Below are 115,343 nucleotides of genomic sequence, written 5' to 3'. Positions count from 1 at the left end.
ATTCAGACTGTGGAGCCGCGCCGTAACCGCGGTAAAGGCCGAGATGGACTGGAACTGCGTCACGATGAGCGAGAACGCGCCCAGGAGGGTCGCGAACGCCATGGTGGATTGGGTGATGACACCGAACTCCTTGTTTCCCGCGATAAACATCGGAGCGATGATGAGGGCCGGAATGATCTGGATGAAATAATTGTATCCGTTCGTGAAGAAACCGAGGTTCCGGTTGATGCGGATCAACCGGCGGAAGTTGGTCGTCAAGGCGTCCAGCCGCTTGTTCAGGCGAGCCTTGAACCGGCCTTCGCGGTGCGCGAGCGCGATGGATTCGGAATTCTCCCGCACATGGATGAGATCCGCCCGGAAGTTCGCCTCCATGTCGAGCTGGTTGTAATTCAGCCGGATCAGCGGTTTTCCCAGCAAGATGGTGAACACAGAACCACAGACCGCATACGTCACCGCCACACAGAAAAGAAAAGGACTGATGGACCACAAGACCCCGGAGAAGGAGATGGCCGTCAGGGTTCCGTTCACGATGAGCAGGATGAACGAAAGCGTGGTGGTCGTGAACGCCCTGACATCTTCGGAAATACGCTGGTCGGGATTGGCCACGCCCGTGGCGGAGTCCAGCCGATAGTAGGTCCGGTCGTCCATGTAGGCTCCGATGAGCCGTCGGGTCAGTTGCTCGCGCCAGAGAATCCCCAGACGTTCTTCCGTGAACCGATAAAGAACCGCCGCCGCCGTCGAGAGCAGGAACACCCCGACATAGTAGAGCGCCTGCAGTTCGAACATCCTCATGTTCCGGTGCTCGATGGACGACATGAAATCCCGCCCCACGTAGCTGTTCAAAACGTTAAGGCCGTTGATCGCGATCATCAGCAGCACCAGGGTCACCGCGAACACCACCGCCCTCGGACCTTGCGGAGACTTCAGAAGCGACCGCAGTACGCCTCGCAGGCGTTTCCATGTCGCCCGTATGATGTGAAGTGTTTCGTGAGCCATGACGCCGGGGAAGATTCGCCCGCATCGGGCACGATCATACGGAAAAGTTAACCATTCCGCCGGAGCGGAATGGCAAAATCCGTCGGAAATAGCAAAGGGAATCAGCGGAAAGCGTCAAAGCCTGTCTCCACGCCCCCCTCACTATCAACACCGCCGCCCGACTCTGGCAAAAACGTCACGAGGTACCGTTCGCGACTTGATGAAAATGTTACAGAATTCCGAAGTGATTTGGAGCCTTGGCACTGATCCGGTTACAACGGCGGACCCGCTTGGCGGGCTTGCCGGAGCGGCCCCGCCCGCCTGATGGCACGGGGGCTGCTAGCTCCAAATCGTTCCTCAGAACAAACCAAATGAACATTACAGAACACCACACCAACTACCCGGATACCAGTATGGTGCCGTCCGAGTTGTCCTTCACGGACGCCTGGGACGGCGAGGCGGTATCAGACATCATCCGCGCCAAATGCGATCACGGAGAAACCCCGGCCTTCCTTTTTCTAGGGAGGAAGGAGGCGGACCTGCTGAAAGCCCACCTCGCGGAAGCATTCGGAGAAGACTCCGTCACCACACTGCACGGCACCTACTACATGGGCCTCGACGTCGTCACCATCGACTGCGAGAGCTTCCTCAGCACCGGCGGCCGCAAGGCGATCCGCACGCTTCAGGACCCCATGGCCCGCCGTCCCGCATGGCGTGACAAGGAAGTGGACGCCCTCTGGCAGTTCCGGATCTGAAGCGCATCTTGCGACCCCCGCTCTTCCTCAGGCAGGAGGAGCGGGCGTCCCAAGACCTTCAGCCGGACATGCCATCATGGCTCCGACTTAAATCAAAGGCCCCTTCCCTCTGCGAGGGGGCCTTTTTTTGTTCTCGAAAACTTCCGGAAAGCCAATGGTTCTGCTGGCATCCGTCCGACAGCGCGCTTAAATCTCCGGTGATGAAACCCATCCGATCCCTCATTCTCGCAACCATGCTCGCTCCCGCCCTTGCCTTCGCCGCCCCCGGGGACCCGGGGATCAACACGTTGTCCGAAAAGGAAAAGGCCGACGGCTGGAAGCTCCTGTTCGACGGCAAGAGCCTCGCCGGCTGGAGCAACTTCAAGAAGACCGACATCCGCCCCGGCTGGGTCGTCAAGGATGGCTCGCTCGTCTGCGCGGACCCGCACGACGCGGGTGACATCGTGACCAGCGAGGAGTTCTCCGCCTTCGTGCTGGAACTGGACTACAACATTTCCGAAGCCGGCAACAGCGGGATCATCTTCCATGTCACCAACGAAGGTGGCGCGGTCTGGGCGACCGGACCGGAATTCCAGCTTGAGGACAATGCCAAGGCCAAGGACCCGGAACGCTGCGGCTGGCTCTACGCCCTCTACAAGCCGGAGATCGACGCCAAGACGGGCAAGCCCCTCGATGCCACCAAGCCCGCCGGCGAGTGGAACCACGTGAAGCTCACCATCACACCGGAGAAGTGCGTGCATGAGATCAACGGTGTGAAATATTTCGAATACAACATGAACGGCGAGGACTTCAAGGAACGCGTCGCGAAGAGCAAGTTCGGCAAGATGCCGTTGTTCGCGAAATCCGGCAAAGGCTTCGTAGCCCTGCAGGGAGACCACGGTTCCATTTCCTTCCGCAACATCAAGATCCGCCCCCTCTGATCCGCTCTTCAGATCGGGCGGAGACAGCTGCCAAGCCGCATGTTTCCGCCCGGTTTTCTCACATCTCCCCATGCTTGCCTTCTCAACCTGCTGGAACAACCACCGTCATACCGACGGTGAGTCGATGATTGAGGAAATCATCGATCTCGGATTCACCAACATCGAGCTGTCCCACGGGATGACCATCGCCAAACTCCCGGGCATCCTGAAGGCGCATGAGCGAGGCCTCTTCACCTGCTCGGGCGTGCATAACTTTTTCCCGTCCCCCGTGGAGGTCATGATCGACGCGCCGGACGCCTACGAATACACCTCGCACCGTCCCCATGACCGCCAGCGGGCCATGGACATGACTTATCGCACGCTGGAACTTGCCGAACGGTTCGAGGCCCGATACCTGGTGCTCCACATGGGTTCCGTGCCGATGAATCCAGCCCAGTGGACCAAGAAGCTCACCACCACCGTGTCGGAAGGCGGCCAACACACCGCCGACTACATCAAGCACAAGCTCGCCTTCGTCAAGAAGCGTGAAAAAATCGGCCCGCTCTATTACCAACGTGCGATCGATTCCCTCGGCAAGATCGCCGACCGGGCGGAGAAAGCCGGCATCAAGCTCGCCATCGAATCCCGCTCCCGCTTCGAGGATATGCCGACCGAGCGTGAGATGATCGCGCTGCAGGCCCACTTCGCCGATCACCCCGCGGTAGGCTACTGGCATGACTTCGGCCACGTCCAGCTCAAGCACAACCTCGGCCTGCTCGATCACCTCGAGTGGTTGGAGAAAATCTCGCCACATATCATCGGCGGCCACGTGCATGACGTGCAATGGCCCGCGCGCGACCACCGCACCCCCTATAGCGGGACGCTGGAATACGCCTCGCTGTTGAAATTTTTCCCGGCCGGATGCCCGCTTATCTGGGAACTCAGCCCCACCCGTCAAACCGAGGAGATCAAGACCGCCCTCGCAAGATGGAAGAGCGAGTTTCCGGAACGGTCTTGAGGATACGCCTCCGGCTGTCACCGCCGGAAGGAATGGCGGAAGAAAGGTCCAGCTCTTCACCGTAGGGAATTTGACCCAAATTGTCTTGGGTCAATGCTTGCCCTTGCAAGCAGTTTGCCGGAGCCACCGGGGCTTCGCCATGCCAGCAAGCTGGCGACGAAAAGCGGCAGCAAGCTGCCGCAGTCCAAGACCCTGCCCGTGTTCAATCCACCGGGTTGCGGTCGATATGATGGTTTCCTTATCGGGTGACTTCCATTGTTCATCCCACACTCCTCCCACATAAAATAGGAGGCTGATGGTTCTGGATCAGGTGACTTGGTATCAAGCACAGTGCGTCCAATAGACCATGGACCGGTTCGTGCCGGTGGTTTGTGAAACCCATATTCGGAAAATCCCCGCATCACCTGAGACCCCGTTGTCTGCGGTGCTGAAAATCTGTCGCCAGTGCTCACCCATCCCTTCATCCCTTGAAAACCTCATCTTTAAAATACCTCATTCCGGTCGGACTCATCCTGCTGTTGGCGATGATCGGCGGCATGGTTTTCCGCCATCAGGATGCGCCTGCGGATGTCACACCGGAGGCCTCCATCGCTGAGACTCCCCAAAAGATCGAAGACGAGGCTGTGGCTCCGTTTGCCGCTGCCGACGATGGGGCCGCCGCGACAGCTTCCTCCCCGGCGGCGAACGCGCCCGGATCCCACTCGCGGGAAATGGACATCCGGACCAATCCCTACGCGGCGGGGTTGCAAGGACCGGGGAAATCCAAGCGCCCGTGGGACCCGGAGTTTCTCCAGAGTTTCAAGCAGTCGAAAGATGGCTCCCCCGTGGAGTTCGAGCTGACCGAGGGTGTGATCGCACGCGGCGTGGTGAGGATCATCCAGATCGCGGACGGCCGGGTGAACTACGTTTCCGGCACTCTCGACACACCGGAGACCGGGAAGTTTTTCATCCTGAATCCACCGGAAGGCGGGAAAGCGGGCAAAGCCGTGGCCGTCATGGAGTTCCCCGAAAGCAAGACCGCCTACCGCGTCGAACCGACGGGAAATGACGGGGCGCCCGAGTTGTGGCTGCGTCAGCTCGACGAGGTCGTCTGCATCGGGATGGAGGACGAACATGCCGGTCACGATCATGTGAAAGCCTCTGCGGCGGAAGAGGAAAACATCGTGCCGCTGCGTCCGGATGCGGTGCGGGACCATGTGCCGAGTTACAGCGAGAACATCGTCTCCCTGCAAAGCTATCCCGGGTCGCCCGCCGTGTTATACTTGGATTTCGCGGGCGGCTACACATCGAGCTGGGGTGGCGTCACCTATTCGCGGCCGAACATCGACAACGCCGGCATCAAGGAAGTCTGGAAGCGCGTCGCGGAGGATTTCATGCCGTTCAACATCAACGTCACCACCGACATCAAGGTATTCGAAGCCGCGCCCGCCGCGAGCCGCCAGCGATGCTGCTTCGGTCCGAATCCCGTGACAGGTGCCGGGGTGGCTTATTTCGGATCATGGAACTGGGGCAACGACACCGTCTGCTGGGCGGCCTACTATGCGGGAAAGGCCGCTGCGGAAGTCGGCTCACATGAGTCGGGCCACACGCTCGGCCTCGGCCACCAGGGGAGGGACCTTCCGAAACCCAACGGCGATCCGGGTACGGACCGCGAGGAATACTACGGCGGCCAGGGATCGGGTGAGACCGGCTGGGCACCCATCATGGGCGTGGGCTACTACCAGCCGGTGACGGCATGGGCCAAAGGTGAATTCCAATACGCCTACGAGCATCAGGACGAGCTGCTCACCGTCACCACCGCGAACAACAACGTCGGCTACCGCACCGACGACACCGGAGACAATCTCGCAACCTCACGTTATCTCGACGTTTCCTCCACCAACAACAATGTCACCGCCCAAGGCGTCATCGAACGGACCGGCGACACGGATGCCTTCCAATTCACCACCACCGGCGGCGCGGTGACCCTGACCGCCAGTCCCGTCGGCGATTGGGCGAACCTTGCCACCAAGGCCACGCTCGTGAATGCCGGCAACGTCGTCATCAACACGGCGGACGCTCAGGGTTCCATTTCATCCACCATCACCACCACCCTCGCCGCAGGCACCTACACCTTCCGCGTCACCGGCGCTGGCAAGAACGATCCCCTGACCAATGGATTTTCGAACTACGCCAGCCTCGGCTACTACTCCATTTCCGGCAGTGTGGCGGGCGCGCGGAAACCCACCCGGCTGAGCGTGCGGGAACACGCCCCGAACGACACCACCGTCGGCACCGTGCCCGCGACGAATCCGAACTCCAGCCCGCTCGTTTACACGATCACCGGCGGCAATACCGGGGCGACCTTCACCATCGACAACACCGGTGTCATCCGCGTCGCGGACAACACGCTGCTCGACTACTACGCGCTCGCGGCAGACTTCAGCCGCTATGCCGTGCAGTTCGAGATTTTTGTAAACATCACGAACACGAACGACTCCGCCTACAATGAAACCAAACGCCGGGTCCTCATCGATGTGCTGAAATTCTTCCCCCCCGTGCCCACCGGCCTGACCGCAGCGCCGGACACCGGCCTCCGGATCAAACTCTCGTGGGCGGGCGGACCAGAAGCCACCGGCTTCACCATCAAACGCGCCACCACTCCCGGCGGCCCCTACACCACCGTCGGCACCACCACCAACTTCACCTTCAGCGACAGCGGACTGACCCACGGCGTCACCTATTATTACGTCGTCGCCGCCGTGAATGCGAATGGCCAGAGCGCGAACTCCGCCGAAGCCAGCACCCCGGCGAACGCCATCGCCGGATTCAGCTTTGAAAACCCCAGGATCAACGGACATTCCTACAATCCATCCGGCGGTGTCTGGACTTTCAGCGGCGTTTCAGGAAACGGTTCGGGCATCCTTGCCAATGGCAGTGCTTTCGGAAATCCCAACGCACCCGACGGTTCGCAGGCGGCGTTTGTCCAAGGCATCAGCACCTTCACGCAGACGCTCTCCGGATTCGTTCCCGGCACCAGCTACATCATCAGCTACTACGCCGCCCAACGCTCCGGCAGCGCGCAGAACGGCGGGCAGACGTGGAATCTCGCCGTCGATGGCAACGTCATCCAGACCAACGCTCCCGGTGGCACCAGCTATGCCACCTACACGGCCACCTTCACCGCCACAGCCACCTATCACACCGTGTCCTTCGCCGGAACCAACACCAACGGAGGCGATAACACCGTCTTCATCGATGCCGTGCGGATCTCCACCGCCACGCCCGCGATTCCGAATTTCAGTTTCGAAACTCCGAACATCGGCACGGGCGGCGGCAGTTACCGCTACAACCCGTCCGGAGCCACATGGATCTTCAGCGCGCAGAGTGGCAACAGCGGCTCGGGCATCGCGGGAAATGGCAGCGCCTTCAACAATGCGGACGCCCCGCTCGGCACGCAGGCCGGAATCGTCCAGGCACTCGGCAGCATTTCCCAGACAGTATCCGGATTCACTGTCGGAAAAACCTACACGCTGAACTTCTCCGCCGCGCAAAGAGGTGGTGCGAGCCAACAGGGTGGCCAGACATGGAACGTGAAGGTGAACAACGCCGTGATCCAATCCTACAGCCCCGGCAGCACGGGTTACACTCCCTGCTCCGCGACCTTCACCGCCACCGCGACCACCCAGAACATCGCCTTTGCGGGCACCAATCTCAACGGTGGCGACAACACGGTGTTCATCGACAACGTCACGCTCTCCTCCCCGCCCCTGCCCGCCGCGCCCGTCATCGCACTGACCAGTCCGGCGACCGATACCTCGTTTGCCAACACCGCAACCGTCAATCTCGCGGCAAGCGTCACCGCGAAGGGCAACCTCGTCAGCGGCGTCGAATTCTACGCGGACAACACCACCCTGCTCGGTTCCGACACCACCGCGCCCTACACCTTCGCCTGGTCGAACCCCGGCCCCGGCTGGCACACCGTCTTCGCCCGGGTGCTTTTCAACAACGGCAGCAGCGCCGACTCCGGCGCCGCCCGCATCGCCATCCTGAACACCGATCGCAATTTCAGTTTCGAAACCCCGTCGATCGGCGCGAACAACTACCGCTACAACCCCGCCGACGCCCGCTGGACCTTCGGCGGCAGTCCCGGCAACGGCTCCGGCATCGTCGCGAACGGCAGCGGATTCGGCAACCCGGCGTCGCCCGCCGGCACGCAGGCCGCCTTCGTCCAAGGCTACGGGGAAATCTCCCAAACCCTCGGCGGTTTTGTCCCCGGCAATGTCTACACGTTCACCTACAGGGCCGCCCAGCGTTCGGGCGAGGCCCAGCACGGCGGCGAATCCTGGGATGTCGCCATCGATGGCAACGTGATCCAGAGCCACGTCCCCGGCTCCACCAGTTTCACCACGGTGACGGCCACCTTTCCCGCCACCGCCGCCATCCACACGCTGTCGTTCGTCGGCACCAATCTCGCAGGCGGAGACAACACCGTGTTCCTCGACAATATCGTCCTCACCAGCGTCGCCCCGCCAGCCAATCTTGTCGCGACGCGTGGAAATTCCCAGGTCGCACTCGGTTGGAACGCCGCCAGTGGTGCCACGGGTTACAATGTGAAACGCTCCACGACCTCGGGCGGTCCCTACACCACCGTGGCCACCGTCACCACGCCGAGTCACACCGACACCGGCCTCACCAACGGCACCGCTTATCATTACGTCGTGACCGCATTGAAAGGCGGAGCGGAGACGGGCGGTTCCGCCCAAGCCACCGCCACCCCGCTGGCACCCGTTCCCGCCGCACCGACGGGACTCACCGCCACCGCGGGAAATGCCCGGGTCAACCTGAGCTGGACTCCTGTCAGCGGAGCCACCAGCTACATCGTGAAACGCGGCACCCTCTCCGGCGGCCCCTACACCACGCTTACCACCCTTTCCACGACCAGCTATCTGGATACCGCTGTCACCATCGGCACCGCCTACTATTACGTCATCACCGCCACGAATGGCGATGGCGAGAGCAATACCTCTAATCAAGCGAACGCCACCCCGCTTTCCCCTTATCAAGCATGGTATGACGCCTACCCTTCCCTGAGCGGTGCCGACCGCGCTCCGGATGCGGACCCTGACCACGACGGCATCGCGAATGCCGTCGAGTTCGTCACCGGCACCTCGCCCGTTGCCAGCACCTCGGCATCCCCCGTCGCCACCACCGTGGACGGCTCGGGCAACCTCATCGTCCGTTTCAAACGGGCGGACGCCGCGAAGGATTATGCCATCGCCGTGGAAAGTTCCTCCTCCATCGAACCACCATGGGCGTCCATCCCCATCATGAGAGACGCCGTCAACGGCCCGCCTCTCACCGTCGTGGAAAACGGCACGGATCCTGATGACATCACCGTCGTCATCCCTGCCGATGGCGCTCCGAAAAAATTCGCCCGGCTCAGGGTGACCATCCCGTTCACTCCGTAAAAAACATGTCGCCGAAGCGGGTCGGAGGTCCTATGCCAGCCCACTCTCCCATGGCGTATGATCAACGTGGAGTTCTTCGCATGTAGTCCAGCCCTTCAGGGCGTCCTCCGAGGCCCCCGAAAGACGCCCTGAAGGGCTGGACTACGAACGGGAGCACCCGGCTCTTCAGCCGACAACGCGGTTATGGCGAAACGGCCTCTCCCGCAAATCATCCGGCGTCCTTCACCATCTCCACCTTCCGGAACTCCACTTCCGTGCCTTCCGCCTGAAGGGCGATTTTTCCGGAGCCCGCGGTGCAGTTGGTCCCGTGGTTCACCAGCGTGCCGTTCACGTGGACGATGATCTCCTTGCCCTTGCATTGGATGGTCATGGTGTTCCACTCGCCAAGCGGTTTTTCGGAGCCATCGGTCAGGTTCTTGATGTTCCGCGCGTCATCCGGCCCACCTCCGAACTTCTGCCCATCCTTGTGCGGACGCCTTTTCTCCATGTCCGGAACCTCGATGTTTTCCTGGATGCACCAGAAATCCCCGGCGTTCTCATGCATCATCTGCACTTCGATGGATTTGGGGAACATCCCGTAAAGCGCGCGTGGTGTGGATGAGTGGACCAGCACGCCGCAGTTTCCGCCTTTTTTCGGGAAGCGGTATTCCACCGTGAGCGTGTAGTCGGAATAGGTCTCGTTTGAAACCAGATGTCCTTCCGGCTTTCCCATGCTGACGAGCAGACCATCCCTTACGATGAAGCTCGGGGAAATGCCGGCGTCCTTGTCGGCGGCCGGGACATCCGCCGTCCAGCCGGTGAGATCCTTGCCGTTGAAAAGCGAAACCGGACCGGCGCAGGCGATGGCGGCGGAGGCGAAAAGAACGGTGATGATGGGTTTCATGTGGAGCATGTTACGCCACGGACGGGAAAACCTTGCGGAGAAAATCATTCCAATCCGAGAAACCCACGGGCGGCTTTTGAAATTTCCTCCACCTCCTCAGGTGTGTATGCTTTTTTCCCCTCGAACGCCCACACCGTTCCCGGCCACGCCGGATCTCCCGTGCTGCGTCCCACGATGTGGATGTGCATCTGCCGCACCTGGTTGCCGATGTGCGCGGTGTTGAGTTTCTCAGGTTTGAAATAAGCGCTGACGAACTGGCACACCCGCCGCTGGGCCTCCATCACCGTGTGATATTGCTCCACCGGCAGTTCATGCGGGTCTTCCACCTCCACTTCGGGAATCAACAGGAACCATGGAAAGATCGCGTTGTTCTTCAGGGACAACCGGCAGCCGCCGATCCGCCCGATTTCAAAACCACCTGCCGCCAGCCGGGCGTTGAGTTCAAATGCCATGCCCATTGCTAGCCCTGTTTCCACACCGGTGTCACGAAGAAGTCCTCCCCCTGACAAATCCGACGCCACCCTCGTCCGAAGGACCGCCCATGATCCTTTCCCTGAAAAACTTAGCACACAAAACCCATAAATCTCTTGCACTTATTATGATAGAAAGTCGCCCGAAACCCGGTAGCATCGGCCCGATGAAATTTGGTATCCTATGTGCCTCCGGGCTTCTGCTTGCCGCCGTGACTTCTTCCGCCGAGACGCGGGTTCTGCAATCCTTCGAGGGTGATGGTTTTGGGGATTGGAAAGTGGACGGCGACGGATTCGGACTGGCCCCGGTGGCCGGACGCTGCGACGGCCTGACGTCGGAGATCTCGGGATTTTCCGGAGACTCTCTCGCTTGTTCGGCCCACGGTGGAGACAAGACCCAAGGGACATTGGAATCACCCAAGTTCAAGCTTACGGAAAAATACGTCGGCTTCCTGGTCGCCGGAGGAAACCACAAGGGAAAGACCGCCGTGCAACTCGTGGTGGACGGCAAGGTGGAGATGGAAGCAACCGGCGGAGGCTCGTTGAATCTGAAGCCGGTCATCTGGGACGTCTCGGCGCTGAAAGGAAAGAGCGCGCAGATCCGCATCGTGGATCTGGAGAGCGGCGGCTGGGGTGTGATCCTGGCAGACCATTTCGTGCTGACGGACTCGGACAAACCCACATTTCCTCCTACCACCCACGGCGGCAAGGTCGCGCCTGCGGATCTGGTGGCGAGCGCCGACATCCCCGGACTGACCATCCCCCTGGGAACGAAGGCGAAGGTGATCGCCGACTACAAGGATCAGGGCGTGACGTCGCCGACGGCGCTCAGCGTCGGGGAGAAGGGCGAGATCTACGTGAGCGAGACGCACCGGTTCCGCCACGGGGTGCCGGACAACCGCGATCACCTGTATTGGTACCTGGACGACATCTCCTCCCGCACGACGGAGGACCGCCGCAAGATGCATGACAAGTGGAAGGACAAGGAGGAGAAAAGCTCGTTGAAATTCCTCACCGAGAAGGAGGATCTGGTGCGTGTGCTTTCCGAACCCGATGCCTCGGGTGTTTTCAAGAAAAGCGGTGTGTTCGCCGGAAAATTCAACGACGTGCTGGACGGACCTGCCGCCGGAGTCTTCGCATACGAAGGAACCGTCTTCCTCGCCTGTATTCCGAAGGTGTATGCCCTGCGCGACAAGGATGGCGACCGGATGGCGGAGGTGCGGGATGTGGTGCAGGACGGCTTCGGCGTGCGCGTCTCGTTTTCCGGTCATGACCTGAATGGTTTCGTTCTCGGCCCGGACGGTCGGATCTACGGAACCCTCGGCGACCGTGGCATGAACATCGTCACCAAGGAGGGAGTGAAATACGAAATGCCGGACGAAGGCTGCGTGTTCCGCTTTGATCCGGACGGCACGAATTTCGAAGTCATCCACACCGGATTGCGCAACCCGAAGGAAATCGCCTTCGACGAACAGGGCAACGCGATTTCCGTGGATAACAACTGCGATCAAGGCGACCAGGCGCGTGTCGTTTATGTGGTGGATGGAGCCGATTCCGGCTGGAACATGGGCCACCAGGGACTGCTGGTCCACCACCGCCAGATGGGCATGGAGGAACGTCCCCCCGCCCGCTGGATGGATGAGAAGATCTGGCAGCTCGCCAATCCGGCGCAGCCCGCCTACATCCTGCCGCCGGTGGCCCACATCACCTCCGGCCCTTCCGGATTGACCTATCATCCCGGCACCGGATTTACCGAAGAAGAGGCGGGCCGTTTCCTCATCTGTGACTATAAGGGTGGCGCGGCGAACTCCGGAATCTGGTCGTTCAAGGTGGAGCCGAAGGGCGCATCCATGAAAATGACCGACTCCCGCAAGTTCAACTGGGGTGCCGGAGTGACGGATGCCGAATATTCCTGGGACGGAAAACTCCTGGTCACGGACTTCATCACCGGCTGGGCCTCGCATGAGGCGGGCCGCGTCTATGAGGTGGCCGCGGAAAAACCATGGCGTGGTGAAGAGGCCAAGGAGGCAGCCGCGCTGATCAAGGAGGGATTTGAAAAACGCCCTGTCAACGAGCTCGGCCGCCTGCTCACGCACCCCGACATGCGCGTCCGCCTGCGCGCGGAACTCGCCCTCACCCGCAAGCCGGATGGCCTGCCGATGCTCGCCAGCGCCGCGAAACAAACCAACCATCCCCTCGCCCGCCTTCACGGCGTGTGGGGCTTGGGCGTGATCGCCCGCCGTGGTGCCGCGGTTCTCCCGGGCACCACAAACACCCCCGCCGCAGCCCCGGCGCTGCGTGAAAGCGCGCGCGCCGCGCTGCTTCCTCTTCTCGCGGATCGCGATGTGGAGGTCCGCACACAGGCGATCAAGACTCTTGGCGAATCCGGCCTCAAGGCCGACGGCATTCCATTCGCGAAGCTCATTTCCGACACCTCGCCGCGCGTCCAGCTCCACGCAGCCCTCGCCGCCGGTCGTCTCGGTGCGACAGCCGCGGTGCCTGCCATCTGCTCGATGCTGGACAAGACCGACGATCCCTATCTCCGCCACGCGGGCTCCCACGCGCTGTCGTTGTTGGAAAATGAAAAACAGCTCGGCGCGAGGAAGAGCGATTCCAGCGCCAGGATCCGTCTTGCCGCGGTCATCGCGTTGCGCCGTCTGAAGTCCGTCGAGCTCGCCGGATTCCTCAACGATGCGGATCGCACCGTTTCGGATGAGGCGGTGCGTTCGATCAATGATCAGAACATCACGGCGGTCCGTCCGCTGGTTGCCGCGATGCTTGACCAGCCCGCACCGGACAACCGCAGCACCATGCAGTGGCGCCGCCTGCTCCACAGCGCCTTCCGCACCGGTGACGAAACGAACGCCCGGCGCGTGCTCAAGGTCGCGCTGGATGCCAAGGCACCGGCGCATGCCCGCAAGGAAGCCTTCCGCCTGCTTTCCGAATGGACGACCCCGAGCTCCGTGGACCAGTCCACCGGCCGCATGGCTCCCCTGCCCGCCCGCAACCCGGAGCTCATCCGCGGAGTGCTGAACCGCAGCATCACCCCTCTGGTCCAGACCGAAGGAAAATTCCTCGATGCCGCGCTCTCGCTCGTGCTCCAGGACAAGCTCGACATCTCCTCCGTGCCGGACAAGGACATCGAAGCGCTCGTCCTCAACGAGCAGCTCCCCGGAGCTGCCCGCGCTGATGCGCTGGACCTCTACGCCAGCCGCAAGCCGGACGGCTTCGACAAGCTGCTGGTGAAACTTGCCGCCGGGAAGGAAGATGACCTCGCGATCGCCTCGCTCCGCCGCCTCGTGGAAAGCTCGCCCGCCACCGCGCTCGATGGTTTGGAAAAAGCAACCACCACCGGCAGCGCGCACCGCAAGCAGGAGGCATGGAAACTCGCCGCCGGCATCCAGGCTCCGGACAGCGGCAAGCTTTTCCTCACCGGACTCTCCGATCTGCAGAAGCAAGGCGGGGTTTCCCCTGCCGCGCTCGAACTGCTGGATGCCGCGGCGAAACGCACCGAACCAGCGGTCGTCAAAGCCCTCTCGGACTTCAAGGCGGCCGCCGCGAGTTCCACGGACCCGCTCACCTCATTCCTTCCATCCCTGGAAGGCGGAGACGCGAAGAAGGGCGAGCAGATCTTCGAGTCCCATCCCGCCGGGCAATGCATGCGCTGCCACTCCGGCGGACACGGCGGAGGTGATGCCGGGCCGAATCTCTCCGGAGTCGCTCTGCGCGGGGACCGCCGTCACTTCCTCCAGTCCATGGTCGAACCGGGAGCCAAGGTGGCGATGGGTTACGGCATCGCCAGTGTCACCCTCAAGGGCGGCAAGTCCGTCGCCGGCATCGTGATCGCGGATACGCCGGAACACGTGGACCTCGACAGCAGCGGGAAAGTCCTGCGGGTGATGAAAAGCGACGTGGACTCCATGACACCTCCTGTCTCCTCCATGCCACCGATGGGCCTCATCCTGTCCGCCGGCGAAGTCCGCGACCTCGTCGCCTATCTCGCCGAGCAGAAGAAGGAAACCAAGGATGAGAAGAAACGTCCCGCGCCGGAATTGGTGAAGCCGTAAAGAGTGATCCCGAAGCCCCGCTTTCTGACAGCCATACAGGAAGTGGGGCAGACTCCTGAAAGGAATCGTATTCTTTCCCACCATCACCACGTCTGGCAGGCTTCAGGCATCGTTTCCGCCCTCGCTTACAACCGGATGATGAAACAACCGCGGCTCTCATCCGCCCTTGTTTCATCCGGCAAAAATCCGGCCCGCCGCACGACGGCGATGGACCGCAGGTTCCCAAGGTTCACCCGGCACACCAGTGATCGGAACCCGGCAGCCTTGGCCGCACCTGATATCGCGACCACCGCGTTGGTCATGATGCCCGTATGGAAGGATGAGGAGAGATATCCCATTTCGGCTCCGTCCGGATCATTGCTCTTGATTCCGCAGGCCGCGCGGATCGCGCCCGATGCATCCAGAACGAAGAAACGGAAATGACCGCCCGTCCGCCAGTCCTCCGAAATCGACCTGAACCAATCGACCGCCTTCTCACGAGGGTATGGATGGCCGCCCAGCAGTTGCTTGAACAAGCGATCATAAACCTCGGGCTCGTTGCTGATCGACACGACCTCGGAGATCCGGTCCGCTGTGGGATCGACGGCATCGGCACGGACCACCGTATAAATCCGGCCGGTTTTGTGATTTCGAATCGGAATCGATAATTGCTCCGGGAAAATGATCATGAAGGTGGCGGTAAGACTTTTCGGCGCAAGACGCGGCGTCTGCGGTCCGGCAGGAGGCGTCAGCTCATCAAGCGGGAATAGCTGGACCGCAGGCCCGCGCGCCATTTCTCAAGAAATGCCAGGTTTCTTGCGGCTTTCGAAGCCATCGCCCCATCGGGATTTCCTGAAATCTCGAGTTCGGGAAAAATCCCGCACTCCTGCGAGATCCGGGTTTCCACCCGGGATACCGCGCGCTGCACCGCCTCCCGGCAGAGTTGTGTCTCCCCTTCGAGCATCGCCCGTACCAGAACGGACTTCGCCTCGTCCCTTTTTCGGATCACCGACTCCGCCTGCTGGGTCACGGCACCGACCTCGGAAAAAAGGTCCATCAGGGAGGAATCGATGCTTCCCCGCACCTCACCCGTCAATCCGCGCAGTTCCAGCCAATGCCTCAGGCGGCGGGACGGACTGGAGACGGTGGCCAAGGCTTCACGCAGTGCGGCGAATTCACCCTCCGCTCCACCCGCATCCGGATGCGCGCGTTTCCCCGCCTCGCGGAAGGCCTCACGCAGGGATTCTTCTGAAAAGACAAGACCTGTTGGAAGATTCAGGAGTTGAAAAGCGTCGGTCACTGGAGGAAGAAAATGGCCATGGAACCACCGCTTGGTAAAGCCCCGAACGAAGGGATGTCCACATCATCCAGGATCGGAATCTTCGGCGGCACCTTCGACCCCGTGCATCTCGGCCACATCCATCTGGCGACACTGGCCAAAGAAACCCTGGATCTGGATGAAGTGCGGTTCCTGCCGTGCCGGATCTCCCCGCACAAGCCGGGCAGCGCGCCCGCGGGTGGCGAGGACCGTTGTGAGATGCTGCGGCTGGCCACAGCGGACCTGCCATGGGCGGTGGTCGATGACTTCGAGTTGAAAACAGACGGCCCGTCATATTCCTACCAAACTGCGGAGGCGATGGCGGAGCGGTTCCCCGGAGCCCGCCTCTTCTGGATCATGGGTGGCGACCAATGGGACGCGCTGCCACGATGGAGCCGCCCTGACCGGCTCGCGGCGGTTGTCGAATTCGCGGTTCTCGCCCGGGGAGCAGCTCCACAACCGCGCGACGGATTCCGGATGCATGTCATCCAAGGGGATCATCCGGCATCGGCGACGGAAATCCGCCAGTCTTTGTCAAAGGGCGGCAGCCATCCCTGGCTGCATACCGGGGTGGCGGAGTGGATGTTGGAAAAAAAGCTCTATCACTGAGATCTGCTCAGGGCATATCCTTCACCTTTCCTCCCAGCGCTCTTCATGGTGCTCGGCGGACTTTGGCTCCAGATGCGAAATCACGCGACCGTCCGGCTTGAGCAGGTCCGCCACGCTGGCTTCGATTTCAGTCGCGGCTTCATGGGCCTGGCCGACGGTGAGGTCGTCATCGAAAACGAGATGAAATTCCACCCAGTGCGTGCGGCCCGAGTGGCGGTGGCGGAAATTGTGGTACGACAGCCCGCGCTGGTCGACCTCCCGGTCCAGCAGTTCGCAAATCGCCCTTTCCACCTTCGGATCGGCCTCGTCGAGCAATCCGGCGAGGCTTTCGCGGATGAGCTTGAAACCCACGCGCAGGATATTGAGCGAGGCGATGACGGCGGCGATGGGATCCCACCACAGCCAGCCCGTGCAATGGATGAGGGCGAGGGCGACGAGCACCGCGACGCTGGACCACACGTCGGTAAGCACATGCATGCCATTCGCCCGGATGAGCGGCGAATTGTTTTTTTTGCCGATCCGCACCAGCGACAGGCCCAGAACCAGATTCAATGCGGCGGCCGCAGCCGTGACCACCGCGCCGAAACCAATGTGGGAGATGGAAACTCCGAAGACAAACTGGCGCACCGCTTCGTAAAGGATGAGTATCGCCGCGGCGGCGATCATGGCGCCCTCGAATCCGGCGGAAAGGAATGCGACCTTGTCGTGGCCGAAGTGGTGGGTCTCATCCGCCGGCTTGTGGGCGAGACGCAGCGCCCACGCGGCGAAGGCGACGGCGAGCAGGTGGACCACCGATTCCGCCGCATCCGAATACACGGCGGAAGAACCGGTGACAGCCGCCGCCGTCACCTTCGCGCCGAGCAACAGCACCGCCGCCCCGAGTGAGAGATTCATCACCCGTTTCTGATCCTCAAAACTTGCCACGGCGGGAGTTTGCACGGGAGCGGGTGCATGGCAACCCATGACAGTCCGAAAAGCGCATCCTCCGGGAGCGATCTTTCAACAATCGCAAATCATTTCAAATGCGTGCTTGTTTTCCGCGAAAAACCAGCCATAGCCTCGCCGCCCGGCAAGCCAGATGCACTGCAAGTCCGGAATTTACGACTACATTCGCACATGGATACGCCTCCTTTTTCCGAACTCGGCTTGCCCGATACCTTGCTCGCCGCCATTGAAACCCTGGGCTACGAGCGCCCTTCGCCCATCCAGGCGATGAGCATCCCGCCTGCCCTTCTCGGCAAGGACATCCTCGGACTCTCCGCCACAGGTTCGGGAAAAACCGCCGCTTTCACACTGCCCGCGCTGGCGAAACTCGATGTGAGGGAACTTCACCCGCAGGTTCTCATCCTCTGCCCCACCCGCGAACTCGCGGTGCAGGTGTGTGAGGAAGTCCACCGCCTCGGGGCCAAAATGCCGGGCCTCCACGCGACCCCTGTCTACGGCGGTGCTCCGATCGACCGCCAGCTCCGCGCGCTGCGTTCCGGCGCACAGCTCGTCGTCGGCACTCCGGGCCGCCTGCTGGACCACCTCCGCCGTGGCAGCTTCGACCCGTCCCGCATCAAGATGGCCGTCCTCGACGAGGCGGACCGCATGCTGGACATGGGCTTCAAGGACGAGATGGACGAGCTGCTCGCCGCGCTTCCTCCGGAACGCCAGACCTTGTTCTTCTCCGCCACGATGAATCCCGGCGTAAGCCGTCTGATTCAGAAATTCGGCAACAATCCCGAGAAGGTCGAGATCCTGCAGAAAGCGAAGACCGTCTCGACCATCGAGCAATCCTACTTCGAAGTCCGCCAGCGTTCGAAGGTCGAGGTACTGTCGCGGATCCTCGACATGAATCCGCCACGCCTCGGAATCATCTTCTGCAACACGAAACGCTCGGTGGATGAGTGCACCGAGGATCTGGTGAACCGTGGCTACGCCGCCGACCGCCTCCATGGCGACATCACCCAACAAATGCGCGAGCGCACGCTGAAGCGGTTCCGCGAGGGTGCTGTCGAACTGCTTGTCGCCACCGACGTGGCGGCACGGGGCCTCGACATCGACGAGATCGACATCGTTTTCAACTACGACATTCCGACCGACCCGGAAGACTACGTGCACCGCATCGGACGGACCGGACGGGCGGGACGCTCGGGACGCGCGGTCAGCTTCGTGTTCGGCCGGGAAATCTACCGGCTGCAATCCATCGAGCGATACACCCGCCACGTCATCAAGCGCGAGCGCATCCCATCCGTGGAACAAGTGGAGGGACGCCGTGCCGACATCATTTTCGAAGAGCTCAAGGAACGCCTGGAATCCGGGAAATTCGACGCCTATCAGGACAACATCGACCGCCTGCTGGAACAAGGCCACACGCCGACGGACATCGCCGGCGCGCTGGTTACGATGATCCGCGAGGCCAGCGGCCGCGAGGGCTCCGTCATCGATGAGGATCGTGAGCCGGAACGCCGCGAGCGCCCCCGCGAGGATCGTCCGCAGCGCGACGAGCGCCGGGATGATCGCGGCCCGCGTGACGACCGTGGCCCCCGCCCGGACAACCGTTTCGAACGCGGCCCCATCCCGCAGGAGCAAGGCATGGTCCGTTTGTTCCTCTCGCTCGGTAAAACCCACGGTGTGATGGCGAAGGAAATCGTCGGCATGCTCTACCGCGAGGTCGGCCTGCCGGATGGCTGCCTCGGTCGCATCACCCTGTTCCCGAAACACTCGCTGGTGGATGTGCCGGAGTATCTGGTGCAGCAGGTGCTGGACAAGACCCGCAACTCCCGCCTCCGTGGCCGCCCGTTCCGCATCGACGTGGACCGCGGACCAAACTGATCATTCTGAAAACTTGACCCGGCTGTCCCAGCCGGGTCTTTTTTTGCCACCATGACGGCCACCGATCTTTCAGGAAATCCACGGCGATTCGTGCTGTTCACGGTTTTCTACAATGCGCGGGCGTACTATCCTGTCCTCGCCATCCTGTTTCTGGACCTCGGACTGACGCTTGATCAGTTCGTGATGCTCAACCTCATCTGGGCGGCTACGATTTTCCTCTTCGAGGTCCCGTCCGGGGCTCTTGCGGACACCATCGGACGCAAGAGGCTTTTGGTCGCATCCTCGGTGCTGATGATGGTGGAAATGCTCTGCTTGTTGGTCGCACCACGGGACGGCGGAGCGATGCTGCTCGTGCTTTGCGTGGTGAACCGCGTCTGCTCCGGCCTTTCGGAAGCCTGTGCGAGTGGTGCGGATGAGGCGCTGGCCTATGATTCGCTTGAGGAAACGGACCGTGGGGAAAGATGGGACAAGTTGCTGGCGACCGCGATGCGGTGGAGATCCGCGGGGTATGTCATCGCGATGATCCTGGGCGGCCTGATTTATGATCCGGCCGCGTTGAACCGCATTCTGCCCGCAGGCGCCGGGATCTCCGCCGATATCGCGCATCGCCTGCCGGTCGCCCTGGTGTTCTGCCAGGCCGTCGCCTGTTTCCTCATCACCCTCGGCATGGTGGAACCACCAAGGCATACGACAGGGACCACCTGCGGGGATGCGGTCCGCCTCACCTTGAAAACCGCAAGATGGGTTTTCACCAATCCGAAGACCCTTGTGGTGGTGGTCATCGGGCTGGGCATCGATTCGATCGTCAGGAATTTCGCGACGATCACGAGTAGTTATTACCGGCTCATCGACCTCCCGGAGTGGAGCTATGGTTTCATCGGTGCGGCCATCGGCCTGCTGGGTTGGTTCGTCCCCTCGGTCGCGAAAAGTCTCAACGCCCGTTATGGGACGCTCGCCAATCTGGGTATCGCGGCCGGACTGTCCTTGCTGGGGCTTGCGGCGCTCGTGCCGGCTTGGCCGATTTTCGGACTGCTGCCCGCGACGCTGCTGATGACGACGCTCGGACTCCTCGGTTTCACCGTCAGCCGCACATTGCACGCGGAGGCAGCTTCCTCGGAACGTGCCACGGTGCTCTCTGTCAAGGGACTTTCCTTCAATCTGGGTTACGGGCTTTTCAGCATCGCCTTCTCACGCTTGCTCGCGGGCTTTCCCGACGTCCCCGCCGGATCGGCTCTGAAAAGCGCGCTCTTCTGGCAGGTGCCGGTTTTCGCCATTCTCATGGCCGGGCTTTTCACATGGGCGTGCCGGCTCTGGAAGCGCATGGCCTGAAATCAATCCTCCGCCACCAGGGACGCGTTCCGCAGGTATTCACAGATCATGGGAATGCGGTCTCCGACGGAGTCCATTTCCAGCAGCTCCTGCCGCAGGTTCGCCTCGTGGATGAACTGCTGGCAGATGATGTCCGTCATGAGCCCGGGGTCATCCGCACGGTCGAGCAGCGCGAAGACACCATCCTGGACATGCTGTGGCAGCGCGCGCACGGCGTCCTCGACCGCACCACGCAGCGTCTTCATCGCCGCGGTCGACTGGTTCTCCGGAGTGAAGACCGAGATCACTGGCTCGATGCTGGCATAGGGATAGGAACGCTCCTGATGCCACTCGGTGAACCGGACCCGCATCACACCGTGGATGAGCAGTTGCGAGGTCCCGTCGTCCTGCTCGCGTGACGCGCGGACAAGACCGATCGTGCCCACGGGAGCCACGTAATCCCCCGGGCTGCCGGTTTCCTCACCCAGCAGCCTGCCGATGGCGAAAAAGCAGTCTCCCTCCAGAGCCTCCTCCAGCATGCGGCGGTAGCGTGGCTCGAAGATGTAAAGCGGCAGGCCTCCATGCGGAAACAACGTGCAGTCGGGTAGAAGCATCACGCCGCAGCGCTCGGGAAGATGGATACTGGCCATGCCAAGGGTAGTATCCATCGCACTCCGGTTGATGCAAGTCGGATTGAACAGGCTGGAATCCTTCAAGCCCAGTTCGGCACATCCAACCGGAATTCCGGGATGCGGGTGTAAAACCAGTCCCCCGCCCCGGTCTCACCGAAAAAAGCACCCGTGGCGGAGGCTCCGCAGGCGATGACGTGGTAGCTGTTGTAGGAGAAATGTCCTCCCGGCTCGATCACCGGAGTCTGGCCAACGATGCCGTCCCCCTCCACCACGGTGACTTCCCCCGCGTCCTCCCGCACCACCCATTTCCGTCCACGGATGGTCACCGGTTGGGGAGAGTCATTGTGAATCGAGATGAAATAGACGAACGGATGCGGCTTGTCCGGCGGTGCATCGAGGCTGGGCATGTAGATCACGTCGTCCACCTTGACGCGAAGCCCATCGAATTCCCGGATCACACCTGCCATGAGCGCCATCGTTCCGTGCGGACCCCGGCCTGCCAAGCACGAAAGGAACGGGAAATCACGCGACCGGCTCATTCGGGCATCCGCAGCCCCCCGGAGGAGGGCACGGCCTCCGCGCCGGTGCCTCGTCCGTATGTCCGGATGAAGTTTTCCATCCGATCATCCTCCCGGGGTTCAAGCTCCATAAACCGCCGGACAACTTCCCGCCTTTGCCCCGGAGACCCGCGCCATCCCTCCACCAAAGCCTCGCGGGCACCTCTCCCCGTCGCACCAAATTCATCCCGATGTTCCATCCCGTGCAGCAGCGAATAGCTCGAACGATTGCTCTCGATCATCCGGTGGGGGTGTGGCGGAACCGGCACTCCATCCCGGTAGAAGTCATCCACCTTGGACTGCCACACCGGAATCCCCAGAATCCGGGCCACGGCATGCGACTCACCGCAATGGAAGCAGTAACGCGAGGAAAGCTCCAGCAACGGCACGAAAAACGCCCTGCCAAGAGCGATCATGAAAAGAACGCCAACCGCCATCGCGATGATCTTCATTTTAGATTTCATCCCGTCTCACCTGGTTGGAACACTTTCTTCGATATTGAACACAAAGTCACGATTTGTCGCGGCTCCGCAATTCCACATTCTCGTGGTAACGCGGACATGCCAGAGCCCTCGCGCGGTCTCATATTATTCCGAGCAATGGCATACGCAGCCTTCATAACCGGTGGAACCAGCCCTTTTGACGAGTCGATTCTCATGAATGGCCGAAACGCGGGATCCGGACGTTACAGATTGCCCATATTGATCCATCGGCTATCTAGCGGCATGACGAACGCGCTCCCTGTCGCCCTGACCATCGCCGGATCGGATTGCTCGGCCGGAGCCGGCATCCAGGCGGATTTGAAAACATTCCAGCATTTCCACGTGCACGGCCTCACCGCCGTCACCTGCGTGGTCTCGGAAACGGCGAACATCGTGCGCGCGGTGCATGCGGTGCCGGTGGAGATCGTGCGGGACCAGATCTCCCTGATGCTGGAGAGCTTCCCTATTGCCGCCGTCAAAACCGGCATGTTGTTTTCCGCAGCCCATGTCACCGCCACCGCGGAGATCCTGCGGAGTCATCCTGAGGTGGAGCTCGTTGTAGATCCGGTGATGATCGCCTCCACCGGGGCTCCCCTGCTGGAGCCGGATGCCATGGAAGCCTACCGCGAACTGCTCCTGCCGCTCGCCCGGATCATCACCCCCAATCTTCCTGAAGCGGAGGCATTGCTGGGAGAGGAAATTCCGGACGCCGCCGCGCTCGAATCCGCCGCAAGGCGCTTGTCGGACCGGTTCGGCACCGCGATCCTTCTCAAGGGCGGCCATCTCGACGGCCCGGTCTGTACGGATCTGTTGGTGGAAGGCGGCGTGGTCCACCGCTTCGAAGCCGAGCGCATCCCTGTCCCGGGTTCGCACGGCACCGGCTGCACGTTGTCCGCGGCCATCGCCGCCGGGATCGCTCTCGGCAGGCCGCTGCCGGAAGCGGTTGAAATGGCGAAGCGCTATCTGGGAAAAACGCTGGAGCACTCCTATGCCTTCCATTCCGCCACCGGCGAGGCGGTCCATGCGTTGAACCAAGGAACCGCGGCATGGCCCATCCCTACTGGGAACGCCTGAATTTCAGCGCGGCCTCCGTGCGGGAGTGGACGTGGAGTTTCACGTAGATGTTCTTCAGGTGCCAGCGCACCGAATCCACCGAAACAAACAGACGCGCGGCGATCTCCTTGTTGGCGAAGCCGTGCGCCACCAGATCCAGCACCGCCTTTTCACGCGAGGTGAGTGACTCGAAATCATCCTCCGCCTCGGTCTGGGCGTTGAAATACTGGATGACCTTTCTCGCGATCTCGCCACTCATCGGAGCCCCGCCACCGGTGGCCTCGCGAATGGCGGACAAGACCTCCTGGGGCAGCGAACGCTTCAGGATGTAACCCGTGGCCCCCGCCCGCAGCGCGCTGAAGATGCGGTCCGGGTCCTCGTAAACGGTGATCATGATGACAATGAGTCCGGGAAAGAGGCGCTTCAGCTTGGAGACACATTCGATGCCGGACATGTTCGGGAGCTGGATGTCCATCAGCACCACCGCAGGGGCGTGCTTCGGCAGCATCTTGAGCGCGTCCTCCCCTGTCTCGCACACGCAGACACATTCGAAATCCCCTGAAAGATTGAGGATGGTTTTCAGGCCCTCCCGGGTGGTTTTGTTGTCCTCTACGACTGCGACCTTGATCATGTTGTTTCTAATGGAATTTCAAAAATAATGGTCGTGCCTTGTCCGGTCCCGCCATCGATGTGGAATATACCTCCGAGCTGCGTGATTCTTTTCCTCATGCCGCCCAGGCCCTCGCCCGGCGGCGCGTCGGATTCCTGCGGGATCCCCTGGCCATCATCCGCGATCCTGATGAAAAGCACGGATTCCCGAACCTCGATGGCGAGATGGACCATGGACGCCTGCGAGTGCTTGACGACATTGTTGAGCCCCTCCTTGAAAGCCAGGAAAATTCCGTGCCGCTCATGGGTTCCCAGACGGTGCATCGGTATGGTCGCCGGTATGTTGAGACGGCAGCCGATGTCCGCCAGTTGCAGGAACTGCTGGGCGAAAAGCGACAGGTAGCCGGCGAGATCCCCCACCGCATCGTAGTTGGGATTCACGGCCCAGACGATCTCATCCAGTCCGGTGACCAGGGAGCGGGAGACGCCGTTGAGCTGATCGATGTATTCGCGCTTGCTGTTGCCGTCGATGGAAGGATTGTTGGCAAGGGAAGCCAGCATGCTGACCTCCGTGAGTCCGGCACCGAGCTCGTCATGGAGATCCTGTGCGACCCGGCTGCGCTCCTGGTCGAGCACGCGCTGGCGTTCGATGATCTCCCTTTCCCTGAGATGCACCGCGATTTCCTCGGTGCGCCTGATGACCGTGCGCCGCAGGAAGGTCATCCCCACCAAGGTGACAAGCAACAGGACGAACAAGGTGAAAATGAGAATGATGGTGTGCTTGTGGGTCCACCAGGGGCCGTTTTTCAGAACATGGATGAGGGCGGGATCGAGGACCTCGACGCTGAAAGGCTCGGCGGGCAACGCGATCGCGTTCTGGGATGAACGGACATACACACCGGTGATCTCGACGAGGCTTCCCTTGCGATAGAGCGTGTTGAAATTGCTTTCCAACGGAACGTGCGCGAGGAAGGTGAGCGATTTTTTCGAAAGCTCCAGCGTCCGGGTGTTTTCAAGCTTGGTATCGCTGACCACCGTTCCGCGAATGGTGACATTGGAGGAATCGAGCTTGGGATTTGAAATGAAGTCGTCCTTGAGAACCGTCGGTTCCGGCAGCGTTCCGGCTCCGATTTTCCGGGTCCGGGCCAGCACCAGAATCGGAGAGGCCGCTTCCAGACGGGGAAAGCCCACCGCTTCGACGAGGTCGCCCCGGTCGACCTCGCCCGCATTGCGGCTCTGGATCCGGAAGCCGCTCTTCCCATCGTTGACGTAGAGTTCGGTCCCGTTCTTGAAGAGAACGGTGCCGGCCACCTTCACCCGCTGGAACGCCCTGGTCTCCGAGTTGAAGAGCAGCAGGTCCGAAGGGCGGATGGACTCGGCGGCGAAAGGATCTGCCGGCGCGGGGTTGGTCACCGACAACACCGCATTCCCGAGACGGCAGTTCGACGGGCTGACCAGTCCTGTCGTGATATCCCAAATAGCGGTGTAGACACCGCGGATGCTGATGACACTGCCGACCAGGGCGGAGTGCTGCTCGCTGGTCCATGTGTTCGTGGGGAGCGGATACACGTTCTCGTGCTTGATGAAGACCGGACCCTCCTGGGTCAGAAGCTCGATCCGCTTGGACGAGGACGAGGCGACGATGCCGTCGATCTCCACCTGCTCCGCATCCAGACTTCCGTCCGAGAACTGCCCCCGGGTCGGCTTGACGCCCTTCGGAATCTCGGCGTTTTGCTTGAATGTGAGCACCGCGTTCAGGACCATGGGCGAGAAATCCCCGTCGTCGGTTTTCCCCACGACCTCCCAGATTTCCTTGGGCTTGGGGATCACCCCGAATTGCAGGGTGTTGTTGTATTGCACAAAAACGCCGCCGGAAGAGTCCTGGATGACAACATTCGGCGGACAGGACATTGTCACAACGCCTGTCAGCCTGACCTCCCGCCCTTGTTCGGCTTCCTTGGGGGAGAGCTGGTGGATCTCGGCTGCGGTGGTGATGATCCTTTTCGGATGTTCGGACGGAGGGGAGATTTCTATGGAGCCCGCATCAAGCGCGACCATGCCCGCATTGGATCTCAGGCCGGTCACCTTCACCACCTTGTCCAGAAATTCCTGGGGGGACGAATTACGGGGATCAAGGACGGTCACCTGCGTGGAAACAACGGTGCCGGACAAGTCGAGTTCGAGAAACCCGTCGCGCAATCCGGCGAAGGTGACCCGCCCCTCGGCCATTCCCCAGAAATGCTCGCTCTCGACCGCGGGCGATTCCACCAAAGGAACCGGAATGACAGGCGGGGCGGCCCCGTTGGAAATCACCCGGCAGGTGATATCGGCCTTTCCGAGGAAAAGCCGGCTCCCATCGTCGGTCGCCAGGTAAAGCGTGTAGTTGCCGGACTTGGGAATCTCCAGCATGCCGGAAAAAGCCACTCCGCTGCCGTCTCCGGGAAGAAGCATGCGGGGATCAACCCCTTGTGAAACCCCGGTCTTGACCGGTTCCATTTCCTTGAAGGCTGGCAGTCTTTCCCAGTCTTTCCCCCGGTAGCACCGGTAGGGCAGTCCTGTTGTCCATTCCTCGCTCCCGGGTTTCTGAAACTTGAACCATTCCTTCGGAATGGCGGCACGGGGGAATCCTTCGCCTTCGATCTCCAGCATGAAACCCGACACGCCATTTCCATTGAACCATTCCAAAAGAAAAGGCTGCCTTCCTTTCTCCAGGTTCACCACCGCCTTCTGGGCGATGCCGGCGTGGAGGCCGTCCACTCCCAGAAGCGGGGCGGTACCCAGATGGATGCCGTGGGTCCCACGGTAAACCCATGAATTCCGGCCGATGATCCGGACCCTCGCTCCGGGTACGAAATCCGCGGGCACTTCCGGCAGTTCGAGCAGCATCGTGGACGTGTCATCCTGCAGCACCAGACTGGACATCCGTGGATTCACTCCACAGACGACCCCCTCCAATTCAAAGGAAAGGCTGATCCCGCCCTTTTTCGCCATGGTCTTGTCCAGCGATTCAAGGGTAGTCAGGACTTCCTGGCCAACCACCGCCGGTGCTTGGGCGAGGAAGAATAGCACCATCAGGATCATCGCCGCGAGGAGGCGATGTTTCAAAACCTGAAATGGATGGGAACCCGGCATCTGGAAGTGCCGGATTTTATCCCCGGGGGAAACCCATACGAGCAAAATCCCGCTCCAAATCCCACCCCAATTGGGTAACAACCAATGGGAACCGACAACAACCGGCCTGGGGATCCGGCGTCCGCACGCCGGATCCGTCCACGGGTCAGGAGATCACGCCGAGCGGTTTGGTTGTCTTCCAGCCGCCACGGGTGAAATCAGGAAACACCTGTGACGAGCCGTCCTGTGCGACAGACTTCTCACTCAGAGGACCCACCGCGGACCAGAAACAACCTTCATATACATTCTGATCAAGCGGCTCTCCCTTCCGGAGACACTCGATGATCCGGAACAACATCAGGTAATCCATTCCGCCATGTCCTCCCATCTCTTTCGAAAGCTCGCCCATGCGTTTGTAGAGGGGATGCTCGTATTTGGCGGCGATTTCCTCCCACGCCTCCTCCTCCGCCCACTCGTGATAGCTCTTGGTGACTCCTTCGATCGCGATCCGGTTCGGGAAACCGGCCAGCGTCCCCTTGGTTCCCTGGATCAGGTTGTGCCGCGAATAAGGTCGCGGGGAGGTTTCATCCCATTGCACCATGATGGTGCGGCCGAGCGCCGTCTTGATGATGGAGGTGCTCATGTCGCCACCCTTGAAATCCAGATCCTTGAATTCGGGATTCGTGAGTTTGGTGGATTTCTTCGCATACAACGCCCGGCCTTTGGCAGGTGAGGAAAACGAGACGATCCGGCTGAAGTTGTCCTCCGTCCGGCCGAGATTCATGTATTGCGCCACAGGACCGAGACCGTGGGTCGGATAGAGGTTCCCATTCCGCTTCGCATACTGGAATGTCCGCCACGAACCTGTGGAATCGCCATTTTCCATCTGGCTGCGGAGTTCATGGATATACGCCGCCTCACCATGGAGCAGCTCACCGATGGCGCCCTGGCGGACCATGTTGAGATAGAGCAGTTCCTCGCGTCCATAGTTGACGTTCTCCATCATCATGCAGTGCTTGCCCGTGGCTTCCGAGGTATCGACGATGTCCCACATCTCCTGGATCGTGCAGGCGATGGGAACTTCCGAAAAGGCGTGGGCTCCCGCCTTTATCGCGGCGACGCACATCGGGGCGTGATCGTCCCATGGTGTCACGATGAAAACCGCGTCGGGCTTCGTCTCCGCGAGCATCCTCTTCCATGCCTCCTTGTCGCCGAAGTAGACCTTCGGCTTGTGCCCCGCCTTGGTGACGGCCGCTTCCGATTTTTTCGCCCGGGACTCGACCAGGTCGCAGATGCCAACGAACTCAACACCCTTGAGAGACGCCAGCTGCGCCGCATGGCCGGAGCCCCTCGCACCGACACCAATGATGGCGACCTTCACCGTCTCAAGCTTCGGCGCCGCGAAATCTCCCATGTATTTCGATTGGGAAGGACGCGCGGACGCGCCCTCTCCGCCGGCCTGCGCGGCTGAAAAAGTTGGAAGCGCGGCGATCCCCGCGGTGATTCCGCCGAGGGCCTTGAGAAAATTACGGCGCGGACTGATGGGTGCTGTGGATGGATTCATGGTTCGGGTTTGACAGTTGATTGGTAATGGCTGGTGGTCTGATCAGAAAATCTGCCAGGCGGGCTTGTTCTCATACACCCACCGGTAGTATTCGGCCCGTTGCAGTCCGGAGGCGGCTCCCTCATCAAGACAGACGGTGACGGTCGGATGCATCTGCAGGACAGATGCCGGGTTCACGGAGGCCACGGGTCCCTCCACCGCGCCTGCCACCGCCCCCGCCTTTTGTTCTCCGAATGCGAGAAGCAGGTTGTGCCGCGCTTCCATGATCGTTCCGATCCCCATCGTGATGACATGCTTGGGCACCTCCGCCTCGCTACCGAAGAAGCGGGCGTTGTCCTTGCAGGTCTGCCGGGTCAGGGTCTTGATCCGGGTCCGCGAGGCGAGGGACGAGGTGGGTTCGTTGAACCCGATGTGTCCGTCGCTTCCGATGCCGAGCACCTGCAGGTCGATGCCGCCTTCCTCAAGTATCCGTTTCTCATACGCCTTGCAGGAACCGGGGATGTCCTCCGCGTTTCCATCCGGAATATGGACGTTGTCCGGAGATATGTTGATGTGTTTGAAAAGATTCTCCCACATGAAGCTGTGGTAGGACTGGGAATGCTCCTTCGGCAGGCCGATGTATTCATCAAGATTGAAGGTGCGGACCCGGCTCCAATCGAGCCGCATTCCGACGAGCTTCTGGTAAAGAAGCAGCGGCGTGCTGCCGGTGGCGAGGCCGAGAACCGCATCCGGTTTTTCCGAGAGCAGGCGGGCGATGATCCGGGCGGCGATCTCCGTAGCGGTTTCCCTGGTGGGTTGGATGATGATTTCCATCAGATTTTTCCGAGCCTCTGGTTGAGTTTGTCCCTCACGTCGTTCCGGAACTTTTCGACATGCGCGCAGACATGATCCGCCACATCCAGGGTGTCGTCCTCCACCAGCGGGGTGAGATCCATGCCGAAGATGAGCTGGGTGGAGGCATCGGTCGCGTGGGAGTTGAAGAACGTCGCATTCGCGGCGCGCCGTCCCAGCGTGGCGAGATCGTAGCGCTTCCCTCCGGCGATCTGGGAATCGAACACCCCGTTCAGGGAGGCGGCGAGGTTGTCGCGGTTGCTCACATCCATCAGCAGCTTGTCCTCATCGGACAGCCAGTCGAGACCGCGCCATACCTCGCACCCGATGACCTGCTTCGGCCTTTGTTCGCGGGGCAGTTCCCGCATGGCCAGCAGGGCGGCCACCGCCACTCCGATGTGGGTATCATGCTTGTCCGCCAGATTGTGGGTGTAGACCACATCCGGCCGGGTGGCGGCGAGGATTTCCTTCAGGTCGTTCTTCAACCCCTGCTCCGTCGCGCTCTTCACCACGCTGCTGGGATGGTCGAGCTGGATCATCGCGCTGTAACCGCCGATGACGGCGGCGGTGTTCTGCTCCTGCCGGCGGATCGACATCATTTCCTGGTCGGAAAATCCGGCGTAGGGACCTGTCCGCGAACTGCCCGCCCCGTTGGTGCACGTGACACCGCCGAACCATTGGTCGTCACGGGCGAAGCACCGGAGGATGCCGTGGAATGCCATGAACTCGAGATCGTCCTGGTGGGCGCCGATCCCGAGATGGGTGGTGCGTCGCAAGGCCTCCGCTTCCGGGCTGCCGTCTGGTATGAAGAGTTCCGCGTTGGGTTGGTGAAATTTCATGAAGATCATTTTTTGAATTTTGGAAGGCTGGCAGCTGCCACAGCCTGGCCGACACGGCGCGTCGCCTCGTCCGGCACGTGCATGGTGACGCCTTCCGCGACTTCCGGAAACTCCTGTTTCAGCACCTCGTGGGCTTTCGCCAACACGATGTCCCCTCCCTGGCCTGTTGTCACCCTGCCGAGGATGAGCATGTTCGCGTAGTCGTAAAAATCCGCATAGTGGGGAATCGTATAGCCAAGATAGACACCGATGGTTTCGTAGATTTTCGCCGCCCGTTCGTCACCTTTCGCCATCAGCTTCTGCACCTCCACCAACCGCTCCGGCAGCCCCATCGCATCGGGGAGCCTGATCTTCGCAGCGGGCAGAAGCTTGTTGACCGCCTGTTGTGAGAAATAAAGCGCGCCGACCCCGCGGTCTCCGGACCATTCATCGGCCACCGCGTCCGGATTGTAGTCGGCGGGCGCGAACGCGAGCTCGTTCAACCAACCGAGGATGCGCCCGCGCTTGTCCATGAACCCGGCGGCTTCGCTTGATCCCATCGCGATTCCCAGCATGCCGGGTTGCTTCAGGGAGAGCGCTCCGGCCAGGGCGGTGACATCCCCATCGTTCATCACGACGAGAGGCACGTTCCATTCCTTCTGGATGCGTTTGAAAACCGCCGCCGCCTGCGCGAAGTGTTTTTTCGGAATGGCCCGCAGCAGGGACGCCACCCGGATCTCGTTGTCCACGATGACGCCCGCCGAGCTGCCGCCGATCGCATCCACCCGCGGCATGCAGGCCGCCGCACGGTGCAAGGCCGAGGAGATGTGGTGATAGTGGTACTCCGGATTCGACTGGATCTTCGGGTCCCAAGGGGTTTCGGAAGTGAAGACCGCCTCCCCGTCGATCACGGCGGAAACCTTGTAATCACTCGCGCCGAGGTCGAAGCCGATGCGGCATCCTTTCAGGTGCCCTCCGGCGGCAACCTGCATTTCCTTCGCAGCAGGCACCTTGGAGGCCGTTGTCAGCACCACCTGGAATTTCTCTCCATACGCGAGCTCCATCATCTGGCAGTCGAACTTCCGCGCGCCGCGCGATGAGTATGTCCTGGCGATGACATCCCCGATCGCCTTGGGTCCGCCGAAATGAAGCTTCCAACCACCGCGCGCCCAGATCAGGAACTTCACGATGCGTTCGACGTATCGCAAGGTCTCCGCATCCGCGGACGGCATCACAAGGGTTTCAAAGCGCGAGACCAGTCCGCACTCGCGTTCCAGGCCGATGACCAGAGGAACCGCATTGCCCGAGGCACGGGCGGCTTCCACGTAAGCGCGGTTGAACAGGACCGGTGGCAGGAATCCGTGGTCCAGTGGAGCCCGGATGGCGGGTTTGATTGGGGAGAATGACATGCTGGATCTATATTAAATGGATTTTTTCCCTGCGAAGTGATCTTCGATCTCTTCAAGAGTCCGTCCTTTCGTCTCAGGAAGGAAGAAAGCGGCGGTGATGAAATAGACCACCGTGCAGGCCGCCCAGAAACCGAACATGGCCGAGTAACCGTGGTTGCCAACGATGGGCAGGAAAAAGGCGGCGATGCCCGTGGACACGCCCTGGTTGATGAGCAAGGCGGCCCCCATGCCCACCGAGCGGATGCGGGTGGGCATCAGTTCGGACAACGCCAGCCAAACGCATACGCCGGGTCCGATGGAGAAAAACGCGATGAACACCGCCAGACAGGCAGCGACCAACATTCCCGTCCTCGCGGTCGGCACAGGGCCCGCTTTCGCCCGGACGATCTCCAAAGGTCTTCCCGCGTTTTCCTTATCTCCCGCGGGCAGCGAGATGCTGATGGTGCTGGTCTTCGGATCGTTGCTGATTCCGACTGCCATCGCCTGCTTTTTACCATAGGCATACAAGATGGACAGCTGCATCGGTTGTCCAGGTTCGACGATTTTACCAAGATCCGCGGTAGCGAGATCCACCTGTAGAGAATCCCCCACGATCATCGTCCTGACTTTCTCCGCGACATCGACACGCTTCGACTCGAACGAATAAAACACGGCCGACCCCGCCAGCAGCGAGGCGATGATGCCACCGGTGCCAAGCTTGAGGAGGAACTTCCGCCCCTTCTTGTCCACCAACATCACGGCGACGACGGTCATCACACAGTTGAGGATCTTGATCCACAGGCCGCTTTGCGACGCGGCTTCCGCCGCAAGGCCGGCCTGCTGGAGAATCGTGGTCATGAAACCCAGGATGGAATTGATTCCGGTCGCCTGGTTGCATCCCAGGATCACGCAGGCGATGATGAACGGGACCACATATTTGCGCTGGGTGAAGATCTCACCAAAAGACTCGACCAGCGTGATCTTCGGTTTGGAATGCTCGTGGGCGAGCGAGGTCTCCAGCTCCGCAAGTTCCGCCTCAGCCTCGGCGGGCGTGCGGGAACGCAACATCGCGGTGCGGGCCTGGTCCTTGCGTCCTTTCCGATAAAGCCAGCGGGGAGACTCGGTAATGAAAAAGGCTCCGATCAGAAACAGGATTCCCGGATAAATCACCGCGAGAAACATCCCACGCCACGCATGATCGGAAGCGGCGACGATCGCCTCCTCGTTGCCTTTCGCCAGTTCGATGGCACTCTCGGCGGTTTTCGTATAGTAATCTCCGATGAACGCGGCGAGCACGATGCCGAACGTGAGCATGAACTGGAAGATCGAGGTCCCTTTTCCCCGATTGTTCGCACGGAGGCTTTCAGCAAGATATAGCGGAACCACGACGGCGATCACCCCTCCGCTCATGCCCTGGAGAATCCTTCCCAACAACAGCGGAACATAGGTTTGCGAGGTGAAGATGATGGCGACGCTGGCGACGAACATGACCGCGCTGATCAACATCATCAGCTTGCGCCCCAGCAGGTCGGCGAAAAATCCGGCGATCACGGATGCGAACATGGAGCCACCCAGAACCGCCGCCACGATGACGGACTTGTTCTCCTCGGTCATCGATATCGTTTTTCCGAGATAGCCCAGGGCCGGATCAATGATTCCAATATCGATTCCGTAAAGCAGCCCTCCCATACCCGCAACCAGCAGTAGGAATCGATTGTATGCCACGCTGCCGGAGTTCTCGCCCATCTCAGGATTTTTTGCCATTTGTTTGACTTTCGGGAACATCCTCAAATGCCGCCCCAAGGGCGTCAAGGCAAATTATCTCGTGCTAACGAAAATACGGAGAAACGCTCCTCACATTGCTTTTTTCCGAATCAGTCCCGGATGGATGACTCGCGGATGGCGAGCCTTGGCTCCAGGAACAGCCGTTGGTGCGGAAGGGAATCATCCGCCAGACGCTGATGGAGAAATTTCCATGCGGCGACGCACATTTCCTCCACCGGCTGAACCAAAGTCGTGAGCTGGCGTTCAAGGTACAAGGTATCCTCGATCCCGTCGCAACCGATGAGCGCCACCTGGCCAGGCACCGAAATGCCAACCTCGCGCAGCCCACGGTAGATTCCCAAAGCGACGTCGTCCGAGTGACAGAAAATCGCCTCCGGGATGCCATGCTCGTTCACATATTCCTTGATCAGCTCGCGGGTGATCGGACGCTGCTTCTCGCTGAGCGGGTAGTAAATGAACTCGGCTTTCAGTCCCGCCTCACGCATGGCCTTGACGTAACCGGCCCGGCGGGCCGCGTCCGGCAGATTCTTCCTCACGAAGGTCGCATGGGCGATGCGGCGGTAGCCCGAACCGATCAGATGATCCATCGCCTCCTTCGTGCCCGGTGAGAAATCGACCCGCACATGGTCGGTGTTTTCCGAGAACGAGGTGCCCACACAGACCACGGGGATCGATTTTTTCGCCAGCCCCTCCAGTTCGGCCAGGACCGGCTTGGTCGCATCCACGGCGATGATTCCGTCCACGGGAACGTTCGACCAGACCTGCTTCATGTCCCTTTCGCCCACTTCCGAAATGATCAGTTCCTGCCCGGCGTGCTTCACCAGACGGCCGAGTTCACGGGCGACATGGGTGTAATGGGTCGAAATCTGGTCCGGAATCCACAGGGCGATGATCCCCGCCCGCTTCATCCGCAACGCGCGGGCGTGGGGATTCGGCCGATACCCCATTTCCAGCGCCGCGGCGAGAATCCGCTCGCGGGACTCCTGGGCGACATTGGGATACCCGGCCAGGGCAAAGGTGACGAGCTGGCGTGAGACGCCCAGTTTTTTGGCGATTTGTGCCTGAGTGACCATATAGCGTTGGGGCGATAACAACGGGACAGCTGACCGCAATGCAAGCCCTGAGATTGCATTCCTCAGCATGCCGTAGCATGGATTTCATCCGTCAGGCGTCCCAAAAGACCACCGGCACCGGCAATCACGGCCATCTAACAGGACTCCGTCCGGCGGGTCCGGAGATCTCACAACGGGACAGATTTCCTGTCATTTGAAATTTTCCATAATCCAGGACGTAACGCCGTTCCCCGTCGGAAAATACAATCAACACCACTTGTCCAAGCACATGAAATCATCAATACCCATCCTATGTCTGCCATTCTTCATTGCGGTACAACCCGCCACCGCCGAGGTGATTGTTCCCGCATTCACGGCATATCTGGAACCCGACGCGAACGGAGCGCAGGTTTCGGAAGACCGGGGAATCACAGGCTGGCATGATGAAAAGCTCCGTGTCTCATGGTTCGGAGAATTGAAAAAGGCCGGCAGGCTGACCGCCTCCGTAAAGTTGAAGCTGCCACCTGGCGGAAGCTCGAAACTCCAGCTTTCCATCGACGGTGAAAAGCACCAGGCGCATGCGACCGGAGACACGGCCTCGTTCGGAGAATACAAGATCGGGAAGCCGGGATATGTGAAATTCGAGTTGTCATCATCCAATGATGATGGCGACGCAGGACAGATCCAGTCGCTCCATCTGGAGGGCGAAGCGACCGCCGGCGCCCATTTCAACCTGCTGCCGAGGCGCAACAGCGCTTCCGTGCATCTGGCTTATCCCACTCCGGAGGATGCGAAAATCGCGATGTTCTACAACGAGGCCACCGCCATCGAGGATCCGGTGGCGACGTATTACATGGTGTGCGGATTCAGCCGGGGGTATTTCGGCATGCAGGTGAACTCCCCCACCGAGCGGCGCATCATCTTCTCCGTTTGGGACTCGGGCTCGGGCCAGGATTCGAAGGACCGCAGCACCGTGGCGGAGGAGGACCACACCCGGCTGCTGGCGAAAGGAGAGGGCGTGGAAGCGTCCGTCTTCGGCAACGAGGGCACCGGCGGGCACTCGCATCTCGTTTATCCCTGGAAAACCGGCCAGGCACAGCGCTTTGTCGTGGCGGTGAAACCCGAGGGCACCCACACCACCTACAGCGGCTTCTGGTATCATCCGGATAAAAGGAAGTGGATGCTCATCGCCAGCTTCATCGCTCCCAAGGACGGGAAATGGCTCGGCGGCCTCTATTCGTTCAGCGAAAACTTCAATGGCAACAACGGCCAGCTCCAACGCAAGGCCCTCTTCGGCCCGCAATGGGTGCGCATGGAGAACGGCAGGTGGACCGAACTCATCAAGGCCACCTTCAGCCACGACGGCACGGGAAAAAGCGACCGTCTGGACCGCTTCATGGGCGTGGAGAAGGATCTGTTTTTCCTCTCCCAAGGCGGGTTCGTTTCCGGCAGCACCAAATTCGGCACCCCCTTCACCCGCCCCGCCACACGCAGGGAGCCAAGCGACATCGTCCTTCCCGGACTCGAAACATCCCGCTGATGGACACGACCGCACGCCCACCCGCGCAAGACCGGCGAACCCCGGCCTGATTTTATTTGACATCAAAATTAGCACGAGATAACAAATACCAAAACCGCCGACCGAACCCGTCAAAACCATGGCAGCACCAAACGAAATCCCAAACCTTCGCGAGATCTTCGGACAATTCGACGTCCGGGCGGACTACCTCGCGGGAATCTCCTACGGGTCCGGACATATCAACGACACCTACTGCGTGACCGTCGATCAGGCGGGGAGAAAGAACCTCCGCTACATCTTCCAGCGGATCAACAAACGTGTTTTCAAGAATCCGGCGGCGCTGATGGAAAACATCGGCAGGGTCACCCGCCACTCCCTTGAGAGGCTTCGGGAGGAAGATCATCCGGAAGCCCACCGCCGCACGCTGACCTGCATCCCCGCGCTGACAGGGAAGCCCTATGCGGTCGATGCGAACGATGATTACTGGAGAGTCTATCCATTCATCGAAGGGGCGACGGGCCATGATGAAATCAAGACCAACGAACAGGCGTTCCAGGCGGCCCGCGCGTTTGGAAACTTCCAGAAACTCGCGGCGGGTCTCGGCGGCGGACGCCTTCATGAAACCATACCCGACTTCCATGACACCCCCAAACGGCTGGACGCGCTGCGCAAGGCGGTGGAAGCCGACGCCTTCAACCGGGCGGCGGGCGTGAAGGCTGAAATCGACTTCGCCCTCGCGCGGGCTTCGGATTGCGCGAGGATCACCGGCCTCATCGCGACGGGGGAGATTCCCGAACGGGTGACCCATAACGACACCAAGCTGAACAATGTGCTGCTTGATGATGTGACGGCGGAAGGCGTCTGTGTGATCGACCTGGACACGACGATGCCCGGTTCCGCCCTCTATGATTTCGGTGACATGGTCAGGACGGCGGCCACCAGCCATCGGGAGGATTCCACGGACACCGGCAATCTCGAAGTGCGGCTCGACCGCTTCGAAGCCCTGGTCCGGGGATATCTCGACAGCACGCGTTCATTCCTGACGCCTGCGGAACTCGACCATCTGGCGTTCTCGGGAAAACTCCTCACTCTCGAGTGCGGGATCCGCTTCCTGACAGACCACCTCCAGGGAGATATCTATTTCAAAACGAAACATCCGACACACAATCTTGATCGCTGCCGCAACCAGTTCACCTTTGTCGCGGCGATCGAAAGAAACCTGTCCGGGATGGAAGCGATGGTCGCCTCCCATTCCTGCCAGATGGCATGACAAGAACCGACATGAAAATCCTAGTCACCGGAGGATCCGGATTCATCGGCTCCCACATCGTGGAGCTATACCAGGACACGGCGGAGGAAATACGCGTGCTCGACAATCTCCGCACCGGCTACCGCCACAATTTGGATGGACTGCGCCACACGTTCATCCAGGGCTCGATCACCGACCGCGATACCGTGAGGGAGGCAGTGAAGGGCGTGGACTATATCTTCCACCTTGCCGCCTTGGTGAGCGTTCCCGAGTCGATGTCGAAACCGGGAGAGTGCGTCGACATCAATGTCCATGGACTGCTGAACGTTTTGGAAGAAGCGTCCGCCGCCGGGGTGAAAAAGCTCGTCTTCGCCTCGTCGGCCGCGGTGTATGGCGACAACCCTGTGGTGCCGAAGGTGGAATCCATGACCCCGGAACCAAAAAGCCCCTATGCGGTCACAAAGCTGGATGGAGAGTATTATCTGGGCATGTTCCAGCGCGAAGGCCGGCTGGAAACGGCCGCAATCCGCTTCTTCAACGTATTCGGTCCGCGTCAGAATCCCAAGGGGGCCTACGCCGCCGCCATCCCGATCTTCATCGAAAAGGCCGTGGCCGGCGAAGACATCACCGTCTTCGGTGACGGCGGGCAGACGAGGGACTTCATTTACGTGAAGGACATCGCGGGAGCTCTCGCCTTCGCTGTCGAAACTCCCGGAGTGACCGGTGTTTTCAACGCGGGCTACGGTGGCCAGATCACCATCAATGATCTGGCGGAGCGGCTGATCTCCGCGGCAGGATCGACATCGGTGGTGCTCCACGCTCCCGAACGGGCGGGAGACGTGCGCCATTCAAGGGCCGGCGCGGACAAGCTGCGGGAGGCCGGCTGGGTTCCCCGTCACACGCTGGAGGAAGGGCTGGACAGAACGCTGGATTTTTTCCGGGCGAAGTGAGCGATCCGGTGGTAGCGTCGCCGCGTCACGAAAACGAAGCGTGACATCGACACCGCAGATCCCTAACTTTTCCGAAACTTCTCCTCGCTCCACCGCTCTTATGGAAAATCCCCTTCATACCCTCGGCCACAGGTTCCTGCAAAACACGATGATGGCCGATTCCGAGGAACCGACCATGCTTTCCAGCCTCACGCGCCGTGGATTCCTCGCCGCCACCGCCACCCTCGCGAGCTGCACGCCCGCCGAACCGCTCCGTCCGAAGGTCCCCCCCACCCCATCCGGAGCTGCTCCCGTCAAAACCCAGTCCAACTCGGCCTACCGCACCCCACCGGTGAAAGGCCCGGTGCCGCGCAATCCCGACATCGCCCAGAGTTCCAATTTCTCAAGCAGCTCCGGCATCTCATTCTCCCGTGTCCTCGTCTCGGGCAACTACGTCGCCATGACCTTCGACGACGGCCCGCATCCGCAGAACACCCCGCGCCTGCTCGACATGCTGCGCGCGCGGAACATCAAGGCCACCTTCTACGTCATCGGCCGCAGCGTGGACCAGTATCCCCAGGTTGTCCGCCGCACGGTGGCCGAGGGACATGAGATCGGCAACCACACCCATACCCACCGGCTGCTGAGCAAGCTCAGCGACGCTGAAGTCCGCTCCGAACTGACCCGCTGCCGCGACGCCGTGGGCCGCGCCGCGGGAGTCCAGCCACGCACCATGCGCCCGCCCTACGGCGGCCTGCTGCAGCGGCAGCGCGAGTGGGTCCATGCCGAATTCGACTACCCCACCATCCTTTGGTCGGTCGATCCTCTCGACTGGAAGCGCCCCGGTGCCGGAGTCATCTCTTCCCGCATCCTCGGCGGAGCCTCGGCCGGCGGCATCATCCTCGCGCACGACCTCCACGCCCAGACGGTGGACGCCATGCCCGCCACGCTGGACGGACTGCTCCGCCGTGGGTTCAAGTTCGTCACCGTTTCCCAACTGCTGGCGATGAAAACCACCGCTCCTACCGCCCAAGCAAGCGAAGCGCCTGCCAATTCCTGATTTCTCACATTCCAGGCCGTGAGTTACACCATGTTCGGCGAGCGCTACTTCGCGACGCGGGAGCGGCTTGCCGGGGTCATGCGCGGCATCGTCGACCTCGCGGCGGATACCGGAACCGATCTCGGTGACAAGCTCCCCCTCGCGGAAATCGAGAGCGGTCTCGGAGCCCCCTTTCTTTTTGTCGTCTGTGGCGAGGTGAACGCGGGAAAATCCTGCCTTCTCAACGGACTCTTCGGACAGGATCTCTGCCGGGTGAACGTCCTGCCGGAAACGGACCGCGTCCTCTGGTACAAGTATGGTGCCACGGCCCGTGACGCGCCCGCCACACCGCTTCTGGAGGAACGGTTCAGGCCGTCCGACGTTCTCCGGGATTTCCATGTCATCGACACTCCCGGCACGAACTCCGCCGTGGAGGGACACCAGCAGATCACCGCCAGATTCCTACCTTCCGCGGATCTCATCCTCTTTGTGTTCCCCGTCTCGAATCCCTGGGGGGCCGCCACCTGGAATTTCATTTCCGAACTCTCCGCTGAAGATCTGGAGCGTGTGGTCCTCATCATCCAGCAGGCCGACCAACGCGAATCGGTCGATCTCGATGTGATCCGCGGCCACATGACGGATCTGGCGATGAAACGCATCGGCCGCACTCCGCCAATCTTCGCGGTTTCGGCAAAAAACGCCTGCGAGGCGAAGCGCGCCACCCCCTTCGCCCGCGCCCAATTCCAGAAAAGCGGTTTCCCCGAGCTGGAAAACCACATTTCCCGAAAGATCTGCGAATCTCCCGCGCGCAAGAGCGTGCTTCATTCCTGGCGTGGCCAAGCGGCCTCCGCGCTCCACGCGGTGGAGGATCACATTGACAATCTGAGCCACAGCCTCAAGACCCAAGGCAGGTTCCTCGATACCACGGAGCGGGAAATCGACGACATCCGCGAACGGTTCGTGGTCCGCCTTCCCACCCACCTCAACGGCGTGGCGGAAGTCTTCGAAACCGAGGCCGTCTGGGTCTCGAAAGTGCTCCACCGCCGGCTGGCCGCCGCACCTTCCTTCGTCCGGCTCTTCATCGGGGATCGGACCGGACAGAAGATGGAAACACTCTTCATTGAGAGGCTGCAGACCGCTGTCGAGGCGGTGGCCGAGAAAGACGGCGTGGAAGTTGTCGAATTCTGCCACCACCACTGGCAGGAACTCGGTGCGCGCGTGCGCGAGGCCATGGGCATCGACCTGCGGAGCTCGCTGCCCATCGATGAAACACTCGGCACCGCGAAAAACCGCTTCATCCTCCGGCTCGGCCGCGCCGCACGCCAGGGAATCGGGAATCTGAAAGTCCGCAACCAGCTCGACAAGGACATCCGCCGCAGGAACATCGCGCTGAAGTCGTTCACCTTCATGACACTCCTGCTGACCACCATCGGAGCGAGTTGCGGCGCTCTGGGTCTGCCATGGATACCGGGCATTCTCTGCACCCTCGCCGGACTTTTCCTCATCGGTGGCGTTCTCACCGCATGGGTCACGCGGAAGAGCATCACGGCGGAATTCCAACAACGGCTGCTCGACACCTGCGGCGGCTTTGCCAGCACCCTGCGTTCGGATTACGAGGAAGCGCTCCGCATCGTCTTCCAGGATTACGCCAGTTCGCTCACCGCCGTCCATACCCACCTCGCCCGCGAAAAGCTCACCATCGAACCGAAACTCAAGCGCTGGCAGGAGCTTTTCCTGACGCTGAAGGCGATCGAGCAGGAGCTGTGAACCCCGTGTCCCGCAAAGCCTATATACTAGGTTAATAGTAATTCATCCGCCACCGCTCCAATGTTTCGGACCGAGGGAGGATTGCTCCGATTCCTGATGACCCGGATGAGACCTTTCCGGCTTCTTCCGGGAAGCAGAGGGCGTTTCCACCCCCGATAAAAACATCCCGCGCTCAGCGGCCGGGCTTCGCCGGTTTGGCACCCGTTTTCATCTCTTCGAGAAGCGCCGCCGCGGTCAGTTCGACAAATGATCCCGGGGCGCCCGCGTAGTGGACCTTGCGTTCCCCATCCAGCACATAAGCCAGAGGCCAGACACCGACCCGGTATTCGACCGCAAGCTTGTTTTCAGGATCGGAAAAATTGGTCCATGGAACGGTGCCGTCCGCTTGAAGGGTGCGGAGTTTCTCCAAGGGGTCGTTGTTCACTCCGATGAAAACCACCGGATCCCCCCTGAACTTCACTTCCATGGCGGTGGTGATCTCCACCACGCGCTTGGCATCCGGCACGTTGCTGTTCCAGAAAAGGAGCACGACGATTTTACCCTTGTGGGCTTCCAAAGAAAGCGCCCGGCCCGCGGAGTCCGTTCCGACAAGATTCGGCGCCACCCGGCCTTTGGTCAGGAAGCGGATGATGTAAAGCTCGTCCTCCGCGCGCTTGGCGACCGTCGTGCCGTCAAGGTCGACATCCGAACTTTGGATGATCGCCTTGCGGAGAAGCGTCAGACGCTTGCGCATGATCTCTCCGTCATCTCCCAAGGTCTTGAGCTGCATGGCGGCACCGAGCGCGGCGAGCCCCTGGATCTTGGGATCCGGGTGGCCTGATTCGATTTTCTCCAACACGGCCAACGACCGGGGATCGTTGCTGAAGGCGAGGGCTCCGCACACCGGGGCGATCTTCGGGCTCTTGAGATGGTAGGTCTCGATCGCCTTGCGGATGGCTTCGATTTCCTTGCCGAAAATCGGTTTTGGCACTCCCGTCGCGTCGGTGGCGAGCAAGCCCGGTGTGGTGCGGAGGAACCACGCCGCCGGAGCAAGCGTCCAATCCTGATCCAGCGACGAGCCGATGGCGGTCCACATCTCGCGCGCTGCGGGTGTGGCATCGGGACGGCTGTTCCATGCCTTCTGGCGTTGCTCGGGCGTGGTGGCGACGCGCATTTCCAACGACCAGTTGTCGAGCTTGAGCTGATAGGTCTTCTGGATGCGCTGGGCATCCGCCGGTGCGGCGAAAACCTGCGGAGCGGCCAGCAGGAGTGACAGGACTGTGATGCGGCTCAATCGGTTCATGGAGGAAGAATGGTAGACAGGCGGGGGAAATCAAGCGAGTCCCGCGACAAACGCGGCGGCGGTCTCGCGGGCCCACAGATCCGCGGTCACCACGGAGTCGAGGGTGTCGGACGGTTTCACCACGTGGGCGTCCATCGCGGCGGCGACACATTTCCAAATGCCCGGAAAGGGAATTTTCTCCGCCCGGAAGGCGTCCACCGCGACCTCGTTCGCCGCGTTGAACACCGCGGGCAGAGTGCCTCCCGTGCCGCCCGCCCTCCGGGCGAGGTCGAGCGCGGGAAAATCCGCGGTGCGCGGGGCTTCGAATTCCAACCTGGCGAGCGTGGGGAAATCCAGCGGCTTCAGCCCTCCCTTCACCCGCCTCGGCCAGGTAAGCGCGTATTGGATGGGGAAACACATGTCCGTGCGGCTGAGCTGCGCCAGGATCGAGCCATCGATGAACTCGACCATCGAATGGACGATGCTCTGCGGATGCACCACCACATCGATGCGGTCCATCCCGATTCCGAACAACCAGCGCGCCTCGATCATTTCCAGCCCCTTGTTGAAAAGGGTCGCGGAGTCGATGGTGATCTTCGGTCCCATCTCCCAGGTGGGATGCCTGAGCGCTTGGGCGAGCGTGACGTCCGCGATCTGATCGGATGGCAGGGTCCGGAAGGGACCGCCCGAAGCGGTCAGAATAAGCCGGGAAACCTCGTTTTCACCGCCGCGATGGCCGTCGAGACACTGGAAAATCGCGTTGTGCTCGCTGTCCACGGGCAGGAGTTTCACTCCCCGTTTTTCGGCGGCGGCGGTGACGATTTCCCCGGCCATGACAAGAATCTCCTTTGAAGCGATCGCAAGATCCTTCCCGGCCTCGATGGCGGCTAGGGCGGGATAAAGCCCCGCGGTGCCGACGATGGCGACCAGCACCACATCCGCATCCGCCAGCGTGGCGAGTTCCAACAAACCGTCAGGACCCGGATAAATATTCACATCCTCCGGAACCAGGGCGCGCAGTTCGGCCTCCTTGGTTTCGTCGTAGATCGCCACATGCCGGACACCGGTTTCACGGACCTGGGCGGCGAGTTTTCCCACATTTCCGCACGCGGCGAGCGCGATGATCTCGATCTGCTCCGGAAGCTCTTCCGCAACCTTGAGCGAGGAACAGCCGATGGAGCCCGTGGACCCCAGCAGCACGACGCGGCGTTTCACTGGCAGATCACTCATGCGGCGGGGAGCAGGACCCATTTCAGATAGAAATACAGGGCGGGTGCGGTGAAGCAGATGCTGTCGATGAGGTCGAGCGATCCACCGATGCCGGGCAGCATGCTGCCGGAATCCTTCGCATTGATCGCACGCTTGAGCACGCTTTCCGCAAGATCACCGATGACCGCCAGAATCGACAGCAGGAAGCCGAGGAAAACCACATGGCCCCAGTTCTTGAAAAAGCCGAGGTGATCCGGAAACAGGGCATACAATCCGCAGGCGGCGAGTTGGGAGAAAAGCAGGGCGCCACCGAAACCCTCCCAGGTTTTTCCCGGACTCACGTGCGGGATCATCTTGTGGCGGCCGATCATGGAACCGACGATGTAGGCGCCCATGTCGGTGAATTTCGTCACGGCGAGCAGCCAGAGCAGCAGGAAGGCACCGGAATGGCCGACAAGGCCCGGCACTGAATTCGCGCCCGGTGCCATGAACGTGACGCGGGTGGCGAAGTTGAACAGAAGCGCGATGTAAACAAAGCCCAACAGGTTCACCGCCACCGCCTGCAGGGATTCCAATCCACGGATCGGGTGGCGGAGCTGCAGGGTGAAGGGCACCGCCACGGCCAGGAAAACATAAAGCGCGTCCATGTCGGTCGGGAGAGAGGTCCCGCCTTTCACGAAATGCCAGGAAAGCACACCGCAATAGATGGCCGCCAGCGCGATGCCGAAGCAAGGGAAGCATTTCACCGCCGCCGCGCGCATCATTTTGAAATATTCGATGGTGGCGATCATCGTCAGAACCGCCATCAATCCGAGCATTCCCCAGGATTTCCCGCTGACGAAGATCGCGGTGACAAGCCCCCACAGGAAGAGCGTGCTGGCACTTCGCCGGAGGAAGACGATGGCCTTGGATTGTGCGGGAGGCGTCGGGTGGGCTGCCATTTACTGAAGGAATCCAAGACGGGTCCGGCGGGTGTGGCAACTCATTCCACACACCGGTGCGCAACCTTTTTCCAGAACCGTGGTTTGAAGGGCATGCGGGACCTCGAAACGGTCTCCAGATTCCAACCGAACCAATTGATGAAAACCACCACATTCCTTACCCTCGGTGCCATCCTCGGTACCGCAGCATTCGCCACCGCCCAGGACGAGAAGCCGAAGCGCGAGCAACGCGAACTCCCTGCCGAAGTCGTGAAGAAGTATGACAAGGACGGCGACGGCAAGCTCTCCGACGAAGAGCGCAAGGCCTTCCAAGCCGACCGCAAGGCCGAACAGGAAAAGCGCCAGGCCGAACTCATCAAGAAGTTCGACAAGGACGGAGACGGCAAGCTTTCCGAAGAGGAGAACAAGGCCGTTCGCGCCGAGTTCCAAGCCAAGCGCAAGGCACTCCTCGAAAAATACGACGCCGACAAGGACGGCAAGCTCGGACCTGAGGAAATCAAGGCCGCCCGTGACGCTGGCGAGGAAATCCCGTTCGGCGGTCGCGGTGGTCCGGGAGGCCCCGGTGGTCGCCGTGGCGGCCCAGAAGGCAAAGGCCAGGAAGGCCAGCCACCAGCAGGCGAGTGATCTGAAACAAGCTCATGGCAGCCCATGGGAGACGCTCCGCGTTTCCCATGGGCTTTTCCATTTTTCAGACGAAACACTCCTGCTGCTCCGACTTGTGACTAGGTCCGGATTTACCGTGTGTTGCGGGTTTTTTCTCCCCTAGAATCCCGACATGACGAACACGCGCCTGATTTTTCCGATGCTGCTCCTCTCCACATTTTTCACCCCTGGCGCGGGTGCGGAAGAAAAAGGTGCCGAGCTTTCCGTGATGACCTTCAACTGCTGGTACCAATTCACCAAAGTCAATGGCGGCATCACAAAAGCGGTTGCTTCGATCAAGGAGGCCGGTGCGGATGTCATCGGGCTGCAGGAATGTTCCGTGGAAACCGCCGACAAACTCGCGGCGGAGCTTGGATTCCATCGTGCGAAATCCGGTTCGGGCGGAGCGCAGATCGTCAGCCGCCATCCGATTCTCGAAACATTCGATGTCGGTGGCATCGACCCGGCGCGCGCCGTCGCGGCGAAGATCCATATGGATGGGAAACCCGGCCACGATTTCATCCTCTTCAACATCCATCTGGATGCCGGGCATTACGGTCCCTACGCCGCCCGACCGACGGGTTCGACTTCGGAACAGGTCATGGCGGAGGAGCGGAAATCACAGCGGACCAGGCAGATCACCGGCATCCTGGAATCCATGGCCACCCACCTCGCCCAAAGCGACGCCACCCCTGTGTTCCTCACAGGCGATTTCAACTCGCCCTCCCATCTCGACCGGGTGGAAAAAACCACCTCCAGCCACCCGGGCATCACCTCCATGCCGTGGCCGGCCACAGTCCTCCCCTTCCAAGCCGGACTCGTGGATTCCTTCCGGTTGTTGCATCCGGATCCCGTCGAAACGCCCGGCACCACTTGGTCAACCATCCACAAGGAAGGCGAACCACAGGACCGCATCGACTACATCTTCCACAAGGGGAAGGGCATCCGGCCCATCACTTCCCGCGTCTTCGCCGGAAAAGCGGGCAAAACCATCGGTGAATGGGGCTGCGACATCTCCCCCGTCGTGGACAACCCCTGGCCCTCCGACCATGCGGCGGTGGTGACCGTTTACCGATTCGGGCCGAAGTAACAACGGTTTCCCGAATGGATGGACTTGCCATGACGGCCCCCTGCATTCCTCACTCCGTGCTCTCGAACACCCCTCCCCCCAGCAACCGTCCTCCATCATAGAAGGCGCAGATCTGGCCGGGGGCGATGGCCCGTTGCGGGCGCTGGAATTTCAATCTCACCCTGCCTTCCTCCAAGGGCTCCAGCACGGCGGATTCCGCCTTGGCCCGGTAGCGGGGCTGGGCTTCGACCGGGCGCTTTTTATCGAAGGGTTCGTTCAGGGTGGAAATGGTTCCGACGACGCACGAGGTGATATAGAGTCCTGCGGATTCGGGATCATCCCAACCGACGATGAGCTGGTTCTTGGACGGATTTTTCCCAACGACCACATAGGCCATGCCGTCACGCGGCGAGGCGACTCCGTGGCCTTTCCGTTGGCCGAGGGTGTAGAGGTGGAGACCGCGGTGCTCACCGAGCACTTTTCCGGAGAGATCAACGATCTCACCCGGTGTGTCGGCGACATAGTGACGGAGGAAGTCGCTCATCTTCACCTGTCCGAGGAAACAGATTCCCTGGCTGTCCTTTTTCTCCGCCACGGGGAGATTGAAGCGCCGCGCGACCTCCCGCACCTCCGGCTTGAGCATTTCCCCGGTGGGAAACAACGCGTGCGCCGCCTGCTGTTGGGTCATGAGGGACAGGAAATAGCTCTGGTCCTTGTTCGGATCCGCGCCACGCAGGATGGCAGCCTGGCCGCTCGGGAGAATCCGATGGCGGGCGTAATGTCCGGTGGCGACGTGCTCGAATCCCTGGGAAAGCGCGTAGTCCAGAAAGACGCCGAATTTCATCTCACGGTTGCACCAGACGTCGGGATTCGGCGTGATCCCGGAGCGGTAGCCCTCCACAAGGTAGTCCACGATGCGGTCCTTGTAGGAATCGATGAGGTCGATGACCCGGAACTCGATACCCAGCGACTTCGCCACGGCGCGGCCATCCTCGATGTCCTGTTCCCACGGGCAATCGCCGGGAATTCCTTCATCGTTCACCCAGTTTTTCATGTATCCCGCCGCAACCTCGTGGCCCTGCTCGACCATCAGCGCCGCCGCGACCGCGCTATCAACGCCGCCTGAGAGTCCTACCAACACCTTCGCCATGCGCGGAGGATCAGGCTAAAAGAGGGTGCTGGCAAGCGGAAGAGAGCACGGCCGGCTCCGGCTTCTCCACCGGTAAGGTCGGCTTTTGTGGTTCAATGAAAATAGTCATAGTGGCACTTCAGGATAAACCGGTCTGTTGCCACATTTGCCGGACTCCATGCCGCCACCTATGCAAATTCCATCCCGGATTCTCCCTCCCGCACTTTGGTTCGCCCGGATCGCCCTCTCCGCAGGCTTCCTTTCCGCCGTTGCGGATCGCTTCGGCCTCTGGGGTGCCCCCGGAGCCGGCGGTGTCGTCTGGGGGAATTGGGAAAACTTCGCCGCCTACTCGGCATCGCTCAACACATTCCTGCCAAACTTCGTGCAGGGACCGCTGGCGGTGACGGCCACAACGGCGGAAATACTGCTGGGCATCGGCTTGCTCATTCCCCGGCTCACCGTTCACGTCGCCCTCCTTTCCTGTCTGCTCCTTCTCGCATTCGGGCTGGCGATGATCATTTCCCTCGGGATCAAGGCACCGCTCGACTACTCGGTCTTCTCATCCGCTTCCGCCGCGCTACTGCTTGCCATGGTGGCAGGGAACGAAAAAGACACCACTCCCTGAAACCATACCCCATGGAAATCCACCACCCCGCCACCGATGACGAAATCAATGCCTGTTTCGCAGTCATTTCCGAACTGCGTCCACATCTGAAGAAGGATGATTTCCTCCCCCAGGTCCGCCGCCAGGAAATCCAGGGCTACCGCATGGTGACCGTCCGCGAGGGCGGAGTGATCACCTCCGTGGCCGGCTACCGCATCACCGAATTCCTCATCTGGGGCAAATTCCTCTATGTCGACGACCTGGTGACCGCTGGCAGCCAAAGGGGCCGCGGAAATGCCGGGGCGCTGTTGTCATGGATCATCGGCCACGCCCGTGAAACGGGCTGCAACAATGTCCAGCTTGACAGCGGTTTCACCCTCCATCCCGCACACAGGCTCTACCATTCCAAAGGATTCCACCTCGCCTGCCATCACTTCAAACACGACATCCACCCCACCCCCGACGCCACCCGCCCATGAACCCACCCTCACTCCAGGCACCTTCATCCCGTTCCGGTCCGCCCGTCGTCTCCGTCGTCACCCATTCCCCCAATGGACACACCGCGGCCATGGGGAAAGCCGTCGCACTCGGGGCTTCCTCCGTCGGAGGAGTGGTCGTCCATGAACACGCGATCCTCGGGACAGACATCCACGAAGGACGCTGGCTCAATGAGGAAATCCTGTCGGATCTGGATGCCTCGCACGCGATCATCATCGGCTCGCCCACGTTCATGGGCTGCGTTTCCTCCCAGTTGAAATCGTTCATGGACACCACCAGCGAGCGCTACCTGCGGCGGCGGTGGGTGGACAAGGTGGGGGCCGCGTTCACCGTTTCCGGCCTGCCCGCCGGGGACAAGGGCAACATGCTCACCACCTGCGCCACCTTCGCCCTCCAGCACGGCATGATCTGGGTGGGAGTCGCACAATCTCCTGTTTCCGGCGAAGGCATCAACCGCCTCGGCTTTTTCGCCGGAGCCGCCGGCCAGGCCTTGTTCGAACCTCCGACGGAGACCCCGAACGCGGAAGACAGGTTGACCGCGGAGTGCTTGGGAAGACGGGTCGCGGAAATCACCCTCCGCCTGTACGGACCAAGATCGTGAAATGACCCCACCCCCGGATTCGCTTCCCGATTGACCAACGGCCCATCACCCATGAGCCTCCGTCCATGCATTCAATGACAGGATTTGGCCGGGGTTCCTCCACGACGGACGCATGGCAGGCCGGGGTGGAAATCAGTTCCGTGAACCGCAAGCAGTCGGAGGTGGTCCTTCAGGCGCCGCGTGAGCTGTACGAGCTCGACACCCGGATCCGCAAGGCGGTGCTCGCCGCGGTCTCGCGCGGCCGGGTGCAGGTATCCATCACGGTGACTCCCCATCAAGCCACAGCCGAGGAGTTCAAGATAGACGCCGCTCTCGCCCTGGCGTTTTCCAAAGCCTTTGGCGAACTCGGGCGGACGGTCGGCTACCCCGTCCCCCCCACCGCCGCGGACTTCCTGCGGCAGCCCGGGATTATTTCCACCGGAACCAGGGAGATCGATGTGGAGGCCGCTTGGCTGGCCATCGAACCAGCCCTCGGTGACGCTCTCACGCAACTCGTCGCGATGCGCGCGAACGAGGGAGAACACCTGAAAGCGGATTTCTGGGAGCGTCTGGGAGTCCTGCATTCCTACGTCCGCAGGATCGAAAGCGAGGCTCCGGGCCGTCCGAAGCGGCAGAGGGAATTGCTCACGAAACGCCTGAGGGACGTCGGCCTCGAACTCGACCCCACCGACGAACGTGTCGCCAAGGAGATCGCGCTTTTCGCCGACCGCTGCGACGTGAGCGAGGAAATCACCCGCCTGGACTCCCACTTCGTGAAATTCCGTGAATACGTCCAGGCGTCCGAGCCACCCGGCCGCGCGCTCGATTTCCTCTGTCAGGAGTTGTTCCGGGAGTTCAACACCATCGGTTCGAAAGCAAATGACGCGTCCATCGCCCAGACCATCGTCGAGGCGAAGACCGAATTGGAGAAAATCCGCGAGCAGGTGCAGAACGTGGAATAAGAGGCTGCATGCCATGGCAGCATCGGATTCGTGAATCGTCCGCTCCAGCCATCCCCGGTCTGCGGACAAACCCTGGCTCGCGCTGATTTCAATTTCCCGGGAACAGCTTCTTCCGTTCGGCTTCCAGGTTTTCCCTAGCTGCTTCCTCCTTGTGGGAAAAAGATTCTGTCTCGAAAACAGGCTTGGCCAGAAAGTGATCCAAAACCGCGCGGCGACCGGCTTTGAAATCCTCATCCGCCACGTGCGCATACTCCCGGCGTATGGCGGACGCGTATGCCAGATACTCATCATCTGCGGAGGCGAGGATGGTGAGGTCGATGTCCCGCATGAGGGCCTCATCATCCCGGCCTGTCTTCTCACGCGAGTGATCCGTAGCGAGGATCAATCTCACCACCGTTTCGGCGAGATTGCGGTTCAAATGGCCACCCAATATCGATTCGAACAAGACGGCGCTTTGTGCCTCGTTATCGCGGGCCTTGGGGTCATAAACGACATCATGAAACCAGATGGCGAATTCCATCGCGATGTCGCCGGTGCGGGCCATATCCATTTCCCCCAACATCGAACCGATATGTCTCAAGTCGTGATAGTGCCGGTGAGGCTCCGAGTAGCGTGATTCGACCACCGCCCATGCGTCGGATGAGATAACGGATGGCACTCCCGTCCTGGCACACAGTTTCAGAAAACGTTCGCGAAGGCTCATGATCTCATGCGGCGGGGGTCCACAGCCGCTCCACGTCCAACTAATCCTCCATCGCCCTTGCTTGCGAGCCCATTTTATCGATGCGGCTCCAGTCCACATCTTTGACGCTCCGGTGGGACACCACGGCGAAATCCTCCACATCGGCAGCGGGCGGCAGGGCGATCCAACGACGGCTTTGCCAGTTGGCGAACCAGGATGAAACATCCTGCGGCTCGGGTTCCCGCTCCGTTGGTTCAGAAAACAGGCCGGCAAGCGTGCTGTGGTTCCGGAGTCTCGTGAGAAGCTCGAACTCCACCGGATCGAGCCTGCACCGGATCGCACCGCCATTCTCCCCGCGCCAGACCGCGAGATGCACCGGTGTCTCGCGTATCGGGGAGAAACTCTCCCAATCGTTACACAGGTCCGCTTCCACCGGCAGCGCGAGGAGTTTGACATGGGGCTGCAAACCGAGCGTCGCGCCCGCGAGTTGATCCGGTGGGACAGCTTCCCATTCCGCGGCTTCGTAAATCTCCATCTCCGCATACTCCAGCCGTGCGATCGCGGAAAACCAGCGGCGGCGTGATTCATCGATCACCTCCCACTCCGCGGTGAAATCCGCCACGCGGCTGCCGAGATGGCGGAGGGTGAAACTCGAGGAGGGACACTCCAGCAGGTAGGCTTCCATCAGCGCCCAGAAGATTTCCTCTCCCGCCATTTTCCGCAGCACGGGAAAGTCCTCGGCGATGGAATCCAACACACGGAACCAATATTGCCGGTGATACAGCTCCAACCGTTCGGCGGACGAGAGATTGGAACCGGCCTTCATAAGCTCATCCGCCTTTGCCAGAAACCCGGCGGAGTGTCCTTCATCCGATGGCGGCAGTTCGGTGCTGCGGCGGCTCCTGCCACGCAGCGGCATTTGCAAGGCGGCGAAAAACTCGCGCTGCGTTTGTTCAAGCGGCCGCATCGTCTCCTTTTTTCGCCAGTGCCGAAGCGCGCCAGGTTTCTGATTTGCGGGCTTCCGTCCATACCTCTTCGAAGGAAGGAATCCGCCCGTCCCACTCCAACAATGTCGCCACCGGGCCGCAGCGTTCGATGGCCCGTTCATAAAGCTTCCACACCGGATCGATCACCGGGTGGTCATGCGTGTCCACAATGAACCGCTCGTAGCGCGAATGTCCCGCGATGTGGATCTGGGCCACGCGTTCCGGCGGCACGAAATCCACATATTCCATCGGGTCGAATTCGTTGTTCACGGAGGAGACGAAGATATTGTTCACGTCCAAAAGGATCCCCACGTCCGCCAGTTCGCAGACTTCCGCGAGGAATTCCCACTCGGTCATCTCGTCACCGTTGAACTCGCCATAGCTGCTCACGTTTTCCATCGCGAGCGGCACTTCCAGGAAATCCTGCACCATGCGCAGGTTCGCCGCGGTTTTCCGGGCGGCTTCGAAGGTGAATGGAATCGGCAGGAGATCGTGGCTCATGCTGCCATCGATGCTTCCCCAGCAGAGATGGTCCGATATCCAAGGGGTGTTCGTCCGCCTGATGAGGCGCTTGAGCCGCTTCAGATGATCGCGGTCCACCCCGTGCGCGTTCCCCGGGTAGAGCCCCACCCCGTGCTGCACCACACGGTATTGCTCCAGAATCATGTCGAGCACCTCGAGCGGACGCCCTCCCTCGACCATGTAGTTTTCCGAAATGATCTCAAACCAGCCGACCGTCGGTTTTTCCGAAAGGATGTGTTTGTAATGCGGCGAACGCAGGCCGATGCCCGTCGCCAGTTCCACACCGCCGGTGAATCGCGAGGCTGTCATTGTTCAAAAAAGAAATCCCGCGATGGCGGAAGCCACCACGGGGTTTCGCAAATGATCAGAGAATTTCGCCTTCTTTCTTCTCCTTGTCTTTGCCCTTATCCTTGTCCTTGCCGGGGCAATCGTCCTTATCCTTGTCCTTCATCACCTTCTCTTCTTCCTTATCCTTGTCCTTTTCCTTCTTGTCCTTGCCCGGACAGTCGTCCTTCTCCTTGCCGTTCAGGATCTTTTCCTCTTCTTTCTTCTCCTTGTCTTTTCCCTTGTCCTTGCCGGGGCAGTCATCCTTCTCCTTCTCAGCGGCGACGGGCGAACCGGTTACCTGGGTGTTCTGGGCGAGGGTGGTTCCGGCGGCGAAGACTCCGGCGAGGGCGGCGGCCACGAGGGCGTTGCTGGTTTTCATTGGCTTTTTGTTGGTTGGTGGGTTGACAAGATCAACAAGGGTCCTAGCCATGTTCGTCTTGTATCGGATGAGACTTGCACCATCTGAAATTATTCCAATGATTTTTTCCAAGAGAATCCCGGTGGCTTCCCCGCGCGTTCCGCCCGCGGATTCCCCGCTTTCCGTGACGACCTGCCGCAATAGACGAATCGCGCCAGCCGATACCCGGATCGCGCCTAATTGAAAATGCCGCGCGGCCCGACCACGAAATGGTTGGAATTGGCCGTTTGATCCATAAGCATCGGCTCCACTCCACGCGGCGGCCTGACAGGCATTGGATTCCAAATGGCTTCACAAGAGCCGTTCGAATGTCTTTGAATGGCACCCCGCCCGGAGGACCTGCCATATACCCAGAACCCAGATCACAACCCATGACCACCACGCCAGCGCGATCCACCAATCGTTTCGCCTTCACCGCCGTCACAGCCCTGTTCTTCATGTGGGGCTTCATCACCTGTTTGAACGATCTCCTCATTCCGAAATTCAAGGAGGACTTCTCCCTGAACCAGACACAGGCGAACCTCGTGCAGTTCGCGTTCTTCGGTGCCTATTTCATCGTCTCGCTCATCTACTTCCTGATCTCCGCCGCCAAGGGCGACCCGATCAACAAGATCGGCTATAAAAACGGCCTGGTTCTCGGACTGGTGATCGCCGGGGTCGGGTGCTTCCTTTTCTATCCCGCTGCGGAATACCATCTCTACTCCCTGTTCCTCGGCGCCTTGTGCGTGCTCGCCGCCGGGATCACGGTGATCCAGATCGCGGCGAATCCCTACGTCACGATCCTCGGTCCCGAGGAAAGCGGCTCGTCGCGGCTGAACCTGGCCCAGGGGTTCTGCTCCCTCGGCTATGTGATCGCACCGTTCATCGGTGGCATCCTGATTTTCGGATCGGATGTCTTCAAGGGTGCCAACAAGGTCGGTCTGGACTCGCTCAAGATGCCCTATGTCAGCCTGGGCGTGCTGTTTGTCGTCATCGCCGTGATCTTCAAGCTGATCTCGCTGCCGAATTTCACCCAGGACGGCAAGGTCGAGCCCGGCATCACCGCATTCAAGCACAAGCATTTCGTGTGGGGCTGGCTGGCGATCTTCTTCTACGTCGGCAGCGAGGTGACGATCGGAAGCATCCTCATCAACTACCTCAAGGATCCGGGCGTCATGGGTCTGGCGGAAAGCCAGTCCGCCAAGTACCTGTCCTTCTGCTGGGGCGGATTGATGATCGGCCGCCTGATGGGCGCCATCTCGCTGGGTGATGTGAAACAGTCGCGAAAGCTGCCCTACATGATCCTCGCCGCGGTGATCTCCACCGCCATCATCTACGCCTGCGCGAGCGGCAAGGAATACCTCACCAGCGGCCAGCACCTCCATCCCGCCGACATCCTGCCGTTCATCGGCCTGATCGTGCTCAGCTTCATCTTCTTCTACCTCGGCCGCTCCAGCGCGGGCAAGATGGTCGGCTTGTTCGCGCTCGTCGCGGCGGCGCTCACGATCTTCTCGATGTGCACCCACGGTTCCTACGCCCTGTGGTCCATCCTCGGCATCGGTCTTTTCAACTCGATCATGTGGTCGAACATCTTCAGCCTCTCCATCCGCGGTCTGGGCAAGGACACCAGCCAGGGCAGCTCCCTGCTGGTGATGATGATCGTCGGCGGTGCCATCATGCCGCTGGCACAAGGCTGGCTGACCGACACCTACGGCATCCGCGCCTCGCTGGGCATCGTGTTGTTCGGCTACCTCTACCTGATCTTCTTCGGCTTCTTCGCCCCCAAGGCGAAGGGCAGCGAGAGTGACACGGTCAGGGTCGGCGGCGGCCATTGATTCCAGACAGCGACATCATCCGACATGACCACGAAGCTCGCTGACGACTCCCGCATCGTGATGACGCTCGATGCGGGCGGAACGAATTTCAAATTCTCCGCCATCCGGGGAAATGAGGCGGTCACCCGGCCGTTCTCGGTTCCTTCCAACGCGGACAACCTCGAACGCTGCCTCGCGACGCTGGTGGATGGCTTCGAGCGGGTGAAAAACTCCCTGCCGGATGCCCCGGTGGCGATCAGTTTTTCATTCCCCGGCCCCACCGACTACGCCCGTGGCATCATCGGGGATCTCGGAAATCTGCCGTGCTTCCGTGGCGGCATCCCCCTCGGTCCGATGCTGGAGGCGAAGTTCGGCATCCCCGTTTTCATCAACAACGACGGCGACCTCTTCACCTATGGAGAAGCGATCGCCGGGTTCCTGCCACACGTGAATTCCCTGCTGGAAAAAGCGGGCAGTCCGAAACGGTATAAAAACCTCTTCGGCGTGACGCTCGGCACCGGTCTGGGAGGCGGCATCGTCCGCGATGGAGAACTCTTCGGCGGTGACAACATCTGCGCCGGGGAAATCTGGCTGATGCGCCACAAGCTCCACCCCGAAACCAACGCCGAAGAAGGCGCCTGCATCCGCGCGGTGAAACGTGCCTATGCGGAACTGACCGGAACCCCGTTCGAGCAATCCCCGGATCCCAAAACCATCTACGACATCGGCACCGGCGGCATTGCAGGAAACCAGGCCGCCGCCATCGAATCGTTCCGCCGGCTCGGCGAAACGGTCGGCGACGTCGTCTCGCTCGCCACCACCCTCCTGGACGGTCTCACCGTCATCGGAGGCGGGGTGTCGGGAGCCTGGCCGTTGTTTCTCCCGGCCATCGTCGATGAGATGAACGGCAGCTACACCAGTCCGAAGGGGGAGCCATTCCGCCGGCTCGCCCAGCAGGCCTTCAACCTCGAGGACCCGGCGCAGCTCGCAACCTTCCTCCAAGGAGACAAGCGGGAGATCGTCGTGCCGGGAACAGGCGAGAAACTCAACTACGACCCGATGCCCCGCGTCGGTGTCGGAATGTCGCGCCTCGGCACCAGCGAGGCCGTGGCCATCGGTGCCTACGCCTACGCGCTGCACCAGCTGAAGTAACCATCAAATCCATACCTTACCATGAAACCCACCCTTATCCTCACCGTCCTCTCGGTACTGGGGATGTTCCCGGCATCCGCCGCGGAAAAATCCCTGGTCGAGCTTGCCAATCCGTTGCAAGGCACCGACTCCACCGGCGGCTTCTCGCATGGCAACACATTCCCCGCCATCGCCCTGCCCTTCCCCATGAACGTCTGGGCTCCCTACACCCAGCAGGCGAAGGATCCGTTCTACTACAACTACCGTCAGAACAAAATCCGCGGCATCCGCCAGACCCACCAGCCCAGCCCGTGGATCGCGGATTATGCGAATTTCTCGCTTATGCCGGTTTCGGGCAAACTCGTCGTGAAGGAAGACGACCGCGCGTCGGAATTCCGCCATGAGAATGAAATCGCGAATCCCGGCTACTACAGCGTCCACCTCGACACCGCGAAAGCCACCGCGGAGGTCACCCCCACCGAACGCTGCGCGAGCTTCCGGTTCACCTTCGACGAAGCGGGCGATTCCTATGTCGTGCTCGACGCGTTCGCGAACAATTCCTCGGTGGAGATCATCCCCGGCGAAAACAAGATCGTCGGCATCTGCCGCAACAACAACGGTGGTGTTCCGGAGAATTTCGCCAACCACTTCGTCATCGTATTCGATCGTCCGTTCACCGCCCACGGCACCTGGACCCCGGATGCGATCCAGGAAGGCCAGGCCAAGCTCGCGGACAAGCACGTGGGTGCCTATCTGAAATTCGACACCAGCGGCAGCAAGGTCGTGAGCTGCAAGGTCGCCTCGTCCTACATCAGTCCGGAGCAGGCGTTGATCACGCTGGACCGCGAGATCGGCAAGTCCGACTTCGAAGCGGTCCGCAAGCAGGCCGCCGCCAAGTGGAACGAGACCCTCGGCCGCATCAAGGTGGACGGCGGAACGGAGGAACAGCGGCGCACGTTCTACAGCGCGCTCTACCGCAGCGTGATCTTCCCGCACTCGTTCTTCGAGTATGATGCCGCGAACAAACCGGTCTATTTCAGTCCTTTCGACGGCAAGGTGCACGAAGGCTATTTCTATACGGACACCGGCTACTGGGACACCTTCCGCGCCTCACACCCCTTGTACAACATCCTGTTCCCGGAAATCAGCGGACAGATCATGCAGGGCATGCTGAACGCGTATGACCAGAGCGGCTACCTGCCCTCATGGCTCAGTCCCGGCCACCGCGACTGCATGATCGGCAACCACGCCTTCTCCCTGTTCGCCGACGCATGGGTCAAGGGCATCCGCAATTTCGATGGTGAAAAGGCGCTCGCCGCGATGGTCCACGACGCGAACACCCAGGCCCCCGCCAACTGCAAATCCATCGGCCGCGATGGCGCGGAGTTCTACAAGACCAAGGGCTATGTGCCTTATCCCGAGTTCAAGGAATCCACCGCGAAGACACTCGAGTTCGCTTATGACGATTTTTGTGCCGCGGTAATGGCCAAAAGCCTCGGCAAGACCGCCGAACAGGAAGCCTTCTCCAAGAGCGCGCTGAACTACAAGAACGTGCTCGACGACTCCATCGGCTTCGTCCGCGGACGGAAGTCGGACGGCAACTGGTGCGAAAACTTCGATCCCACCGAGTGGGGCGGTCCCTTCACCGAAGGAAACTCGTGGCACTGGACATGGAGTGTCTTCCAGGACATTCCCGGCCTGATCAAGCACCTCGGCGGCGACGAGGCGTTTGGTAAGAAACTCGACCAGGTCTTCTACACCCCGCCGGATGTCAAGGTCGGCACCTACGGCCAGATGATCCATGAAATGACCGAGATGGTGGCGTCCAACATGGGCCAGTACGCCCACGGCAACCAGCCGATCCAGCACATGATCTATCTCTACAACTACGTCGGCCAGCCGTGGAAGACCCAGGCCCGCGCCCGCGAGGTGATGAGCCGGCTCTACCAATCCACCCCCGATGGTTTCTGTGGCGACGAGGACACCGGACAAATGTCCGCCTGGTATGTTTTCAGCGCCATGGGTTTCTACCCCATGTGTCCCGGCACCGACGAGTATCTCATCGGCAGCCCGTTGTTTGACAAGGCCACCATCAACCTGCCGGACGGCAAGCAGTTCGTCATCAACACGAAGAACAACGGACCGCAGCGCCCCTACATCGGCGATGGGTTCTTCAACGGCAAGTCCTTCGACCGCACCTGGCTGAAACATGGCGAGATCATCAGCGGCGGCGAACTCACCTTCGACATGCGCTCCACCACCGACCACAAGTGGGCCACCCATCCGGAAGCCCTGCCGCACGGCGGAATGACGGAACTCGCGAAGCCTGCGGGAAAATAAGATCGTTCCAGCCCATCCGAACCGCACCACAATCGGGGAGTTTCGCCACTCCCCTGAAACCGGCCGTCCGATCCGGCCGTTACCTGACCCAGCATTCACACCCTATTTGACATGAACCCAGAAAAAACACCCGACACCCGCGACCGGTCCACCTGGAGCCGCCGCAATTTCATGCAACGCACCGCATTGGCAGCCTCCGCGCTGGCTCTCGCTCCATCCGTCCACGCCGCGGATGCCGCGTTTCCCGTAGTCCGCACGCCTGTCGAAAAGCGCAAGTTCAAGAGCGCCGCCATCGATGCCGCGATCGAAAAATTCAAGTCCTCCGTCGGCAACAAGGAACTCGGCTGGCTGTTCGAAAACTGTTTCCCGAACACTCTGGATACGACCGTCGAGTTCAAGATGATCGACGGCCGTCCGGACACCTACGTCATCACCGGCGACATCGACGCCATGTGGCTGCGCGACAGCTCGGCACAGGTTTATCCCTATCTCCACTTCATCAAGGAAGACAAGCCGCTCAAGGATCTCATCGCGGGCGTCATCAACCGCCAGACGCGCTGCATCCTGAAGGACCCTTACGCGAACGCTTTCTATGAAAACGATTCGGTTGACGGACATTGGAAGGACGACATGACCGACATGAAACCCGGCGTGCACGAGCGGAAATGGGAGATTGACTCGCTCTGTTACCCCATCCGCCTCGCCTACGAGTATTGGAAGACCTGCGGCGACGTTTCCCCATTCGATGAAAAATGGCGCGAGGCCATCAAGCTCACGCTCAAGACGTTCATCGAGCAGCAACGCAAGAACGGCAAGGGACCCTACCACTTCATGCGCAAGACCGAGTATGCGACCGATTCGCTGCCCGGCCGGGGTTACGGGAACCCGGCGAAGCCCGTCGGCCTGATCTACTCCGCCTTCCGCCCCAGCGATGACGCGACGATCTTCCCCTTCCTCATTCCATCGAACTTCTTCGCCATGGTCAGCCTGCGCCAGGCGGCGGAGATGGTGGAAACAATCGTCAAGGACAAGGAACTCGCCGGCGAGTGCCGCGCCCTCGCGGACGAGGTGGAGAAAGCGCTCGCCGAGCACGCCATCGTCCACCATCCGAAAGGAGGCAAGGTATACGCTTTCGAGGTGGATGCCTTCGGCAACTTCTACTGCACCGACGACGGCAACATCCCGAACCTCCTCTCCCTTCCCTACCTCGGCGCGGTGAAGCAGGACGACGAGATCTACCTGAACACCCGCAAACTGCTGCTTTCCGACCAGAATCCCTACTGGTGCATCGGCAAGGCCGCCAACGGACTCGGCGGACCACACGTCGGCGTGGACATGATCTGGCCGCTCGGCGTGATCGTCCAGGCCCTCACCGCCACCGACGACGCCGAACTGAAAGGCTGCATCGAGACCCTCCGCAAGACCCACGCGGACACCGGCTTCATGCACGAGGCGTTCCACAAGGACGACCCGAAGAAGTTCACCCGCTCGTGGTTCGCCTGGGCGAACACGATCTTCGGAGAACTTCTCTGGACCACCTACCAGAAGAATCCGAAGCTGCTGGATTGATCCCGGCCCGCTGATTTCGAAAAGCCACCGGCGATACCCGTCGGTGGCTTTTTTGTGAATGCAAAAGAAGTTTCAGCGCGAAGGTCAAGGAGCGGCGGACTCTGATCCGCCGGAGCCCATGAAATGCCAATGGGATGGGCAAAGGCGCGATTCATTGTCGGCCATGGGCGGCGGCGGATCAGAGTCCGCCTCTCCTTGTTCGAATTCCACTTCCTGGCGTCACTTGGGTTCCATCGCCTCTGGAAGAACGGATTCCACCGCATCTTTGACAGCCTGCTCCCCTGTCTCCGGGAGTTGTTTGTCCGTCACCACCTCCTCTTCCACCGCTCCTTCCGCTTCCGCTGGAATCAGCCCGATGGATCGGGCGTGTTCCGCCATGGCCTGGCTGTCCTTCGCGAGGATCATGGGCACGTCACACGTCGCGGCGAGCTTCACAGCGGCATGGACGGCGGCATCCCTTTCGGATTCATGGTCCGGATCCACATCCCTGATATAAATCGCCCTGATCCTGCCGGGGCGGATTTTCGCGATTTCGGCATAGATGGAAGCGTCCTCCTGTCCCGAATCCCCCACCAATACGAACGGCAGCAATGGATAAGCATCGATCATGTCCAATGCCCGCTGCAGCTTATGCCCATGCCCCTTGCCCTTGATGAACTTCGTCCGATCCAATCCCAGATCCCGTAGAAAAAGCGGCCCAGTGGGAATCTCGTTCAGCCGCAGGAAATCCATCAGCAGGTCGTGCAGGTTCCACGGCGAACTGGAGATATAGAAAAGCGGATTCACCGGCCTTTCGGATAGTCCCCGCTGGAAGGATTCATAAAGCTTCGCCACGCCGTCGAGCGGCTTGCGGGTCTTCGCGTTCTCCAAGAAGGTCAGCTTTGCGGCCAGCAGCAGACTGGTGATCCCGGTATGGATCACCGTGTCATCCAGATCGCTGATGATGCCGAATTCCGCTTGGGTGGGCGGCAGCATGACTCCGTGCACGGCCACAATCTCGACCGCGTCCCCCGGAGTGCGGGCCTCCACCTTCAGCCATCGCAACTCCTCCGATGGGACCACCGCGCTTCCAAAGGTGGCGCGATAGTAGCCCTCCTCGTCGGTGGTCACCGTGATTTCCTCGTCATGAAAACGCAGCGTCACCAATGCTCCGGGCAGTTCGTCGCTTTCCCACCGCCGATAGGTGTTGGCGAGATTCTCCCACCACCCGTCATGTTCGAGCGGCCCTCCGTATGGAGCGTTCGCCAGCACCCGCCCGCTCACATGGATCCCCTCCCCCGTCCCATACCCGGCATAGGCCGCGATCTGCCGGGCGGGATTCGTTCCCAACCTGTGCGAGAGTCCATGCCTCATGCGATCCATTCCTGATTCCGCCGCTGCCGCCGCCCGCCGGATCAGTCCAAGAATGTCATCACTGCCAACTTTGCGCATGGTATTCGATAAACGAGATCACGGAGGAGGCAAGCGGCAAGCCCCTGGGGCCAATCCTGAACCCCCGATGGATTAATCCTGCTCATCCTACCATGAAGTGAATAGTATTCAAACTGATGGTTTTTAAAAACCTTGGCATCCGAGCCGCTTAATCCGCTCGCATGGTTGCTCCTATCCACCGATTCCCAAGCAGTTCCAAGGTCCGCCTGGGATTTGTTCCGCTCAGCGATTGCGCGCCCATCGCCGTGGCGCAGGAGATGGGCATCTTCAGGCGGCATGGGCTGGATGTGGAGCTCTCCCGCGAACTCGGCTGGGCCAGCGTGCGGGACAAATTGATCTATGGTCACCTGGACGCCGCCCAATCCATCGCCGGAATCGCACTGGCCCTCGGGCTGGGTATCAACGAAATGCGTTGCGAGGTCGCGGTGCCGATGGTGTTGAACCTCCACGGAAACGCCGTCACGTTGTCCACCGAAATCGGTCCGGAGAAGATCGGCCGGGGAGAAGGACTGCGGCACTTCCTGAACTACGGCTGGAAAAAAGAACGCCCTTTCACACTCGCGGTGACCCACCGCTATTCATCGCACTACACTCTTCTGAAGAATTGGCTCAGCCGTCACAACGTGATCGCGCCGGAGCATGTGGAGATCATCTTCCTTCCACCCGCCCTCATGCCGCGTTCGCTGGCGGCAGGCCACATCGACGGCTACTGCGTGGGCGAACCATGGAATTCCGAGTCCATCCTGACAGGAAAGGGCTGGTGCCCCGTGACCTCCGCTGAAATCGCGCGCGGACATCCGGAAAAGATCCTGATCGTTTCGGGAAATTTCCTTTGCGAACAGAGGGATGAATCCATCTCGCTGGTTGCCGCTCTGCTGGAATCCTGCCGGATGTGCCAGGAACCGGAGTTCCGGGAACAGCTCATTTCCATATTGGCGATGAAGGCATACACAGGAGCCTCGCCCGAGGTCCTGAGGAACAGCCTCGGGCCCATCTTCGACTCGGGCGTGGACCGCGTGAGCTCCAACGGTTTCCACATCTTCCATGGAGACTCGCTGAACCGTCCGACCATGGACAAGGCGTCCTGGGTCCTGTCCGAGCTCCGCAACGCCGGCACCATCCCCGAAGGCACCTGCGGCGCGCTCTCCCGGATTTTCCGTGAAGATCTCTATCATGCCGCCGAATCCTGCCTCGGTGGCGGCATGAGCGGTACCAACGACTGATCCTCTCCGAACACTTTTCATCCCATGTCCTCATTCGCACGCAACAACGGGCAGTTGAACCTGCTCGACTTCAAGGCACCCGCCATCCGCACGCTGCACACCACCTGGTTCGCATTCTTCATGACCTTCGTGCTGTGGTTCGCCCATGCCCCATTCAAGGGAGCGTTGGTCAAAACATTCAGCATGACGGACGCACAGTGGAAGGCGCTGCTCATCCTGAATGTGGCGCTCACCATTCCCGCGCGGATCGTCATCGGCATCCTGGTGGACAAGTTCGGCCCAAGGATCACGTTCTCGCTGCTGTTGATGATCTCGGGCGTCCTCTGCACGTTCTTCGCCCTGAGCCGCTCGTTTGAAATGCTCGCGCTCACCCGGTTTCTCATGGGTTTCGCAGGAGCGGGGTTTGTCATCGGCATCCGCCTGGTCGGAGAGTGGTTCCCGGCACGGCAGGTCGGCCTGGCGGAGGGGATCTACGGCGGCTGGGGGAATTTCGGCTCGGCCGCCGCAGCCATCGTCCTGCCTACCGTGGCTTTGATCTACGGTGGTGAAGAAGGCTGGAGGTATGCGTTCATGAGCGCCGGAGCATTCGCCTTTCTCTACGGCATCTTCTTCTACCGCGTCATCCGCAACACCCCGAAGGGTGCCACCTATTTCAAGCCGAAGAAATCCGGTGGACTGGAAGTCTCCACCCCGCGTGACTTCGTCTTCCTCCTGGTGATGAATCTCCCGATGTTCGGCGCCCTCGCGGCGCTCGCGTGGAAACTCTCGCCCGCCGGAGTCAAGCTCCTGCCCTACGCCGCAGTGAACGCCATCTATGGCGTCCTGTTCGTTCTCTTCCTTGTGCAGGCCTGGCAGATCTACCGGGTGAATGCCGAGATGCTGAAAGCGGGGGGAGTGCCGGAATTCCAACGCTACCCCTTCAAGCAGGTCGCGATCCTCAACATCAACTACCTCATCACGTTCGGCTCGGAGCTGGCGGTGGTGTCGATGTTGCCGGGCTTCTTCGCCGATACCTTCGGCCTCTCACCAATCAAGGCCGGCCTCATTTCCGCGGGATTCGCAACCATCACGGTGGCGGCCCGGCCGGGCGGCGGCTGGATCTCCGACAAGTTCGGCCGCCGGAAAACCATGCTCGTCGTACTCGCGGGACTGGCCATCGGTTATCTGCTGATCTCCCGCATCGATTCCACATGGCCGCTCGCGCTCGCCGTGGCGGCGACCATCGGCTGCGGACTCTTCGTCCACATGGGAACCGGCGCGGTGTTCGCCATGGTGCCTCTCATCCAGAGGCGCATGACCGGACAGATCGCGGGCATGACCGGGGCCTACGGAAACGTCGGCGGCGTGATTTTCCTGACCATCTACTCGTTCGTCAGCACACCCACCTTCTTCATGGTCATCGCCGCGTCATCGGTTCTTGGACTTGTGGCTTCCTGTTTCCTTTCCGAACCGAAGGGTCATATCTCCGAAGTGGCGGAAGATGGATCGGTTCAGTTGATCGAGGTCGCCTGACAACCGGGGGATCTGGACCACGGGCCACACGAAGCACACGGAAGGGAAACCTTGGAAGAAGACGGCTTTTTATCGGATCATTGTATCCCATCCTGATTTTCCGTGCATTCCGTGGTCGAAACCTCAGATTGATTCACATCCATGCATCTCACCGGTCGCATCGAGCTGGGCACCGGCCTTTTCACTTCCGCCGGTCCGAAACCACAGAACGAGGACTGCCTCGGCGTCCACATCCCGGATGCGGCCTTGTTGCCCACGAAAGGCATCGTCGCCTGCATCGCGGACGGAGTGTCAGCCGCGAGCGCCGGGAAGGAAGCGGCGGAGTCCGCGGTGATCGGGTTCATCTCCGACTACTATGAGACCCCGGAGTCGTGGGAGGTGAAAACCGCCGGACAGCGGGTCCTCACCGCGCTGAACCGCTGGCTCTTCTCCCAGGGACAGGGCTTCCGGGATGCGGAAAAAGGCTGCGTCACGACATTCACCGCAGTCATCCTCAAATCGCAGACCGCACATGTTTTTCACATCGGTGACAGCAGGCTCTACCGGTTTCGTGGTGGGGAATTGGAACAGATCACCCGGGACCACGCGTCGCAAGTTTCGGCGGATACGTGCTATCTCACGAGAGCGCTGGGTCTCACGGCATCGCCACGCATCGACTATCACACCTTTCCGCTGGAAACCGGGGACCGCTACCTGCTGACGACCGACGGGATTCATGGAGAGCTCTCGCGCCAGGACATGGAGGCCCTTATCCGGCAGAACACCGATTCCCAGAACTGCGCCGATATGCTGGGGTCCGCCGCAGGGGCAGGCCAGGACAACCGTTCGTGTATTCTCCTGGAAGTGAAATCCCTGCCGGACGGCAACAAGGATGATGTCTTCCGCCAGCTGTCTTCACTGCCCATCCCGCCGGATCTGCTTCCCGGGCAATCCATCGACGGACTGCATGTGGAACGTCTCATTTCCGCTTCCAAAAATTCACAGCTCTATCTTGTTTCCGATCTGGACGATTCCAACCGGAGTTATGTGCTCAAGACCCCGTCGGTGAGTTTCGAGGACGATCCGGCGTATCTCGAACGATTCGCACTGGAGGAATGGATCGGACTACGAACCGACAGCCCGCATCTTGCCAAGGTGATCCGCCGGGCACGCCCAAGGCGCTTTCTCTACTATGTGATGGAATCCATCGACGGGATGACACTCGAACGCTGGAGCGAGAAAAACCCCGCACCACCTGTCGAACAGGTGGTGGAGATGGTCGGACAAATCGTCGAAGGCGTGCGGGCGCTTCACCGGAGGGACACCCTTCACCAGGACCTCAAACCGGACAACATCCTGCTGGATGCGTCCGGCATCATCAAGATCATCGACTACGGCTCCTGCCAGGTTGGCGGCATTGCGGAAATCGCCACCCCCTTCAAGCGCGAGACATCACTGGGCACCCTGGATTTCTCAGCGCCCGAATACCGGTTGGGCATCACCGCCACGACCCGTTCGGACCTGTTCTCCATCGCGGTGATCTTTTACCATCTCCTGACAGGTGGCCACCATCCGTATGGGAAAGCATGGGCGAGGGCCTCGTCCCAGCGGGATTTCTACAATCTGGCGTATCAACCCGCGGCGGCGCATAATCCCATGGTCCCGCTTTGGATGGACTCGGTGCTGCGCAAGGCTCTCTCCATCCGGAGTGAGGACCGCCATGAGGTGATGTCGGAATTCATTCATAACCTGCGCCATCCGGATCCCGCGTTTCTCACCGCCGAACCGCTGCCATTCGCCCAGAGAAATCCCCTGCTCTTCTGGAAGCTCGTCGCGTTCATCGCGATCGCCGGATGGATCGTCACCTGGGCGGTCTTGGCATGAAGCGATCCGGCTCATGAGCCGAGCAGCGACTCATGAGCCAAACTCATGCGCAGTGTGGATGCAATTGCTCCACGAAGTCTCCGCAAAAACCTTGGTGGCATGCCCGGTGCTATTTCCGTGCCAAGCAAAGGAAACATCATGGTCGACTTCAACAACTCAGGCTTCAGCGAGGAACAAACCTCCTACCTCTCCGGATTCGTCACGGGAATCCTTCAAGCACGCGACCTGCCGTTCCTCGGTCAGGACGCGTCCAACCGATTCACCCACCAGCCGTCCGAAGCGGTGGAAATGCTCCATGGCACCCCTCTCGAAGATCTCTGCCGCGAGGAACAGATCAAGCATGAGAAAAACGGATTGGACTGCTACGACACCATCCTCGCCAACGCGGCAACCAACAGCTTTCCCACGGATGGCGATGTTTTCCGTTACAAGTTCCACGGATTGTTTTTCGTCACCCCCGCACAGGAGAGTTTCATGCTGCGCTGCCGGATCGCCGGAGGGGCGCTCAGCACCTATCAATTCCGCGGCCTGGCGGAAATCGCCTCGGACTGGGGACCGGGCCATGTGGACCTGACCACCCGGGCGAACGTGCAGGTCCGGGAGATCATGCCGGAGAACTGCCCGGACATCCTGATGAAACTCGGCGACCTCGGCCTCACTTCACAAGGAGCGGGCGCGGACAACATCCGCAACATCACCGCCACTCCGACCACCGGATTCGATCCCACCGAACTCATCGACGTGATGCCCTACGCCCGCGCCATGCATCACTACATCCTGAAAAACCGCGATCTCTACGGCCTGCCGCGCAAGTTCAATATTTCCTATGATTCCGGCGGCGCCGTGTCGGTTTGTGCGGATACCAATGACATCGGTTTCTACGCCGTGCGGGTGGGTCCGAACGAGATGGGCATCGAACCCGGTGTCTATTTCCGCATGCAGCTCTGCGGCATCACCGGTCACAAGCAGTTCGCCACGGATTGCGGAGTGCTGCTCACCCCCGCCGAAACCATCCCCGTCGCCGCCGCGCTCATCCGGGTGTTCATCGAAAACGGCGACCGCACGAACCGCAAAAAGGCGCGTCTCAAGTACCTCGTTGATGACTGGGGCATTCCCAAAACCTTGGAAGAGACCGCGAAAAAACTCACCTTCGCACTCCGTTCGTTTCCATTGGAGAACTGCGAACCCTCCGCCCCCAAGTCCAAGCACGGGCACCTCGGCATCCATCAACAAACCGACGGCAGGCACTACATCGGCGTTCTCACCCCTGTCGGCCGCATGTCGGTTTCCCAGATGCACGCGCTCGCCGACATCGCGGACGCTTTCGGCCGGAGCGAGATCCGCCTGACCGTCTGGCAGAACCTCATCATTCCCGGCATCGCGGAAGAAAACCTGCAGGCCGCCATCACCGCCATCCAGGCCATCGGACTGGACCACCGCAACAACACGCTGACGGGAGGCCTCATCGCCTGCACCGGCAGCCGCGGCTGCAAGTTCGCCGCGGCGGACACCAAGGGAAACGCCATCGCCCTCGGCGGACATCTCTCGCGGAAAATGATCCTCGACCAGCCGGTGAACATCCACCTCACGGGTTGCCAGAACTCCTGCGCGCAACACTACATCGGCGACATCGGCATGATGGGCACCCGGGTGAAGACCGAGGACGGCGGCAGCGTGGATGGCTACAACATCGTGCTCGGCGGCGGGGTGGACGACACCCAGGCCATCGCCCGCGAGGTATGGAAATCCGTGCGCGCCGATGAAATGCCCTCACTGATCGAGCGAATCCTCGTGGCATATCTCCGGGAACGGATCGAAGACGAAACCTTCACCCGGTTCGCGAACCGTCACACGCCCGAGCAACTCGTGGAACTCTGTGATCCGTCGAAAATCGCAGCCGCCTGAAACATCCACACCACTTTCAGTCATGTCACTCACCGTTCCCACCACCGCTCCGTTCTCCGGGGCTCAGAAAATGTGGCTCAAAGGCTACCTAGACGCCTTGAACTCCGCCCTCATGCCACCGGCGGCTGTGGAAGCTGTCCCTGCGATCACGGGCAACGGCGTTCCCGTCACCATCCTCTGGGGATCCCAGACAGGAAATTCCGAGGCACTGGGCAAAAAACTCGTCAAGGTTCTCGGTGCGAAGGGCCACTCCCCCACCCTGCGGGACATGGCGGGTGTCGCACCGGCGGATCTCGCCGCGGCGGAACGCGTGCTCATCATCACCTCCACCTATGGTGACGGCGAGCCACCGGACAATGCGGCGGCGCTCCATGCCGCTCTTCATTCCGCGGACGCCCCATCCCTGACAGGCGTGTCTTTTTCCGTGCTCGCGCTGGGTGACTCGGGCTACCCGGATTTCTGCAAATGCGGCCGGGATTTCCAAAACCGCATGGCCGAACTGGGTGCTGAAATCCTCGTTCCGATCATCGAGTGCGACGTCGACTACGACGAACCGTTCGCCCGCTGGAGCAGGCTCCTGGAAGAGTCGCTGGATGTCTCCGCGGTCGCCTGATCATTCCTTCCCATTCCCAACCGAGTGCCTGCCACCCTCACACGCCTGCCAGCCGTCAAACGTGCTGCGAAACCGGACATCGAGCAAGGTAACCTCATCGACCGGCTCCTCGCCGAGCAGAAGCAGCTGCAGACACCCGTCGCCCGTTTTTCCGAAATCCACCACAAGCGCAAGCCGGACCTGGCGGACCACTACCGCAGCCTGATCCCTCTGACCAAACCAGGCGAAGGCGAGCAATATGCGTTCGAGGTTTCGCTCGACCGTTGCACCGGTTGCAAGGCCTGTGTCTCCGCCTGCCACTCGCTAAACGGGCTCGACGATGACGAGGCGTGGCGCGACGTCGGCACATTGTTGGGAGGCAGGGACACGCCCGGTTGGCAACAGACCGTCACCACCGCGTGCCACCATTGCGCGGACCCGGGGTGCATGAACGGCTGCCCGGTGGGCGCGTATGAAAAGGAGAAGGACACCGGCATCGTCCGGCATCTGGATGACCAATGCATCGGTTGCTCCTACTGCATCCTCAAGTGCCCGTATGACGTGCCGAAGTATTCGAAGAAACGTGGCATCGTCAGGAAATGCGACATGTGCCACCAGCGTCTCGCCGAAGGGGAAGCCCCCGCATGCGTGCAAGCCTGCCCGACCGAAGCGATCCGCATCATCAAGGTGCCCAGGGACAAGAGTCCTGAAGCCCGGAAAAAAGCGACGTTCGGCGACCTGTTCCAAGCCACGGCCCACAGTCCTCAATCCGCGATTCCGGTATCGTCCATCACCCTTCCCACGACCCGCTATGTCGGCCGCGAGGTCCCCTTGTCCGCCACGGCGGCGGATGTGGAGGCACTCGTGCCGCAGCACGCGCATTGGCCCCTGGTCTTCATGCTGATGCTCACCCAGGCGGGAGCGGGTTTGCTGATGAGTTCCCAAGGAGACCTTCCCATCACCCTCACCGGCACCGCGATCTTCTTCGCCGGCATGGGAGCCTCCGTTTTCCATCTGGGCCAACCGCTCAAGGCATGGCGCTTTTTCCTCGGCCTGCGCACCTCATGGCTGTCGCGGGAGATCCTCATGTTCTCGATGTTCGCCCCCATCCCGATGGCCTTGGTCGCATTTTCCCTGCTGCCACACTTTCCCAAGCTCCGGTTGCCATCCCTTGTCTCCGATCTGCTGCCGCTTGCGGAAAAAATCACCACCCTTTCAACTATCGGGGTCGGTCTGCTGGCCGTGTTCACCAGCGTGATGATCTATCATGACACCAGGCGCTCCTTGTGGAGGTTCCCTCTCGGTGCGGCGAGGTTCTTCGGAACCGTCGCTTCCTTCGCCGCGCTGGGGCATTCGATCATCGCGCCCTCTCTGCTGGCCACAGGCCTCTTCATTTCAGCGGTGTTGCTCAAGATGGTGCCGGAACTGAGGATGCTGAAGCTGGCAGAAGACGAAGATGCGCGGTGGTCGCCGGATGTCCACAGCGCGCGGCTCCAAACGGGACCGCTGGGACCGATCCTCCGCGCCAGATTCACCCTGGCGATTCTCGCGGTGTTCGTTGCGGGGATCCACCCGTGGTATGCCCTGCCGATCCTGCTGATCGCGGAGCTCCTCGAACGGCAGCTCTATTTCCAGTCCGTGCAGGCACCCAAGATGCCCGGGAATTTCGGACCGAAGACCGGGCATTGAGCAATCGCCCCATGCACGGCAAACGGTGCGCTCTTCCGGTTCACTCGTAATCGGCGGCCTTCGTGCCTTTCTTGTAGCCGTTGAACTCGTATTTGCTCGGCTGGTAGCCACCGACAAGCGACACGTCCGACTTGGCGGGTACCTTGATGCCGAGGCCCCAGAACACGCCGTTGATCACGAGGCGGCGGAGATTCTCATCCTGGAGATCGGTGGCCGCACCCATGGTGGTGCAGAGGATCTTGTTGGTTTTGCCAGAGGTGTTTTTCACTTCGCGGGTCCATGCGACGGGCATCATCGGGCTGTTGATATCCTGCTTCTGCTTGTCGCTGGCACGGGTTTTCTCCCGGACCGCGGGAGGATCCTTGCGGTCCATCCCCTTCAACACCTGGCCGCGCAGGAGAATGGCGGCATCCGCCGGCGGGTAGGCCTCGTAAACGTCGGAATCGACAAATATTTCTCCGACCCCATTGAGAATGGGATTTTTCCCGGCTCCCTTTTCAACCACGGTGAGGCCGGCTTCCTTCTTGTGATCGCCCCAGTGGCTCACCCAGCCTTCTCCAAGGACCTTCTTTCCATAACCATTGTATTCCTTGAACGCGCTGCTGTCGGGGAGCTGGAAGGAATGGGTGCTGGTGCGCAGGCCGATGACCGGCACGCCGCGCTGGATGGCGGAATCGAAGCGCTTCATTGCGTCGTCCGGCCATTTGCGGAACCTCAGCGAGGTGATGATGAGATCGGCCGAGTCCAGTGTTTCGGGCTTGCCGAGGCTCTCGCCCTTGTTCGGGTTGATGGTGCCGTCGTCGTCGGTGGAGAAAAGCACGGTGCATTGGAAACCGTGGTGTTTGCTGAGGATCTTCGCGAGCATCGGCAGGGCTTCTTCCGAACGATACTCCTCATCACCGGCCAGAAGAACGATGTGCTTTCCCTTCCCCGGGCCATTTCCGCCGGGATATGACACCCAGCCGGTGCCGGATTCCGCGTGGACTGGAGAGAACGTTGCGATGAGGGAAATTCCGAACGAGGTGATGGATTTTTTCATTGGGTGGTTTTTACCTGATCCGAAACCGCTATCTTTCCAAACGATGCTTCGCCAGCCGGAAAAATCGCCTGATTTGGAAATCCGTAAATGAAAACCCGCCCTAGCGTACGATCAATGCCCTTGGCGGACGCTGGGCCGGATTCTCCACAGCCTGTTCCACAGACATGACGGGCTCCTTTTCCACGGTGAGTGAAAGTTCCCGGGCCGGAGGCGGCGTGGCAGACCGCCCCTTCGCTTCGGCTCCGGGGTTGACGATTTCATCCACCTCGGCTTCGAAACGTTTCTCGAAAAACTCATACCCCTTGTAGGCGGCAAGGGCGATGCCTCCCGTAAGAACGAGGAAACCGAGCGAACTCAACCATCCGCTTGAATGAGCGGGGTCACGCACGCGGATTTCCTTCCGGGGCTCCGACATCTGCCATAGCGGACTCGCGGTTTCATCCGCGATGAAATAGGCGGGCTTGAGGGCATCCAACCATTGCCCCGCTTCCACATCGAGGAACTCGCTGTATTGGCCGAGGAAACTCTTCGCATAGGTGGGACTCGAAAAAAATGTGAAGTCGCCCGCCTCCAGTGCGGTGATCACTCCCCTGGGGATGCGGGTGCGGAAGATCACATCGTCGACACTCAGCCCCGCCGCCTCGCGGGCTTCCGTCAATCTGCCACCGATCTGATCTGAAAATTCGTCCACGGTTTCAAATGGCACAATACCGAATCGGGCCAAACACGCAAGCCCCGCCATTGCCATTTGACGAAAGCCGTCCACCCCCCCAATCTCCACCGCGATGTCCGATATGAAACATGTGCTCTTCGTTTGCACTGGAAATACGTGCCGCAGTCCGATGGCGGAGGGATTGTTCCGCCAAGCCGTCTCAGGACGGCCGGAATACGAAGTGAGCTCCGCAGGTGTCGCCGCCTCAAGAGGAACGCCTTGTAATCCGGAAACCGCCGCATTTCTCAAAAAGCGGAACGCCGCGCTGACCAGCTTCGGAAGCCGCCAGGTCTCGGATGCGATTCTCTCCAAAGCCACGCACGTCTTCGCCATGACCCGCGGACATTTGCAGACCTTGGAATCCCTGTTTCCCGAACACGTGGATAAATTCTATCTCGTCTGCGAATTCGTGGAGTCGCCGCAACGGGAATCGGACAAGGATGTCCCGGATCCCATCGGACTCGGACGCAGGGCGTATGAAGAAGTCGGAAACATGTTCGACGCCGCCATACCCACCATCGTCGCTTACATCGACCAGACCTGGAAACCAAAGGCTGGCTGACGCGGAACTTCCGCCCCGACGCCCGCAGCTTCGGGGTGATGGCCGGAGGGCCTGTCGTAAACGGCGGACGGTCCGGGACCGCCGCCGGAGCGACCGCTACAAATCCAAACGCGGTCTCAGATCATTCCGAGCTTCATCTTGCCCTCTTCGGAAATCATTTCCTGATTCCACGCCGGGTCCCAGACGAGTTCCACGCGGGCGTCGTCGATGCCGTCGATGGTCATGATCTTCGCCTGCGCGTCCGCGGCAATAACCGGACCCATGCCGCATCCGGGAGCCGTGAGGGTCATTTTGACCGCCACCGTTTTCTTCCCTTCCGATTCCTCGATGATGCAGTCGTAAACGAGGCCGAGATTGACGATATCCACCGGAATTTCCGGATCGTAGACCCCCTTGAGCTGGCTCCATACCTGTTCTTCAAGCGGCGCGTCCTTCAGACGGATGGCTTCCGCCTGCTTCTTCGCCTCCTCTTCCGGATTCACGCCCAACGCATCCGCATCCTGTGAAGAAATCCGCGCAAGGCCTTGGGATGTGGCGACCGTGAAAGTTCCGCCCAAACGCTGGGTGATGAAAACGGCCGTACCTGCCGGCAATGACAAAGTGTCGCCGCTCGGAATCTGAATGGCGGCGACTTCGCGGGTGAGCTTGATTTCCTCGTGCATGCGCGAAGTTAAAACCACCCCGCCGCGAACGGCAAGGGATGAGTTTTCCCACCGTACCACAATTTGCGAGGGCCAAACCCCGGAAAATCTCGGATCATCCTCACAGAGGGATTCCCTCTGGAGAATTTCATGTTTAATATTTCCCCCATGATCGAGCAGGACCCGCTCCCATCGCCGACCTTTCCCTTGGGATTGGGCGAGGACAGGAGCGGCGAGGCGATCGCATTGATCGCGAGGATGGCAAAGGAAGATGGAACGGCCCTGACGGAACTGCACGGGATGTGGAGCCCCATCCTGCTTGGCATCGCCTGCAGGATTCTAGGAGACAGGCGCGAGGCGGAAGAGGCCGTGCAGGACACCTTTGTCCGTCTCTGGCACCGTTCCTCGGATTATGATCCCAAACAGTCCGCCCCATTCGCCTGGGCCTTCGCGGTGATGCGCGGCTACTGCATCGACCGGCTCCGCTACCGCCACCGCGGAAAGCGCGATTCCTCGCGGGTGGTGCCCATCCATCTGCATGCGCCGCCTGAAGAAATCGAAGACCCCCGGGTGATGGCGCTCGACGATTGGCGGCGGGTCCGCAACGCTCTCGAAGTCCTCGGCTCGGACGAGCGCCGCTGTCTCGAGCTTGCCGTCTTTTTGGAATACACCCACTCGGAAATCTCGGAACACCTGGGGACCCCGCTAGGTACCGTGAAAAACCGCCTCCGCCGGGCACTGGAAAAAGTGCGCAACCAACTCTCACGCCATGAATTCTGATCCTCACGAAAGTGCCGCATGGCGCGCCTTCGGAATGCTGGATGCGGATGAAACCGCGGCATTCGACGCGGCGATGCGGCAGGATCCGGGGCTGAAAAATGCCTATCGCGAGATGGAGAGCCTCACCGCGGCGATCGCTGCCGCAACCACCCCACCCGTCGCTCCACGCGCGGGCCAGTTGGAGAGCCTGCAGCTGCGTCTGGGCATCGGAGCCACGCGTCGTACGAACTGGCTGGGTATTTCCGGTTGGGCCGCAGCCGTCGTCCTGTGCGGTGTTTTGATCCTCCATGACCGTCCCAACGGAGAAAGTCACGTCGCCCACAACGCGGTATCCAACCCGGTGCCGGCGGTCGCCCAGCCATCGCTGGAAGTCAGGCCGCCGGCCGACGATCTCATCGCAAAAAGTTCGGAAAATGTCGGACTCATCGCAAACGAGGTTTCGGAGGCGACCGGTCTCCCGACCGCAGCTTCCATCGAACATCCCCTCCCTATCGTAAGGGTGGAGACCAAGCGACTGATCCAGGAGATCGAGGTCCTGCGGGATCAGGTGGAAAATCTCCAGGAACGGGACCGGGAGCGGCTTGAAGTGGTGCCTGACATGGTGTGGCCCATCGTCATCCGGATGACCCCTCCACGCCGCGGCATGGCGCTGGTCAAGGAAACGGAGGCACCGCCGCTGACCGCCATGCTGGGCGACGCGCTCGCCGCGGCCTCCAATCTGGATTCCTCTTCGGACGGAGTCTCCGCCGGAAGCACCCAGTCGCTCGCATCCATGACCACCGAACCTTCCGCCATTCCGATTTACGATGCGGCGATCGGCGATGGCACGCTCTACGTCAGGGACCTGCCACCCACCACCGACGAGAAACCCTACATCCTTTGGTTCAAGCCGGACCCTGGTGAACAGCCGATTTTGGTCGGGCGGCTTCCAAAGTCGAACAACCGCAGGTCCGAGGCGTTTGACTTCAGCCTGGGAGCCCCCGGCACCATTCCTGCCGAATTCATTCTCACCCGGGATCTGTCCGGACAGACCAGTCCCCCTTCGACTGCCAATACCATCCTGCAAGGCCCCTCATTGAAATAACCGCCGCGGATTTCTGGGATTGCCTCGCTGCCACGTTGCGGTGTATCGTTCGCGACGACAGAAATGGGATGCTCTTAAAATTTCTACAAGACCACTGGAGACACGGGATCGAGATCCTGCTTCTCGCCACCTGCATTTATCAGATCTACCGCGCGTTCCGCGCCACCCGTGGCGCGCAGATCCTCGTCGGACTCGGCACCATCCTTGTGGTTCTGACCTTGGTTTCGACGCTGTTCCAATTCGAAGTCATCCAGTGGATCATCACCCGTGCGGCCGCGATCCTGGCATTCGCCCTGATCGTGATTTTCCAACCGGAACTAAGGACCGGTCTGGCACGGCTCGGCAGCAACCGGCTGTTCTCATTTTCGAACAAACGCCGTCTGGCTTTCGTCGAACGCTTCGCGGATGCCGTCATCAACCTGTCGAAAAAAAGAGTCGGCGCCCTGTTCGCCATCCAGCGTGGGATCCGTCTTAAAGACTACCTCGACAGCGGAGTCGTGCTGGACGCGCAATTCTCTCCCGAACTCGCGATGGCTGTTTTTTATCCGAAAGCCCCGCTTCACGACGGAGGAATGATCATCGCCGACGACCGCGTCGCCGGGGCCGCCTGTGTCTTCCCCGTCACCGAAAGACAGATGCAGGATCGTTCGACCGGCCTGCGACACCGCGCCGCCATCGGCCTCACGGAGCGCACGGACGCCATCGCGGTGGCGGTGAGCGAAGAAACCGGTGGTATCTCGATTTGCGAAAATGGTGTCATCCAGCGCAATCTCACTGAAAAACAATTCCGCGAAAAACTCGCGGAAATCTTCATCTCGGGGAAATCCAACAATGAAACTGAACCTGCTCCACAACTGGGTCGCAAAGATCCTCTCTCTACTTCTGGCGACAGCGATATGGTTTCTGATTAAGGAACATCTCGCCCTGGGTGGCGACTCCTTCGCAAACGCTCCCAGGGCGAAAGTCGTGAAGGAATCCGAGGATGGCGAGGAGACCAACAAGAAGCGCTGAAACGGAGACCGTTCCAGCGCTTTTCAAAACGTCCCGTCAATGAGGTCAAAGGAGACCGAGCGCCGCTGAGATCAGCAGGTCGTCATCGATCAACCACTTGGCGGCCTCTGTGCCGGGTCCCGTCGGTTTTGGCGCGGCCGTCGAAAGGGTGATATCGAGCAGCAAACCCTCGCCACGGCTCCGGCGCACCACACCACCGGCATCGTAAACGGCGATGTAGGCGCAAAGCACGCGTACCGCGGCCGTGGCCACCGCCGCGTCTTCGTTCCTGCCCAACAACGCATCCAGCAACACCGGTGTCGGATCGACATTTCCGGCGAGGCGGGTGGCATTGCCGTTTGCTTCGCTGGTCAGACCGGTGGCTCCGGCCGCCTCGAGCGCGGCGACGAGTGCCGAGGTTCTCGCGGAGAGATCTCCGTTCAAGGCCGGAGGAAGCTGGGTCTCGATGGAACCAGCCAGTTGCACCTGCTTGGCATGAAGTTTCGTCCAATCAGGCGAGCGGAGGGCGGAATCTCCGTCCGATCCGGTCCGACGGCCCGCGACCCCCGTCTGTACGAAGGAGGCGATGGCCTCCGCCGCGCGGTTCACCTGGATGCCCGCACAGACAGGCGCCAGGGCGAACGACGCCAGACGGCTGGAAAGCAGGACGTTGCCCATGGCCTGCATCTTCGCACCCAACAGCGCGTCACGCTCGCGTTTGACCGTGAAGAACTCCATCGCACGGCGGAGCGTGACCTCAAGCTGAGGGATGTCCCACGGCTTGGTCATGTAGCGGAAAATCCCCCCTTGGTTCACGGAACCGATCGCGGCATCGATATCCGAATACGCGGTGGAGAGGATCTTGATGATGTCGGGATATTGATCCGCGATTTTCGAGAGGAAGCCCACCCCGGTCTCGTTCGGCATGCGCTGGTCCGTCACAATGATGCCGATGTCGTTCGCATGCTGGCGGAAAACCGTCAGAGCCTCAACGCCATCCTCCGCTTCCAGAATTCTGAACTTCTCGCCGAAAAGGCGGCGAAAGTACTTACGGGTGTTTGCCTCGTCATCCACAAACAGGATGGCGTAGCGTTGGTAATCATAGGCGTCGATCTCGTTGCTCATGGTGGTCGATGGAAGGGGGTTTGAAAATGGAATGTCTAATGGCGGATGTGATGATGGAATCAGGCAGTTTGGTCGAGAACGGATTCTGGTTCCTGACTTGTCTCTGGTGAGTAGCTCGGTGCGGGGAATGCGATGCGGAAGCGGGTGAACTCGGTCGGGCGGCTGTCAACCTCGACAATGGCCTTGTGCGACTGGAGGATCTGGTAAGAAATCGAAAGTCCCAGACCCATCCCTTTTCCAACATCCTTCGAGGTGAAAAACGGATCGAAGATCTTCTGGATGTTTTCCGGCGGGATGCCGATCCCATTGTCCCGGATGGTGATCTGCCAGCCGTCCCCGGCCGGGTCGATGGAGACGTCGATCCGCCCCGGTTCCCCTCCCACTTCGGCGATGCGCATGCCGATCGCGTCGATGCTGTTTTGGAAGAAGTTGATGAAAACCTGGACGAGTTGGTTCGGGTTTCCGCTGATCAGCGCGTTGCTCGGCGAGGTCAGGTTGAAGGCGATGTCCTTGCCAACCTGGTGGCTGATCATGCGGCGTGAACGGCTGATGATCTCCGCCAGGTCCGCGTCGCCGGAAGTGGATTTGTCGTCACGGGTGAATTTCCGGAGATCGATGACGATCTGGGAAACGCGTTCCACGCCTTCGCGAATGTCCTTGAGGATGTCCAGATAGTCGGGCTGGTCCTTCTCCGGCATCGACCTGGTGAAGGTTTCGAGGGCGTGAAGCCCCGCGCTCGCATAATTGAGCGGATTGTTGATCTCGTGAATGATCCCGGCGCTCATGCGTCCGAGGGCGGAGAGTTTTTCGTTCCGCACCATCATCACCTCGTTTTCCTTGATCTGCTCGAGGGCGGAATGAAGTTCGGTGTTGAGTTCGATCATCTCGCGACGGACCCGGGCCATGCCGATCTGGTTTTCCAGCCGCAGTGCCAGTTCGGCCGTGGAGAATGGTTTCGTGAGGAAGTCGTTCGCTCCCGCCTGCAGCGCGCTCAACTTGGTCGCCTCGTCCGCCCGTGCGGTGAGGATGATGACGGCGACGCTGCGGGTGCTGTGGTTTTCACGGATGCGGCGGCAGACCTCCACCCCGTCCATTTCCGGCATCATGTGGTCGAGCAGCGCCAGCTGTGGACGGCGCAACCTCGCGAGTTCCAAGGCTTCCGCACCGTCCGAGGCCTCGATCACGTCCACATCCTCCAGTTGCATCCTGAGGAAGCGGCGGATGTCCGGCTCATCATCGGCGATGAGCACCAGCGGCCGGGCACCGCTCGGGCGGGCACCGATCATCGGCGTGGAAATCGGGCCATACGGCTGCATCGGAGTCACGCCGCGTGAGGTGATTTTCCCGGGAATGGAAAGCGCGGCACGGCGGTGGAGATTGGCGATGTTTCCACCGTCCTTGAGCGGACTCTCCAGTTCAACGGGTTCGGCAATCTCCTGGACGGCGGCGGTCGCCGGCATTTCGATGGTGAATGTGGTTCCACGTCCGAGCTGGCTGTCCACCGCCACCTTGCCATCCATCGCCTCGGTGAGGCTGCGGACCAGCGCCAAACCGATGCCCGCTCCTTGGAACTTGCGGGTGGATGAGGTGTCAACCTGCCAGAACCGTTCGAAAATGCGCGGCAGCACGTCCGGCGGGATGCCGACCCCGGTATCCTCGACCGTCAGCTTCAGGTGTCCTCCTGCCACAGAAATCGTGACATCGATCGTTCCGCTGGACGGAGTGAACTTGATCGCGTTGATGACGAGGTTGAGCAGGATCTTGTCGAATTTGTCGCGATCCAGCAAAATGAGTTCGTTGTCGGTCTCACATTTCCACAACAGGGCGACGCGGTCCTGTTCGGCGAGGTGGCGGAGCGAACGGAGCAGGCCTTCGATGTGCGCAACGATGGGCGTGGGTTGGCGGTTGATGTCGGCGTGACCGGTGTCGAAACGCACGAGGTCGAGCAAATCATCGATCAACTTCAGCAGACGCAGGCCGTTCTGTTCGAGCATCAGGGTCATCTCCTGCACGACCGGTTCTGTGCTGTGGGGAGGGAGAACGGCCCGCAGGCGCTCCGTGATGCCGAGCATGATCGTCAGCGGCGTGCGCAGTTCGTGGCTGATGTTCGCGAAAAAGCGGGTCTTCGCCTCATCGAGCTCGCTGAGCTGCTTGTTTTGGGATTCCAGCAATCCCCGGGATTTCTCCACTTCCGCCCTCAGGCAGAACTCGCTGTAGCGGAGACTTTGATAATAATAACTTCCTGCCAGGACGAAAACCGATGTGACAAAGATGAAATAACTGTTGTTGAAAAGGATGCGGAAGGTCGGGTTCTCATGGGCGGCGAGAACACTGAGGGTGTAACACACGAACGCCGCTCCGATCATGTACAACGAGTTCACGAAGGTCCACCGCAGCAGGAGGGACAGGCCCACCAGCACCAGACTCAGACCGGCATAATAGACGGAATTCCCGCCTTCCGTGCGCTGGATCATCGCGCAGATGGAAATCATCGGCAACAGCGCGATCCCCTGGCTGAGGATGGTGCTGATCCGGGCGCGCCTGATGTTGATATAGAAACAAATGCCCCCCAGCAAAGACGCGCAGACCGCGCGCAGCAGGAGGAACTCCCAAGCATACTGGGGGTAGACCACCCAGTCGAGCGACCAGCCTGCCAGCATGAAGATGCCGGCGAGGGCAGCAGCCCGCCGGGCGTTGTCGAATGCGATTGCTCCCTCGTATTCGCGAAACGCCTGCCGCATCTCCGCATCTTGCTGATGCGTGTTGACACTAGCTTCAGCCATTGGCGAGTTCGATTTCAAGGAACAGGTTCACCCCCGTGGTGTCGGCCTTCACATCGGTTCCCTTGAGATTCAATCCCTCCGGAACCAGGTCGTTCATTTCATCCTCGTTGCGATAGATCAGGTTCCATTCCATCACGTATTCCATCCACGCCTTCCGTGGGTTGCTTGCCGCGACGTTGGTGACGATGACGATGCCTCCCGGCCGGACCATCGTACAGAACAGTTCGACCAGCCGCTTGCACACGCGCTGGGAAAGATAGTCGAACAGGCCCGCGCAATAAACGATGTCGTAGTTCGCGAACTCGTCGTCCCCTCCCTGGGTCGCGGCGCGAAGGAGCTGGTGGACGGAGCGCTGGAAATAACGGACCTGGGTTTCCCGGCCTCCGTTCATCCGCGCTTCCTGGATGCGCTCGCGGGTGTATTCCAAGGTCTCCGGGTTGAAGTCCAGGAGGTCGATCTCCGCAAGGTCGCTTTCCTCGCACTCGCGCAGGAAACGCTGGACCTCCATCGCCGGTCCGCAGGCGAGGTTGAACACGCGGGTCTTTCCCTTGCTCACGCGGCGTGCGCACTCGCTGCGGAGCTTTTCCACGAGGAAGTCGATCCGGTTGCGGTGCGCGACCACGGGCTCGGTGTTCAGCAGGGCGAAATTCAACAATTTGGCGAAAGCGGACGAACCCTCGTAAGGATTGCGGAGCATCATGTTCACCATTTCATAATCCCCGGCATAACCCAGGGGCTTGGTATAGGTCCGGTAAAGGAACGGAGAACAAAGGACGATGGGATGCAGTTCCCGCCTCACATAGGCCTTGTGAACCGCCACCTCGGCCTCGCTGATCTCCTGGGAGACGGTTTCGAATTTCTCCATCGATGGCATCACCTCGTTCACCACCCTGTCCTCGATGCCCGAGAAAATCTCGTTTTCCAGTTCATCCCGGCGGCGGGTCACGGTCGTCCGGATGCCCACGTCCACACCGGTGAGCCAATGCTGGACACCGGAGAGCATGCTGGAAAGGTCCGCCACCACAAGCTTGAACGGATCTTGAACCTGGTTCGCCGACTTCCACTCGCTCATGAAGTTGGCGAATTGTCCGGCGAGATCACTGTCACCGCTGGGCGTCGAACTGCCGGTGACGCTGGACAGGAAATCCACCTCCACCCAGCCTTCGTCGAGCATCGCTTCGCACACCAGCACGATGCCGGTATTCAGAAGATTGCTGACCACCGCCTTGCCATGATACAGCAGGCGTCTCGACGCCATGATGCGGAAGTCCGACAGAACCTCCGACAACTGCAGGATGCTGTAAGGATTATAAACCTCGAAAACAACGGAATACCGCTTAATCCTGAGGAGGTTGGCCGTCAGTTCCGTGCCTTGGCTGTTTCGGCACGTGATGACGCTTTGGGAAGATTCGCTTGTTAAATCCATTATCGAAGGTGAACGACGGAGCAGGATGGTCAGTTCTACCGGGCAACCGCAAGCGTGGAGAAGATTTTTTTACTAACTTCTCTTTACTTCTAAGATTCGAAAACGTCTGTCCGAATGATCAAACCGTCACCGGGATGACAGCGGGTCTCCCATGGATTCCACACGTGTGTTCAGGCGTCGCGCCGGTTCCTCACGGCCTCCGCCAAGACGTCCAGAGTCGCCACGGTATCATCCCAGCCGATGCAGGCGTCCGTGACGGACTGGCCGCGGGTCAGCGTGCTCAGGTCCTTTGCCAGTTTTTGGTTTCCTTCCACGAGGTTCGACTCGATCATCACGGAGGTGATGACTTTCGAGCCCGCTGAAATCTGGCGGGCGATGTCCCCTGCCACCAAAGGCTGGTTCCTGTAATCCTTGAGTGAATTCCCGTGGGAACAATCGATCATCACCGTTTCCGTCATTCCTTGCTCACGAAGCATTTGCGCGGCGGCTTCCACGGAAGCGGCGTCGTAATTCGGCCCCGTTTTCCCTCCGCGCAGGATCAGATGGCAGGAGTCGTTTCCCGCGGTGGACACGATCGCGGAGACTCCCTGCTTGGTCACCGAGAGAAAATGGTGCGGCCTTGATGATGACTGGATCGCGTCCAGAGCGATCTGGATCGAGCCGCCGGTTCCATTCTTGAAGCCCACCGGCATCGAAAGTCCGGACGCCAGCTCACGGTGGATCTGGGATTCCGTGGTGCGTGCGCCGATGGCGCCCCACGCGATGAGATCCGCGATGTATTGAGGGGAAATCGTATCGAGGAACTCCGTGCCCGCGGGCACTCCCATGTTCGCGAGATCCAGCAGAAGGCCGCGCGCGATGCGCAGGCCGTGATTGATGTCGAAGGAATCGTCCAGCGCCGGGTCATTGATGAGCCCCTTCCATCCCACGGTGGTCCGTGGTTTTTCGAAATATACCCGCATGATGACGAAAACGTCCTTCTCGACACGTTTCGCCTCTTCCTTGAGCTTGGCCGCATACTCGATGGCGGCTTCCGGATCGTGGATCGAGCAGGGTCCGACAATCGCCAGAAGCCGGTCGTCCTCTCCCCGCAAAATCGCATCCGCCTGGGCACGCGCGCTCGCCACCAACTCGGAAGCCTGCTCGGTGAGAGGGAGGTAATAAGCCAGAACCGCAGGTGAAATCAGCGGGTTGAGTCCGGTAATGCGAAGGTCGTCGGTGCGGTGGCGGGTCACGCCGCGGATCGTGATCGGCGAAAAGCACCGAAGGCAAGGCACAAGTTTCGCGAATTCCGAGGCCGGAAGTCCGGGCGGGAACGGAAGAAAATGAATTTTTCCGCGTATTCTCTGAACGTCCGCAATCCCGACACCTCCGTCCTTGCGGATCCAAACCCATCCTGATTGCCTTTTTTCCAATGAAAAAACTCCTGTCACTCGCTTTCCTCATCCTTCCCCTCCACGCGCAGGAGCCGGGCCCGGATAAATCCGCCGATGCCGCCGGCAAATTCCTCGCCACCCTGGACGCGGCCCAGAAGGCCAAGGCCGCGCTGCCCTTCGCCACCGACGAGCGGGAAAATTTCCATTTCACCCCTCAAAACAACCGCGCCGGACTTCCTCTCAAGGAAATGACCGATGCCCAACGCGACGCCGCCATGGCGTTGCTCGACTCGGCACTGAGTGAAAAAGGCAAGCTCAAGGTCACCCAGATCATGACCTTGGAAAGCATCCTCGCCGATATTGAGAAAAACCCCACCTACCGGGACAACGGGAAATACTTCGTCAGTATCTTCGGAACTCCGGGCGACGAAAAGGGCTGGGGCTGGCGCTACGAAGGCCACCACCTCACCCTCAATCTCACCTACCTGCACGGCAAGGCGGTTTCCGTCACCCCGTCCTTCATGGGCTCCAATCCCGGCCAGGTCCGGGTCGAAGGAAAACACAAGGGTCTCCAGGTGCTCGCGGCGGAAGAAGATCTCGCGCGCGCTCTCGTCACCACCCTCATCGCAGACGGAAAATCCGGCGTGGTTTTCAGTGAAAAGCCACCGGGTGAAATCATCACCGCCGAAAACCGCACCGCCTCCGCATTGGAGCCGGTGGGCATCGCCGCCGGAGACATGACCGAAACCCAGCAAGCCGCGCTGAAAGCGCTCTTCACCCAATACAGCGGTCGTTACCGCAACGAAATAGCCGCCTCCGATCTGGAGAGGATCAAGGCGGCCGGCCTCGAAAAAATCCGCTTCGGCTGGGCTGGAGGAACCAAACCCGGTGAGGCCTATTACTACCGGATCCAAGGTCCCACCTTCCTCATGGAAGCCGCGAATGTTCAGAACAATGCCAATCACCTCCACGCCACCTGGCGTGATTTCAACAATGACTTCGGCCGGGACCTGCTCAAGGAGCATCTGGAGCGCGATCATTGATTCGCACCCATCCCGCACGCGGCAGGGGTCTGTCGAAAGGCTGGGGAAATTTCATGCCGTCTTCGCAAATATGGCGCACCCGGCAAACGGTCATGGACTGCCACCGCATTTCCCGTGATGATCCCCGCCGCTCCTCAGACCCCGCATGAAAAAAGACCGCATCGACGCCCTCCTCGTATCCCGTGGCCTTTGCGATTCCCGTGAGCAGGCCAAGCGTCTCATCCTCGCCGGAGAAGTCCGCAGCGGCGACAGGATCATCGACAAGCCCGCCACCAAGCTCCCCGATGACGCCCCGCTCGAGGTGAAGGAAAAGCTCCGTTATGTCGGACGCGGCGGACTCAAGCTGGAAGGCGCGCTGGATGCTTTCGGCATCGATCCCGCCGGCTGGACGTGTATCGACGTCGGAGCCTCCACCGGCGGTTTCACCGACTGCCTGCTCCAGCGCGGCGCGGCGAAGGTTCATGCCGTGGATGTCGGGACGAACCAGCTCGTCTGGAAACTCCGCAACGATCCCCGCGTCATCGTCAAGGAGCAGTTCAATGCCCGCCATATGGTGCCTTCGGACATTGGGGATAAGTGCCGTCTCGCCGTCACAGATCTTTCCTTCATCTCCCTGACCAAGGTGCTGCCCGCCATCTTCTCCGTGCTGGAAGGCGGGGGCTCGGTGGTCTGCCTCATCAAGCCGCAGTTCGAACTCCGCCGCGAGGACATCACGAAAGGCGGCATCGTCCGCGACACATTGCTTCACGAACGCGCCGTGCAGAAAATCCGTGAATTCGTGACCACGGAGTTCTCCTGCGACTGGCACGGCGTCATCCCCTCTCCCATCACCGGCACCGATGGGAATCAGGAATTCCTGGCATGGATCACCATCCCGCAGTCGGGCATCGCGCCGGTGCAAGTTCCTCCGTCCGAGGAAGTCTGAAGCATCCCGGCAAGCTGGCGTGTCCGCGTGCGATCCATCCAAGGAGAGGGGGAACGCGTCCGCGCCCCACCCGTGGCACGCCTATCAGGTTTTTTCCATTCCAACCCACCCACTTACCGCTCGGGATGTTCGTACTTTCGGGAAAAAACCACCAGCACCAAGCCGATCCACATCCCTCTCAAAAATGTTCCGCCAGGGTATTTTAAAGATGAAAATTTCCCATGCCGGTGCAATACTTGGTATTCACAACGACGGGAATGAATTTTCAGAAAATTCGTAGAATTTTCGTTTATTTCCGCCGGGATCGTGATTGAGTAAAGCAAACCATGCAGGCAACCCTTTTACCTCCCAGAAATCCGGCTTTTTGTGCTCCAATCACTTCAAATCGGGAACTCGGAGCCTGTTTGATCGCAAATCTTCCGATGCGGGAACTGCTCTCCACCGACCTGCGCCGTGCCGGCTTGCAACTGGTCGAACCCTCCGATGCCTGTGACCGCACCTTGCGCATTCCTTTGGACAATTGGATCGAGCTGGGCGCGCTCCTCCTCCTTGGCAGAAATCCAAAAACCGCGTCACTTGTGGACAGCGATGGCAACACCCTCGCTTGGAAGGGGTCCGCGGATCCGGCCGAATGTGAGGAGCGCATCACCACCGATGCGAATTGTTTCGCGGTCATTTATCCGTGGGATCTCCTGCGGATGAATGAGGAGGTGCTCGCGCTGATGGACGAGACCTCCCTTCTCGGCGAGGTCAGCCCGCTGGCGAGCCTCACGGGTTGCATCCGTCTGGCCAATGGTTCGCGCATTCTTCCCGGCACCGTCATCGAAGGTCCGGTGGTCATCGGACCCAACAGCCAGATCGGACCGAACGCCTACATCCGTGGCTCCACCAGCATCGGCGCGAACTGCTACGTCGGCAATGGCGCCGAAATTAAAAACTCGATCATCTACAACAACACCTACATTTCACGCCAGTGTTATGTCGGTGACTCCATCATCGGCACCCATGTGACACTCGGAGCGGGAACCTGCACGGAGAACCACCGCCATGACGGGCGTCACCATTCTTCCATGATCCAGGGAACCCCGGTGAATACCGGCCGCTTGAAGTTCGGAGCGATCCTCGGTGACGGCGTCCGTACCGGAGTGAACACCTCCATCGAGGCCGGTGTGAAGATCGGCATCGCACGCACCACCCTGCCCGGCAGCTACATCGGGAAAGACTTAATGTGACCAAATCGTCACACGCGAGGGTTTCGCGCCCCGCACCTGACGAATAGATTCCGCAGCAATGCATCGAATTCTGATTGTTGAAGATGAACGAGACATCGCCGATCTCATCGGCTTCAACCTGCTGCGGGCCGGTTATGAAATCATCAAGGCCCATGATGGCATCGAGGGCACGGATCTCGCCCTGCGGGAAAGGCCGGACCTGATCCTGCTGGACCTGATGCTGCCGGGACGCGATGGCTACGGGGTTTTCCGCGAACTGCGCCGCGACCCTCGCACCGTGAACACACCGGTCATCATGCTCACCGCACGCGCCCAGACAGAAGACCGCATCCAGGGCCTGGAAGCGGGGGCGGATGACTACCTCACCAAGCCGTTCAGCCCGAAGGAGCTAATGCTGCGCGTGCAGGCCATCCTCAAGCGGACCGACGGCCCGCCCGGCGCCGTGGATTTCACCTACGGCCCGTTCCGTTTCGACAAAAACTCGTTGAAATTCTACCTCGACAACGAACCTACCGAACTCACCGCCACGGAGTTCAAGCTGCTGCTGTTCCTCTGCGAACGCTCCGGCAAACCGCAGGATCGAAACGACCTGCTCCGCACCGTATGGGGATACAGCGACGCGACCCACAGCCGCACCCTCGATACCCACATGAAACGGTTGCGCCAGAAACTCGGAACCCATGGCACATGGGTGGAAACCATCCGCGGCATCGGCTACTGCGTCGCTAAAGCCAGCGCATGATCCACGAATTACTAACGATCGGTTCACTGACCGCGCTCGCGGCCGTGCTCATCCTCAACTACCGGCAACGTGGCACCTGCAAGCAATCCGAAGCTGAAATCGACGGCTGGAAACTCCGGCTTGAGAACGATCTCAAGCAAGCCAGGGACGAGCGCAACCTCCTGCTCGACGCTCTGGGCGACGCCTTCCTGCTCGTGGATTCCGAAGCCAATATCCGCTTCGCCAACGAAGCGGCCCGCGCGCTCTTCGGCCACCGCGAGCTGCTCAACCGGCCCGTCAGGGAAGCGTTCCTCGATCCGCGGCTGGCGGACGCGCTGCTCCGCTGCCTCGCCACCGGAGAACCCGTACAATCCCGCGTCGTCCTTCCCCAGCAGACCTCTCCCCGCGGCGACCTCGAGACACGCGGTGTCAACGCGTGGATCATCGATGCCGCACAGCTTTCCAATCCTTCGGGAGCCCATCACACAACCCGTGTCATCATCCGCGACGTGACAGCCGAACACCAGATCGAGCAAGTGAGAAAGGACTTCGTGGCGAACGCCTCGCACGAACTCAGAACCCCTCTCGCCATCATCAACGGATACCTGGAGAATCTGTTGGACGATGACATGGTGGAGGAGCCGGATCTGGCCCGCCGGTTCCTGACGGTGATGCGGAAGCACTCCGACCGTATCTCGCGCATCGTGGAGGACATGCTCGTGATCTCCCGGTTGGAATCCGGCGAGGCGAACGCACTCAAGATAGAGCCTTTCAAATTCCGCTCCTGCATCAAGGACATCCTGGAGCGACTGGAGTCCATGATCCGCAACCAGCACGCGGAAATGACGGTGACCATGCCCGATCCGGCATTGGTCATGCAGGGTGACCGCTTCTATTGGACCCAGGTCCTTTTCAACCTCGTCGAGAACGCGCTCAAACAGAACCCCTATCCCGGTTTGCGGGTGGAAATCGGTTGTGAGGCGGCGGGCGAACAGATCCGCATCTGGGTGGCGGACAACGGCGTCGGCATCCCCAGCGCGGACCTTCCGCACATTTTCCGCCGCTTCTTCCGTGTGGAAAAGCACCACTCGCAGCAGGAGATCAAGGGCACGGGCCTCGGTCTGTCGATCGTGAAACGGGCGATCGAAGCACATGGCGGGAACATCGGCGTCACGTCGGTTCCGGGCAGTGAGACGAAATTCCTCATCACGGTGCCGAGAGAGATGCCCTAAGCCTTGTGAAATAAGGCATATTTTCGCAAATTTGCCGTGCGGTGGGTGGATAAATGGGCGTAAATCCTTGCGGACCGAGGCTTGGGGCCTGTCCGTCAACCAATTTACGAAATGTCTTCCGCTTCCATTCAAGTCCTTCATAAGGAACGTCTTCCCGGCACAGGCTGCCTTGTCATCCCCGGCCGGCTCGATTTCGAGCTTCTGCTTCACTTTGAAAAGATTTTCTCCGGCAGGAAAATCACCTGGCTTGTCGAGGAACATGCCCTTTACGAACCCGCCCTGCGTGCCCATTTGGAGAGATCCGGCTCGGGGGCGATGTTCTCCGCGAACGACGCCGCACCGGAAGCTGCGGGCAGCCAGCTCAAACCTTACCTCGAGAACGGAGGCATGCTCATTTTTGTTCCCGGCCGCGCGACAGCCCGCAAGGCGACTCCGTGGCTCACTCCAGCCTCCCAACTGAAAACCCTCTGCGGATTCGGTCTTCCCATCCTGCCCATCGCGGTGGATTGCCCGCGGAAATCCTGTCTCAGCACCGAAAGCAAGTCCTCCCTCGCCCTCGCGGTTTTCTGCATCGGCAAGACCATCCCCGCCGGGACGGCAAGCATCGCGAAATACCAGCAGGCGTTGCTTGAAGCGAATGAGGAAGCCTACAGCAAGCGCCCTCTTTTCAAGTCCTCGCTGGCGATGACCCTATTGGAAGGTCTCAAGAAGCACGGATCGAAGAACAAGATTCTCGACGGATCCGACGACTCGGAACTCAGCTACGGCAAGGTGCTCGCCGTCGCCATCGTGTTCTCGAAATTCATCCGCCAGGAGACGGACAAGGCGCGCGTCGCCATCGTCCTGCCACCCGGCAAGGCCGGCCTCATCGCGAACCTCGCGGTGCTTTTCGCAGGAAAAATCCCGGTGAATCTCAACTTCACCGCCGGGCCGGAAGCCATCAAGTCCTGCATCCGCCAGGCCGATGTGGACCGCTTCATCACCGCGGATCCGTTTGTCAGGAAGGTGTCTTCGTTCCCTTGGCCTCCCAACAGGGACCTGATTTTCATCGAACGCGTCCTGCCCACCCTGAAAAAGGAGATCGTCAAATGGGCGGTCATTTCCAAGATTCTTCCGGCAGGCGTCCTCGGATTTCTTCTGGGACTCAACAAACGCCGTGGCGATGACGAGGCCACGCTGCTTTTCACCTCCGGCTCCTCCGGTGAACCCAAGGGAGTCGTCCTCAGCCACAAGAACGTGCTGGCGAACGTCTGCCAGTTCGGCACCCGGCTGGATGTGCCGCAAGGTTCCTCAATTCTCGGCTGCCTGCCGCTCTTCCACTCCTTCGGCTGCACCGTGACATTGTGGTTCCCGGTCATCGAGGGCGTCAACCTGATCACCTACCCCACCCCGCTGGAGACGAAGCGCCTCGCGGAACTCATCGCGCTGCATCAGATCAATATCTTCCTGGCCACGCCCACATTCCTGCGCGGCTACATGAAGCGTATCGATCCCGCGCAGTTCGCCTCCCTCAAGCTCGTGGTCACGGGAGCGGAGAAACTGCCCCGGTCGCTATCGGATGCCTTCGAGCAGAAATTCGGAATCCGCCCTCAGGAAGGTTACGGCCTGACGGAAACCTCTCCTGCCACCAACGTCAACCTGCCCGATCCCGAACCGGAGCGCGACTCCATCACGCTGGCTTCCTCGCGCAACGGGTCCGTCGGCCAGCTGCTGCCGGGCATGGCGATCAGGATCACCGATCCCGCCACCGACAAGGAGGTGCCGATCAATCAACAGGGCATCATCTGGTTCAAGGGGGTGAACGTCTTTGGCGGTTATCTCGGCCAGCCCGCCAAATCCGCGGAAGTCCTGTCCGACGGATGGTTCCGCACGGGAGATGTCGGGCGCGTGGATGACGACGGTTTCCTCTACATCGAAGGACGCATCTCACGCTTCTCGAAAATCGCCGGAGAGATGGTCCCTCATGAAACCGTCGAGGCGGCGATCAACAAGGTGCTTGGTCTTGACGGTGAATCCGAGCGCCGCATCGCGGTGGTGGGCGTGCCCGACGAACAAAAAGGCGAGGCGATCCTGCTGCTTTCCACCATCGCCGGACCCGCGCTCGAACAGGAGTGCATCGATCTCCGCTACAAATTGTTGGATGAAGGACTTTCCTCGCTGTGGTGCCCGAAACAGATCGTCCCCGTCGCGGAGATTCCTGTCCTCGCTTCCGGCAAGCTCGACATCAAGGGCTGCGAGGCTCTCGCCAAAAGAGCCTGATCCGTTTTTTGGGACAGAATCATTCGGGATAAAATCATTGAGATTCATCCCTTTCGATTTTCAAAAACGATTTTGTCCCGAATGATTCCGCCAAGCACCCGTCTCCAATCATCCTTTTTCCATGTCCAACCGCATCGACACCACCTTCGCCCGTCTTCGTGAATCGAACCAGACCGCCTTCGTCGCCTATGTCGCGGCCGGTGATCCGGACTTCGACGCCTCGCTGGAAACCATCAAGAGCCTCGCGGACGCCGGTGCCGACATCATCGAACTCGGCCTGCCGTTTTCCGATCCGCTCGCCGACGGCATCGTCAACCAGATGGCCGCCGACCGCGCGCTGAAGTCCGGCATGACCACCGCGAGGTCGCTAGACCTGATCCGCAGGTTCCGTGAAACCCATGAGACGCCCATCGTGCTCTTCACCTATCTGAATCCCATTTTCACCTATGGCTTCGAGAAGTTCCACACGGACGCCGTCGCCGCCGGAGCCGATGGCATCCTCCTGCTGGACCTGCCACCCGATGAAGCGGCTCTCAATGCCGATCTCGCCTCCGGCGCCGGCCTGAAACACATCCGCCTCATCGCTCCGACCACCCCGGCGGATCGGGTGAAGATCCTCGCGGAGTCGGCGGAAGGTTTCATCTACGCCCTTTCCCGTACCGGGGTCACCGGTTCCCACGGCGCGCCTTCGGCAAACATCGCCGCGCTCGTTTCCTCCATCAAGGCCCACACCGATGTCCCGGTCTGCGTCGGCTTCGGCATCACCACACCGGAGCAGGCTGCCATGGTGGCACAAGCCGCGGACGGCGTCATCGTCGGCTCGGCCATTGTGAAACAGGTGGAGCTGCATCCCACCCGGGCCGCCGAGGCGGTGCGGGAGTTCACCGCGCCGTTGATCGCCGCGACGAAGGGGTGATCCTTCCGCCGCGACGTTCTCCCTTTGAGGTGTCCGGACAGACTGAGTCCGGCCCCTCGCTGCCGCGGGTGGTTTGTAATATTTAAAGTTGAGCATCCGGCAAACTGCCCCCACCTTTTCCCGCCGAGCCCCAGCAAGCTCTCCGTTTCCAATTTCAGATTCACTACTTTCCCACCATGCTTCTCAGATTTTTCAAGATGAACGGCGCCGGCAACGACTTCATCATCGTTGACAACCGCGACCTCTCCCTCACCAAGGAACTCGACGGCGACACCATCGCCGCGCTCTGCGACCGCCACCGTGGCATCGGTGCGGACGGACTGCTTGCCGTGGAGCCCGCCCAGAAGGGTGCGGATTTCCGTTTCCGCTATTACAATGCGGATGGCGGCGAGGCCGAAATGTGTGGAAACGGCGCGCGCTGCTTCGGCCGCTTCACCGCCCACCTCGGAGAAATCATTCTCAAGAAAGTCACCTTCGAGACCATCGCGGGAACCCTCGCCGCCGAGATGGTGGGCGAAGACGTCCGCATCGCGATGTCCGAACCGAAGGATCTGAAACTCGATACCGGTGCCGCCATCCCCGGCCTTGATTCCGCTCTCCACTTCGTGAACACCGGCGTGCCACACGTCGTCAGTTTCCTGGAAAGCCCCGAGGCGCTTGATGAGTTCGACGTTTACAACAACGGCAGCGCCATCCGCAACCACACGGCCTTCGCTCCCGCCGGGACGAATGCGAACTTCGCCGCCGTCCTCTCGCCGGGCCACATCTCCATCCGCACCTACGAACGCGGTGTGGAAGACGAAACACTCGCCTGCGGCACCGGGATGGTTGCCTCGGCTCTTGTCCATCACCTCCTCACCGGCGCCCCCAGCCCGATCAAAGTGGATGTGGAAGGCGGCGATACCCTCGAAATCGGTTTCGAGAAGACCGGAGAGCAAAGTTTCAAGAACGTCACTCTCACCGGCCCTGCGGACTTTGTTTACGAGGGAGAAATCGACATCTGAAACCCGGCCGTCCCCCCGGTAGGATCGGATCAAAAAATCCCGACGAAGGGCTCGTCGGGATCATGTTATTACCAGATGCCGGCATTTCCGGGCAGATGCGGCTTGGCTTGCGCCACCGGCGATCTTCCCACATCATCCGGGGGCTGCGGTTGCTTTCTCCCACCCGGCCTCAGCCAGTCAGCCTCACAATCCACCAAATGAACTGTATTGTCATCGGAAACTGCCAATCTGTCACGTTCGCCAATACCGCCGGACGGATGGTGCCTGGTGCCACGTTCCGTCACCATGAGACCAGTTCGCTCAATGAGGATTTCGGAAAAATCCTGGCCAAGGCGGATGTGGCATTTGTTCAACCGAACATTTACGATCGCCTGCCCGCGAATGCGTTCGGAAAAACCCGGATCATCCGCTTCCCGCGTTGTAGCTTTTCCGGCTTTCATCCGGATATCATGTATCTGCATTATGACGGCAGGAGATGCATATCTCACGCAAGCCACCATAGTGCTCTCATTTTCGGAGCATGGTGGCATGGACTCGATCAGGAACAGACCGCCGGTCTTTTCAATGGAGAAACCTTCGAACGTCTGAGATTCCCCCGGCATTTCGAAGCATCCAAAAAAGGGTTGCTTGATGAATGGGCGCTGTGCGGACTCAATGGAGAAAAAGAATTTGAACGTTGGATGGGCTTGCCGGAACCGTTCATGCTCACGATGAATCACCCCACTTTGGAGGTGATGATCGATGCGGCGAAGGCGACTCTCCTTCACAATGGTTTCAAAATCGCGGAAAATTTCTCCCCTCCCTATCATCACTTGCTCGATTTCGCAACCATGCCTGTTTATCCGGACATCGCCTCGCGATATGGGCAAACAGGAAGTATCCATTTCATCTCGAACAAGGTGGAAGGAGTCCGGCAATCTTACGACATTCAGACTTTCATTGCCAAATGCTTCGACCTCTACGGGAAAAAGGCGAGGGAGAAATTTTCCGCGGAGAAGGTGACACAGGGCATCTATAACGAATTCTTCAGCAAGATCCCGAAAAACGCGGCCGCCGTTGGCACCGGATACAACAGACACCCCTACCGGAATCTGCCAAGCCATCAAAAGTGGCGCAAGTCATTCACGGATTTTGAAATCTCCGATGTGGATCCGGTGGTGGATTGCGGATTCAAGATCCAGGCAACCGACAAGGTCGCCACCGCGGGGTCCTGCTTTGCCCAACATCTTGCGAAGGCACTTGAGCGCAGCGGACTCTGCTATTACGCGCCGGAGGCCGGCGACCGCGAACTTGGCTACGGACTGTATTCCGCCAGATACGGGAACATCTACACGCCCGCCCAATTGAACCAACTGCTCGACAGGGCTTATGGAAGATTCGAACCCGTCGATACCGCGTGGCATAAAGGGGACGGGACATTCGTCGATCCATTCCGTCCCGAAATTCCCCAAGTAACCGCCGCCACGATGGCCGACGTCGCGGAGGACAGGGCCGCGCACTTTGGTTATGTGCGCGAGGTTTTTGAAAAGATGGACTATTTCGTCTTCACTCTGGGGCTTACGGAAGCCTGGAGATCACGAATCGACGGAGCGGTTTTCCCGCTGGCTCCGGGAGTCGCCGCGGGAGCCATGGATCCCGATAAATACGAGTTTGTAAACTTCGGCGTCACGGAGACGACCGCAGATCTGTCTGCGGCGATTCGGAAAATCCGCGAAGTCAATCCCGGCGTGAAAATCATCTTAACAGTTTCTCCGGTTCCGCTCATGGCAACCTATGTTCCAAGACATGTGCTGCTTTCCACCACCTACAGCAAATCCGTTCTGAGAGTGGCCGCCGAGGAAATCCGCATGAATTTCCCGGATGTGCATTACTTCCCTTCTTATGAGATCATCACGGGCAGCTACAACCGTGGAGCCTACTACAAGAAGGACTACAGGACCGTGACACAGGAGGGCGTCAATCATGTGATGAAACTATTCCTGAAGCACGGAACCTCGGTCCATGACTCCGAAGACGAGCAAATGCGCCGGATCCGTGAGGATTACGACATCTTTTGTGCGGAGGAAATGCTCGATGCCGGAGACAACACTCCGCTTAAAGCTCCGGGTTTGTTCAGACGGGTCCTTGAAATGGCGACCGTCAGGAAGAAAAAAAACTGAGAAGGAAATTCCCGACCTGCGAACAAGGCTTGGCGGCGATTTCCGAAGTAGTGGAACGCCGGTCAGCGCACATTCTCCGCGTCCGGTACCGGGATCCGGGGAAATTTTGTGAAATTTTCGCCATTCTTCAGCATCCGGCTTTGACCTCTCGCGAGGATGCTCCATGCTCCGCCCCGCCATGAGCTTTTCCGGAACCTACACCGCTCTTATCACCCCATTTCGCAACGGAGAAATCGACGTTCCGGCTTTCAAATCCCTGATCGACAGGCAGGTAGCCGCTGGAATCACCGGCATCGTTCCGGTTGGAACCACCGGTGAGTCCCCCACCCTGGACACGGACGAACACATCGAGGTCATCCGCCTTGCCGTGGAATTCGCCGACGGCCGCTGCGAGGTTCTCGCCGGCACGGGTGCCAACTCCACTTCCGAAGCCATCGAACTCACCGAGGCCGCCGAATCGCTGGGCGCCACCGGATCGCTCCAGGTCTGCCCTTATTACAACAAGCCCTCGCAGGAAGGCCTGTATCTCCATTTCAAGGCCATCGCCGAGTCCACGAATCTTCCCATCATGCTCTACAGCGTGCCGGGACGCTCCGGCATCGAGATTGCTCCGGAAACCGCCGCGCGTCTTGCGGCGGATTGCCCGACCATCGTCGCCATCAAGGAAGCCGGTGGATCGGTGGATCGCGTGAACCAGCTCGTGCAGGCGGTGCCGGCCGGCTTCGGCATCCTCAGCGGTGACGATCCCCTCACCCTGCCCTTCGTTTCCTGCGGTGCCACCGGCCTCGTCTCCGTCGCCTCGAACCTCATTCCCGAGGTCATCGTCAGCCTGGTGAACGCCTGCCTCGCCGGGAACTTCACCGAAGCGCTCGCGCTGCAGAAGCAATACTACCCGCTCATGCGCGGTCTGATGTCGCTCGATGTGAATCCGGTGCCGATCAAGTCCGCCGTCGCGCTCCAAGGCCACTGCCTGCCGGATCTGCGGCTGCCGCTCGCACCACTGTCAGCCGGCGCGCACGACCAGCTCGTCGCCCTGCTCAAGTCCTACAACCTGATCTGAAATTTTTCACCAAAACAACCATGCCTTCGCCCAAACTGTTCGCACCCGGCCCCATCGACGTTTCAAAGGAAACTTTCGCCGCCATGTCGCAGACCATGATCGGTCACCGCGGCAAGGATTTCGAGGAACTCTACGCCTCCACCCAGCCCGGTCTGCAGGAAATCTTCGGCACCGCCCGTCCCGTCTTCCTCTCCACCTCGTCGGCCTGGGGCGTGATGGAAGGAGCCTTGCGCAACCTTGCGAAGAAGAAGGTCCTCAGCCTCTGCTGCGGCGCGTTCTCCGACAAATGGCTCGACGTCGCGAAAAAATGCGGCTTCGAGGCGGACTCGGTGCAAGTGGAATGGGGTCAGGAGATCGATCCCGAGGCCGTACGCGCCAAGCTTGCGGAAGGCGGATTCGACACCGTCACCCTGATCCATTCGGAAACCTCCACCGGAGTCCTCAACGATCTCGCGGGCATTTCCAAAGTGGTGAAATCGTTCCCCGACACGATGCTCATCGTGGACACGGTTTCCTCGCTTTCCACCGTGCCGGTCGACATGGACGCCAACCAGATCGACGTCATGCTCGCGGGTGTCCAGAAGGCGCTCGCACTGCCACCCGGCCTCGCCGTCTTCGCCGTTTCCGAAGCGGGCATGGAGCGCGCCAAAGGAAACCCGAACCGCGGCTACTATTTCGATTTCGTCGAATTTGCCAAGAACGCGGCGGTCAACAACACACCTTCCACACCCTCGATCTCCATCATTTTCGGATTGCAATACATCCTCGGCGAAATCGCCAAGGAAGGATTCGCCGCCCGTCAGGAGCGCCATGCGAAGACCAACGCGATGATCCACGCGTGGGGCGCGAGACACGGATTCGAACACTTCGCTCCGGAAGGCCGCCGCTCCACCGCGCTGACCTGCTTCAAGACTCCCGAAAGCTTCGACCTCTCCGGCTTCATCAAGAATCTCAAGACGAGGCACAACTTCCTCATCAACGGCGGTTACGGAAAAATCAAGGGCACCACCTTCCGCATCTCCAACATGGGCAACGAAACCGAAGCGACCATGCAGGAGCTCATCGATGCGATGGACGACGTGCTGGGCTGAATCCACTTATCTGAAAAATGGGCTGCCCGATAGCGGGCAGCCCGTCTTTTTTCGCCGACAGATACGGTCCGAATTACCTCAGTCCGCCAGCCAGAACCAGTTCATCACCACCTCGATGTCCGGGTGGATGCTATGATGCACGGGGCATCCCTTGGCGGCGCTTTCCAGGATCTTCCTCTCCGGGTGCGATTCCGGAAGCGGAATCCTCAAATCGAGTTCCAGACGCTTCACACGACGCGGCAGGTCGTCGGACATGAATTTCCTCACGTCCACCGTCATGCCTTCCACGGCGATCTCCTTGCGTTTGGCAACGATGCCGATGACGGTGGCCATGCAGGAGCCGAGGGCCGTGGCGAGGAGATCGGTCGGGGAAAAAGCCTGGCCGAGTCCGTTGTTGTCGAGCGGGGCGTCGGTGACCAGGGTGTTGCCGGAAGGAACGTGGGTGGCGCTGCTGTGGAGCGAGCCTTCGTAAACGAGTTTGATTTCAACCATGATTCTGAAGTGGTGGGAATTTTAGACGGAAAGGAAAGAGGCGTCACTCAACCTTCGGTGGCGGCACCTTGGCAAGCACGACACGGAAGCCATAGATGACGTCCTGGAAGATGGGTGGCACGGCATTCCTCGAGCCGGTGAAGAGATTCTCCTGTTGATAGGTGTTCCACCCCCCGCCCCGCAGGACTCCGAGGAGATCTTTGCCGAGCTTCGAATATTCATCCTCGACCCATTCCTGGACATTGCCGCCGAGGTCGTGGATGCCGTAAATGTTCGCGGGAAAAGAACCGACGGGCGCCGTGTAGGCGAAGCCGTCGTTGTATCCCTGGATGGTGCGGTCGATCGAGACGCCCGGTGTGGAGGCGGTGGTGACGTCCGCGAAATTCCCAACCACCTCGCCGCTGCTCGGATCAGAGACGCCCCATGGATAGACACGTTGTTTCCGCGCATCCCGCCAACCGGGACTGATGCCTTCCTCTTCCTGCAAGCCCGCCATCAGGCTCCACTCCAGGTCGGTCGGCAGGCGGTAAAGGCGTGTCTGCTCGATGCGTTCGTCATTGCGTTCCCGGTTGGTCAGCCACACGCAGAATTCCTCGGCATCCTTGCGGGAAATGTTCACCACCGGGTGGTCCGGCGTCTGGACGAAACCGGCGGGACGGGCCGCCTCGCGATTGGTTTCCTTGACGAACAGATCATAGTCACGCACCCGGGTTTCCCAGATCGAAACCATCAGATCGAGTCCGACGGGAACGAAACGCATGCCGATGCCATTTTCCCAAGGTTTGCCGAAGACGACACCACGGCTTTTCTCCAGGGTGACGCTTTTGGTGATTTTCTCACCCTCGCCGACCTTGAGGTCGAGCACGAGCGGCTTGTATCCTTCGCGCACGAGGAAGAGCTGCCAATCACCTGGCTTAACCTTGGGGATGGGCAAGGGGGTGTTGCTGACATACCCCATGGACACCCGGTCCGCAGGAGCCGACACAGGGTTCATGTAAACCTCGACGCCCATGGGCTCCGTGGAGATGGTGATTTCTCCGTAGTTGATGGGACGGACCTGGATGCGGAATGGCTTGAGGCCGTCACGCCGGGCGCGTTCGCTGAGATCGGCGTTCGCGAACGATGTCTCCACGATCGGCCTGACCTCGTGATCGTCGGTGAGAAAGCCGGCCCTGTAGCCGCCGTCGCGGAACCACAGGCAGAACTCGTTCGCCATCTTCCCGGTCACGAGTGCGACTTCCGTCGGGAGGCCGTTCTGGGAAAGCTTCAAAAACTCGGCCGTATCCGCGGGGAGTTTGGTCGCCTCGGCGAACTGGTTCCAGACATCCCGGGTCAGAAAGCCGGAACTCTCATGGGTGTCGCCCACGGGGATATAGAGATTGCCAAGGTGGTCCGTCCATTTCCCGCCCACCAGCGGCGGTGAGAAATTTTCCAAGGTGACATTGAGCGGGAATGGCTCGGTGAGAACCGTCTTCGGCACCTTGCCCTGCAGCGTCACGTGGCGGAACCCGCTTTTCTTGAGTGTGAAAAAATAGTCGTCGCCCACGTGGACGTCGATGAAGCTGGTTGGAGTGGTGCCCAGAGAGACATTGTTGACATCAAGCACCTCCGCACCCTCCGGCGAACTCCCGACACGGAGCTTGCCCATTTCCTCGGCGACCACCGCGGGAGGAGCCATCAGGGATCTCACCCACTCGCCGTCCTTCAGCATTTCCCAGCTCGCCCAGCCGACGAACCCGGCGAGCACGAGCGTGGTCATCCACACGGCGAGTCCGCTCTGGCGGCGGCGCTTGCCACGCTGGAGCCGGCGGAGCGCCTCGGCCAGGTCGGCGGCGCTGGAGATCTTCCGCTTGGAAATGCGGGGCTCGCAGATATCACAAATGATCTTGTTCAGCTCCAGCCACCGCTTGCGATCGGCGCCGGTCGGCATCTCATCCGGCAGTTCCGGAAATGCCAGCCGATCCTTTCCGGTGGCGATTTCATACAAGACCTTGCCGAGACTGTAGACATCCGCCTGCGCGGAACCAGGCCCCTCGGGCGGAACGAATCCTTCCGTGCCGACGAAGGTGCGCTGCCCCCGTGTCGCCACCAACCCGATGTCAGCAAGCTTGGCACGGCCGTTGACGAAGATGACGTTCGATGGTTTCACGTCGCGGTGGGCCAGCCCCCGCTCGTGCAAGTGGTCGAGCGCTTCCGCGAGGCGCAGGCCCACATCGATGCAGACGTTCGTATCCCACTGCACCCCCGAAGCCTGATGCGTGTCCGCCCGGAGCGTGCGGGGTTCGTATTCGATGGGATTGATCTCCTGGCCCGTCGTCATGTCGTCGCCGAGTTCCATCACATAGTAATAGAACGAAACGCCGTCCGTGCTCCTGCCGACGTGCAGGATGTTCACCAATGCCGGGTGGTCCCGCGACATGGGTTCGAACTTCAAAATCCCCTCAAACTCGCGTTCGAAACCGCGCGAATCCTCGAAATCCTCGCGCCACACGACTTTCACGGCGCGCAAGGCCCCGGTCACGCCGCGCGCCAGCCATACCTCGCCATAAGCTCCGCCACCGATCTTGCGCAGAACCTCGTGATCGGGGATCGTGGGATTCGGGCGGATTTTAATCGGCATCGTCTTCGTCTTCGAGCTTGGCGAGTTCGCGCTTGAGCACTGCACCCACGCGATGCTTCGCCAAATAAACCTGGGCCATGCTCACATTGAGCTGGTCCTGAACGCGTTTCGCGTCCCACTGCTTGATCACATAGCAATCGAAAATCTGATACTGCTTCGGAGAAACCTGGGACTTCACACGTGAAAGAGCGGCGTCGGCCACGTTTTTTTTCCATTCAACATTCCACAGACGGGACAAAACGTCACCATTCGGATCTTCCACGCGGTCGATGACGGCGGTTTTCCGATCATTTTCCCACTCGCCGGTGATCATCGCGGTGTCCTTCTTGCGCTTGCGGAACTGGTCGTTGATGCGCCAGCGCGTCATGTTCATCAGCCAGGTTTTGAAAGAGCCCTGCTCGGGATCGTAGAGCTTCTTCTTGCTCTGCTTGGCGATGGACAGGATCGTTTCCTGCACGCAGTCAAACGCCTCGTCCTGCCTGAGCCCCGCCTTCACCGCCACCGAATAAATTAAGCGCCAATAGGTTTGATAAAATTCATCCCATGTCCGCTGGTCCTCCCAGTTGTCCAGTTTCGCGATCAGGCTCTTGCGTGTTTTCGCGTAGCCCTGCACCAAGATCGCGTCACGCTCATCCATTTTTTGATCCTCACCCTCAGACATTGGGAACTCTTTACCTTATTCGGCCGCCGCTGTCTTTCACCGATTCGACTTTTTCACAAGGCATTCAAGGCAGAGCCACTAGCCGAATGGTAAATTTTCACGAATAATCGTCGGAAACGAAATACTCCCGGATCTCAGGACACTGGCAGGCAATTCCACAAAACCCCCAGCAAGGCGCATGTTCCCAAAGTCGGAATCACTCCGATCTTGAATCGCTCCATCGCCAGCCAAGCCGCTATAGTGACCACGGCCACGAAAAAGTCGAAGCGACCGCCCTCCGGAAGCAGGGCGTGCCATGCGAACCAGATCGCCAGATTGAGGATCACCCCGACCACCGCCGCCGTGATCGCAGTCAGGGCGGAGGACAATCCGGGACGCGCCCTCAGTCCCTCGACATGCGGCGCTCCGAGGAAGACAAACAGGAAACACGGCAGAAAGGTCACCCAGGTGGTGATCAAGGCCCCCAAGGTCGCCGCCAGCAACGGAGGAAGATCCCCCGGATGCTGCCATGCCGCGACGAATCCGACGAACTGCAGCACCATGATCAACGGCCCCGGCGTCGTTTCCGCCAGACCAAGCCCCGCCATCATCTGCCGCTGGGTCAGCCAGCCGAATTTCTCCACCGTCATCTGCGACACGTAAGGCAGCACCGCATACGCCCCGCCGACGGTGACAAGCGCCGCCTTGCTGAAAAACAGCCCTTGTTGAAAATGGATGCCTTTCCAACCGAAAAGCAAACCGAGCGCGATCACCGGAACCCACCACAGCGTCAGGCAGATTCCCGAAATCAGCAACGTCCGCGCCACGCCCGCCCGCGGAGCCGGAGGCAGCACCACGGCGGGCAAACTCCCCTCGCCCGTATTTCCGTGGCCATTGCCGGTCGGAAATTGCTTGGGGAGGAATTTCCCCCCGGCGAAGCCGATGCAGCCAGCCGCGAGGATGATGATCACGAAGGAGATCTTGTAGTGAAAGATCGCCACGAACGAAAGGCCGGCCAATGCCCATAGTACCGGCGACTTCAGAGCCTTCGAGCCGATCCGCTTCACCGCGGAGAAGACGATCGCGATCACCGCCGCCATCAGTCCGTGGAAAATCCCGTTCACCCAGCCGATATCGCCACCTTCCATGTAAAGCCAGCTCAGCCCCAACAGAATGAATACCGACGGCAGAACAAAAAGCACACCGGCCGCGATTCCGCCGCGCGCGCCATGCAGCCGCCAGCCGAGATAGGTGGCGAGCTGTTGCGCCTCCGGTCCCGGCAGCAGCATGCAGAAATTCAGGGCATGCAGGAAATGATCTTCGGAAAGCCACCGCCGCCGCTCGACGATCTCCTTGTGCATGATCGCCACCTGCCCGGCCGGTCCGCCGAAGCTGATCCAGCCGAGCTTCCACCAGAAGCGGAGCGCTTCACGGAAACCGGGGACGTCTGGCGGTGTGGCTTCGCTCATCGCCTCGTTCTAACTGTCCGGCAACCGACGGGCAAGCCAACCAACGCAACATCATCCGTCATGATTCATCCCCGGCCAGCCACTCGTCATCCGGCATCGCATAGGGTCTGAAGGTTTCCAACGTGCCGTGGTGCTCGTTGTGGAAAAGGGCCCGATGCAGGCCGAGCGTCGCCGCGGCGGGGGAATCGATGAGGTTCGAGGAATCACCCGCGCTCATCTGGAACAACACCCGCATTTCAAACTCCGCCAGCAGTTTTCTTGGTATCCAGCGGCTCACGTTGTTCCAGGTATCGATTGAAGCCAGGACATGCATGCCCACGGCCCCCCCCTCCCCCAACAAGTTCGCGAGAGCTTGTGCCGGAGTGACTGCGGAGTCCTCATCCATCGAAAAGCGGAACTCGTCATCAGGTCGAAGTGATTTGAAACGCTGCAGATCGTGAATGATGAGAAACACCTCCGGTGCCGCCCGGCCGGACGAGGGTGCGCGGGCTTCCAGCTCGGACGCCAATTCTCCGAGCAGCGAGGGGATCTCCGCCAGACCGCCGATACGGATTTTTTGAGAAAGCCCTGAGGCGATTTTTTGGAAACACCCGCCGGATCCATTATCATACGCATGGGGATCAAGCACCACGAACTCCACCTGCCCTGCCGGGTACTGTGCGGCGAGCGCCACGATGCTGATGGCGAGCAAGGACAATGCCCGCTCCGACGACTGGCCGACGGCCAGCAGGTGGCTGCCGCTCTGGCGCTGGAAGACGGCTTCCGTCGGCCCCTTGATGGAATTGGGAGCACCGAGCCAGCTCCGGGCTTTCACCGGGCGGGCGGTTGGCGTGTTGGTCCGCAGTTCCTTGATCGTCTGATTGGCCCGGATGTCCGCCGGAGCATTCCCCTCGAAAACCAGCGGGATCTGCGGCACCCGGCCATCCTTTCTCGCGAGCGCGTTCACCTGGTCCAGCACGGCGTCCCGTTCGTCTTCCGGCAACCAGACGATCTGGAACGGACTGTTCGCCGCCAACGCCCCGGCCTGGTCGTTGTAGATTCCCTCGCCCGGACGGGTGAGCATCCTCGGTGCGGGATTGTCGTCATCCATGATGAGATGCGCGTCCGCCTCATTGCACTGGAGCGCGATGCGGATGACCATCTGTCCCAGCGTAGCGCGGGCAAGCGTGTAGGCTCCGCCCAACGTTTGGGAACCGAGGATGACGTGGATGCCGAAGGCCCGGCCCTGCCGGACGATGCGGTCCAGGAGAAGGGACGCCTCCTGGGCCACCGCATCGTCTTCGGTGAAGAATTCCTGGAATTCGTCGATCAACAACAGGCTCCGGGGCATCGGTTCATGGCCGGGAGCGCGCTTGTAGCCGGCCAGATCCTGTGCCCCGGCCTTGCGGAAAAGCTCTCCACGGTGCTTCAGCTCCGCATCGATGCGCTGGAGCACGCTGAGCGCGAACGCACGGTCGCTCTCGATGGCGATGACGCGCGCGTGCGGCAGCTGCTTCTCGGCGTAGCATTTGAATTCCACGCCTTTTTTGAAATCGATGAGATAGAACTCCACCTCCTCCGGGCTGCTCCACAGCGCGAGGTTCGTAATAATGACGTGGAACAAAGTGGATTTTCCCGAGCCGGTCTTGCCCGCGACCAGAGCGTGCTGGCGGGTTCCCTTGCCGATGGCGAGCATCTGGAGCTTCTTCGCCCCCGTGCGGCCGATGGGGACGCGGAGTTCTTCAGTGGTCACCGATTTCCAGACCTCGCCAGCCGGGGGCGCGATGTGTGAAAACGGTACCTGCACCCGGTTCGAATCGATGCTCGCCTTGCCGATGCGGTGCACCAGCGTGACCGCGTCTTCCGCCGTCGGAGGCGGGTCGAACACCACCACATCCGCGCCATGTGGAGCGTCCGCCAGGTGGAACACACCGTCCTTCAAACCCACCCGAAGGCAGGCGCGGCGGAGTTCATGCTCCAGCGCCACATCGGCGAACGGCACGCGCATGTCCCGCTGGATGAGCAGATGCACGCCACAGCGCGGGCCGCTGGAAGCGATGGACAGCAACCGCCTGCAGGCCGTCTCACTGAACGCCGCAGGAAATCCCGCGATGACCAGGAAGCGCGACTTTTCAGCGATCGTTCCGGCTTGTTCATTGTATTCCGCGAGCGTGGCATACTCGTTGCGGAGATACATCTGGATGACCTTCTCGATGTGTTCGTTCAGTTCGGCCAGACGTTCCTCGATCTGCGTGCCCTGTGTCCAGATGCGGTGGTGGATGAGCGTTTCCTCATAGTCCGCGAGATGCATCAACCCGGCGAAGTCTTTGCCAAGCCCCACGGGATCGATGAAAACAAATGAAGCGCGCCCGGGAGGATGGGCGGCCAGCAGCCGCAGTGCGATGCCACCGAGGACCCGCGTCGCCTCGCCCGCCCCATCGCTTTCCAACAGCAGCGAACCGTGTTCCGGAAAGCCCAGTGAAAATGGGACACTGAGTTTCCCGGCATCCGGTAGTGCGAGACGGGCATCATGCGGCAACCCGCCCACGAATGTCGAAACGTCCACCGGCATGCCGCCGATCCGGACCGCATCCGGCGCATCGGCAGGAGGAGTCCAGTTTTCACAAACTCCTGTCGTCCATGCCGGGAACTGCGAATGCGATTTGTTTTCCAAGGCGACCAATGACGAATACGTCGGAATCACTTCCCTCGCCCACGGTTCCGACAGCGCGGAAATCTTCGCGTCCACATTCGCGTCGATCGCTTCGTTCAGCCGGGCTCTGGCGGACTCCGCCATACGAGTGCGTTCATCCGCATCGGACCGGGCCCGCACGAGCGCCTGCTCATATGCGGCGGCGATCTTCGCCAGCCTGCGGACGTGGAGTTTCTCAGCCATAGCCGGAAGCCTGGCGAACTGGCGTTCGAGTTTTTGCTGTCCCTCGGCAAGGCGGGCTTTCCACTCGGTATCGGATTCACGGAAGGTCTCGCTGAGATTCTTGCCCTCCGCCTCATGCTCTTCATGGATCTCGGTCTCCAGTGCGGCAAGCCGTGCCGCGGACTCTTTTTCCGCGGAAACCTCCAAAGCACCCGCGGCGTTCAGAGACGCCGCCGCCCGCCGGATGGTGGCGAGCGAGGTGAGCAAGCCGATCAACCAGAGCGTGATCACCACCACAGCGGAAATCACAAGTGACGGCATGACAGGGCCGAATCCCGCCGCGCCCGGACGCATGGCATACCAGACATGCATGCCGGCGATCACCGCCAGAAGCAGGCTCATGGGCACGTAGCGGAAAAATTTCGGCAGGGGCAGCCCGCGCGCCGCTTCCAGCGCGTTCCGGGAATCCGCCAGCTTGTCCAACGCGCCTTGCCGCAGCCGGTCCGGAACTCCGGATTCCCCCTCTCCAGATCTGCTGTGGAAGCGGCTCTCCAGCAGAGGCCGGTAGCTGCGAAACGCGGCGAGCACGGATTTCCTCAGCTCGCGACGGATTGTCCGGTCCTCGTCCAGCAACTTTTGAAATGACAGGTGCGCTTCTTTGGCTTCCGCGAGTTCCTGCTCGCGGGCCTGCCTGTTGCGCATGATGGTGCCATGCACCTGGCCGATTCGGCGGTCCTTCGCGCCTTGCGTTTTGTCTGACAACGACGAGCGGCCGGCATGGTAGGCGGTTTGGATCCGCAGCTTGCGTGTTTCGTATGCCGCATCCTCCAGTTCGAGGTCGTGCGTCCGTTGGGACGCGAGTTCCCGCAACCGGGACTCGGCCTTTCCGGCGTCACCCTCCTCACGCCGGATGATCTCCCGGCGCACGGTGGTATGGCGTTCCGCCCGGTTCCTGATCAGTTCCCGCTCGCTTTCCGTCACGGCGGCGATGGCGGATTCAAGGAGCCCGAGCTGCGCCCGCACGGCACCAAAGGCGATGGATTCACTCGCAGTCTGCATGAACTTTCTCTAACAATTTATCGAGTTCGTCGATGACGCGGAGCGCGGAATTCACACTCGTCATCAGCTCTTCAAGATACAATTCCTCGAACTCCCGGGCCTTGCGGTCCCGCCACGAGAAACGGGTCTCTTCCCAGCGGGCCTGAAGATTGCGTGTGGCCAGCGTGAGCAGGCCCTTGCTGCCGGACATGCTCATGGTCCACCTCCTTGTTCGGGCGGAGCCGGGGCGGAAGACGGCGCCGGAGCGGCTTTCTCGGCATAGGCCTGAAGGGCCTTGATCGACTCGCCCAAAGAATGCACTCCCTTCGGCAGTTGCTGGCCGACGAGGAAGAACATGGGATCCAACTGGCGCAGCAGGGGCGTGGCCCGGTTTTCGAACGTCTGCCGCCACTTCTTGAGCACGCGCAGCTTCTCCTCCGCATCCTCGACTTTCCGGCGTGCCTTGAGCACCGCCATTTTCTGAAACGCGTTGCTGGCCTGGGGATTTGTCAGATTCGCGCTGTAGAGCTCCTCTTCGGCCTGATGGAGGTTCTTGGTCCACAATTTCATCTGCCCTCCCCAGTATTGCGTGCGGTCGGTATCCAGCCATGTCCGTGTCCGGCGGACGTCGCCCTCCATGTCCTCCAGAGCGACGCGCGCCTTGGCGATGTATTGGATCAGATCCGCCCGGAACGCTTCGAGCGCGTCAATGGAGGAAATCTGGACTTGGTCGGACATCGGGGGATTCAGCGCTGGTCGAGGTACTGCTGGATGCGTTCCGCCTTGCGCAGGAGGTAGGGGGTGTGCCGGTCGGAGAGCTCCAGAAATGATTTCAATGTCTTCATGAGCTGGATGAACTCGGCGGAGAATTTTTCCTGTTCCTGATCCTGCCAGGTGTCGCCAAGCGCGGTGAAGCGGGCCATCAGCGAGCCGGTTCGCTCGCGCAGGTCGCCGTTGAAGCGCTTCAGCTCCGCGGCGAAACGCCGGACTTCCTCGGGGTCGATGATGGCCTGTGACATGGGATTCGGGGAGGTTGACCTTCTCCATGAATAACAGACCTTTTCGCGCATGGTGCCAACCGCATTTTCCATTCCTTTACAATTTTCGGGCCGATGCGTGATTTTTCACGTGAGAATCGCATCTTGACCCGGAAGGCGCGGCCCATTACCTAGGCCGCCGCATGGGATTTGACACACTTGGGCTCTCCGCAGCCGTTCTGGAAGCCATCGAGCAATCCGGTTACACCACACCTACACCGATTCAGGCGCAGGCGATTCCGATTATTCTCGAGGGGAAAGACGTCATCGGCGCGTCCCAGACGGGAACCGGCAAGACGGCGGCGTTCGCGCTGCCCTCCCTTTCCAAAGTGGAAAAGATGGGAAAACCGCAGATTCTCGTGCTCGAACCCACGCGCGAACTGGCCCACCAGGTCGCCGAACAATTTGAAAAATACGGCAAGCACACCGGCATGAAGGTCGCCCTGCTCTACGGCGGCGTCGGCCTTGGAGCCCAGTCAGAAGCGCTCGCCGCCGGTGCCGATATCGTCGTCGCCACCCCGGGCCGCCTCGTGGACCATTTCTACCGCACCACGATGCGTTTCGGTGAGATCAAGGTGCTGATCCTGGACGAGGTGGACCGCATGCTGGACATGGGATTCCTCCCGCAGGTGCGGAAAATCGTCAATCTCTGCCCGTGGGAAGGCCGCCAGACGCTGTTTTTCTCGGCCACCATGCCACCGGCCATCCAGACCTTCGCCCAGTGGTGCCTCACGGATCCCCAGAGCATCGAGATCGCCCGCACCTCCATCCCGACGAGCGTCACCCACGCGTTCTACCCCGTGGCCATGGACCAGCGGGACGAGCTGCTGCTCGACCTCCTCAAACAGACCGAATACCACTCGGTCATGATCTTCACCCGCACCCGCAAGGAAGCGGACCAGCTCACCCAGCTCATCAAGTCCACCGGCCAGCCGAAGGTCGCCGCCATGCACTCGGACATCAACCAGGTGGACCGCATGAAAGCCCTCGCAGGATTCAAGGCCGGAGACTACGAGATCCTCGTCGCCACCGATGTGGCCGCCCGCGGCATTGACATTTCCGGCGTCTCCCACGTCATCAACTACCGCGTCCCGGAAAATGCCGAGGACTACGTCCACCGCATCGGCCGGACCGGCCGCGCGTCCGCCGAGGGCGACGCGTTCACCATTCTCACCGCGGACGAACTGGATTACGCGAAGTCCGTGGAAATTTTCATCGATAAGGAAATCCCGCGCCGGAAGTTGGAAAACTTCAACTACATCTACACCGCGCTGCTCGACGATTCCCCGATCAAGCCAGTCCGCCGCAAGAAGGTCGGCGGCGGTGGGAAAAAGAGACGTTGATTTTCAGCCTGGTTCGGGTAGGAATCAAGCATGGCAGTGACCTTGGATTTGGGACGAATGACCACCTCGGAGAAACTGAGGCTCATGGAAAATCTCTGGCATGATCTGTCAAACGGCGAGAATGATGTCCCATCCCCGGACTGGCACGGCGAAGTGCTTGCGGAGAGGACCCGCCTGATTTCGTCCGGTGAGGAAACCTACCTCGATTGGGAAATGGCCAAAAAACTACTCCGTGACGAGTTACGGTGAGGATTTCGATTCAGCCCTCCGCCCTTGCCGATCTGAGGAGCGGATTCCATTTCTACGAATCCCGGGAAAGCGGACTTGGAGACTGCTTTTTGGAAACGCTCTATTCAGAGATTGATTCGCTCCAATTGTATGGGGGCATCCATGCGATACATTTCGGAAGCTTCCACCGCCTCCTTTCGAAGCGTTTTCCCTATGGCATCTACTACAGCGTTTCCGCAGATTCCATATTTGTGAACGCTGTTTTAGACCTGCGTCGCAATCCGGAATGGATCACCCGGACACTCGATGACCTGGCCTGACCCGGATTTCTCAAACAATATCCCATGCGCATCCTCTCCATCGATCCCGCCGTCCGCAACACCGGCTACGCCGTGCTTGAGGGGGATCCGCGCAAGCCGACGGTGCTCGCCTTCGACGTCATTTCCATCCCGAAAGCCATCGCCCAATCCGCCGCGTTGTCGGCGATCCGCACTCATCTGGTGAACATCATCACGAAGTTCCAACCGGACGAGATCGCCGTCGAGGGGATCATCTATGTCCAATCCCACCAGACCGCCATCTCCATGGGAGCCGCGCGCGCCGCAGCCCTCATCGCCGCCGCCGACCACGGGCTCAAGGTTTACGAATATTCTCCGAAAAAGGTGAAGATGGCCGTGGTCGGCAATGGCAACGCCGATAAGAAACAGGTCGCCTTCATGGTCCGCGCCATTCTCGGTCTTTCCGAAACCCCGCCAGCGGACGCGGCGGACGCCCTCGCCATTGGAATGGCCCACCTGCAGGCTTCCGATCCGCTCAAAGCAAAACTCCTCGAACGCCGCCTCGTCTGATCATGTTAGAAATCATCCACCTCCCCGCCCCCATCGGATACGAAGACGGCCTCCGCCTTCAGGAGACCCAGGTCGCCTCCATCCTCGACGGCTCGGGCCGGGACACGATCTTCCTTCTGGAGCACGAGCCCGTTTACACCATCGGGCGCCTGCGCGACCAATCATCTCTGCGGAACCCGAACTCGCTCCCCTACCCCGTCCACGAAATCAACCGCGGCGGCCAAGCCACCTTCCACGGCCCCGGACAGCTCGTCGGCTATCCCATTCTCGATCTCACCTCGCGCGGCAAGGACCTGCACGAGCACCTGCGCAAGCTGGAGGACGCTCTCATCCGGGCTTGCCACCGGTTCGGAGTCGATGCGGGACGACGCGAGGGATTGACCGGAGTCTGGGTGGAAAACCGCAAGCTCGCCTCCATCGGCGTGGGAGTCAGGAAATGGATCAGCATGCACGGCTTCGCCATCAACATCACAAAGGAAAGCCTCCCGCCGTTCTTCGCCATCACCCCTTGTGGAATCGATGGCGTGAGCATGAGTTGCCTGGCCGACGAGGCTGGTCGGGAAATCACCGTCGCTGAAGCGGCTGTGGCGATCGAAAAGGAGTTGCGCGCGCTGTTCGACGCGTAGCGGTCGGGAGCCCTCCCTCCGGAGCTCCCCCTCCGGCATCGCTCAAAAATTGAACATCCCTTGTGAGTCGTCGACTTCCTCTTCGATCTCTTCCTCGATTTCCGGCACAGACTCCGCCACCGGTTCGGCCGGTTCACCCTTGGTCACCCCAGCTTTCTGGGTCCCCTCGCGCAATCCCGCGGCGGCGAAACGGATGAAGCGGCTGAGAGTGACCTCCATCGACGGCGCCCCCGAGACACCTCCGCTCACGCGCGAAAGGATTTCCTGATGCGTCAGCATGTGGATCATGCCGCCGATGACAAAATGAATGCGCCACGCGAGCTCCTCCATCGGCACGGTGGGCAGGGCTTTCGCAAACGCCTTGCTGAACCGTTCACCGGACTGGCGGAATTGCTCCTCGACCTGAAGCGGCAGGCCATTGCCCTGCTCCGCGCAGATCCGGCCCGTCAGCTTGTAAAACAAACGTTCGGCGAGTTCGGATTTCTTCACCTGTCCGACAAGCGGGCGCACCAGCGCGTCGATGATCTCCTCCAATGGAATGGCTTTTTTCCCCCATTGTTTCTCAAGCGTGTTAAGGCGCTCGATCCGCTCCTCGGTGACCGGCGTCATGTAGCGCATCATGACAAGGGCCACCAGATTGTCGCGGCTGCCGAAATGGTAATTCACCGCGGCGACGTTCGTTTTCGCGTATTGGGTGATGTCGCGGACGGAAACGGCTTCGAATCCTTTTTCGGCAAACAGCAGCTCGGCGGCATCAAGCAATTTCCTTTTGGATCCGGACTCGGGAATGGTCATTTCACGCATGGGCGGTGCCGACTCAAGCGGATGAAACAGCGATGTCAAACGAACGATTCAATCATTCCCGAACACACCGCCTTTTCCCCTATGGAATAAGGATTGTCAGAAGATCGGGAGGCCGGTTATCCTTCAGTCCACAATTCAGCAAACTTAACCATTTTCCCAATGAGTTTCCCCATCCGCAGCCCCCGCCACCAGACCGGCGGCATCGTCGTTCTCGCCCGCGTCATTGACAAGATCCGGCTGAATGCCGAAGGGAAATTGCCGGAAGGTTACCACGTCGGAATCGTCCCGGGCAACCGCACCTTCGATGACCGCCTGTGCAAGTTCCTCGGAGTGGACTTTGAAGCGCTGAGCGGACGCGTGCTCGAGGGCGGCAGCGACGACGAGATATTGGACTGGTGTTTCAAACACGGACAACAGCCCAGCGCCGAGCAGATCGAGGTCTGGAACGCATTCCTCACCAAACGCGGTTGGCGTGATCCGGCGACAACCGGTTTCGAGAAATCCAAGGCCGAGGCCGGATTCGCCGACCGTGACGACATCCAGACCTTCTTCGACGTCATGGACGCGGAAGAAGGACACGCGTGATTGGTTCAGTTTCCGCCCGGAAAAGGATTCGCCGACCATCTCAGTTCGACCTCGTCTGAAGTCACCGGGGATGCTTCAGGCGCGGCGGTGAAAATTGCGAGGCCACCCGCGACGATCACCGCAAGTGCCACCAGGGTGAAAATGCCAGCCGCCCCGAGTTGCCGGCGGGGTATCATCAGCCGTCGGACCCGATCTTCCAATGAGGAGGACGTGGACATCGAAAGCGCGAGCTTTCCCGATGCCCGCTTCTCCGCGAAATCACACAGAAGATGCGCGTAATCCTTGGCAGGAACACCATTTTTCAACACCGCCGCATCGCACGCCACCTCGCATTGCATCGTCAGCCTCCGGGCGATCCAGCCCACGAGCGGATTCCCTCCATTGACAGCACAGGAGATTTCAGCAATCCAGCGCCACAGCGGATCACGCCGGGTATGATGCGCCATTTCGTGTTCCAGTACCATCCGTCGGCAATCATCCGACCACCCGTCCCAAGCTTCCGGAACGAACACCACCGGACGAAACACCCCCGCAGCCACTGGTCCGCGCAGGCCATCGAGCCGCCGGATCTCCACTCCATCCTGCCGGCTGATGAGCACCGAGCGTCGCCGCCACCGCGAAATCTCCCACGCCGCGACCACCAGTTGCACCGACTTGATCAAAAACCCTCCCGCCCACAGCGAGAACAGCAGCTTCATCCACGGGAACCCCGCCTCACCACCACCTGCGGATACCTCCAACGGAACACTGTATTTCGGCAGCAAAAGCCACAACACGGGAAAAACCGCCAGCAATCCCAGCACAAGCACGGTAAGCCTCGGATCCCGTGCCTGATCCCGCCTACCGGTGGCAAACACCAACAGCGCGGCAATGGTGGAGAAGCTGAGAATCGCTATCATGATCTACAGATCAGGGAATGACGGGTTGATGGTCTGTTTTATTCAATTTGTTCCAGTCGGGATTCGATGTCCGCGACAAGCCCGTAGATGTCGGCATTGTCACTGATCACCAGCGCGTCCGCCGCATGAGGAACAGGCAGTTGTGAAATGCCGTCGAGAAACTGCTCCATCTTCAGCCGATCCGTGGCCAGAGCTTCCGGCCGGCAATAGATCACGATCAACTGGTCACCGAAGTTGGAAGCCACGCGGCCCCGCAAAAAACCGCCGTAGTCCGGCTCATCCTTGAGGATGTGTTCATACCCCTTCGGCACATTCTTGCGATGGGCATCCTTCGCATCGTATAGCGTTCCATCCGGATAAATCCAAAAAACGAAATCCGGAGCCAGATGGGTGAAGTCCTTGATCGCGTTCCTCCGTCCCGGGAATTTCTCAGCCAGGAAAGGGAATGCCTCGGAAGCGGTGGCCCGGGAGATGGAACCGATGGTGATCATTCCTTTCCATCGATCAGCTTTCTGATCCGGTCGATCTCCTCGCCGCTCAGTTTCTGGTCCTGCGGATCCAGCAATGACGCGACGAGCTTTTCCGGGCTCCCTTCGAAAAACGTGGCGATGAGCTGTTTGAGCGCCGTGCGCTTGGCCTTCTTCTCCGGCACTGTCGGTTCATAAACGTAACGCCGGGAATCCTTGGAGTGCTTCACCAGCTCCTTCCCTTCCAGAGTCACCAGCAACGCCCGCACCGCCGAATAGCTCGGCGGGTCCGGCAGTTCCTTCATAACCTCCTCGGCGGTGGCCTTGCCCAGACGGAACAGGATGTCCATCACCTGCCGCTCCCTTCTCGAAATCTGCCCGTCTTCCAATCGTTTCACGCGGCCAATCTTCCAGATGCTGGAAAATATGCAATTTAAATGCTGTTTTTAATGCATTTAAATTTGACAGCCCGATTCCCAAATGCTGTTTTTCCAGCACTATGAAACACAACCCCACCCGCCTCCTAGCCGGGATCATCGCCTTGGCCGGCCTCTTTTCATGTTCCTCCCCTAACATCCCCTCGGCCGCCCGACAACGGAACGCGGGCGAATCCGATTCCATCCGGGAAGAGGCCCGTCCCGGCCTCGCTACGGGTTGGGGGAATGAAAAAACGTCCGTCCTTGGCAATCAGTCCTTTGTCCGCGCTTCGTCAAAACCCGCGGGGATCAGTGCCATTTACTACAACGACAGCAAGGGCATCAAGGCGATGACCTCTGAAACCTATCGCGTCAAAGGAATGCAAACCGCGGCGGGGGAACTTGTGGAGTGGGGTGTGAAAGGACGTACCGGGTTTCTCGACAGCTACAACGAGGGCTATAATGGCTGGCTATTTGCAAGTTACGAAACCAACCCACGCCGCATCGTCGAAGGCATCCCCAACTCCACCTACACCATCGTCGTCCGCAACCGCTCGAAATCCGCCCTCGAAATCGTCGCCAGCGTGGACGGTTTGGACGTGATGGACGGCAAGACCGCCTCGTTTTCCAAACGCGGCTATATCGTGAATCCGGGAAGCACGCTTGAAATCGAAGGATTCCGCACCAGCGGCAGCACGGTCGCAGCTTTCAAGTTTTCAAGCGTTTCAAACTCCTATGCGAATCTCCGCCACGGCGACACCCGCAATGTCGGCGTCATCGGCCTCGCCGTCTTCACCCAGAAAGGCGTGAATCCCTGGACCTGGATGCCGGAAGAGGTCGGGAAGCGGAACCAGGCCCGGACCTTTGCCGAAGCTCCCGCCCGCTGACCCGTCGGAGGGCCTGACTCCGGCTGACCCGGCTGCAACGGTAAAAACCATAGGACAACGACAAACAGGCAACCCCGTCTGCTCTCAACCCCCTCGCGTGCCGGACAGATCGACAGGAGTTCCACTCGCGTGCCGGCAAGCCGTCAAAGAATTCTTTCGTAAACACTCCCCCCGCCCATCCGTATTCACGGGAATCTCCGTCCGATTTCCCTGAATGCCTCGTTCCCTCGTCATCCTCACCGCCCTCGCCTCCTGGTCCTCCGCTCAGGAAAAGACGACCTACGACGACCACGTTTTCCCGATTTTCCAGCAGTCCTGCCTGAACTGCCACAATCCGGACAAAGCCAAGGGCGGACTGGATCTCTCCACCTATGCGGCCTCGATGAAGGGTGGATCCGGTGGAAAAATCGTCGAACCGGGCGACGTGGGATGCATGCTCATGGGATCGGTCCAGCATACTTCCGAAAAGAAGATGCCGCCCGAGGGAGACAAGCTGGCAAGCGCCCAGATCGACACCCTCAAACGCTGGATAGAAGGAGGCCTTCTCGAAAACAAATCCTCCTCGGCCCGCAAGGCGTCCAAACCCAAGTTTGAAACAACCTTGCGGTCCGATCCCGCCGCAAAACCGGACGGCCCGCCCCCCATGCCGGAGCACCTGCTTCTCGAGCCACCGGTGATCACCGCACGCCCGGCGGCCGTTCATGCGCTCGCCTGCTCTCCTTGGGCACCGCTACTGGCCGCCACGGGGCAGCGCCAGGTGCTGCTCTACCATACCGACAGCCTCGAACTTGCCGGTATCCTCCCCTTTCCGGAAGGAGATCCTGTCTCGCTGGCATTCACTCCGGACGGCCGTTACCTGATCGTCGGAGGCGGAGTGCCGGGCAAATCCGGAGTCACCATCACCTTTGACATCACGAACGGCAGCCGACTGCTCACCGCTGCCAAGGAATTCGACAGCATCCTCGCCGCCGACATCCGGCCCGGATTCGACATTGTCGCCACCGGCGGTCCATCCCGGCTGCTGAAAATCTGGAATACCGGCACCGGGGAGCTGGTCAAATCCATCAAGAAACATACCGACTGGATCACCGCGCTCGATCTTTCGTCCGACGGCGTGCTCCTCGCCAGCGGAGACCGCAATGGCGGGGTTTTCGTCTGGGAGAGCGAATCCGGAAATGAATTCCACAGCCTGCGCGCCCATCAGGCCGCCATCTCCGCCACCGCCTTTCGCGCGGACTCCAACATTCTCGCCACCGCATCCGAAGACGGCACCCTCCGGTTTTGGGAAATGAACGGCGGGAGCGAGGTGAAAAAAATCGACGCCCATCCCGGTGGCGTCACTGCATTCGCCTTCGCCCGCGATGGCTCATCCGTCTCCGCGGGTCGCGACATGAAGGTCAAATTCTGGAAACCGGACTTCAGCCACGCCCGCGATCTCGTTCAAAACCTCCCCGCCCTCCCCACTGCCATCGCTCTTGATTTCGAAGGCAAACAAGCGTTTGTCGGGGACGCTCTCGGAAACATACAATCATTTCAAACATCCGATTCAAAGAAGCTAACCGAGATCAAAAACAACCCCTCACTGATTGAGACGCGAATTCAAACAATCGCTTCAACCATAAACAACCAGGAACAAAAACTCACCGAATCCGAAAAAGACCTCGCAGAAAAAACCGCTGCCAGAGATGCGGCGAGAAATACGCTCAGCGAGTCAGAAAACGAACTCAAACGATTGATTGAAGCGCATAAAACAGCCCAAATTACCGCTTCCCAGACCACTTCGGAAGAAGCCGGAAAACTGGTTAATGAAGCCTCCTCAAAGATTCAGCCCGCAGAACAAACGATCGTTCAAAACCGCGGCAACGTTGAAGCCTCCGAAAAACTTCTCACCTCTTCCACTACTGCTTACGAAAATATAAAAACATCCATAAATTCATTAAAACTTAATCAAAAGCGCTGGTCCGCCGCCACAATCAATACGAAAGCTTTAATCACTCGTAGGGAAGCCGAAGAGACCTCCCTCGTCGCCGACGAGGATCAAAACAACTACACACAGGCCGCGGCAGCAATTGCGATTCAATCGGATGCTTTAAACATAAAAAGATCTGATCGTTTGGAA

The 115,343-nt window shown here is 60.4% G+C and carries 98 protein-coding genes and 1 pseudogene (2 of these 99 cut by a window edge); 54 read left to right on the top strand and 45 right to left on the bottom strand.

The annotated features are described in order from the left end of the window. Nucleotides 1-996 carry the 5' portion of an ABC transporter ATP-binding protein/permease gene (locus JIN84_RS16790; RefSeq protein ID WP_200352225.1) on the bottom strand. The gene continues 732 nt to the left of window position 1, outside the view, so the window shows 996 of its 1,728 coding nt (coding positions 1-996); its start codon is at nt 994-996; its stop codon lies off the left edge, out of view. A 350-nt stretch (nt 997-1,346) separates the two neighbouring features. Between JIN84_RS16790 and JIN84_RS16785 the strand changes: the two genes are divergently transcribed. From JIN84_RS16785 to JIN84_RS23290, 5 genes are all read left to right on the top strand, one after another. Further along, the gene (locus JIN84_RS16785; protein ID WP_200352224.1) at nt 1,347-1,730 is read left to right on the top strand and encodes a hypothetical protein; all 384 of its coding nucleotides are present in this window, start codon (nt 1,347-1,349) and stop codon (nt 1,728-1,730) included. Between the two features lie 200 nt (nt 1,731-1,930). Continuing rightward, on the top strand, nt 1,931-2,650 hold the full coding sequence (locus tag JIN84_RS16780; protein WP_200352223.1) for a 3-keto-disaccharide hydrolase: 720 nt from the start codon (nt 1,931-1,933) through the stop codon (nt 2,648-2,650). 70 nt (nt 2,651-2,720) lie between these two features. Next, nucleotides 2,721-3,647, top strand: a complete 927-nt coding sequence (locus JIN84_RS16775) for a sugar phosphate isomerase/epimerase family protein (RefSeq protein ID WP_200352222.1) — start codon at nt 2,721-2,723, stop codon at nt 3,645-3,647. Nucleotides 3,648-3,740: 93 nt separating this feature from the next. After that, entirely contained in the window at nt 3,741-3,896 is a 156-nt protein-coding gene (locus tag JIN84_RS16770) for a hypothetical protein (protein WP_200352221.1), read from the top strand. A gap of 218 nt (nt 3,897-4,114) precedes the next feature. Continuing rightward, a complete protein-coding gene (locus tag JIN84_RS23290; RefSeq protein WP_200352220.1) occupies nt 4,115-9,097 on the top strand; it encodes an Ig-like domain-containing protein in 4,983 nt (1,660 codons plus the stop codon). 208 nt (nt 9,098-9,305) lie between these two features. Here JIN84_RS23290 and JIN84_RS16760 read toward each other — a convergent pair whose 3' ends face one another. After that, complete coding sequence (locus JIN84_RS16760; protein WP_200352219.1) at nt 9,306-9,980, bottom strand: 3-keto-disaccharide hydrolase; 675 nt, start codon at nt 9,978-9,980, stop codon at nt 9,306-9,308. 44 nt (nt 9,981-10,024) lie between these two features. Then, nucleotides 10,025-10,432: an HIT family protein gene (locus JIN84_RS16755; protein WP_200352218.1), complete on the bottom strand. Its 408-nt coding sequence runs from the start codon at nt 10,430-10,432 to the stop codon at nt 10,025-10,027. 185 nt (nt 10,433-10,617) lie between these two features. Between JIN84_RS16755 and JIN84_RS16750 the strand changes: the two genes are divergently transcribed. Next, nucleotides 10,618-14,517, top strand: a complete 3,900-nt coding sequence (locus JIN84_RS16750; RefSeq protein ID WP_200352217.1) for a DUF7133 domain-containing protein — start codon at nt 10,618-10,620, stop codon at nt 14,515-14,517. Between the two features lie 125 nt (nt 14,518-14,642). Here the strand turns inward: JIN84_RS16750 and JIN84_RS16745 are convergent, their stop codons facing one another. Together JIN84_RS16745 and JIN84_RS16740 are read right to left on the bottom strand one after the other, a co-directional pair. Continuing rightward, on the bottom strand, nt 14,643-15,185 hold the full coding sequence (locus JIN84_RS16745; RefSeq protein ID WP_200352216.1) for a GNAT family N-acetyltransferase: 543 nt from the start codon (nt 15,183-15,185) through the stop codon (nt 14,643-14,645). Nucleotides 15,186-15,244: 59 nt separating this feature from the next. Then, nucleotides 15,245-15,796 carry a hypothetical protein gene (locus JIN84_RS16740; protein WP_200352215.1) on the bottom strand — a complete coding sequence of 184 codons (552 nt, stop codon included), beginning with the start codon at nt 15,794-15,796 and terminating at the stop codon, nt 15,245-15,247. Between the two features lie 54 nt (nt 15,797-15,850). Between JIN84_RS16740 and nadD the strand changes: the two genes are divergently transcribed. Further along, nucleotides 15,851-16,423, top strand: coding sequence for a nicotinate (nicotinamide) nucleotide adenylyltransferase (gene nadD / locus JIN84_RS16735; protein WP_200352214.1), 573 nt, complete (start codon nt 15,851-15,853; stop codon nt 16,421-16,423). Between the two features lie 21 nt (nt 16,424-16,444). Here nadD and JIN84_RS16730 read toward each other — a convergent pair whose 3' ends face one another. Beyond that, the gene (locus JIN84_RS16730; protein WP_200352213.1) at nt 16,445-17,317 is read right to left on the bottom strand and encodes a cation diffusion facilitator family transporter; all 873 of its coding nucleotides are present in this window, start codon (nt 17,315-17,317) and stop codon (nt 16,445-16,447) included. A 222-nt stretch (nt 17,318-17,539) separates the two neighbouring features. On the opposite strand from JIN84_RS16730, the gene JIN84_RS16725 reads away from it, so the two are divergent. Both JIN84_RS16725 and JIN84_RS16720 read left to right on the top strand, forming a co-directional pair. Continuing rightward, a complete protein-coding gene (locus tag JIN84_RS16725; RefSeq protein WP_200352212.1) occupies nt 17,540-19,240 on the top strand; it encodes a DEAD/DEAH box helicase in 1,701 nt (566 codons plus the stop codon). Nucleotides 19,241-19,291: 51 nt separating this feature from the next. Further along, nucleotides 19,292-20,569 (top strand): MFS transporter, encoded by a 1,278-nt coding sequence (locus JIN84_RS16720; RefSeq protein WP_200352211.1) that lies wholly within the window; start codon nt 19,292-19,294, stop codon nt 20,567-20,569. A 2-nt stretch (nt 20,570-20,571) separates the two neighbouring features. Here JIN84_RS16720 and JIN84_RS16715 read toward each other — a convergent pair whose 3' ends face one another. The 3 genes from JIN84_RS16715 to JIN84_RS16705 all read right to left on the bottom strand — a co-directional run bounded on the left by JIN84_RS16715 (nt 20,572) and on the right by JIN84_RS16705 (nt 22,189). Next, nucleotides 20,572-21,198: an LON peptidase substrate-binding domain-containing protein gene (locus JIN84_RS16715; RefSeq protein WP_200352210.1), complete on the bottom strand. Its 627-nt coding sequence runs from the start codon at nt 21,196-21,198 to the stop codon at nt 20,572-20,574. A gap of 62 nt (nt 21,199-21,260) precedes the next feature. Then, entirely contained in the window at nt 21,261-21,647 is a 387-nt protein-coding gene (locus JIN84_RS16710; protein WP_200352209.1) for a Co(2+)/Mg(2+) efflux protein ApaG, read from the bottom strand. Between the two features lie 68 nt (nt 21,648-21,715). Further along, complete coding sequence (locus tag JIN84_RS16705) at nt 21,716-22,189, bottom strand: hypothetical protein (RefSeq protein WP_200352208.1); 474 nt, start codon at nt 22,187-22,189, stop codon at nt 21,716-21,718. 273 nt (nt 22,190-22,462) lie between these two features. Here JIN84_RS16705 and thiD point away from each other — a divergent pair, with 273 nt between their 5' ends. Continuing rightward, a complete protein-coding gene (gene thiD / locus JIN84_RS16700) occupies nt 22,463-23,293 on the top strand; it encodes a bifunctional hydroxymethylpyrimidine kinase/phosphomethylpyrimidine kinase (RefSeq protein ID WP_200352207.1) in 831 nt (276 codons plus the stop codon). Here thiD and JIN84_RS16695 read toward each other — a convergent pair. The 8 genes from JIN84_RS16695 to JIN84_RS16660 form a co-directional block, all read right to left on the bottom strand. Next, complete coding sequence (locus tag JIN84_RS16695) at nt 23,277-23,903, bottom strand: response regulator transcription factor (protein WP_200352206.1); 627 nt, start codon at nt 23,901-23,903, stop codon at nt 23,277-23,279. The two genes, thiD and JIN84_RS16695, sit on opposite strands and share 17 nt — an antisense overlap. Continuing rightward, complete coding sequence (locus JIN84_RS16690; protein ID WP_200352205.1) at nt 23,900-26,986, bottom strand: ATP-binding protein; 3,087 nt, start codon at nt 26,984-26,986, stop codon at nt 23,900-23,902. Before JIN84_RS16690 ends, JIN84_RS16695 begins: the two co-directional genes overlap by 4 nt. A gap of 172 nt (nt 26,987-27,158) precedes the next feature. Then, the gene (locus JIN84_RS16685; protein WP_200352204.1) at nt 27,159-28,556 is read right to left on the bottom strand and encodes a Gfo/Idh/MocA family protein; all 1,398 of its coding nucleotides are present in this window, start codon (nt 28,554-28,556) and stop codon (nt 27,159-27,161) included. Nucleotides 28,557-28,598: 42 nt separating this feature from the next. After that, on the bottom strand, nt 28,599-29,369 hold the full coding sequence (gene nagB, locus JIN84_RS16680) for a glucosamine-6-phosphate deaminase (RefSeq protein WP_200352203.1): 771 nt from the start codon (nt 29,367-29,369) through the stop codon (nt 28,599-28,601). Then, nucleotides 29,369-30,226, bottom strand: a complete 858-nt coding sequence (locus JIN84_RS16675) for a PIG-L deacetylase family protein (protein WP_200352202.1) — start codon at nt 30,224-30,226, stop codon at nt 29,369-29,371. The genes nagB and JIN84_RS16675 overlap by 1 nt, the downstream gene beginning before the upstream one ends. 5 nt (nt 30,227-30,231) lie before the next feature. Continuing rightward, complete coding sequence (locus JIN84_RS16670; RefSeq protein ID WP_200352201.1) at nt 30,232-31,614, bottom strand: ROK family protein; 1,383 nt, start codon at nt 31,612-31,614, stop codon at nt 30,232-30,234. A 12-nt stretch (nt 31,615-31,626) separates the two neighbouring features. Next, nucleotides 31,627-33,357 (bottom strand): MFS transporter, encoded by a 1,731-nt coding sequence (locus JIN84_RS16665; protein WP_200352200.1) that lies wholly within the window; start codon nt 33,355-33,357, stop codon nt 31,627-31,629. A gap of 110 nt (nt 33,358-33,467) precedes the next feature. Further along, on the bottom strand, nt 33,468-34,451 hold the full coding sequence (locus JIN84_RS16660) for a LacI family DNA-binding transcriptional regulator (protein ID WP_200352199.1): 984 nt from the start codon (nt 34,449-34,451) through the stop codon (nt 33,468-33,470). Between the two features lie 268 nt (nt 34,452-34,719). Here JIN84_RS16660 and JIN84_RS16655 point away from each other — a divergent pair, with 268 nt between their 5' ends. From JIN84_RS16655 to JIN84_RS16635, 5 genes are all read left to right on the top strand, one after another. Further along, nucleotides 34,720-35,970: a DUF3472 domain-containing protein gene (locus JIN84_RS16655; protein WP_200352198.1), complete on the top strand. Its 1,251-nt coding sequence runs from the start codon at nt 34,720-34,722 to the stop codon at nt 35,968-35,970. A gap of 118 nt (nt 35,971-36,088) precedes the next feature. Further along, nucleotides 36,089-37,219, top strand: a complete 1,131-nt coding sequence (locus tag JIN84_RS16650) for a phosphotransferase enzyme family protein (protein ID WP_234043550.1) — start codon at nt 36,089-36,091, stop codon at nt 37,217-37,219. Nucleotides 37,220-37,230: 11 nt separating this feature from the next. Next, on the top strand, nt 37,231-38,148 hold the full coding sequence (locus JIN84_RS16645) for an NAD-dependent epimerase/dehydratase family protein (RefSeq protein WP_200352197.1): 918 nt from the start codon (nt 37,231-37,233) through the stop codon (nt 38,146-38,148). Between the two features lie 100 nt (nt 38,149-38,248). Further along, nucleotides 38,249-39,187: a polysaccharide deacetylase family protein gene (locus tag JIN84_RS16640; RefSeq protein ID WP_234043549.1), complete on the top strand. Its 939-nt coding sequence runs from the start codon at nt 38,249-38,251 to the stop codon at nt 39,185-39,187. A gap of 18 nt (nt 39,188-39,205) precedes the next feature. Further along, nucleotides 39,206-40,933, top strand: a complete 1,728-nt coding sequence (locus tag JIN84_RS16635; protein ID WP_200352196.1) for a dynamin family protein — start codon at nt 39,206-39,208, stop codon at nt 40,931-40,933. Between the two features lie 172 nt (nt 40,934-41,105). Here the strand turns inward: JIN84_RS16635 and JIN84_RS16630 are convergent, their stop codons facing one another. The 3 genes from JIN84_RS16630 to JIN84_RS16620 are packed head-to-tail and all read right to left on the bottom strand — an operon-like array spanning nt 41,106 to nt 44,344. Further along, nucleotides 41,106-42,215: a peroxiredoxin family protein gene (locus JIN84_RS16630; RefSeq protein ID WP_200352195.1), complete on the bottom strand. Its 1,110-nt coding sequence runs from the start codon at nt 42,213-42,215 to the stop codon at nt 41,106-41,108. Between the two features lie 30 nt (nt 42,216-42,245). Next, entirely contained in the window at nt 42,246-43,424 is a 1,179-nt protein-coding gene (gene dxr, locus JIN84_RS16625) for a 1-deoxy-D-xylulose-5-phosphate reductoisomerase (protein WP_200352194.1), read from the bottom strand. Then, the gene (locus JIN84_RS16620; protein WP_200352193.1) at nt 43,421-44,344 is read right to left on the bottom strand and encodes a phosphatidate cytidylyltransferase; all 924 of its coding nucleotides are present in this window, start codon (nt 44,342-44,344) and stop codon (nt 43,421-43,423) included. The genes dxr and JIN84_RS16620 overlap by 4 nt, the downstream gene beginning before the upstream one ends. Before the next feature lie 138 nt (nt 44,345-44,482). On the opposite strand from JIN84_RS16620, the gene JIN84_RS16615 reads away from it, so the two are divergent. Together JIN84_RS16615 and JIN84_RS16610 are read left to right on the top strand one after the other, a co-directional pair. Next, complete coding sequence (locus JIN84_RS16615; protein WP_200352192.1) at nt 44,483-44,968, top strand: EF-hand domain-containing protein; 486 nt, start codon at nt 44,483-44,485, stop codon at nt 44,966-44,968. Nucleotides 44,969-45,119: 151 nt separating this feature from the next. Beyond that, the gene (locus JIN84_RS16610) at nt 45,120-46,076 is read left to right on the top strand and encodes an endonuclease/exonuclease/phosphatase family protein (protein ID WP_200352191.1); all 957 of its coding nucleotides are present in this window, start codon (nt 45,120-45,122) and stop codon (nt 46,074-46,076) included. A 49-nt stretch (nt 46,077-46,125) separates the two neighbouring features. On the opposite strand, the gene mnmA is transcribed toward JIN84_RS16610, so the two are convergent. Next, nucleotides 46,126-47,205: a tRNA 2-thiouridine(34) synthase MnmA gene (gene mnmA, locus JIN84_RS16605; RefSeq protein ID WP_200352190.1), complete on the bottom strand. Its 1,080-nt coding sequence runs from the start codon at nt 47,203-47,205 to the stop codon at nt 46,126-46,128. A gap of 169 nt (nt 47,206-47,374) precedes the next feature. On the opposite strand from mnmA, the gene JIN84_RS16600 reads away from it, so the two are divergent. The 4 genes from JIN84_RS16600 (at nt 47,375) to JIN84_RS16585 (ending at nt 49,828) form a co-directional block, all read left to right on the top strand. After that, nucleotides 47,375-47,809: a DoxX family protein gene (locus JIN84_RS16600; RefSeq protein WP_200352189.1), complete on the top strand. Its 435-nt coding sequence runs from the start codon at nt 47,375-47,377 to the stop codon at nt 47,807-47,809. 11 nt (nt 47,810-47,820) lie between these two features. Continuing rightward, nucleotides 47,821-48,267, top strand: a complete 447-nt coding sequence (locus JIN84_RS16595) for a GNAT family N-acetyltransferase (RefSeq protein WP_200352188.1) — start codon at nt 47,821-47,823, stop codon at nt 48,265-48,267. Then, complete coding sequence (locus JIN84_RS16590; RefSeq protein WP_200352187.1) at nt 48,264-48,887, top strand: flavodoxin family protein; 624 nt, start codon at nt 48,264-48,266, stop codon at nt 48,885-48,887. Before JIN84_RS16595 ends, JIN84_RS16590 begins: the two co-directional genes overlap by 4 nt. A 65-nt stretch (nt 48,888-48,952) precedes the next feature. Then, on the top strand, nt 48,953-49,828 hold the full coding sequence (locus JIN84_RS16585; RefSeq protein WP_200352186.1) for a YicC/YloC family endoribonuclease: 876 nt from the start codon (nt 48,953-48,955) through the stop codon (nt 49,826-49,828). A gap of 88 nt (nt 49,829-49,916) precedes the next feature. Here the strand turns inward: JIN84_RS16585 and JIN84_RS16580 are convergent, their stop codons facing one another. The 4 genes from JIN84_RS16580 to JIN84_RS16565 are packed head-to-tail and all read right to left on the bottom strand — an operon-like array spanning nt 49,917 to nt 52,724. After that, nucleotides 49,917-50,531 carry an HD domain-containing protein gene (locus tag JIN84_RS16580; protein WP_200352185.1) on the bottom strand — a complete coding sequence of 205 codons (615 nt, stop codon included), beginning with the start codon at nt 50,529-50,531 and terminating at the stop codon, nt 49,917-49,919. Between the two features lie 40 nt (nt 50,532-50,571). Beyond that, nucleotides 50,572-51,477, bottom strand: a complete 906-nt coding sequence (locus tag JIN84_RS16575) for an HvfC/BufC family peptide modification chaperone (RefSeq protein ID WP_200352184.1) — start codon at nt 51,475-51,477, stop codon at nt 50,572-50,574. After that, nucleotides 51,464-52,327 (bottom strand): MNIO family bufferin maturase, encoded by an 864-nt coding sequence (gene bufB / locus JIN84_RS16570; RefSeq protein ID WP_200352183.1) that lies wholly within the window; start codon nt 52,325-52,327, stop codon nt 51,464-51,466. The genes JIN84_RS16575 and bufB overlap by 14 nt, the downstream gene beginning before the upstream one ends. Before the next feature lie 55 nt (nt 52,328-52,382). Further along, a complete protein-coding gene (locus JIN84_RS16565) occupies nt 52,383-52,724 on the bottom strand; it encodes a hypothetical protein (protein ID WP_200352182.1) in 342 nt (113 codons plus the stop codon). A gap of 410 nt (nt 52,725-53,134) precedes the next feature. Between JIN84_RS16565 and JIN84_RS16560 the strand changes: the two genes are divergently transcribed. From JIN84_RS16560 to JIN84_RS16545, 4 genes are all read left to right on the top strand, one after another. After that, complete coding sequence (locus JIN84_RS16560; protein ID WP_200352181.1) at nt 53,135-54,577, top strand: sugar MFS transporter; 1,443 nt, start codon at nt 53,135-53,137, stop codon at nt 54,575-54,577. A 24-nt stretch (nt 54,578-54,601) separates the two neighbouring features. Then, nucleotides 54,602-55,708 (top strand): ROK family protein, encoded by a 1,107-nt coding sequence (locus JIN84_RS16555; RefSeq protein ID WP_200352180.1) that lies wholly within the window; start codon nt 54,602-54,604, stop codon nt 55,706-55,708. Between the two features lie 21 nt (nt 55,709-55,729). Further along, nucleotides 55,730-58,027 (top strand): GH92 family glycosyl hydrolase, encoded by a 2,298-nt coding sequence (locus tag JIN84_RS16550; protein WP_200352179.1) that lies wholly within the window; start codon nt 55,730-55,732, stop codon nt 58,025-58,027. 111 nt (nt 58,028-58,138) lie between these two features. Beyond that, the gene (locus tag JIN84_RS16545; protein WP_200352943.1) at nt 58,139-59,596 is read left to right on the top strand and encodes a glycoside hydrolase family 125 protein; all 1,458 of its coding nucleotides are present in this window, start codon (nt 58,139-58,141) and stop codon (nt 59,594-59,596) included. A 219-nt stretch (nt 59,597-59,815) separates the two neighbouring features. Here JIN84_RS16545 and JIN84_RS16540 read toward each other — a convergent pair whose 3' ends face one another. Further along, nucleotides 59,816-61,027 carry an App1 family protein phosphatidate phosphatase gene (locus JIN84_RS16540; protein WP_200352178.1) on the bottom strand — a complete coding sequence of 404 codons (1,212 nt, stop codon included), beginning with the start codon at nt 61,025-61,027 and terminating at the stop codon, nt 59,816-59,818. A gap of 161 nt (nt 61,028-61,188) precedes the next feature. On the opposite strand from JIN84_RS16540, the gene JIN84_RS16535 reads away from it, so the two are divergent. From JIN84_RS16535 to JIN84_RS16510, 6 genes are all read left to right on the top strand, one after another. Beyond that, nucleotides 61,189-62,250, top strand: coding sequence for an ABC transporter substrate-binding protein (locus JIN84_RS16535; protein WP_200352177.1), 1,062 nt, complete (start codon nt 61,189-61,191; stop codon nt 62,248-62,250). 24 nt (nt 62,251-62,274) lie between these two features. Beyond that, complete coding sequence (locus JIN84_RS16530; protein ID WP_200352176.1) at nt 62,275-63,762, top strand: MFS transporter; 1,488 nt, start codon at nt 62,275-62,277, stop codon at nt 63,760-63,762. A 141-nt stretch (nt 63,763-63,903) separates the two neighbouring features. Further along, nucleotides 63,904-65,625 carry a bifunctional protein-serine/threonine kinase/phosphatase gene (locus JIN84_RS16525; protein ID WP_200352175.1) on the top strand — a complete coding sequence of 574 codons (1,722 nt, stop codon included), beginning with the start codon at nt 63,904-63,906 and terminating at the stop codon, nt 65,623-65,625. A 117-nt stretch (nt 65,626-65,742) separates the two neighbouring features. Next, a complete protein-coding gene (locus JIN84_RS16520; protein WP_325099613.1) occupies nt 65,743-67,530 on the top strand; it encodes a NirA family protein in 1,788 nt (595 codons plus the stop codon). Nucleotides 67,531-67,552: 22 nt separating this feature from the next. Further along, the gene (locus tag JIN84_RS16515; protein WP_200352174.1) at nt 67,553-68,143 is read left to right on the top strand and encodes a flavodoxin domain-containing protein; all 591 of its coding nucleotides are present in this window, start codon (nt 67,553-67,555) and stop codon (nt 68,141-68,143) included. Nucleotides 68,144-68,167: 24 nt separating this feature from the next. Beyond that, nucleotides 68,168-69,811 carry a DmsC/YnfH family molybdoenzyme membrane anchor subunit gene (locus JIN84_RS16510; protein ID WP_200352173.1) on the top strand — a complete coding sequence of 548 codons (1,644 nt, stop codon included), beginning with the start codon at nt 68,168-68,170 and terminating at the stop codon, nt 69,809-69,811. Nucleotides 69,812-69,851: 40 nt separating this feature from the next. On the opposite strand, the gene JIN84_RS16505 is transcribed toward JIN84_RS16510, so the two are convergent. Together JIN84_RS16505 and JIN84_RS16500 are read right to left on the bottom strand one after the other, a co-directional pair. Then, nucleotides 69,852-70,850 carry a ThuA domain-containing protein gene (locus tag JIN84_RS16505; protein ID WP_200352172.1) on the bottom strand — a complete coding sequence of 333 codons (999 nt, stop codon included), beginning with the start codon at nt 70,848-70,850 and terminating at the stop codon, nt 69,852-69,854. A gap of 100 nt (nt 70,851-70,950) precedes the next feature. Continuing rightward, on the bottom strand, nt 70,951-71,541 hold the full coding sequence (locus JIN84_RS16500; protein ID WP_200352171.1) for a helix-turn-helix domain-containing protein: 591 nt from the start codon (nt 71,539-71,541) through the stop codon (nt 70,951-70,953). A 94-nt stretch (nt 71,542-71,635) separates the two neighbouring features. Between JIN84_RS16500 and JIN84_RS16495 the strand changes: the two genes are divergently transcribed. After that, nucleotides 71,636-72,124, top strand: coding sequence for an arsenate reductase/protein-tyrosine-phosphatase family protein (locus tag JIN84_RS16495; RefSeq protein ID WP_200352170.1), 489 nt, complete (start codon nt 71,636-71,638; stop codon nt 72,122-72,124). Nucleotides 72,125-72,240: 116 nt separating this feature from the next. Here JIN84_RS16495 and sufT read toward each other — a convergent pair whose 3' ends face one another. After that, a complete protein-coding gene (gene sufT, locus JIN84_RS16490) occupies nt 72,241-72,786 on the bottom strand; it encodes a putative Fe-S cluster assembly protein SufT (protein ID WP_200352169.1) in 546 nt (181 codons plus the stop codon). A gap of 129 nt (nt 72,787-72,915) precedes the next feature. Between sufT and JIN84_RS16485 the strand changes: the two genes are divergently transcribed. The 3 genes from JIN84_RS16485 to cdaA all read left to right on the top strand — a co-directional run bounded on the left by JIN84_RS16485 (nt 72,916) and on the right by cdaA (nt 75,540). Next, nucleotides 72,916-73,545 carry an RNA polymerase sigma factor gene (locus tag JIN84_RS16485; RefSeq protein WP_200352168.1) on the top strand — a complete coding sequence of 210 codons (630 nt, stop codon included), beginning with the start codon at nt 72,916-72,918 and terminating at the stop codon, nt 73,543-73,545. Continuing rightward, nucleotides 73,535-74,629, top strand: a complete 1,095-nt coding sequence (locus JIN84_RS16480; protein WP_200352167.1) for a hypothetical protein — start codon at nt 73,535-73,537, stop codon at nt 74,627-74,629. The genes JIN84_RS16485 and JIN84_RS16480 overlap by 11 nt, the downstream gene beginning before the upstream one ends. A 68-nt stretch (nt 74,630-74,697) precedes the next feature. After that, entirely contained in the window at nt 74,698-75,540 is an 843-nt protein-coding gene (gene cdaA / locus JIN84_RS16475; RefSeq protein WP_200352166.1) for a diadenylate cyclase CdaA, read from the top strand. Nucleotides 75,541-75,685: 145 nt separating this feature from the next. Here cdaA and JIN84_RS16470 read toward each other — a convergent pair whose 3' ends face one another. The 4 genes from JIN84_RS16470 to JIN84_RS16455 all read right to left on the bottom strand — a co-directional run bounded on the left by JIN84_RS16470 (nt 75,686) and on the right by JIN84_RS16455 (nt 82,188). Next, on the bottom strand, nt 75,686-76,744 hold the full coding sequence (locus JIN84_RS16470) for a response regulator (RefSeq protein WP_200352165.1): 1,059 nt from the start codon (nt 76,742-76,744) through the stop codon (nt 75,686-75,688). A 59-nt stretch (nt 76,745-76,803) separates the two neighbouring features. Continuing rightward, on the bottom strand, nt 76,804-79,527 hold the full coding sequence (locus JIN84_RS16465) for an ATP-binding protein (RefSeq protein WP_200352164.1): 2,724 nt from the start codon (nt 79,525-79,527) through the stop codon (nt 76,804-76,806). Beyond that, nucleotides 79,520-80,953: a class I SAM-dependent methyltransferase gene (locus tag JIN84_RS16460; RefSeq protein ID WP_200352163.1), complete on the bottom strand. Its 1,434-nt coding sequence runs from the start codon at nt 80,951-80,953 to the stop codon at nt 79,520-79,522. Before JIN84_RS16460 ends, JIN84_RS16465 begins: the two co-directional genes overlap by 8 nt. A 170-nt stretch (nt 80,954-81,123) precedes the next feature. Beyond that, on the bottom strand, nt 81,124-82,188 hold the full coding sequence (locus JIN84_RS16455) for a 3-deoxy-7-phosphoheptulonate synthase (protein ID WP_200352162.1): 1,065 nt from the start codon (nt 82,186-82,188) through the stop codon (nt 81,124-81,126). Nucleotides 82,189-82,367: 179 nt separating this feature from the next. On the opposite strand from JIN84_RS16455, the gene JIN84_RS16450 reads away from it, so the two are divergent. The 11 genes from JIN84_RS16450 (at nt 82,368) to JIN84_RS16400 (ending at nt 95,971) form a co-directional block, all read left to right on the top strand. Further along, complete coding sequence (locus JIN84_RS16450) at nt 82,368-83,372, top strand: DUF3500 domain-containing protein (RefSeq protein WP_200352161.1); 1,005 nt, start codon at nt 82,368-82,370, stop codon at nt 83,370-83,372. Between the two features lie 145 nt (nt 83,373-83,517). After that, on the top strand, nt 83,518-84,297 hold the full coding sequence (locus JIN84_RS16445; RefSeq protein WP_200352160.1) for a TlyA family RNA methyltransferase: 780 nt from the start codon (nt 83,518-83,520) through the stop codon (nt 84,295-84,297). 422 nt (nt 84,298-84,719) lie between these two features. After that, nucleotides 84,720-85,529 carry a DapH/DapD/GlmU-related protein gene (locus tag JIN84_RS16440; RefSeq protein ID WP_200352159.1) on the top strand — a complete coding sequence of 270 codons (810 nt, stop codon included), beginning with the start codon at nt 84,720-84,722 and terminating at the stop codon, nt 85,527-85,529. A gap of 58 nt (nt 85,530-85,587) precedes the next feature. Beyond that, nucleotides 85,588-86,271 (top strand): response regulator transcription factor, encoded by a 684-nt coding sequence (locus JIN84_RS16435; protein ID WP_200352158.1) that lies wholly within the window; start codon nt 85,588-85,590, stop codon nt 86,269-86,271. Beyond that, nucleotides 86,268-87,482 carry a sensor histidine kinase gene (locus tag JIN84_RS16430; RefSeq protein ID WP_200352157.1) on the top strand — a complete coding sequence of 405 codons (1,215 nt, stop codon included), beginning with the start codon at nt 86,268-86,270 and terminating at the stop codon, nt 87,480-87,482. Before JIN84_RS16435 ends, JIN84_RS16430 begins: the two co-directional genes overlap by 4 nt. Before the next feature lie 111 nt (nt 87,483-87,593). Beyond that, nucleotides 87,594-89,741 (top strand): AMP-binding protein, encoded by a 2,148-nt coding sequence (locus JIN84_RS16425; protein ID WP_200352156.1) that lies wholly within the window; start codon nt 87,594-87,596, stop codon nt 89,739-89,741. 121 nt (nt 89,742-89,862) lie between these two features. Next, nucleotides 89,863-90,657: a tryptophan synthase subunit alpha gene (trpA, locus tag JIN84_RS16420; RefSeq protein WP_200352155.1), complete on the top strand. Its 795-nt coding sequence runs from the start codon at nt 89,863-89,865 to the stop codon at nt 90,655-90,657. 176 nt (nt 90,658-90,833) lie between these two features. Beyond that, nucleotides 90,834-91,661 (top strand): diaminopimelate epimerase, encoded by an 828-nt coding sequence (gene dapF, locus JIN84_RS16415; protein ID WP_200352154.1) that lies wholly within the window; start codon nt 90,834-90,836, stop codon nt 91,659-91,661. 62 nt (nt 91,662-91,723) lie between these two features. Further along, nucleotides 91,724-93,820: a GSCFA domain-containing protein gene (locus tag JIN84_RS16410; RefSeq protein ID WP_325099612.1), complete on the top strand. Its 2,097-nt coding sequence runs from the start codon at nt 91,724-91,726 to the stop codon at nt 93,818-93,820. Between the two features lie 163 nt (nt 93,821-93,983). Continuing rightward, nucleotides 93,984-94,880 (top strand): 4-hydroxy-tetrahydrodipicolinate synthase, encoded by an 897-nt coding sequence (gene dapA, locus JIN84_RS16405; RefSeq protein ID WP_234043546.1) that lies wholly within the window; start codon nt 93,984-93,986, stop codon nt 94,878-94,880. Nucleotides 94,881-94,900: 20 nt separating this feature from the next. Then, a complete protein-coding gene (locus tag JIN84_RS16400; protein ID WP_200352152.1) occupies nt 94,901-95,971 on the top strand; it encodes a pyridoxal-phosphate-dependent aminotransferase family protein in 1,071 nt (356 codons plus the stop codon). Nucleotides 95,972-96,049: 78 nt separating this feature from the next. Here the strand turns inward: JIN84_RS16400 and JIN84_RS16395 are convergent, their stop codons facing one another. From JIN84_RS16395 to JIN84_RS16360, 8 genes are all read right to left on the bottom strand, one after another. Beyond that, nucleotides 96,050-96,463, bottom strand: coding sequence for an OsmC family protein (locus JIN84_RS16395; RefSeq protein ID WP_200352151.1), 414 nt, complete (start codon nt 96,461-96,463; stop codon nt 96,050-96,052). A 43-nt stretch (nt 96,464-96,506) separates the two neighbouring features. Next, entirely contained in the window at nt 96,507-99,083 is a 2,577-nt protein-coding gene (locus JIN84_RS16390; protein ID WP_200352150.1) for an SUMF1/EgtB/PvdO family nonheme iron enzyme, read from the bottom strand. Beyond that, a complete protein-coding gene (locus JIN84_RS16385) occupies nt 99,073-99,720 on the bottom strand; it encodes a sigma-70 family RNA polymerase sigma factor (protein WP_234043545.1) in 648 nt (215 codons plus the stop codon). The genes JIN84_RS16390 and JIN84_RS16385 overlap by 11 nt, the downstream gene beginning before the upstream one ends. Before the next feature lie 158 nt (nt 99,721-99,878). Further along, a complete protein-coding gene (gene chrA, locus JIN84_RS16380; protein ID WP_200352148.1) occupies nt 99,879-101,192 on the bottom strand; it encodes a chromate efflux transporter in 1,314 nt (437 codons plus the stop codon). Between the two features lie 58 nt (nt 101,193-101,250). Beyond that, entirely contained in the window at nt 101,251-105,105 is a 3,855-nt protein-coding gene (locus tag JIN84_RS16375; protein ID WP_200352147.1) for an FtsK/SpoIIIE domain-containing protein, read from the bottom strand. Beyond that, entirely contained in the window at nt 105,089-105,295 is a 207-nt protein-coding gene (locus tag JIN84_RS16370; protein WP_234043544.1) for a hypothetical protein, read from the bottom strand. Before JIN84_RS16370 ends, JIN84_RS16375 begins: the two co-directional genes overlap by 17 nt. A 2-nt stretch (nt 105,296-105,297) precedes the next feature. Then, nucleotides 105,298-105,822 carry a hypothetical protein gene (locus tag JIN84_RS16365; protein WP_200352145.1) on the bottom strand — a complete coding sequence of 175 codons (525 nt, stop codon included), beginning with the start codon at nt 105,820-105,822 and terminating at the stop codon, nt 105,298-105,300. A gap of 8 nt (nt 105,823-105,830) precedes the next feature. Continuing rightward, a complete protein-coding gene (locus JIN84_RS16360) occupies nt 105,831-106,103 on the bottom strand; it encodes a WXG100 family type VII secretion target (RefSeq protein WP_200352144.1) in 273 nt (90 codons plus the stop codon). A gap of 161 nt (nt 106,104-106,264) precedes the next feature. On the opposite strand from JIN84_RS16360, the gene JIN84_RS16355 reads away from it, so the two are divergent. The 4 genes from JIN84_RS16355 (at nt 106,265) to lipB (ending at nt 109,166) form a co-directional block, all read left to right on the top strand. Beyond that, nucleotides 106,265-107,464 carry a DEAD/DEAH box helicase gene (locus JIN84_RS16355; protein ID WP_200352143.1) on the top strand — a complete coding sequence of 400 codons (1,200 nt, stop codon included), beginning with the start codon at nt 106,265-106,267 and terminating at the stop codon, nt 107,462-107,464. Between the two features lie 30 nt (nt 107,465-107,494). Continuing rightward, complete coding sequence (locus JIN84_RS16350; protein ID WP_200352142.1) at nt 107,495-107,713, top strand: addiction module protein; 219 nt, start codon at nt 107,495-107,497, stop codon at nt 107,711-107,713. Between the two features lie 323 nt (nt 107,714-108,036). Continuing rightward, the gene (gene ruvC, locus JIN84_RS16345) at nt 108,037-108,540 is read left to right on the top strand and encodes a crossover junction endodeoxyribonuclease RuvC (RefSeq protein ID WP_200352141.1); all 504 of its coding nucleotides are present in this window, start codon (nt 108,037-108,039) and stop codon (nt 108,538-108,540) included. A 2-nt stretch (nt 108,541-108,542) separates the two neighbouring features. After that, nucleotides 108,543-109,166: a lipoyl(octanoyl) transferase LipB gene (gene lipB, locus JIN84_RS16340; protein ID WP_200352140.1), complete on the top strand. Its 624-nt coding sequence runs from the start codon at nt 108,543-108,545 to the stop codon at nt 109,164-109,166. Between the two features lie 42 nt (nt 109,167-109,208). Here lipB and JIN84_RS16335 read toward each other — a convergent pair whose 3' ends face one another. Continuing rightward, on the bottom strand, nt 109,209-109,970 hold the full coding sequence (locus JIN84_RS16335) for a TetR/AcrR family transcriptional regulator (protein WP_200352139.1): 762 nt from the start codon (nt 109,968-109,970) through the stop codon (nt 109,209-109,211). Between the two features lie 159 nt (nt 109,971-110,129). Between JIN84_RS16335 and JIN84_RS16330 the strand changes: the two genes are divergently transcribed. Beyond that, the gene (locus JIN84_RS16330; protein ID WP_200352138.1) at nt 110,130-110,555 is read left to right on the top strand and encodes a DUF5069 domain-containing protein; all 426 of its coding nucleotides are present in this window, start codon (nt 110,130-110,132) and stop codon (nt 110,553-110,555) included. Between the two features lie 5 nt (nt 110,556-110,560). Here the strand turns inward: JIN84_RS16330 and JIN84_RS16325 are convergent, their stop codons facing one another. The 3 genes from JIN84_RS16325 to JIN84_RS16315 are packed head-to-tail and all read right to left on the bottom strand — an operon-like array spanning nt 110,561 to nt 112,319. Continuing rightward, nucleotides 110,561-111,454 (bottom strand): M56 family metallopeptidase, encoded by an 894-nt coding sequence (locus JIN84_RS16325; protein WP_200352137.1) that lies wholly within the window; start codon nt 111,452-111,454, stop codon nt 110,561-110,563. A gap of 38 nt (nt 111,455-111,492) precedes the next feature. After that, on the bottom strand, nt 111,493-111,945 hold the full coding sequence (locus JIN84_RS16320; RefSeq protein WP_200352136.1) for a hypothetical protein: 453 nt from the start codon (nt 111,943-111,945) through the stop codon (nt 111,493-111,495). Continuing rightward, nucleotides 111,942-112,319, bottom strand: a complete 378-nt coding sequence (locus JIN84_RS16315; protein ID WP_200352135.1) for a BlaI/MecI/CopY family transcriptional regulator — start codon at nt 112,317-112,319, stop codon at nt 111,942-111,944. Before JIN84_RS16315 ends, JIN84_RS16320 begins: the two co-directional genes overlap by 4 nt. A gap of 101 nt (nt 112,320-112,420) precedes the next feature. On the opposite strand from JIN84_RS16315, the gene JIN84_RS16310 reads away from it, so the two are divergent. The 3 genes and pseudogenes from JIN84_RS16310 to JIN84_RS16305 all read left to right on the top strand — a co-directional run. Then, nucleotides 112,421-113,224, top strand: coding sequence for a hypothetical protein (locus JIN84_RS16310; RefSeq protein ID WP_200352134.1), 804 nt, complete (start codon nt 112,421-112,423; stop codon nt 113,222-113,224). 214 nt (nt 113,225-113,438) lie between these two features. Continuing rightward, nucleotides 113,439-113,699 (top strand): annotated as a pseudogene (locus JIN84_RS23540) (c-type cytochrome domain-containing protein); the annotation flags it as partial. A 168-nt stretch (nt 113,700-113,867) separates the two neighbouring features. After that, nucleotides 113,868-115,343: the 5' portion of a WD40 repeat domain-containing protein gene (locus JIN84_RS16305; RefSeq protein WP_234043543.1), read on the top strand. 228 nt of this gene lie beyond the right edge of the window; only the first 1,476 of its 1,704 coding nucleotides appear in the window; it begins with the start codon at nt 113,868-113,870; the stop codon falls past the right edge of the window.

This window comes from Luteolibacter yonseiensis, assembly GCF_016595465.1.
Lineage (GTDB): Bacteria > Verrucomicrobiota > Verrucomicrobiia > Verrucomicrobiales > Akkermansiaceae > Luteolibacter > Luteolibacter yonseiensis.
This window is presented reverse-complemented; position numbering and strand designations above follow the sequence as displayed.

Bases quoted from the DNA above. Each gene is read 5' to 3' on its own strand.
- JIN84_RS16785 (WP_200352224.1), top strand. From the start codon at position 1,347: ATGAACATTACAGAACACCACACCAACTACCCGGATACCAGTATGGTG.
- JIN84_RS16780 (WP_200352223.1), top strand. From the start codon at position 1,931: ATGAAACCCATCCGATCCCTCATTCTCGCAACCATGCTCGCTCCCGCC.
- JIN84_RS16775 (WP_200352222.1), top strand. From the start codon at position 2,721: ATGCTTGCCTTCTCAACCTGCTGGAACAACCACCGTCATACCGACGGT.
- JIN84_RS16770 (WP_200352221.1), top strand. From the start codon at position 3,741: ATGCTTGCCCTTGCAAGCAGTTTGCCGGAGCCACCGGGGCTTCGCCAT.
- JIN84_RS16760 (WP_200352219.1), bottom strand. From the start codon at position 9,980: ATGAAACCCATCATCACCGTTCTTTTCGCCTCCGCCGCCATCGCCTGC.
- JIN84_RS16755 (WP_200352218.1), bottom strand. From the start codon at position 10,432: ATGGCATTTGAACTCAACGCCCGGCTGGCGGCAGGTGGTTTTGAAATC.
- JIN84_RS16750 (WP_200352217.1), top strand. From the start codon at position 10,618: ATGAAATTTGGTATCCTATGTGCCTCCGGGCTTCTGCTTGCCGCCGTG.
- JIN84_RS16745 (WP_200352216.1), bottom strand. From the start codon at position 15,185: ATGATCATTTTCCCGGAGCAATTATCGATTCCGATTCGAAATCACAAA.
- nadD (WP_200352214.1), top strand. From the start codon at position 15,851: ATGTCCACATCATCCAGGATCGGAATCTTCGGCGGCACCTTCGACCCC.
- JIN84_RS16730 (WP_200352213.1), bottom strand. From the start codon at position 17,317: ATGAATCTCTCACTCGGGGCGGCGGTGCTGTTGCTCGGCGCGAAGGTG.
- JIN84_RS16725 (WP_200352212.1), top strand. From the start codon at position 17,540: ATGGATACGCCTCCTTTTTCCGAACTCGGCTTGCCCGATACCTTGCTC.
- JIN84_RS16720 (WP_200352211.1), top strand. From the start codon at position 19,292: ATGACGGCCACCGATCTTTCAGGAAATCCACGGCGATTCGTGCTGTTC.
- JIN84_RS16715 (WP_200352210.1), bottom strand. From the start codon at position 21,198: ATGGCCAGTATCCATCTTCCCGAGCGCTGCGGCGTGATGCTTCTACCC.
- JIN84_RS16710 (WP_200352209.1), bottom strand. From the start codon at position 21,647: ATGGCAGGTGTGATCCGGGAATTCGATGGGCTTCGCGTCAAGGTGGAC.
- JIN84_RS16705 (WP_200352208.1), bottom strand. From the start codon at position 22,189: ATGAAGATCATCGCGATGGCGGTTGGCGTTCTTTTCATGATCGCTCTT.
- thiD (WP_200352207.1), top strand. From the start codon at position 22,463: ATGACGAACGCGCTCCCTGTCGCCCTGACCATCGCCGGATCGGATTGC.
- JIN84_RS16695 (WP_200352206.1), bottom strand. From the start codon at position 23,903: ATGATCAAGGTCGCAGTCGTAGAGGACAACAAAACCACCCGGGAGGGC.
- JIN84_RS16685 (WP_200352204.1), bottom strand. From the start codon at position 28,556: ATGAATCCATCCACAGCACCCATCAGTCCGCGCCGTAATTTTCTCAAG.
- nagB (WP_200352203.1), bottom strand. From the start codon at position 29,369: ATGGAAATCATCATCCAACCCACCAGGGAAACCGCTACGGAGATCGCC.
- JIN84_RS16675 (WP_200352202.1), bottom strand. From the start codon at position 30,226: ATGAAATTTCACCAACCCAACGCGGAACTCTTCATACCAGACGGCAGC.
- JIN84_RS16670 (WP_200352201.1), bottom strand. From the start codon at position 31,614: ATGTCATTCTCCCCAATCAAACCCGCCATCCGGGCTCCACTGGACCAC.
- JIN84_RS16665 (WP_200352200.1), bottom strand. From the start codon at position 33,357: ATGGCAAAAAATCCTGAGATGGGCGAGAACTCCGGCAGCGTGGCATAC.
- JIN84_RS16660 (WP_200352199.1), bottom strand. From the start codon at position 34,451: ATGGTCACTCAGGCACAAATCGCCAAAAAACTGGGCGTCTCACGCCAG.
- JIN84_RS16655 (WP_200352198.1), top strand. From the start codon at position 34,720: ATGAAATCATCAATACCCATCCTATGTCTGCCATTCTTCATTGCGGTA.
- JIN84_RS16650 (WP_234043550.1), top strand. From the start codon at position 36,089: ATGGCAGCACCAAACGAAATCCCAAACCTTCGCGAGATCTTCGGACAA.
- JIN84_RS16645 (WP_200352197.1), top strand. From the start codon at position 37,231: ATGAAAATCCTAGTCACCGGAGGATCCGGATTCATCGGCTCCCACATC.
- JIN84_RS16640 (WP_234043549.1), top strand. From the start codon at position 38,249: ATGGAAAATCCCCTTCATACCCTCGGCCACAGGTTCCTGCAAAACACG.
- JIN84_RS16630 (WP_200352195.1), bottom strand. From the start codon at position 42,215: ATGAACCGATTGAGCCGCATCACAGTCCTGTCACTCCTGCTGGCCGCT.
- dxr (WP_200352194.1), bottom strand. From the start codon at position 43,424: ATGAGTGATCTGCCAGTGAAACGCCGCGTCGTGCTGCTGGGGTCCACG.
- JIN84_RS16620 (WP_200352193.1), bottom strand. From the start codon at position 44,344: ATGGCAGCCCACCCGACGCCTCCCGCACAATCCAAGGCCATCGTCTTC.
- JIN84_RS16615 (WP_200352192.1), top strand. From the start codon at position 44,483: ATGAAAACCACCACATTCCTTACCCTCGGTGCCATCCTCGGTACCGCA.
- JIN84_RS16610 (WP_200352191.1), top strand. From the start codon at position 45,120: ATGACGAACACGCGCCTGATTTTTCCGATGCTGCTCCTCTCCACATTT.
- mnmA (WP_200352190.1), bottom strand. From the start codon at position 47,205: ATGGCGAAGGTGTTGGTAGGACTCTCAGGCGGCGTTGATAGCGCGGTC.
- JIN84_RS16600 (WP_200352189.1), top strand. From the start codon at position 47,375: ATGCAAATTCCATCCCGGATTCTCCCTCCCGCACTTTGGTTCGCCCGG.
- JIN84_RS16595 (WP_200352188.1), top strand. From the start codon at position 47,821: ATGGAAATCCACCACCCCGCCACCGATGACGAAATCAATGCCTGTTTC.
- JIN84_RS16590 (WP_200352187.1), top strand. From the start codon at position 48,264: ATGAACCCACCCTCACTCCAGGCACCTTCATCCCGTTCCGGTCCGCCC.
- JIN84_RS16585 (WP_200352186.1), top strand. From the start codon at position 48,953: ATGCATTCAATGACAGGATTTGGCCGGGGTTCCTCCACGACGGACGCA.
- JIN84_RS16580 (WP_200352185.1), bottom strand. From the start codon at position 50,531: ATGAGCCTTCGCGAACGTTTTCTGAAACTGTGTGCCAGGACGGGAGTG.
- JIN84_RS16575 (WP_200352184.1), bottom strand. From the start codon at position 51,477: ATGCGGCCGCTTGAACAAACGCAGCGCGAGTTTTTCGCCGCCTTGCAA.
- bufB (WP_200352183.1), bottom strand. From the start codon at position 52,327: ATGACAGCCTCGCGATTCACCGGCGGTGTGGAACTGGCGACGGGCATC.
- JIN84_RS16565 (WP_200352182.1), bottom strand. From the start codon at position 52,724: ATGAAAACCAGCAACGCCCTCGTGGCCGCCGCCCTCGCCGGAGTCTTC.
- JIN84_RS16560 (WP_200352181.1), top strand. From the start codon at position 53,135: ATGACCACCACGCCAGCGCGATCCACCAATCGTTTCGCCTTCACCGCC.
- JIN84_RS16555 (WP_200352180.1), top strand. From the start codon at position 54,602: ATGACCACGAAGCTCGCTGACGACTCCCGCATCGTGATGACGCTCGAT.
- JIN84_RS16550 (WP_200352179.1), top strand. From the start codon at position 55,730: ATGAAACCCACCCTTATCCTCACCGTCCTCTCGGTACTGGGGATGTTC.
- JIN84_RS16545 (WP_200352943.1), top strand. From the start codon at position 58,139: ATGAACCCAGAAAAAACACCCGACACCCGCGACCGGTCCACCTGGAGC.
- JIN84_RS16540 (WP_200352178.1), bottom strand. From the start codon at position 61,027: ATGCGCAAAGTTGGCAGTGATGACATTCTTGGACTGATCCGGCGGGCG.
- JIN84_RS16535 (WP_200352177.1), top strand. From the start codon at position 61,189: ATGGTTGCTCCTATCCACCGATTCCCAAGCAGTTCCAAGGTCCGCCTG.
- JIN84_RS16530 (WP_200352176.1), top strand. From the start codon at position 62,275: ATGTCCTCATTCGCACGCAACAACGGGCAGTTGAACCTGCTCGACTTC.
- JIN84_RS16525 (WP_200352175.1), top strand. From the start codon at position 63,904: ATGCATCTCACCGGTCGCATCGAGCTGGGCACCGGCCTTTTCACTTCC.
- JIN84_RS16515 (WP_200352174.1), top strand. From the start codon at position 67,553: ATGTCACTCACCGTTCCCACCACCGCTCCGTTCTCCGGGGCTCAGAAA.
- JIN84_RS16505 (WP_200352172.1), bottom strand. From the start codon at position 70,850: ATGAAAAAATCCATCACCTCGTTCGGAATTTCCCTCATCGCAACGTTC.
- JIN84_RS16495 (WP_200352170.1), top strand. From the start codon at position 71,636: ATGTCCGATATGAAACATGTGCTCTTCGTTTGCACTGGAAATACGTGC.
- sufT (WP_200352169.1), bottom strand. From the start codon at position 72,786: ATGCACGAGGAAATCAAGCTCACCCGCGAAGTCGCCGCCATTCAGATT.
- JIN84_RS16485 (WP_200352168.1), top strand. From the start codon at position 72,916: ATGTTTAATATTTCCCCCATGATCGAGCAGGACCCGCTCCCATCGCCG.
- JIN84_RS16480 (WP_200352167.1), top strand. From the start codon at position 73,535: ATGAATTCTGATCCTCACGAAAGTGCCGCATGGCGCGCCTTCGGAATG.
- cdaA (WP_200352166.1), top strand. From the start codon at position 74,698: ATGCTCTTAAAATTTCTACAAGACCACTGGAGACACGGGATCGAGATC.
- JIN84_RS16470 (WP_200352165.1), bottom strand. From the start codon at position 76,744: ATGAGCAACGAGATCGACGCCTATGATTACCAACGCTACGCCATCCTG.
- JIN84_RS16465 (WP_200352164.1), bottom strand. From the start codon at position 79,527: ATGGCTGAAGCTAGTGTCAACACGCATCAGCAAGATGCGGAGATGCGG.
- JIN84_RS16460 (WP_200352163.1), bottom strand. From the start codon at position 80,953: ATGGATTTAACAAGCGAATCTTCCCAAAGCGTCATCACGTGCCGAAAC.
- JIN84_RS16450 (WP_200352161.1), top strand. From the start codon at position 82,368: ATGAAAAAACTCCTGTCACTCGCTTTCCTCATCCTTCCCCTCCACGCG.
- JIN84_RS16445 (WP_200352160.1), top strand. From the start codon at position 83,518: ATGAAAAAAGACCGCATCGACGCCCTCCTCGTATCCCGTGGCCTTTGC.
- JIN84_RS16440 (WP_200352159.1), top strand. From the start codon at position 84,720: ATGCGGGAACTGCTCTCCACCGACCTGCGCCGTGCCGGCTTGCAACTG.
- JIN84_RS16435 (WP_200352158.1), top strand. From the start codon at position 85,588: ATGCATCGAATTCTGATTGTTGAAGATGAACGAGACATCGCCGATCTC.
- JIN84_RS16430 (WP_200352157.1), top strand. From the start codon at position 86,268: ATGATCCACGAATTACTAACGATCGGTTCACTGACCGCGCTCGCGGCC.
- JIN84_RS16425 (WP_200352156.1), top strand. From the start codon at position 87,594: ATGTCTTCCGCTTCCATTCAAGTCCTTCATAAGGAACGTCTTCCCGGC.
- trpA (WP_200352155.1), top strand. From the start codon at position 89,863: ATGTCCAACCGCATCGACACCACCTTCGCCCGTCTTCGTGAATCGAAC.
- dapF (WP_200352154.1), top strand. From the start codon at position 90,834: ATGCTTCTCAGATTTTTCAAGATGAACGGCGCCGGCAACGACTTCATC.
- JIN84_RS16410 (WP_325099612.1), top strand. From the start codon at position 91,724: ATGTTATTACCAGATGCCGGCATTTCCGGGCAGATGCGGCTTGGCTTG.
- dapA (WP_234043546.1), top strand. From the start codon at position 93,984: ATGCTCCGCCCCGCCATGAGCTTTTCCGGAACCTACACCGCTCTTATC.
- JIN84_RS16400 (WP_200352152.1), top strand. From the start codon at position 94,901: ATGCCTTCGCCCAAACTGTTCGCACCCGGCCCCATCGACGTTTCAAAG.
- JIN84_RS16395 (WP_200352151.1), bottom strand. From the start codon at position 96,463: ATGGTTGAAATCAAACTCGTTTACGAAGGCTCGCTCCACAGCAGCGCC.
- JIN84_RS16390 (WP_200352150.1), bottom strand. From the start codon at position 99,083: ATGCCGATTAAAATCCGCCCGAATCCCACGATCCCCGATCACGAGGTT.
- JIN84_RS16385 (WP_234043545.1), bottom strand. From the start codon at position 99,720: ATGGATGAGCGTGACGCGATCTTGGTGCAGGGCTACGCGAAAACACGC.
- chrA (WP_200352148.1), bottom strand. From the start codon at position 101,192: ATGAGCGAAGCCACACCGCCAGACGTCCCCGGTTTCCGTGAAGCGCTC.
- JIN84_RS16375 (WP_200352147.1), bottom strand. From the start codon at position 105,105: ATGCAGACTGCGAGTGAATCCATCGCCTTTGGTGCCGTGCGGGCGCAG.
- JIN84_RS16370 (WP_234043544.1), bottom strand. From the start codon at position 105,295: ATGTCCGGCAGCAAGGGCCTGCTCACGCTGGCCACACGCAATCTTCAG.
- JIN84_RS16365 (WP_200352145.1), bottom strand. From the start codon at position 105,822: ATGTCCGACCAAGTCCAGATTTCCTCCATTGACGCGCTCGAAGCGTTC.
- JIN84_RS16360 (WP_200352144.1), bottom strand. From the start codon at position 106,103: ATGTCACAGGCCATCATCGACCCCGAGGAAGTCCGGCGTTTCGCCGCG.
- JIN84_RS16355 (WP_200352143.1), top strand. From the start codon at position 106,265: ATGGGATTTGACACACTTGGGCTCTCCGCAGCCGTTCTGGAAGCCATC.
- JIN84_RS16350 (WP_200352142.1), top strand. From the start codon at position 107,495: ATGGCAGTGACCTTGGATTTGGGACGAATGACCACCTCGGAGAAACTG.
- ruvC (WP_200352141.1), top strand. From the start codon at position 108,037: ATGCGCATCCTCTCCATCGATCCCGCCGTCCGCAACACCGGCTACGCC.
- lipB (WP_200352140.1), top strand. From the start codon at position 108,543: ATGTTAGAAATCATCCACCTCCCCGCCCCCATCGGATACGAAGACGGC.
- JIN84_RS16335 (WP_200352139.1), bottom strand. From the start codon at position 109,970: ATGCGTGAAATGACCATTCCCGAGTCCGGATCCAAAAGGAAATTGCTT.
- JIN84_RS16330 (WP_200352138.1), top strand. From the start codon at position 110,130: ATGAGTTTCCCCATCCGCAGCCCCCGCCACCAGACCGGCGGCATCGTC.
- JIN84_RS16325 (WP_200352137.1), bottom strand. From the start codon at position 111,454: ATGATAGCGATTCTCAGCTTCTCCACCATTGCCGCGCTGTTGGTGTTT.
- JIN84_RS16320 (WP_200352136.1), bottom strand. From the start codon at position 111,945: ATGATCACCATCGGTTCCATCTCCCGGGCCACCGCTTCCGAGGCATTC.
- JIN84_RS16310 (WP_200352134.1), top strand. From the start codon at position 112,421: ATGAAACACAACCCCACCCGCCTCCTAGCCGGGATCATCGCCTTGGCC.